139 protein-coding genes, 1 tRNA gene and 1 other annotated feature (2 of these 141 cut by a window edge) are annotated in these 111,751 nt (G+C 48.1%); of the genes, 111 read left to right on the top strand and 29 right to left on the bottom strand.

Annotation, left to right across the window (positions count from 1 at the left end):
• A protein-coding gene (locus KNP62_RS03980) for an NAD(P)/FAD-dependent oxidoreductase (RefSeq protein WP_214783450.1) crosses the window boundary here: on the top strand, positions 1–693 show its 3' portion. It extends 417 nt beyond the left edge of the window; only the last 693 of its 1,110 coding nucleotides appear in the window; its start codon lies off the left edge, out of view; the stop codon is at positions 691–693.
• Between the two features lie 36 nt (positions 694–729).
• Here the strand turns inward: KNP62_RS03980 and KNP62_RS03975 are convergent, their stop codons facing one another.
• The gene (locus KNP62_RS03975; protein WP_214783447.1) at positions 730–1,293 is read right to left on the bottom strand and encodes a TetR/AcrR family transcriptional regulator; all 564 of its coding nucleotides are present in this window, start codon (positions 1,291–1,293) and stop codon (positions 730–732) included.
• Between the two features lie 121 nt (positions 1,294–1,414).
• Here KNP62_RS03975 and KNP62_RS03970 point away from each other — a divergent pair, with 121 nt between their 5' ends.
• The 6 genes from KNP62_RS03970 (at position 1,415) to KNP62_RS03945 (ending at position 10,971) form a co-directional block, all read left to right on the top strand.
• Entirely contained in the window at positions 1,415–2,287 is an 873-nt protein-coding gene (locus KNP62_RS03970; RefSeq protein ID WP_214783444.1) for an ABC transporter ATP-binding protein, read from the top strand.
• Positions 2,288–3,082 (top strand): ABC transporter permease subunit, encoded by a 795-nt coding sequence (locus KNP62_RS03965; protein WP_214783441.1) that lies wholly within the window; start codon positions 2,288–2,290, stop codon positions 3,080–3,082. It begins immediately after the preceding gene.
• A 65-nt stretch (positions 3,083–3,147) separates the two neighbouring features.
• Entirely contained in the window at positions 3,148–3,960 is an 813-nt protein-coding gene (locus KNP62_RS03960; RefSeq protein ID WP_083600150.1) for an aldo/keto reductase, read from the top strand.
• A gap of 116 nt (positions 3,961–4,076) precedes the next feature.
• On the top strand, positions 4,077–4,829 hold the full coding sequence (locus tag KNP62_RS03955; protein WP_214761809.1) for a tryptophan-rich sensory protein: 753 nt from the start codon (positions 4,077–4,079) through the stop codon (positions 4,827–4,829).
• A 254-nt stretch (positions 4,830–5,083) separates the two neighbouring features.
• The gene (gene gltB, locus KNP62_RS03950) at positions 5,084–9,523 is read left to right on the top strand and encodes a glutamate synthase large subunit (RefSeq protein ID WP_214783438.1); all 4,440 of its coding nucleotides are present in this window, start codon (positions 5,084–5,086) and stop codon (positions 9,521–9,523) included.
• Positions 9,520–10,971: a glutamate synthase subunit beta gene (locus KNP62_RS03945; RefSeq protein ID WP_214783435.1), complete on the top strand. Its 1,452-nt coding sequence runs from the start codon at positions 9,520–9,522 to the stop codon at positions 10,969–10,971. Before gltB ends, KNP62_RS03945 begins: the two co-directional genes overlap by 4 nt.
• A gap of 138 nt (positions 10,972–11,109) precedes the next feature.
• On the opposite strand, the gene KNP62_RS03940 is transcribed toward KNP62_RS03945, so the two are convergent.
• The 3 genes from KNP62_RS03940 to KNP62_RS03930 all read right to left on the bottom strand — a co-directional run bounded on the left by KNP62_RS03940 (position 11,110) and on the right by KNP62_RS03930 (position 13,813).
• The gene (locus KNP62_RS03940; RefSeq protein WP_214783432.1) at positions 11,110–12,429 is read right to left on the bottom strand and encodes a Na+/H+ antiporter family protein; all 1,320 of its coding nucleotides are present in this window, start codon (positions 12,427–12,429) and stop codon (positions 11,110–11,112) included.
• Positions 12,430–12,572: 143 nt separating this feature from the next.
• Positions 12,573–13,286 carry a YebC/PmpR family DNA-binding transcriptional regulator gene (locus KNP62_RS03935; RefSeq protein WP_214783428.1) on the bottom strand — a complete coding sequence of 238 codons (714 nt, stop codon included), beginning with the start codon at positions 13,284–13,286 and terminating at the stop codon, positions 12,573–12,575.
• Between the two features lie 80 nt (positions 13,287–13,366).
• On the bottom strand, positions 13,367–13,813 hold the full coding sequence (locus KNP62_RS03930) for a MarR family winged helix-turn-helix transcriptional regulator (RefSeq protein WP_031423822.1): 447 nt from the start codon (positions 13,811–13,813) through the stop codon (positions 13,367–13,369).
• 389 nt (positions 13,814–14,202) lie between these two features.
• On the opposite strand from KNP62_RS03930, the gene adhE reads away from it, so the two are divergent.
• From adhE to KNP62_RS03890, 8 genes are all read left to right on the top strand, one after another.
• Complete coding sequence (adhE, locus tag KNP62_RS03925; protein ID WP_214783425.1) at positions 14,203–16,794, top strand: bifunctional acetaldehyde-CoA/alcohol dehydrogenase; 2,592 nt, start codon at positions 14,203–14,205, stop codon at positions 16,792–16,794.
• A gap of 141 nt (positions 16,795–16,935) precedes the next feature.
• A complete protein-coding gene (locus tag KNP62_RS03920) occupies positions 16,936–17,850 on the top strand; it encodes an alpha/beta hydrolase (RefSeq protein ID WP_214783422.1) in 915 nt (304 codons plus the stop codon).
• Positions 17,851–17,985: 135 nt separating this feature from the next.
• Entirely contained in the window at positions 17,986–18,729 is a 744-nt protein-coding gene (locus KNP62_RS03915) for a DeoR/GlpR family DNA-binding transcription regulator (protein WP_214692149.1), read from the top strand.
• The gene (gene pfkB, locus KNP62_RS03910; RefSeq protein ID WP_214783419.1) at positions 18,726–19,655 is read left to right on the top strand and encodes a 1-phosphofructokinase; all 930 of its coding nucleotides are present in this window, start codon (positions 18,726–18,728) and stop codon (positions 19,653–19,655) included. Before KNP62_RS03915 ends, pfkB begins: the two co-directional genes overlap by 4 nt.
• Positions 19,652–21,559, top strand: coding sequence for a PTS fructose transporter subunit IIABC (locus tag KNP62_RS03905; RefSeq protein ID WP_214783416.1), 1,908 nt, complete (start codon positions 19,652–19,654; stop codon positions 21,557–21,559). The genes pfkB and KNP62_RS03905 overlap by 4 nt, the downstream gene beginning before the upstream one ends.
• Before the next feature lie 141 nt (positions 21,560–21,700).
• Positions 21,701–22,222 (top strand): GNAT family N-acetyltransferase, encoded by a 522-nt coding sequence (locus KNP62_RS03900; protein ID WP_214692154.1) that lies wholly within the window; start codon positions 21,701–21,703, stop codon positions 22,220–22,222.
• 157 nt (positions 22,223–22,379) lie between these two features.
• The gene (pyrH, locus tag KNP62_RS03895; RefSeq protein WP_251125568.1) at positions 22,380–23,117 is read left to right on the top strand and encodes a UMP kinase; all 738 of its coding nucleotides are present in this window, start codon (positions 22,380–22,382) and stop codon (positions 23,115–23,117) included.
• 9 nt (positions 23,118–23,126) lie between these two features.
• Positions 23,127–23,780, top strand: coding sequence for an alpha/beta family hydrolase (locus KNP62_RS03890; RefSeq protein ID WP_214783410.1), 654 nt, complete (start codon positions 23,127–23,129; stop codon positions 23,778–23,780).
• Between the two features lie 336 nt (positions 23,781–24,116).
• On the opposite strand, the gene KNP62_RS03885 is transcribed toward KNP62_RS03890, so the two are convergent.
• Positions 24,117–24,752 carry a peroxiredoxin-like family protein gene (locus KNP62_RS03885; RefSeq protein ID WP_214783407.1) on the bottom strand — a complete coding sequence of 212 codons (636 nt, stop codon included), beginning with the start codon at positions 24,750–24,752 and terminating at the stop codon, positions 24,117–24,119.
• A gap of 240 nt (positions 24,753–24,992) precedes the next feature.
• Between KNP62_RS03885 and KNP62_RS03880 the strand changes: the two genes are divergently transcribed.
• Positions 24,993–26,966 (top strand): methyl-accepting chemotaxis protein, encoded by a 1,974-nt coding sequence (locus KNP62_RS03880; RefSeq protein WP_214783404.1) that lies wholly within the window; start codon positions 24,993–24,995, stop codon positions 26,964–26,966.
• 37 nt (positions 26,967–27,003) lie between these two features.
• Here KNP62_RS03880 and cls read toward each other — a convergent pair whose 3' ends face one another.
• Entirely contained in the window at positions 27,004–28,461 is a 1,458-nt protein-coding gene (gene cls / locus KNP62_RS03875; RefSeq protein ID WP_214783401.1) for a cardiolipin synthase, read from the bottom strand.
• Between the two features lie 91 nt (positions 28,462–28,552).
• Here cls and KNP62_RS03870 point away from each other — a divergent pair, with 91 nt between their 5' ends.
• From KNP62_RS03870 to KNP62_RS03855, 4 genes are all read left to right on the top strand, one after another.
• Positions 28,553–28,987 carry an OsmC family protein gene (locus KNP62_RS03870; protein ID WP_214783398.1) on the top strand — a complete coding sequence of 145 codons (435 nt, stop codon included), beginning with the start codon at positions 28,553–28,555 and terminating at the stop codon, positions 28,985–28,987.
• Positions 28,988–29,061: 74 nt separating this feature from the next.
• Positions 29,062–29,550: a GNAT family N-acetyltransferase gene (locus KNP62_RS03865; protein ID WP_074034518.1), complete on the top strand. Its 489-nt coding sequence runs from the start codon at positions 29,062–29,064 to the stop codon at positions 29,548–29,550.
• Positions 29,551–29,605: 55 nt separating this feature from the next.
• A complete protein-coding gene (locus tag KNP62_RS03860) occupies positions 29,606–30,601 on the top strand; it encodes a Gfo/Idh/MocA family oxidoreductase (RefSeq protein WP_214783395.1) in 996 nt (331 codons plus the stop codon).
• 213 nt (positions 30,602–30,814) lie between these two features.
• Positions 30,815–31,855: a lipid II:glycine glycyltransferase FemX gene (locus tag KNP62_RS03855; RefSeq protein WP_214783393.1), complete on the top strand. Its 1,041-nt coding sequence runs from the start codon at positions 30,815–30,817 to the stop codon at positions 31,853–31,855.
• A 46-nt stretch (positions 31,856–31,901) separates the two neighbouring features.
• Here KNP62_RS03855 and KNP62_RS03850 read toward each other — a convergent pair whose 3' ends face one another.
• Positions 31,902–32,936, bottom strand: a complete 1,035-nt coding sequence (locus tag KNP62_RS03850) for a PTS sugar transporter subunit IIC (RefSeq protein ID WP_214745183.1) — start codon at positions 32,934–32,936, stop codon at positions 31,902–31,904.
• Between the two features lie 264 nt (positions 32,937–33,200).
• On the opposite strand from KNP62_RS03850, the gene KNP62_RS03845 reads away from it, so the two are divergent.
• Positions 33,201–35,864 (top strand): cation-transporting P-type ATPase, encoded by a 2,664-nt coding sequence (locus tag KNP62_RS03845; protein WP_214783390.1) that lies wholly within the window; start codon positions 33,201–33,203, stop codon positions 35,862–35,864.
• Between the two features lie 60 nt (positions 35,865–35,924).
• On the top strand, positions 35,925–36,053 hold the full coding sequence (locus tag KNP62_RS15650; protein WP_256441151.1) for a hypothetical protein: 129 nt from the start codon (positions 35,925–35,927) through the stop codon (positions 36,051–36,053).
• A gap of 63 nt (positions 36,054–36,116) precedes the next feature.
• Here the strand turns inward: KNP62_RS15650 and KNP62_RS03840 are convergent, their stop codons facing one another.
• The 3 genes from KNP62_RS03840 to KNP62_RS03830 form a co-directional block, all read right to left on the bottom strand.
• Complete coding sequence (locus KNP62_RS03840) at positions 36,117–36,389, bottom strand: hypothetical protein (RefSeq protein ID WP_214783387.1); 273 nt, start codon at positions 36,387–36,389, stop codon at positions 36,117–36,119.
• Between the two features lie 65 nt (positions 36,390–36,454).
• The gene (locus tag KNP62_RS03835) at positions 36,455–37,096 is read right to left on the bottom strand and encodes a hypothetical protein (protein WP_214783384.1); all 642 of its coding nucleotides are present in this window, start codon (positions 37,094–37,096) and stop codon (positions 36,455–36,457) included.
• An 88-nt stretch (positions 37,097–37,184) separates the two neighbouring features.
• The gene (locus tag KNP62_RS03830) at positions 37,185–37,541 is read right to left on the bottom strand and encodes a PilZ domain-containing protein (protein ID WP_214692194.1); all 357 of its coding nucleotides are present in this window, start codon (positions 37,539–37,541) and stop codon (positions 37,185–37,187) included.
• Between the two features lie 147 nt (positions 37,542–37,688).
• Between KNP62_RS03830 and KNP62_RS03825 the strand changes: the two genes are divergently transcribed.
• Positions 37,689–37,937: a hypothetical protein gene (locus KNP62_RS03825; protein ID WP_214692196.1), complete on the top strand. Its 249-nt coding sequence runs from the start codon at positions 37,689–37,691 to the stop codon at positions 37,935–37,937.
• A 38-nt stretch (positions 37,938–37,975) separates the two neighbouring features.
• On the opposite strand, the gene KNP62_RS03820 is transcribed toward KNP62_RS03825, so the two are convergent.
• From KNP62_RS03820 to KNP62_RS03810, 3 genes are all read right to left on the bottom strand, one after another.
• On the bottom strand, positions 37,976–38,671 hold the full coding sequence (locus KNP62_RS03820; protein ID WP_214783381.1) for a queuosine precursor transporter: 696 nt from the start codon (positions 38,669–38,671) through the stop codon (positions 37,976–37,978).
• Positions 38,672–38,793: 122 nt separating this feature from the next.
• On the bottom strand, positions 38,794–39,351 hold the full coding sequence (locus KNP62_RS03815) for a hypothetical protein (protein ID WP_214783378.1): 558 nt from the start codon (positions 39,349–39,351) through the stop codon (positions 38,794–38,796).
• 353 nt (positions 39,352–39,704) lie between these two features.
• The gene (locus KNP62_RS03810) at positions 39,705–40,508 is read right to left on the bottom strand and encodes a hypothetical protein (RefSeq protein ID WP_214783375.1); all 804 of its coding nucleotides are present in this window, start codon (positions 40,506–40,508) and stop codon (positions 39,705–39,707) included.
• A gap of 226 nt (positions 40,509–40,734) precedes the next feature.
• Here KNP62_RS03810 and KNP62_RS03805 point away from each other — a divergent pair, with 226 nt between their 5' ends.
• Positions 40,735–40,932 carry a hypothetical protein gene (locus KNP62_RS03805; RefSeq protein ID WP_214783372.1) on the top strand — a complete coding sequence of 66 codons (198 nt, stop codon included), beginning with the start codon at positions 40,735–40,737 and terminating at the stop codon, positions 40,930–40,932.
• A gap of 7 nt (positions 40,933–40,939) precedes the next feature.
• Here KNP62_RS03805 and KNP62_RS03800 read toward each other — a convergent pair whose 3' ends face one another.
• On the bottom strand, positions 40,940–41,386 hold the full coding sequence (locus KNP62_RS03800; RefSeq protein WP_214783370.1) for a helix-turn-helix domain-containing protein: 447 nt from the start codon (positions 41,384–41,386) through the stop codon (positions 40,940–40,942).
• A gap of 125 nt (positions 41,387–41,511) precedes the next feature.
• Here KNP62_RS03800 and KNP62_RS03795 point away from each other — a divergent pair, with 125 nt between their 5' ends.
• From KNP62_RS03795 to KNP62_RS03725, 15 genes are all read left to right on the top strand, one after another.
• Positions 41,512–41,760: a helix-turn-helix transcriptional regulator gene (locus tag KNP62_RS03795; protein ID WP_214783367.1), complete on the top strand. Its 249-nt coding sequence runs from the start codon at positions 41,512–41,514 to the stop codon at positions 41,758–41,760.
• Between the two features lie 12 nt (positions 41,761–41,772).
• Positions 41,773–42,525 carry a Rha family transcriptional regulator gene (locus tag KNP62_RS03790; protein WP_214783365.1) on the top strand — a complete coding sequence of 251 codons (753 nt, stop codon included), beginning with the start codon at positions 41,773–41,775 and terminating at the stop codon, positions 42,523–42,525.
• A gap of 22 nt (positions 42,526–42,547) precedes the next feature.
• On the top strand, positions 42,548–42,769 hold the full coding sequence (locus tag KNP62_RS03785) for a hypothetical protein (RefSeq protein ID WP_214783364.1): 222 nt from the start codon (positions 42,548–42,550) through the stop codon (positions 42,767–42,769).
• Between the two features lie 13 nt (positions 42,770–42,782).
• The gene (locus tag KNP62_RS03780) at positions 42,783–43,025 is read left to right on the top strand and encodes a helix-turn-helix domain-containing protein (RefSeq protein WP_214783270.1); all 243 of its coding nucleotides are present in this window, start codon (positions 42,783–42,785) and stop codon (positions 43,023–43,025) included.
• A gap of 90 nt (positions 43,026–43,115) precedes the next feature.
• Positions 43,116–43,301 (top strand): hypothetical protein, encoded by a 186-nt coding sequence (locus tag KNP62_RS03775; RefSeq protein ID WP_214783362.1) that lies wholly within the window; start codon positions 43,116–43,118, stop codon positions 43,299–43,301.
• Positions 43,298–43,480 (top strand): hypothetical protein, encoded by a 183-nt coding sequence (locus tag KNP62_RS03770; RefSeq protein ID WP_214783359.1) that lies wholly within the window; start codon positions 43,298–43,300, stop codon positions 43,478–43,480. The genes KNP62_RS03775 and KNP62_RS03770 overlap by 4 nt, the downstream gene beginning before the upstream one ends.
• Positions 43,477–43,686 (top strand): hypothetical protein, encoded by a 210-nt coding sequence (locus tag KNP62_RS03765; protein ID WP_214783356.1) that lies wholly within the window; start codon positions 43,477–43,479, stop codon positions 43,684–43,686. The genes KNP62_RS03770 and KNP62_RS03765 overlap by 4 nt, the downstream gene beginning before the upstream one ends.
• Position 43,687: 1 nt before the next feature.
• A complete protein-coding gene (locus KNP62_RS03760) occupies positions 43,688–44,098 on the top strand; it encodes a hypothetical protein (RefSeq protein WP_214783353.1) in 411 nt (136 codons plus the stop codon).
• Between the two features lies 1 nt (position 44,099).
• Positions 44,100–44,393, top strand: a complete 294-nt coding sequence (locus KNP62_RS03755) for a hypothetical protein (RefSeq protein WP_214783350.1) — start codon at positions 44,100–44,102, stop codon at positions 44,391–44,393.
• Entirely contained in the window at positions 44,390–44,833 is a 444-nt protein-coding gene (locus tag KNP62_RS03750; RefSeq protein WP_214783347.1) for a hypothetical protein, read from the top strand. The genes KNP62_RS03755 and KNP62_RS03750 overlap by 4 nt, the downstream gene beginning before the upstream one ends.
• Positions 44,830–45,327, top strand: coding sequence for a siphovirus Gp157 family protein (locus KNP62_RS03745; RefSeq protein WP_214783344.1), 498 nt, complete (start codon positions 44,830–44,832; stop codon positions 45,325–45,327). The genes KNP62_RS03750 and KNP62_RS03745 overlap by 4 nt, the downstream gene beginning before the upstream one ends.
• A 14-nt stretch (positions 45,328–45,341) precedes the next feature.
• Complete coding sequence (locus tag KNP62_RS03740) at positions 45,342–45,989, top strand: ERF family protein (protein WP_214783341.1); 648 nt, start codon at positions 45,342–45,344, stop codon at positions 45,987–45,989.
• Entirely contained in the window at positions 45,976–46,164 is a 189-nt protein-coding gene (locus KNP62_RS03735; RefSeq protein ID WP_214783338.1) for a hypothetical protein, read from the top strand. The genes KNP62_RS03740 and KNP62_RS03735 overlap by 14 nt, the downstream gene beginning before the upstream one ends.
• The gene (locus KNP62_RS03730; protein WP_214783335.1) at positions 46,161–46,568 is read left to right on the top strand and encodes a single-stranded DNA-binding protein; all 408 of its coding nucleotides are present in this window, start codon (positions 46,161–46,163) and stop codon (positions 46,566–46,568) included. The genes KNP62_RS03735 and KNP62_RS03730 overlap by 4 nt, the downstream gene beginning before the upstream one ends.
• Positions 46,569–46,587: 19 nt before the next feature.
• Entirely contained in the window at positions 46,588–47,598 is a 1,011-nt protein-coding gene (locus KNP62_RS03725) for a DnaD domain-containing protein (RefSeq protein ID WP_214783332.1), read from the top strand.
• 14 nt (positions 47,599–47,612) lie between these two features.
• Here KNP62_RS03725 and KNP62_RS03720 read toward each other — a convergent pair whose 3' ends face one another.
• Positions 47,613–47,948: a hypothetical protein gene (locus tag KNP62_RS03720; RefSeq protein ID WP_214783329.1), complete on the bottom strand. Its 336-nt coding sequence runs from the start codon at positions 47,946–47,948 to the stop codon at positions 47,613–47,615.
• Positions 47,949–47,976: 28 nt separating this feature from the next.
• Between KNP62_RS03720 and KNP62_RS03715 the strand changes: the two genes are divergently transcribed.
• The 47 genes from KNP62_RS03715 (at position 47,977) to KNP62_RS03485 (ending at position 76,817) form a co-directional block, all read left to right on the top strand.
• Positions 47,977–48,438 carry a YopX family protein gene (locus KNP62_RS03715; RefSeq protein WP_214783324.1) on the top strand — a complete coding sequence of 154 codons (462 nt, stop codon included), beginning with the start codon at positions 47,977–47,979 and terminating at the stop codon, positions 48,436–48,438.
• 2 nt (positions 48,439–48,440) lie between these two features.
• The gene (locus KNP62_RS03710) at positions 48,441–48,599 is read left to right on the top strand and encodes a hypothetical protein (RefSeq protein WP_214783320.1); all 159 of its coding nucleotides are present in this window, start codon (positions 48,441–48,443) and stop codon (positions 48,597–48,599) included.
• Positions 48,596–48,772 carry a hypothetical protein gene (locus KNP62_RS03705; protein WP_214783317.1) on the top strand — a complete coding sequence of 59 codons (177 nt, stop codon included), beginning with the start codon at positions 48,596–48,598 and terminating at the stop codon, positions 48,770–48,772. The genes KNP62_RS03710 and KNP62_RS03705 overlap by 4 nt, the downstream gene beginning before the upstream one ends.
• Complete coding sequence (locus tag KNP62_RS03700; RefSeq protein WP_214783314.1) at positions 48,757–49,254, top strand: hypothetical protein; 498 nt, start codon at positions 48,757–48,759, stop codon at positions 49,252–49,254. Before KNP62_RS03705 ends, KNP62_RS03700 begins: the two co-directional genes overlap by 16 nt.
• The gene (locus tag KNP62_RS03695; RefSeq protein ID WP_214783311.1) at positions 49,244–49,711 is read left to right on the top strand and encodes an ArpU family phage packaging/lysis transcriptional regulator; all 468 of its coding nucleotides are present in this window, start codon (positions 49,244–49,246) and stop codon (positions 49,709–49,711) included. The genes KNP62_RS03700 and KNP62_RS03695 overlap by 11 nt, the downstream gene beginning before the upstream one ends.
• Positions 49,704–50,204, top strand: a complete 501-nt coding sequence (locus KNP62_RS03690) for a helix-turn-helix domain-containing protein (protein ID WP_214783308.1) — start codon at positions 49,704–49,706, stop codon at positions 50,202–50,204. Before KNP62_RS03695 ends, KNP62_RS03690 begins: the two co-directional genes overlap by 8 nt.
• Positions 50,201–51,073, top strand: coding sequence for a hypothetical protein (locus KNP62_RS03685; RefSeq protein WP_214783305.1), 873 nt, complete (start codon positions 50,201–50,203; stop codon positions 51,071–51,073). The genes KNP62_RS03690 and KNP62_RS03685 overlap by 4 nt, the downstream gene beginning before the upstream one ends.
• Entirely contained in the window at positions 51,070–51,504 is a 435-nt protein-coding gene (locus KNP62_RS03680; RefSeq protein WP_214783302.1) for a DUF3310 domain-containing protein, read from the top strand. Before KNP62_RS03685 ends, KNP62_RS03680 begins: the two co-directional genes overlap by 4 nt.
• Positions 51,501–51,887, top strand: a complete 387-nt coding sequence (locus KNP62_RS03675; protein ID WP_214783299.1) for a hypothetical protein — start codon at positions 51,501–51,503, stop codon at positions 51,885–51,887. Before KNP62_RS03680 ends, KNP62_RS03675 begins: the two co-directional genes overlap by 4 nt.
• Positions 51,884–52,051 carry a hypothetical protein gene (locus KNP62_RS03670; protein WP_214783296.1) on the top strand — a complete coding sequence of 56 codons (168 nt, stop codon included), beginning with the start codon at positions 51,884–51,886 and terminating at the stop codon, positions 52,049–52,051. The genes KNP62_RS03675 and KNP62_RS03670 overlap by 4 nt, the downstream gene beginning before the upstream one ends.
• Positions 52,048–52,311, top strand: coding sequence for a hypothetical protein (locus KNP62_RS03665; RefSeq protein WP_214783293.1), 264 nt, complete (start codon positions 52,048–52,050; stop codon positions 52,309–52,311). The genes KNP62_RS03670 and KNP62_RS03665 overlap by 4 nt, the downstream gene beginning before the upstream one ends.
• Entirely contained in the window at positions 52,308–52,853 is a 546-nt protein-coding gene (locus KNP62_RS03660) for a Holliday junction resolvase RecU (RefSeq protein WP_214783290.1), read from the top strand. Before KNP62_RS03665 ends, KNP62_RS03660 begins: the two co-directional genes overlap by 4 nt.
• Before the next feature lie 93 nt (positions 52,854–52,946).
• Positions 52,947–53,213: a DUF7446 family protein gene (locus KNP62_RS03655; RefSeq protein WP_214783288.1), complete on the top strand. Its 267-nt coding sequence runs from the start codon at positions 52,947–52,949 to the stop codon at positions 53,211–53,213.
• Complete coding sequence (locus KNP62_RS03650; RefSeq protein WP_214783285.1) at positions 53,210–53,425, top strand: hypothetical protein; 216 nt, start codon at positions 53,210–53,212, stop codon at positions 53,423–53,425. Before KNP62_RS03655 ends, KNP62_RS03650 begins: the two co-directional genes overlap by 4 nt.
• 22 nt (positions 53,426–53,447) lie before the next feature.
• Positions 53,448–53,735 (top strand): hypothetical protein, encoded by a 288-nt coding sequence (locus KNP62_RS03645; protein WP_214783282.1) that lies wholly within the window; start codon positions 53,448–53,450, stop codon positions 53,733–53,735.
• An 83-nt stretch (positions 53,736–53,818) separates the two neighbouring features.
• Entirely contained in the window at positions 53,819–54,103 is a 285-nt protein-coding gene (locus KNP62_RS03640) for a hypothetical protein (RefSeq protein WP_214783279.1), read from the top strand.
• An 11-nt stretch (positions 54,104–54,114) separates the two neighbouring features.
• Complete coding sequence (locus KNP62_RS03635; protein ID WP_214783276.1) at positions 54,115–54,612, top strand: dUTP diphosphatase; 498 nt, start codon at positions 54,115–54,117, stop codon at positions 54,610–54,612.
• 175 nt (positions 54,613–54,787) lie between these two features.
• Positions 54,788–55,009 (top strand): hypothetical protein, encoded by a 222-nt coding sequence (locus KNP62_RS03630; RefSeq protein ID WP_214783273.1) that lies wholly within the window; start codon positions 54,788–54,790, stop codon positions 55,007–55,009.
• A gap of 293 nt (positions 55,010–55,302) precedes the next feature.
• Positions 55,303–55,548 (top strand): hypothetical protein, encoded by a 246-nt coding sequence (locus KNP62_RS03625; protein WP_214783271.1) that lies wholly within the window; start codon positions 55,303–55,305, stop codon positions 55,546–55,548.
• 112 nt (positions 55,549–55,660) lie between these two features.
• Complete coding sequence (locus KNP62_RS03620) at positions 55,661–56,116, top strand: helix-turn-helix domain-containing protein (RefSeq protein ID WP_214783268.1); 456 nt, start codon at positions 55,661–55,663, stop codon at positions 56,114–56,116.
• Positions 56,097–57,503 carry a phage terminase large subunit gene (gene terL, locus KNP62_RS03615; RefSeq protein ID WP_251125567.1) on the top strand — a complete coding sequence of 469 codons (1,407 nt, stop codon included), beginning with the start codon at positions 56,097–56,099 and terminating at the stop codon, positions 57,501–57,503. Before KNP62_RS03620 ends, terL begins: the two co-directional genes overlap by 20 nt.
• A 13-nt stretch (positions 57,504–57,516) precedes the next feature.
• On the top strand, positions 57,517–58,971 hold the full coding sequence (locus tag KNP62_RS03610) for a phage portal protein (protein ID WP_214783265.1): 1,455 nt from the start codon (positions 57,517–57,519) through the stop codon (positions 58,969–58,971).
• Positions 58,958–59,839: a phage minor head protein gene (locus KNP62_RS03605; protein WP_214783262.1), complete on the top strand. Its 882-nt coding sequence runs from the start codon at positions 58,958–58,960 to the stop codon at positions 59,837–59,839. The genes KNP62_RS03610 and KNP62_RS03605 overlap by 14 nt, the downstream gene beginning before the upstream one ends.
• Positions 59,836–60,051 (top strand): hypothetical protein, encoded by a 216-nt coding sequence (locus tag KNP62_RS03600; RefSeq protein ID WP_214783259.1) that lies wholly within the window; start codon positions 59,836–59,838, stop codon positions 60,049–60,051. Before KNP62_RS03605 ends, KNP62_RS03600 begins: the two co-directional genes overlap by 4 nt.
• 4 nt (positions 60,052–60,055) lie before the next feature.
• Complete coding sequence (locus tag KNP62_RS03595) at positions 60,056–60,973, top strand: XkdF-like putative serine protease domain-containing protein (RefSeq protein ID WP_214783256.1); 918 nt, start codon at positions 60,056–60,058, stop codon at positions 60,971–60,973.
• 18 nt (positions 60,974–60,991) lie between these two features.
• Positions 60,992–61,918 carry a phage major capsid family protein gene (locus KNP62_RS03590; protein WP_214783254.1) on the top strand — a complete coding sequence of 309 codons (927 nt, stop codon included), beginning with the start codon at positions 60,992–60,994 and terminating at the stop codon, positions 61,916–61,918.
• A 64-nt stretch (positions 61,919–61,982) separates the two neighbouring features.
• Positions 61,983–62,096, top strand: a complete 114-nt coding sequence (locus KNP62_RS03585) for a Rho termination factor N-terminal domain-containing protein (protein ID WP_214783251.1) — start codon at positions 61,983–61,985, stop codon at positions 62,094–62,096.
• Positions 62,097–62,477, top strand: a complete 381-nt coding sequence (yqbG, locus tag KNP62_RS03580; protein ID WP_214783248.1) for a protein YqbG — start codon at positions 62,097–62,099, stop codon at positions 62,475–62,477.
• On the top strand, positions 62,477–62,815 hold the full coding sequence (locus tag KNP62_RS03575; RefSeq protein ID WP_214783245.1) for a DUF3599 family protein: 339 nt from the start codon (positions 62,477–62,479) through the stop codon (positions 62,813–62,815). Before yqbG ends, KNP62_RS03575 begins: the two co-directional genes overlap by 1 nt.
• Complete coding sequence (locus tag KNP62_RS03570) at positions 62,812–63,207, top strand: HK97 gp10 family phage protein (RefSeq protein WP_214783242.1); 396 nt, start codon at positions 62,812–62,814, stop codon at positions 63,205–63,207. Before KNP62_RS03575 ends, KNP62_RS03570 begins: the two co-directional genes overlap by 4 nt.
• The gene (locus KNP62_RS03565; RefSeq protein WP_214783239.1) at positions 63,207–63,677 is read left to right on the top strand and encodes a hypothetical protein; all 471 of its coding nucleotides are present in this window, start codon (positions 63,207–63,209) and stop codon (positions 63,675–63,677) included. Before KNP62_RS03570 ends, KNP62_RS03565 begins: the two co-directional genes overlap by 1 nt.
• Before the next feature lie 13 nt (positions 63,678–63,690).
• The gene (locus tag KNP62_RS03560; RefSeq protein ID WP_214783236.1) at positions 63,691–64,755 is read left to right on the top strand and encodes a phage tail sheath subtilisin-like domain-containing protein; all 1,065 of its coding nucleotides are present in this window, start codon (positions 63,691–63,693) and stop codon (positions 64,753–64,755) included.
• Positions 64,755–65,189, top strand: a complete 435-nt coding sequence (locus KNP62_RS03555; RefSeq protein WP_214783233.1) for a phage tail tube protein — start codon at positions 64,755–64,757, stop codon at positions 65,187–65,189. The genes KNP62_RS03560 and KNP62_RS03555 overlap by 1 nt, the downstream gene beginning before the upstream one ends.
• A gap of 43 nt (positions 65,190–65,232) precedes the next feature.
• Positions 65,233–65,625, top strand: coding sequence for a hypothetical protein (locus KNP62_RS03550; protein WP_214783230.1), 393 nt, complete (start codon positions 65,233–65,235; stop codon positions 65,623–65,625).
• Positions 65,625–65,834: a hypothetical protein gene (locus tag KNP62_RS03545; protein WP_214783227.1), complete on the top strand. Its 210-nt coding sequence runs from the start codon at positions 65,625–65,627 to the stop codon at positions 65,832–65,834. Before KNP62_RS03550 ends, KNP62_RS03545 begins: the two co-directional genes overlap by 1 nt.
• A gap of 2 nt (positions 65,835–65,836) precedes the next feature.
• Positions 65,837–67,522 carry a hypothetical protein gene (locus KNP62_RS03540; RefSeq protein WP_214783224.1) on the top strand — a complete coding sequence of 562 codons (1,686 nt, stop codon included), beginning with the start codon at positions 65,837–65,839 and terminating at the stop codon, positions 67,520–67,522.
• Complete coding sequence (locus KNP62_RS03535; RefSeq protein ID WP_214783221.1) at positions 67,523–68,068, top strand: hypothetical protein; 546 nt, start codon at positions 67,523–67,525, stop codon at positions 68,066–68,068.
• 13 nt (positions 68,069–68,081) lie between these two features.
• On the top strand, positions 68,082–68,324 hold the full coding sequence (locus KNP62_RS03530) for a hypothetical protein (protein ID WP_214783218.1): 243 nt from the start codon (positions 68,082–68,084) through the stop codon (positions 68,322–68,324).
• Positions 68,324–70,375, top strand: a complete 2,052-nt coding sequence (locus KNP62_RS15645; RefSeq protein ID WP_214783215.1) for a M23 family metallopeptidase — start codon at positions 68,324–68,326, stop codon at positions 70,373–70,375. The genes KNP62_RS03530 and KNP62_RS15645 overlap by 1 nt, the downstream gene beginning before the upstream one ends.
• Positions 70,376–70,386: 11 nt before the next feature.
• The gene (locus KNP62_RS03520; protein WP_214783212.1) at positions 70,387–70,854 is read left to right on the top strand and encodes a hypothetical protein; all 468 of its coding nucleotides are present in this window, start codon (positions 70,387–70,389) and stop codon (positions 70,852–70,854) included.
• The gene (locus KNP62_RS03515; protein WP_214783209.1) at positions 70,832–71,947 is read left to right on the top strand and encodes a baseplate J/gp47 family protein; all 1,116 of its coding nucleotides are present in this window, start codon (positions 70,832–70,834) and stop codon (positions 71,945–71,947) included. The genes KNP62_RS03520 and KNP62_RS03515 overlap by 23 nt, the downstream gene beginning before the upstream one ends.
• Positions 71,944–72,528, top strand: coding sequence for a putative phage tail protein (locus KNP62_RS03510; RefSeq protein WP_214783206.1), 585 nt, complete (start codon positions 71,944–71,946; stop codon positions 72,526–72,528). The genes KNP62_RS03515 and KNP62_RS03510 overlap by 4 nt, the downstream gene beginning before the upstream one ends.
• Position 72,529: 1 nt before the next feature.
• The gene (locus KNP62_RS03505; protein ID WP_214783203.1) at positions 72,530–72,835 is read left to right on the top strand and encodes a hypothetical protein; all 306 of its coding nucleotides are present in this window, start codon (positions 72,530–72,532) and stop codon (positions 72,833–72,835) included.
• Positions 72,832–74,418, top strand: a complete 1,587-nt coding sequence (locus KNP62_RS03500) for a hypothetical protein (protein WP_214783200.1) — start codon at positions 72,832–72,834, stop codon at positions 74,416–74,418. The genes KNP62_RS03505 and KNP62_RS03500 overlap by 4 nt, the downstream gene beginning before the upstream one ends.
• 127 nt (positions 74,419–74,545) lie before the next feature.
• Positions 74,546–75,076 (top strand): hypothetical protein, encoded by a 531-nt coding sequence (locus tag KNP62_RS03495; protein ID WP_214783197.1) that lies wholly within the window; start codon positions 74,546–74,548, stop codon positions 75,074–75,076.
• A gap of 308 nt (positions 75,077–75,384) precedes the next feature.
• Positions 75,385–75,915, top strand: coding sequence for a phage holin family protein (locus KNP62_RS03490; RefSeq protein ID WP_214783194.1), 531 nt, complete (start codon positions 75,385–75,387; stop codon positions 75,913–75,915).
• Positions 75,912–76,817 carry a peptidoglycan recognition protein family protein gene (locus KNP62_RS03485; RefSeq protein ID WP_214783190.1) on the top strand — a complete coding sequence of 302 codons (906 nt, stop codon included), beginning with the start codon at positions 75,912–75,914 and terminating at the stop codon, positions 76,815–76,817. The genes KNP62_RS03490 and KNP62_RS03485 overlap by 4 nt, the downstream gene beginning before the upstream one ends.
• Positions 76,818–76,852: 35 nt before the next feature.
• Here the strand turns inward: KNP62_RS03485 and KNP62_RS03480 are convergent, their stop codons facing one another.
• The 4 genes from KNP62_RS03480 to KNP62_RS03465 form a co-directional block, all read right to left on the bottom strand.
• Entirely contained in the window at positions 76,853–77,851 is a 999-nt protein-coding gene (locus KNP62_RS03480) for a hypothetical protein (protein WP_214783187.1), read from the bottom strand.
• A gap of 171 nt (positions 77,852–78,022) precedes the next feature.
• Entirely contained in the window at positions 78,023–78,280 is a 258-nt protein-coding gene (locus tag KNP62_RS03475; RefSeq protein WP_214783184.1) for a hypothetical protein, read from the bottom strand.
• Positions 78,281–78,345: 65 nt separating this feature from the next.
• Entirely contained in the window at positions 78,346–78,624 is a 279-nt protein-coding gene (locus KNP62_RS03470) for a hypothetical protein (protein WP_214783181.1), read from the bottom strand.
• A gap of 37 nt (positions 78,625–78,661) precedes the next feature.
• On the bottom strand, positions 78,662–78,823 hold the full coding sequence (locus KNP62_RS03465) for a hypothetical protein (protein WP_214783178.1): 162 nt from the start codon (positions 78,821–78,823) through the stop codon (positions 78,662–78,664).
• 192 nt (positions 78,824–79,015) lie between these two features.
• Here KNP62_RS03465 and KNP62_RS03460 point away from each other — a divergent pair, with 192 nt between their 5' ends.
• Positions 79,016–80,182, top strand: a complete 1,167-nt coding sequence (locus KNP62_RS03460; RefSeq protein ID WP_214783175.1) for a tyrosine-type recombinase/integrase — start codon at positions 79,016–79,018, stop codon at positions 80,180–80,182.
• A 153-nt stretch (positions 80,183–80,335) separates the two neighbouring features.
• Here KNP62_RS03460 and KNP62_RS03455 read toward each other — a convergent pair.
• From KNP62_RS03455 to KNP62_RS03440, 4 genes are all read right to left on the bottom strand, one after another.
• Positions 80,336–80,406: transfer RNA gene (locus tag KNP62_RS03455), tRNA-Thr, on the bottom strand.
• A 107-nt stretch (positions 80,407–80,513) separates the two neighbouring features.
• Positions 80,514–82,907 (bottom strand): immune inhibitor A domain-containing protein, encoded by a 2,394-nt coding sequence (locus KNP62_RS03450; protein WP_214783172.1) that lies wholly within the window; start codon positions 82,905–82,907, stop codon positions 80,514–80,516.
• 138 nt (positions 82,908–83,045) lie between these two features.
• Entirely contained in the window at positions 83,046–83,837 is a 792-nt protein-coding gene (locus tag KNP62_RS03445) for a class I SAM-dependent methyltransferase (RefSeq protein WP_214783169.1), read from the bottom strand.
• Between the two features lie 40 nt (positions 83,838–83,877).
• Positions 83,878–84,189: a hypothetical protein gene (locus tag KNP62_RS03440; RefSeq protein WP_026826028.1), complete on the bottom strand. Its 312-nt coding sequence runs from the start codon at positions 84,187–84,189 to the stop codon at positions 83,878–83,880.
• Positions 84,190–84,369: 180 nt separating this feature from the next.
• Between KNP62_RS03440 and KNP62_RS03435 the strand changes: the two genes are divergently transcribed.
• The 7 genes from KNP62_RS03435 (at position 84,370) to KNP62_RS03405 (ending at position 91,261) form a co-directional block, all read left to right on the top strand.
• Complete coding sequence (locus tag KNP62_RS03435; RefSeq protein ID WP_214783166.1) at positions 84,370–85,233, top strand: cation diffusion facilitator family transporter; 864 nt, start codon at positions 84,370–84,372, stop codon at positions 85,231–85,233.
• Between the two features lie 87 nt (positions 85,234–85,320).
• Positions 85,321–85,797: an N-acetyltransferase gene (locus KNP62_RS03430; protein ID WP_214783163.1), complete on the top strand. Its 477-nt coding sequence runs from the start codon at positions 85,321–85,323 to the stop codon at positions 85,795–85,797.
• Positions 85,798–85,844: 47 nt separating this feature from the next.
• Complete coding sequence (locus KNP62_RS03425; protein WP_214783160.1) at positions 85,845–86,834, top strand: LacI family DNA-binding transcriptional regulator; 990 nt, start codon at positions 85,845–85,847, stop codon at positions 86,832–86,834.
• A gap of 107 nt (positions 86,835–86,941) precedes the next feature.
• The gene (locus KNP62_RS03420) at positions 86,942–87,880 is read left to right on the top strand and encodes a carbohydrate kinase family protein (RefSeq protein ID WP_214783157.1); all 939 of its coding nucleotides are present in this window, start codon (positions 86,942–86,944) and stop codon (positions 87,878–87,880) included.
• A gap of 2 nt (positions 87,881–87,882) precedes the next feature.
• Positions 87,883–89,313 (top strand): sucrose-specific PTS transporter subunit IIBC, encoded by a 1,431-nt coding sequence (locus KNP62_RS03415; RefSeq protein ID WP_214760844.1) that lies wholly within the window; start codon positions 87,883–87,885, stop codon positions 89,311–89,313.
• A 19-nt stretch (positions 89,314–89,332) separates the two neighbouring features.
• A complete protein-coding gene (locus tag KNP62_RS03410; RefSeq protein WP_214783155.1) occupies positions 89,333–90,751 on the top strand; it encodes a glycoside hydrolase family 32 protein in 1,419 nt (472 codons plus the stop codon).
• A 96-nt stretch (positions 90,752–90,847) separates the two neighbouring features.
• Complete coding sequence (locus KNP62_RS03405; protein ID WP_214783153.1) at positions 90,848–91,261, top strand: YhfM domain-containing protein; 414 nt, start codon at positions 90,848–90,850, stop codon at positions 91,259–91,261.
• A 24-nt stretch (positions 91,262–91,285) separates the two neighbouring features.
• Here the strand turns inward: KNP62_RS03405 and KNP62_RS03400 are convergent, their stop codons facing one another.
• On the bottom strand, positions 91,286–92,131 hold the full coding sequence (locus tag KNP62_RS03400) for an alpha/beta fold hydrolase (protein WP_214783150.1): 846 nt from the start codon (positions 92,129–92,131) through the stop codon (positions 91,286–91,288).
• 116 nt (positions 92,132–92,247) lie between these two features.
• Here KNP62_RS03400 and KNP62_RS03395 point away from each other — a divergent pair, with 116 nt between their 5' ends.
• The 4 genes from KNP62_RS03395 to KNP62_RS03380 all read left to right on the top strand — a co-directional run bounded on the left by KNP62_RS03395 (position 92,248) and on the right by KNP62_RS03380 (position 95,615).
• Positions 92,248–93,255 (top strand): helix-turn-helix transcriptional regulator, encoded by a 1,008-nt coding sequence (locus KNP62_RS03395; protein WP_214783147.1) that lies wholly within the window; start codon positions 92,248–92,250, stop codon positions 93,253–93,255.
• Positions 93,256–93,455: 200 nt separating this feature from the next.
• Positions 93,456–94,316, top strand: a complete 861-nt coding sequence (locus tag KNP62_RS03390) for a metal-dependent hydrolase (protein ID WP_214783144.1) — start codon at positions 93,456–93,458, stop codon at positions 94,314–94,316.
• Between the two features lie 9 nt (positions 94,317–94,325).
• A complete protein-coding gene (locus tag KNP62_RS03385) occupies positions 94,326–95,090 on the top strand; it encodes a DUF817 domain-containing protein (protein ID WP_214783141.1) in 765 nt (254 codons plus the stop codon).
• 84 nt (positions 95,091–95,174) lie between these two features.
• Complete coding sequence (locus tag KNP62_RS03380) at positions 95,175–95,615, top strand: hypothetical protein (RefSeq protein ID WP_214783138.1); 441 nt, start codon at positions 95,175–95,177, stop codon at positions 95,613–95,615.
• Between the two features lie 19 nt (positions 95,616–95,634).
• Here the strand turns inward: KNP62_RS03380 and KNP62_RS03375 are convergent, their stop codons facing one another.
• Complete coding sequence (locus KNP62_RS03375; protein ID WP_214783135.1) at positions 95,635–95,949, bottom strand: hypothetical protein; 315 nt, start codon at positions 95,947–95,949, stop codon at positions 95,635–95,637.
• A 207-nt stretch (positions 95,950–96,156) separates the two neighbouring features.
• On the opposite strand from KNP62_RS03375, the gene KNP62_RS03370 reads away from it, so the two are divergent.
• The 7 genes from KNP62_RS03370 to KNP62_RS03340 all read left to right on the top strand — a co-directional run bounded on the left by KNP62_RS03370 (position 96,157) and on the right by KNP62_RS03340 (position 101,930).
• The gene (locus tag KNP62_RS03370; protein WP_214783131.1) at positions 96,157–97,017 is read left to right on the top strand and encodes an ABC transporter permease subunit; all 861 of its coding nucleotides are present in this window, start codon (positions 96,157–96,159) and stop codon (positions 97,015–97,017) included.
• Entirely contained in the window at positions 97,017–98,060 is a 1,044-nt protein-coding gene (locus KNP62_RS03365; protein ID WP_214783129.1) for an ABC transporter permease, read from the top strand. The genes KNP62_RS03370 and KNP62_RS03365 overlap by 1 nt, the downstream gene beginning before the upstream one ends.
• A 99-nt stretch (positions 98,061–98,159) precedes the next feature.
• The gene (locus KNP62_RS03360; RefSeq protein ID WP_214783126.1) at positions 98,160–99,071 is read left to right on the top strand and encodes an NAD(P)-dependent alcohol dehydrogenase; all 912 of its coding nucleotides are present in this window, start codon (positions 98,160–98,162) and stop codon (positions 99,069–99,071) included.
• Between the two features lie 127 nt (positions 99,072–99,198).
• Positions 99,199–99,837, top strand: coding sequence for a carbon-nitrogen hydrolase family protein (locus tag KNP62_RS03355; protein ID WP_214783123.1), 639 nt, complete (start codon positions 99,199–99,201; stop codon positions 99,835–99,837).
• Between the two features lie 73 nt (positions 99,838–99,910).
• Positions 99,911–100,438: a DUF2199 domain-containing protein gene (locus KNP62_RS03350; protein WP_214783120.1), complete on the top strand. Its 528-nt coding sequence runs from the start codon at positions 99,911–99,913 to the stop codon at positions 100,436–100,438.
• Between the two features lie 14 nt (positions 100,439–100,452).
• A complete protein-coding gene (locus tag KNP62_RS03345) occupies positions 100,453–101,199 on the top strand; it encodes a hypothetical protein (protein WP_214783117.1) in 747 nt (248 codons plus the stop codon).
• A 41-nt stretch (positions 101,200–101,240) separates the two neighbouring features.
• Positions 101,241–101,930, top strand: a complete 690-nt coding sequence (locus KNP62_RS03340; RefSeq protein ID WP_214783114.1) for a glyoxalase — start codon at positions 101,241–101,243, stop codon at positions 101,928–101,930.
• Here KNP62_RS03340 and KNP62_RS03335 read toward each other — a convergent pair.
• On the bottom strand, positions 101,920–102,759 hold the full coding sequence (locus KNP62_RS03335; RefSeq protein ID WP_214783111.1) for a GGDEF domain-containing protein: 840 nt from the start codon (positions 102,757–102,759) through the stop codon (positions 101,920–101,922). The two genes, KNP62_RS03340 and KNP62_RS03335, sit on opposite strands and share 11 nt — an antisense overlap.
• Before the next feature lie 218 nt (positions 102,760–102,977).
• Here KNP62_RS03335 and KNP62_RS03330 point away from each other — a divergent pair, with 218 nt between their 5' ends.
• From KNP62_RS03330 to KNP62_RS03320, 3 genes are read left to right on the top strand one after another with little or no spacing between them, the layout of a single operon-like run.
• Positions 102,978–103,526 carry a Rossmann-fold NAD(P)-binding domain-containing protein gene (locus tag KNP62_RS03330; protein WP_214783108.1) on the top strand — a complete coding sequence of 183 codons (549 nt, stop codon included), beginning with the start codon at positions 102,978–102,980 and terminating at the stop codon, positions 103,524–103,526.
• Positions 103,501–104,481, top strand: coding sequence for a serine hydrolase domain-containing protein (locus tag KNP62_RS03325; protein WP_214783105.1), 981 nt, complete (start codon positions 103,501–103,503; stop codon positions 104,479–104,481). The genes KNP62_RS03330 and KNP62_RS03325 overlap by 26 nt, the downstream gene beginning before the upstream one ends.
• 18 nt (positions 104,482–104,499) lie before the next feature.
• A complete protein-coding gene (locus KNP62_RS03320; protein WP_214783102.1) occupies positions 104,500–105,234 on the top strand; it encodes a MerR family transcriptional regulator in 735 nt (244 codons plus the stop codon).
• Between the two features lie 5 nt (positions 105,235–105,239).
• Here KNP62_RS03320 and KNP62_RS03315 read toward each other — a convergent pair whose 3' ends face one another.
• The gene (locus KNP62_RS03315; protein WP_214783099.1) at positions 105,240–105,941 is read right to left on the bottom strand and encodes a CPBP family intramembrane glutamic endopeptidase; all 702 of its coding nucleotides are present in this window, start codon (positions 105,939–105,941) and stop codon (positions 105,240–105,242) included.
• Between the two features lie 88 nt (positions 105,942–106,029).
• Here KNP62_RS03315 and KNP62_RS03310 point away from each other — a divergent pair, with 88 nt between their 5' ends.
• Positions 106,030–106,335, top strand: a complete 306-nt coding sequence (locus tag KNP62_RS03310) for an NUDIX hydrolase (RefSeq protein ID WP_214783097.1) — start codon at positions 106,030–106,032, stop codon at positions 106,333–106,335.
• A gap of 18 nt (positions 106,336–106,353) precedes the next feature.
• Here KNP62_RS03310 and KNP62_RS03305 read toward each other — a convergent pair whose 3' ends face one another.
• Complete coding sequence (locus KNP62_RS03305; protein ID WP_353047504.1) at positions 106,354–107,586, bottom strand: MFS transporter; 1,233 nt, start codon at positions 107,584–107,586, stop codon at positions 106,354–106,356.
• 58 nt (positions 107,587–107,644) lie between these two features.
• Positions 107,645–107,898, bottom strand: a binding site (T-box leader).
• A 101-nt stretch (positions 107,899–107,999) separates the two neighbouring features.
• Here KNP62_RS03305 and KNP62_RS03300 point away from each other — a divergent pair.
• On the top strand, positions 108,000–109,652 hold the full coding sequence (locus tag KNP62_RS03300) for a M3 family metallopeptidase (protein ID WP_214783091.1): 1,653 nt from the start codon (positions 108,000–108,002) through the stop codon (positions 109,650–109,652).
• Positions 109,653–109,675: 23 nt separating this feature from the next.
• On the opposite strand, the gene KNP62_RS03295 is transcribed toward KNP62_RS03300, so the two are convergent.
• The gene (locus KNP62_RS03295) at positions 109,676–110,914 is read right to left on the bottom strand and encodes an MFS transporter (protein WP_214783088.1); all 1,239 of its coding nucleotides are present in this window, start codon (positions 110,912–110,914) and stop codon (positions 109,676–109,678) included.
• 127 nt (positions 110,915–111,041) lie between these two features.
• On the opposite strand from KNP62_RS03295, the gene KNP62_RS03290 reads away from it, so the two are divergent.
• A protein-coding gene (locus tag KNP62_RS03290) for a helix-turn-helix domain-containing protein (protein WP_214783085.1) crosses the window boundary here: on the top strand, positions 111,042–111,751 show its 5' portion. It continues 55 nt past the right edge of the window; only the first 710 of its 765 coding nucleotides appear in the window; its start codon is at positions 111,042–111,044; its stop codon lies beyond the right edge, outside the window.

Below are 111,751 nucleotides of genomic sequence, written 5' to 3'. Positions count from 1 at the left end.
GCGCTTCTAGTCAAAGGTGGCGCACGTGTGGATGGTGGGAAATTCCGTGCAGCACTTGAACGAGTCGCTATGAAACGTGGTGTGAAATTTGTATACGGTTCGGCACGGTTGACCGATGGGGACGCGATTGGCGTCGAGTGTGATGAGGTGTTTTATGAAGCGGATGAAATCATCCTTGCGACTGGAGCGTGGCTCCCGGAGCTGTTACAACCTCTCGGATATACGGTTCGTGTCGACGGAGAAAAGGCGCAACTCGTTCACGTCCAGTTAAAAGATACCGATGCCTCGGATTGGCCTGTCGTCATGCCACCAAGGCGACGTTATCTACTTGGATTTGAAGACGGGAAGGTCGTCATCGGCTCGACTCACGAGAAGGGTAAAGCGTTCGATGTTCGCCCGACTGCGATCGGTGTCCACGAAGTGCTGACGAAAGGGCTTGAATCAGCACCAGGACTTGCGGAAGCAGAACTCATCGAGACGAAAGTCGGTTTCCGTCCGGTCACACCGAACTCCATTCCTATACTCGGGAGAGTACCGGGTGCGAATCAATTGCTTGTGGCGAACGGACTAGGGTCATCCGGTTTGACGGTCGGTCCGTTCATCGGAAAAGTGTTAAGTGATCTCGTCCTGACAGGTGAATGTGAAGTGGACCTTTCACTCTATCCGATTGAAGACTTTATATTCAAAGCATAAGAAAAGGTGGCTGTCTCTTTATAGACAGTCACCTTTTTAGCGTTTGATGATCCCGTTCAAAAAGAAATGAAAATAGTCTTCCATCGTCTCTTTCATGTCCCCGATTGAAAAATGCGGGTCGGACAGGATGGCCTGTTGCATCAATTGAACATAGCGTAAGTAGGAAGTGGTCGATAATGTGGCATCGATCGTCCCTTTTTGTTTCCCGTATTCAATCAAACGGGCGAAAGATGCATAACCACGAGACGCCAACTGCTCCCAGTTCGGATCTTGTTGAATCATCGTAGTGATGGTCTCATCAAAAAGAACAGCCGTTTTGATTTTTCGTTTCAAAATATCGACGAGTAACGTCTCAAACGGAGCGTTCGACTTAATTTGTTCATCAATCCAACTCATTTGTTCTTCCGTCATCTGCTGCAACACTTCAATGATGACTTGTTCTTTCGAGCCGAAGTAATTGTAGATCGAGACGGGAGAGACATGAGCTTGCTTCGCGAGTTCACTTACGGTAAACCGAGATTGTTTTTCTGTCATCAAGTCATATGCGGCACGTAAGATGGCCTGTCTTTTTTCCTCGGTGCGTTTTGCGAATCCATCCATAGGTCGGAGCACTCCTTTCTATAGTTTTGTAATAAATATACCATTTCCATTTCAAAAAAGAACGTGATATACTAGTTTTGTAATCATATTAATCTTATATTTCAAAAAAGGAGGGCTTGTGATGATTCGGATTGAACGATTGACAAAACGATTCGATGCAACCCACGGTATTTTTGATGTGTCACTCGATGTGTTACCCGGTACGATTTTTGGATTCATCGGACCGAACGGTGCTGGGAAATCGACGACGATTCGTCATCTAATGGGTCTGTTGAAACCGAGCGAAGGGAAGGCGACCATTAACGGGTTCGACTGCTGGAGCGAAACCGAGCAGGTCAAACGAAATGTCGGTTATTTACCTGGGGAAATCAATTATCCACAACATATGACCGGAGAAGAAATCATTCGGTTGACGCGTCATTTGCATAAAACGGATTCTGCACGAGAGCTGCGACTTCGCGAACGATTCGCATTCGATGAGTCGACGAAAGTTCGGAAGATGTCTAAAGGGATGAAACAAAAGCTCGCCATCATCACGTGCTTCATGAAAGAGGCACCCGTCTATATTTTGGATGAGCCTACGAGCGGACTCGACCCGCTCATGCAAGAACGTTTGATTGATTGGCTAATCGAAGAAAAAGAAGCAGGTAAGGCGATTCTGATGAGCTCTCACCATTTTCCTGAGATGGAACGGACGTGTGATCGAGCCGCGTTGATTAAAGACGGGCGCATCATTATTGAGGAAGATATGGAAGAGCTTAGACAGCACAGTGTGAAACGATATCAGATTGAGTTTTCTTCTGAGGCAGAGGCAATCCGATTCACCGAAACGACTGGAACGCGAGATGGAATACACGTAGAAGTCGCCATCACGTCGCCAGAAGACTTGAACAACTTGATTCGAACGCTTGCCGACTATGAGATTCGTTCATTGGAGAGTGGCGCTGACGAACTCGAACACTTGTTTATGCAGTATTACGGGGAGGCGACATAAATGTTAATACGCTCAATGTTTAAACAGAATCGCAGTTGGATTCTCGGTTATTCGGTCGGGACAAGCGTCTATCTCTTCTTTTTGGCCGCTATATTCCCATCCATTCAGGAAACGGGACTGATTGAGGCGAAATTAGAGTCACTACCACCTGAGTTACTCGAAGTGTTTCAAATTGATGCGACGATGGCGATGGATAATCTGCTCAATTTATTGTCGAGTAACTACTATGGATTGATTTTTTATGTACTTACCGTGTTGTTTGCGTTGACGTTCGCCTCGAAACTTCTTGCCAAACCGGTCGATTCAGGTGAAATCATGCTGTATATGGCAGCTCCGATTTCTCGTGTCACATATGTATGGTCTACGTTCGTCATCCTGATCATTGCAGTTGGCTTGTTTGTCGGGTTGAATGGCTTCAGTCTCATGGCGGCAGATGTATTATTCGATTTACAAATCGACTATGCGGTTTTATGGATGCTTCAATTGAACGGAGCGCTCATGCTTCTCGTATTAGGGGTCGTTGCCTATATGCTGGCCAGTCTGTTTGATGACAGTAGTAAATCTTATATGGTGACTGGCGGAATCTTCACGTTCTTCTTGATGGTGAATATTATCAACGGAGTAAGCGAGCAGTTCGAATGGTTAGGGAACATCTCTTTCTTTTCTCTCTTCGATGCTCCGGCCATCATGCGTGAAGAGTTCGGTGGTGTTCACTTTATTTGGTTAATCGGCTTGTTAATCGTGTTTTCAGCACTCTCATTCTTCCGCTTTACCCGAAAAGATTTAACGATTTAGTTTTCCGAAATAAATTGTCGGGTATGATACAATCAGCTCGTTAGAAAGAAAAGGGGATGAATGAAATGTTATATGCTACGTTACGAAACAAAGTAGAGATTCCGATGATTGGGTTTGGGGTATGGCAAGTCGACAATGAGACAGAGGCACCAGCTGCTGTCGTCGAGGCACTCAAGACTGGCTATCGCCATATCGACACGGCTGCCATTTATAAAAATGAAGAAGGCGTCGCAAAAGGGATTAAAATCTCTGGAATCGACCGTTCAGACCTATTCATCACATCGAAAATTTGGAATGATGATATTCGTGAAGGGAAGACGAAAGAAGCGTTTGAAGACTCATTAAAACGCCTAGAGACAGACTATTTAGACCTTTGTCTGCTTCACTGGCCTGTTGATGGTTTCGTCGATGCTTGGAAGGACCTGATCGAACTATACGAAGCTGGAAAGATTAAAGCAATCGGTGTTTCCAACTTCAAAGAACATCATCTTGAGACGTTAAAAGAAGAAGGACTGATGGCACCACTCATCAACCAAGTAGAACTTCATCCACAACTTCCACAACCGGATTTGTTGGACTATTGCCAGGATGAAGGCATTCAAATTGAGGCGTGGAGTCCACTTATGCAAGGGAAGTTCTTAGAGATCGATGCCTTCTCGGAGATTGCGGAGAAGCATGGAAAAACGCCTGCACAAGTTGTGCTTCGTTGGCACCTCGAGTCAGGTCATGTCGCATTGCCGAAGTCGGTGACACCGCACCGAATTCGTGAAAACTTCGACGTATTCGATTTTTCACTCGACGCGGACGATTTAGCAAAAATCGACCAGGTGGCGACAGGTGAACGTCTTGGACCAGATCCGGACGAAATCGACTTTTAATGACTTGGGGCTCGCATTTGCGAGCCCCTTTCTACGTGTAGAGTCACATGGATGCGGGTAATGATTATTATGTTGCTAAAAGGAGGTGTTTGATCTTCATTCAGAAGATCGTGCTTATGGACTTATCAAAATGGCCAATTGTCAACTGGGTCGCTTTTCTAGCGACCGTCGTCATCAATTATTTTGCAAGCGGTGATAATGCCGCGGTTTCAGACCGGATTGACATCTACTTTAAACCCGCGGGTTACGCCTTCTCCATTTGGGGCGTCATCTATGTCGCATTACTTGTCTGGTTAGTCTTACAATTGAAAAAAGGGACGACGGCGAATCGACAGGCCGAACGTATGAAAGCAGGATTCCTGATTTCATGTGTGTTGAACGGATTGTGGCTTCTCGCATTTACGAATGAGTGGTTCGTACTCTCGCTCGTAATCATGGTGTCATTCTTAGCGTCTCTATGCTGGCTATACTATATTGCATTCCGCACATCTACAAGTTGGCTCGATCGTTTCCCGTTCTCAATCTATATCGGTTGGGTGTCGGTCGCAACGATTGTCAATACGTTCGTCGTGATGAAGACAGAACAGATCACTTCTTTATTAGGTCTTGATGAACTTGCATGGACATCGCTCATGCTGATGGTCGGTGTTGTATTAGCCCTACTCTTTATGTGGTGGCATCACGATTTCATCTATCCACTCGTATTCGTCTGGGCCTATATCGGTATTTTCGCAAGAATCGAAGAGGGGACACTGTATGTCGTCATCGTCAGTGCGCTCGCACTGCTCGCGATTGGATATATCGGTCTGATCTTGTGGAAGCGTCCGAAATCGTTTCTACATCATCCACGTAAAACAGTAGAACATTAAGTTAGAAAAGGATATCTTAATAGATATCCTTTTTCGAGTTCTTGAGAACCTATAAATAAATAATATTCATGGATATTTATTCTTTATCTAACATAACTAAAACAGCAAAACCTATTGATATCAGTCGTGTATACGCTTTCAATGATAACAAATTCAATTCCTATTATGCAAAAACACATACAGTCCCCTTGATTTTTCAGAATATTTAGAACAGAATGTTAATTACGAAACTGTGAGTGAAAGGGGTCGATGATATGAGTCGAGTTGGACTGTATGACTCAAGATTTGAGAAAGACGCGTGCGGGATTGGATTATACGTCAATTTAAACGGACTAAAAAAACATGAGATTGTCCGTAAATCACTCTCGATGCTGTGTAAATTAGAGCACCGAGGAGGGCAAGGTGTCATCGATGCCGGTGATGGTGCGGGTATTATGACCGAAATCCCACATGAACTTTTCACGCAAACGATGAACCTTCCGTCACCTGGTCGTTACGCTGTCGGAATGGTTTTTTTTCAGCCATCAGACGATCGGCTAAAGGAAAAAATAAATTTGATGGAACGCATGGCAGATGAATTAGACTGTTCGACCATCGAGTGGCGAGAAGTACCCGTGGACGCAACGCAAATCGGGGAACATGCACGCGTGACGCAACCGGTCATTTATCAGTGGTTCATCTCTTGTCCGTTTCTCGATGAAGATGCGAATGAACGTGTGTTCTATGAACTCCGACGAAAGATTGAAAAAGTTGAATCGCTAAACTTATATATTGCGAGCCTGTCGACGAGAACGATTGTATATAAAGGAATGCTGACGCCAGTTCAAATTGATGCCTTTTATTTGGACTTGCAATCACCGCATTATAAGAGCACGTTCGGAATCGTTCACTCTCGCTTCTCAACAAATACGTTTCCTTCGTGGGAACGTGCACACCCAAACCGGATGATTGTCCATAATGGAGAAATCAACACGTTACGAGGCAATATCGATGCGATGCGAGCGCGCGAAGGAGTCACATCGACCGATTTGTTTGAGGATGTGAATCATTTGTTCCCAGTTCTCCAAGAGGACGGGAGTGACTCGTCGATGCTCGATAATGCCTTCGAGTTCTTCACACGCACCGGTCGATCGATTGCGCATACGGCGATGATGTTGATTCCCGAACCGTTTATTGAAGGCAAGATGGAACCGTTCAAACGTGACTTCTACCAATATCACTCATCCATCATGGAGCCGTGGGATGGTCCAACGGGCGTCGTATTTACCGATGGGCGACAGATCGGTGCAATTTTAGATCGTAACGGGTTACGCCCGATGCGTTACGTCGAAACATTAGACGGAGAATTAATCCTGTCATCAGAGACAGGAGTCATCCCTGTCGATGCCGAGAACGTCAAATCAAAACAGCGCCTACGACCTGGACAATTGCTCTTAATCGACTTGATTGAGAAACGTTTGATTCCCGATCAGGAAATCAAGGAGACGATTGCAAAATCGGAGCCGTATCATAAATGGCTCAAACAAATGATGAAAATGGAAGATAGAGGTGTTCAGGAACAAGACGTCTCAGAACTCGATCGTGTGCAACGCGCGTTCGGGTATACAAAAGAGGATATCGAACAGTATATGATTCCATTGATCAACGACGAGAAAGATCCGATTGGGTCGATGGGGCATGATCAACCAATCGCAGTTCTCTCTACCCGTCCTCGGTCGCTCTTCCATTACTTTAAACAACATTTCGCGCAAGTGACGAACCCGCCAATTGATGCCTTACGGGAGAAAATTGTCACAGCGACGTTCACTTGGATTGGTCCGCAAGGTGATCCGGTCCATACCGGACGTGGTCATGCGAAACGTGTGTGGCTGGATCATCCAATCATCGATGGTTCGACACTCGATCAAATTAGTGAGCGACTCAAACTCGCACGCGTTGATACGACGTTCACAAATGATTTAGAGGCGGCGCTTGAAGCCCTTTTGCAACACGTCAGCGAAATTGTACGAAATGGTGCGAACGTCATTGTCCTATCTGACCGTTATATGTCACGTGATCGGGCTGCGATGCCGGCGCTCCTCGTGCTCAGTGCCGTTCACCAACATTTGATTCGTGAGAACTTGAGATCGAATTGTAGCGTGATTTGTGAAAGTGGTGAAGTGCGAGAAGTGCATCAGGCTGCGACTTTGATCGGTTATGGAGCCGATGCGGTATACCCTTACGTTGCCTATGCGACGATTCAACGCTTGGTCGAACATGAACAAATCACTCATTCGTTTGAAGCGGCAATTCGTTCCTATCAAAAAGCTGTCGTTGAAGGCATCGTCAAAATCATGTCGAAAATGGGAATCTCGACGATTCAAAGTTATCGTGGGGCTCAAATCTTCGAAGCGGTCGGATTAGACCGTGATTTGATTGAAACACATTTCCGAGGAACGACGTCTCAGCTGTCAGGAATCGGATTCGTTGAATTAGAAGACGAGGCAAAAACACTCCACAAAGACGCATATGAGACGAACCGCCCGCTCGAAGCGGGAAGTGACTTCCAATGGCGTGCAGACGGAGAGGAGCATGCGTTCAATCCGAAGACGATTCACTTGTTGCAACGCGCCTGCCGTGAGAATGAGCGAAAATATTACGATGCCTACGTGAAGTTGCATGAGTCGTCGGGACAATTTATCCGTCAGTTGTTCGCGTTTAAGGAACAACGTCCGGTGGCGATTGATGAGGTGGAACCGATCACGTCGATCGTACGCCGCTTTAAAACGGGAGCGATGTCGTTCGGATCCTTGTCAAAAGAAGCACACGAGACACTCGCCATCGCGATGAACCAAATCGGTGCGAAAAGTAACTCAGGTGAAGGTGGGGAAGACCGTGCCCGCTTTGTCCCGGATGAATTCGGGAACGAGCGCATCAGCCGCATCAAACAAGTGGCGAGTGGCCGCTTCGGCGTGACGGCGGAATATCTATATCATGCCGATGAGATTCAAATCAAGATGGCACAAGGGGCAAAACCAGGGGAAGGTGGACAACTTCCAGGGAACAAAGTGTATCCATGGGTCGCCGAAGTCCGGGGATCGGTTCCTGGCGTCGGACTCATCTCGCCGCCTCCGCATCACGATATTTATTCGATCGAGGATTTGGCACAACTTATTTTTGACTTAAAACATGTGAACCCGAACGCGAAAATCAGTGTCAAACTCGTTTCAAAATCAGGGGTTGGGACGATTGCAGCAGGCGTGGCGAAAGCGAATGCGGATACGATTGTCATTAGCGGATACGACGGTGGGACCGGTGCTTCTCCGAAAACATCAATTAAGCATACAGGTCTTCCGTGGGAACTCGGTCTCCTAGAGACACATCAAACGCTCGCATTGAACGGACTCCGGGGAAGAGTCACGCTCGAGACGGACGGGAAGCTTATGACGGGTCGCGATATCGTCATGGCAGCCATCTTCGGTGCAGAAGAGTTTGCGTTTGCGACAGCACCGCTCGTCGTTCTAGGATGTATCATGATGCGTGCTTGTCACTTAGATACCTGTCCGGTCGGTGTGGCGACACAAGACCCGGTACTTCGTCAGAAATTTATGGGGAAACCAGAGCATGTCGTCAACTTGATGACGTTCTTGGCTGAAGAAGTGCGGGAAATCTTGGCGTCACTCGGTGTGACATCACTCGACGAAGTGGTCGGTCGAACGGATCTACTCGAAGAAAGCGTATGGAAGGCGAATCATCCGAAAGCGCGACGTCTAGATTTGTCTCCAATGATTTCGATGCCGACACCGTTGCCGGAACGAGAAGAACTCACTCATCCGGCATACCGTTCATACGATCATCGTAAGCTCATCCCGGCTGTATCACGTTCCATCACTTCTGGCCAACCGACGTTCTTCGTAGGTCGCATTCGAAACACCGATCGAGCGGTCGGAACACAGTTAGGTTTTGAAGTGACGAAAGTTCATGGTCAGGTCGGTTTACCGGACGATACGATTTCGCTTCGCCTTAGTGGATCTGCCGGACAAAGTCTGGGGGCATTTTTACCGAACGGGATCACTATCTCTGTCATTGGCGATGCGAACGATTATATCGGTAAAGGATTGAGCGGAGGGAAACTGGCATTGATTGCTGAAAAGCATGCACCGTTTGATGAAAGTGAACAAATGATTGCCGGTAACGTCTGCTTGTACGGAGCGACGAGCGGTCAGGCGTTCTTCAACGGACATGTCGGTGAACGGTTCGCCGTTCGTAACTCTGGTGCGACGGCAGTCGTCGAAGGAGTCGGGGATCACGGGTGTGAATATATGACCGGTGGAACTGTACTTGTACTCGGACAGATTGGACGAAATTTTGCGGCCGGAATGTCCGGTGGTACAGCTTATATTTACGGAGCGCAAGCCTATGAACAACTCGTCAATGAGGAGCTTGTTTCCGTCGTACGGGAGTTGGACGATGAAGATATCGAACAAATTTATGCGCTTCTTGAAGCGCACCAATTCCACACAGATAGCGTCAAAGCACGGACGATTTTAGAGTCATTTGAACAAGTACGTTCACAGTTTGTGAAAGTCGTTCCGAGAGACTATGCGAACGTCTTAGACGTGATGCGTCAAATTGAGGCAAATCGTCCCGAATTGAGTGAGGCCGACCGAGCACTTGAATTGTTCCGTATCGTGACAGAAGGAGGTACCGTATGAAACATAACTTTTTGAACATCGCGCGAACGACACTGCCAGAACGTCACGTCGAAGAGCGGGTGAGAGATTATGACGAATATGCGACGAGAATGGATGACGAATCGGTCCAGCAACAAGCCGCGCGTTGTATGGACTGCGGCACACCGTTCTGTCATGTCGGTGATTTGATTGGTCAGGAGACGATTGGATGCCCGATTCACAACTATATTCCCGAATGGAACAAACTTGTCACGAAAGCAGACTGGATGGGTGCGTACCATCGATTGATGGAGACGAACAACTTCCCGGAGTTCACGGGAAGGGTTTGTCCGGCACCGTGTGAAGGATCGTGTACACTCGGGATCAGTGAAGATCCGGTTGCCATTAAGTCTATCGAGCGAACAATCATCGACCGGGCATTTGAAGAAGGATGGGTGAAGCCGAGACCGGTTCATCGAAGAACCGGGATGACGGTCGCCATCATCGGAAGTGGCCCTGCTGGTCTAGCCGCCGCTGATCAATTAAATCAATTGGGTCATTCGGTCACCATCATCGAGAAGTCGGATGAAGCGGGAGGACTGCTCATGTATGGAATCCCGAACATGAAACTCGATAAAGATGTCGTCAGACGTCGCATTCGGTTACTCGAACAAGAGGGGATTGTCATCCGAACGAACGTCGAGGTTGGTACGGATGTAACGGTCGAATCACTTCGGAACGAATACGATGCGGTCATCTTGGCGACCGGAGCTCAAAAACAGCGCACGCTCGGGATTGACGGAGATGATGCCGCTGGCGTTGAAATGGCGATGGATTATTTGACGGCATCTATGCATGAACGTAAAGGGGCTCCCCTTGCCTCTGGTTATGACGCCAAGGACAAAGATGTCATCGTCATTGGAGGAGGAGATACAGGAGCGGACTGCGTGGCGACGGCAATCCGTCAAGGTGCAAAATCAGTCGTTCAATTTGGGAAGCACCCGTCAAAAGGGTTGCTCCGTGCACCAGAGAAACCTTGGCCACTTCAACCTGACACGCTTACGACCGATTATGCGTATGCGGAATCACTCGCGGTCTATGAGAAAGACCCGAGAACATATTTGATTCGCTCCAACCAAATCGTCACGAAAGAAGGACGTGTCACAGGGATTGAAACGGAACGGATGACGAAAGTCGTCAACCCGGATGGTCAAGCGACTTTCTTCGTAGAGGAAGATTCGATGGAGACGTACCCGGCGGACCTCATCCTCGTCGCCATTGGATTTGAACGACCAGAGCACGAGTTGCGGAAAATCGGCGTCGAGAAGACGAAAGATTTCCATACGGAAACGGATAACGTCTTTGTCGCTGGGGATGCGAAGCGGGGGCAAAGCCTGATTGTATGGGCAATTCGAGAAGGACGAGAGGTGGCAGAAGTGGTCGATGCGTATCTCGATACTTGCAAGACCGTTTTAAAAACCTCATCATAAAAAGGAGCGACAACTGTCGCTCCTTATCTTTTGTTTAGGAGGAGTTTTATGTTCACCGAAATCCTCATGTATACGGGAATCTGGTTTATTCTCATCCTGATTTTATTAGGAACCATTTATTCACGACGGAAAAAATGATCAAAGCACCATCGCGGCAATCACCCCGAAGATGATGAGTGGAATGTTGTAGTGTAAGAACGTTGGCCAAACCGTTTCACGAAGGTGATCGTGTTGACCGTCAGCGTTCAATCCACTCGTAGGTCCGAGGGTCGAGTCACTCGCAGGACTCCCGGCGTCACCAAGAGCACCTGCAGTCCCGATGATGGCAATCGTCGCCTCGACAGAGAAGCCATACTGTACACAAAGCGGTACGAAGATGGCCGCAATGATTGGAACAGTTGAGAAGCTCGAGCCGATGCCAAGTGTAATGACGAGTCCGACAAGTAACATGACAAGAGCTGCAATCATTTTAGAATCACCCATCAAATCGCTCGCACCGTTGACGAGCGGATCGATGGCACCTGTTTCACGAATAACGGCTGCGAATCCACTAGCGGCAATCATGACGAAACCGATGAATGCCATCATGCGCATCCCGCTCGTGAAGATGTCATCGGCCTCTGACCAAGGGATGAGGCGGAAAATCGAGAGTAAGATTAGTCCTGTCACCGCTGAAGCAATCATCGACTCCGTCTGCAATTGGACGATGAGGACGATAAGAACGACGACAAGTGTCATGATCATCTTGAAACCACTCATTTGACGAACTTCATAGTCAGACGGTCCGAGTGCAATCGTTTCGTACGTTCGTGGTTTCCGGTAGTGAATGAACGCGGCAATCAATCCAACGACCATCCCTAATGCCGGGATTCCCATAATCGAGATGATATTGACATCTCCGACAGTTAAGCCGTTCGCTTCAACGTTTGCAATCAAAATCTCGTTCAAGTAAATGCCACCGAACCCGACTGGTAGCAACATATACGGTGTCACGAGACCGAACGTCAAGATGGTTGCGACGAGGCGGCGATCTAACTTCAACTCATTGAATAAGACGATTAACGGCGGAATCACGATCGGGATAAAGGCGATGTGAATCGGGAGTACGTTTTGTGAGCTGATGGACAACAATAAGAGAAGCGACAATAAGAACGCTTTGACGTACATCACGCGCTTGCCTGACACGTCACGACCTGACATCGCAATTAACTTTTCAGCTAAGACGTCTGGTAGACCCGTCTTCGACAATCCGACGGCGAATGCTCCGAGAAGCGCATAGCTAAGGGCGATGCTCGCTCCGCCGCCAAGACCGTCGCTGAAAGCGGTCAACGTATCGTTAAATCCGAGCCCTCCAACAAGCCCTCCGACAAGCGCAGCTAATATTAAGGACAATACAATGTGCACACGACTGATGGCGAGTGCAAATAAGACGATGACTGCAAGTAATACTGCGTTCATATCCATCCAACACCTTTCACAATTTCTTTCTCTTGGTATCACTTTAATATGATAAAGACTTTTTGAAATTTAACATATGATGTGACCCTTGTCAAATCGATTATGAAAAAAAGCGATAACTCGTGAAAGTTATCGCTTACGTGTTACAGATCGACGTTGTGATACACTTGGCGAACATCTTCCAAGTCTTCGAGCACATCGATTAATTTTTCAAACTGTTCTTTCGAATCGTCATCGAGCGACACTTCGTTTTGTGGAAGCATCGTCAGCTCGGCGACGGCGAACTCTTCAACCCCGGCAGACTTGAATGCAGTCTGAACGGCATGGAACGCTTCTGGCTCGGCATAGACGATGACCGTCTCATCTTCTTCGATGACGTCACGAACGTCTAGGTCGTGTTCCATCATGAGTTCAAGGACATCGTCTGCCGACATTTGATTGACACCGATGACGGCTGTCGCATCAAACATGTAGGCGACCGAACCGCTGACACCCATGTTTCCTCCGTTTTTACCGAAAGCGGCACGTACTTCAGATGCTGTACGGTTTACGTTGTTCGTCAACGTATCGACGATGACCATCGCACCGTTCGGTCCAAATCCTTCATAACGTAGCTCATCGAAGTTTTCCTCGTCGCCACCTTTTGCTTTATCGATGGCGCGATCGATAATCGCACGGGGCACGTTATACGTTTTCGCACGCTCCACAACGAATTTTAATGACTGGTTCAACTCAGGATCAGGTTCCCCTTGACGGGCGGCCACATAAATCTCGCGACCGAACTTCGCATAGACGCGACTCGTGTTCGCGTCTTTCGACGCCTTCTTCTCTTTAATGTTGTTCCATTTACGACCCATTACATGTCATCTCTCTTTCCATTTGTACGTAGATTCATTACAGATTATATAAGAAGTTGCGTGAATTGACGAGAAAAGTTTTACTCGTCGCCCTTATCCATCTTCTCAACAATCTCGGTGAGCGTCTTCAAACTGTCAATGAGGCGGTCGGTTTCATCCTCGTTTAAAAAGGCGAGACGCTCCTCAAAAAGCCTCCGGAACGAGTCTCTCCGTTCGAGTAGAATACGCTCACCTTTCTCTGTCAACTGGTTCCAAATGACACGGCGGTCCCGTTCATCCGGTACGCGTGTAATATATCCTTCATTTAACAGTTTCGTGATGAGCGGGGTAACATTGGGCGGCGCGATGGAGAGTGTTTCACTAATTCGTCCATTTGTGACAGCCCCCTCGTCCTCAATCAACATCAACAGATGGAAATGAGAGAAGTTCAAGTTCGGAATTTGTGGGAAATCAGATCGACGTAGCAGTTTACGACGAATTAAAGGGATCAGTTTGACGAACTGGTCCGCAGCATCTTGTTTCGGCATAGTAGATTCACTTCCTAGTTAGGTTCTATTTTCATTATACACGAGTTAGGTGCAGTTGAACCTAAAAACGGGTTGATGTGATGATTGATACATCATCATAGAAAAAGAACCGACACAATTAATGTAAGCGTTTACATTAAACTATTTATTCGTTTTCATGAAAACGAATTCGATTTTACTGAGGACACAGTTAAAAATCAAGGGCTATCAACAAATGACAAAAAAATATTGTGAAAGAGTTCACATTGTTGTCACCCACAAACTCTGAAAAACATTGTATTCTATGAATGTGAAGGAAAGCACAATCTCTTGAAAGCAGTCATCACATTGTGTCTTCCATCAAGTCAATATGTTCATTAAAAGCTCTCAATTATGAGGAGGAACCTAACATGGCAGTCAAAGAGAAAGCAAAAGTGGAAACTACGGCAGAACAAATGGTGGATACGCTCGTAGCGGGTGCACACGCCGCACTCGATACGTTGATGACGTTCGACCAAGAGAAAATCGATCAGATCGTACAAGCGATGGCGCTCGCTGGACTTGAGCAACACGTCGCACTTGCGAAATTAGCACATACAGAAACAGGTCGCGGTGTCTTTGAAGACAAGATGATCAAAAATATCTTCGCGACAGAATATATTTACAACTCACTCCGTGGAGAGAAAACGGTTGGCGTCCTTGAAGATGACGTTCAAAACGGAATCACATACATCGCAGAACCAGTTGGTGTCGTCGCTGGGGTCACACCGGTCACAAACCCTACATCGACAACGATGTTCAAAGCGATCATCGCGATCAAGACACGTAACCCAATCATCTTCGCGTTCCACCCATCCGCTCAACAGTGTTCAAGTGAAGCGGCACGTGTCCTTCGTGACGCAGCGGTAGCGGCAGGAGCTCCTGAAAAATTGATTCAATGGGTTGAAGTCCCGTCACTCGACGCAACAAAAGCACTTATGAACCACCCAGGTGTGGCGATGGTTCTTGCGACTGGTGGGGCAGCAATGGTCAAATCGGCTTATTCGACTGGTAAACCAGCACTCGGTGTCGGACCTGGTAACGTCCCGGCTTACATCGATAAGACTGCGAAAGTGAAACGTGCCATCTCGGACGTCATCCTTTCAAAAACGTTCGACAACGGTATGATTTGTGCGTCTGAACAAGCAATCATCGTCGACCAAGAAGTTTACGAAGAAGTGAAGGCAGAAATGACGGCACTCGGTTGCTACTTCTGTTCACCTGAAGAAAAAGCGAAACTCGAAACACTCGTCATTCGCACGGACACATGTGCGGTCAACCCAGAAATCGTAGGGAAGCCAGCAGCATGGATCGCTGAAAAAGCAGGTCTCAACGTACCGGCTGATACAAAAATCTTGATCGCTGAACTCGAAACGGTCGGCGCGACTGAACTTCTTTCTCATGAGAAGTTGAGCCCGGTTCTCGGCGCTTATAAAGTTCAATCACGTGAAGAAGGATTCGCCATCGCTGAAAAAATGCTCGAAATCGGTGGTCTCGGTCACACAGCGGTCATCCACTCAACAGATGACGATGCGATCCTCGACTTCGGTCTTCGCATGAAAGCTTGCCGCATCATTGTCAACTCACCTTCAGCACACGGTGGAATCGGTGACCTTTATAACGAAATGACACCATCCCTCACGCTCGGCTGTGGGTCATACGGTAAAAACTCCGTCTCAGAAAACGTGACGGCGAAACATCTACTCAACGTGAAAAAGGTGGCGAGACGTCGCGTGAATATGCAATGGTTCAAAGTACCTGAAAAAATCTACTTCGAGAAAAACTCGGTGCAATACCTTCAATCACTCACAACGAAAAAACGGGCGATGATCGTCACGGATGAAATGATGGTCAAACTCGGATTTGCTGACAAAGTCATTAAAAACTTGCCTGCAGGTGTTGAGTACCGCATCTTTGACCAAGTCGAACCAGACCCATCTGTCGAAACGGTCATGAACGGTGCCGAAGCGATGCGTCACTTCCAACCAGACATGATTATCGCACTCGGTGGTGGATCACCGATGGATGCTGCGAAAGGAATGTGGCTCTTCTACGAACGTCCAGAAGAGAAGTTCTCAAACCTTCGTCAGAAATTCATGGATATTCGCAAACGGACGTACAAGTTCCCGACGCTCGGTAACAAATCAATGTTTATCGCCATCCCGACAACTTCTGGTACAGGTTCTGAAGTGACACCGTTCACCGTCATCACAGACAAAAAACGTAACGTGAAATATCCGATTGCCGACTATGCGATCACACCAGACGTTGCCATCGTCGACCCTGAGTTCGTCATGACCGTGCCAGCATCGATTACGGCTGACACAGGAATGGACGTCATGACGCACGCGATCGAAGCATATGTTTCAGTCATGGCGAATGATTACACGGACGGCCTTTGCCTCCGCGCCATCAAGATGATTTTCGACTACCTACCAAAAGCGTATGAAAACGGTAGCGATGCGGAAGCACGTCAGAAAGTGCACAACGCTTCAACGATGGCTGGTATGGCGTTCGCGAACGCGTTCCTTGGAATCAACCACTCGATCGCTCACAAAATCGGTGGGGAGTTCCACGTACCACACGGTCGTACGAACGCAATCCTTATGCCACACGTCATCCGTTACAACGCGACACGCCCATCAAAACTTGCGGCGTTCCCGAAATATGAGTCATTCATCGCTGACGAGCGTTACGCAGAAATCGCACGTTACCTCGGCCTCCCAGCAAGTACGACAGCAGAAGGTGTGGAGTCACTCGTCCAAGCGATCATCGAGCTCGGTCAACGTTTGAACATCAAACTCTCGTTCAAAGCACAAGGCATCAAGAAAGCAGAACTCGATGCGAAAATTGACAAAATGGCAGTCGACGCATTCGAAGACCAATGTACGACGGCAAACCCGAAAATGCCGCTCGTTGAAGAGTTGAAAGAAATTATGTACGCAGCATACGAAGGCGTATAAGAAATCAAATCAATCAAGGTGCCCGTTCGAGAGAGCGGGCACTTTTTTTGAGTAGATAAAAGGTTAGTTAAGAAACGGCACAGGCGACGACATATTTTTTTGGTCGTTCGTTTCGGGTATGATAGAAGTGGAGGCGATACGATGAAACAAGAGATGACGATTACGACAGCATATGGAACGATTGCAGGGACTTTTCTTTCGCATGAGGAGCCTCGGGCGACCATTGTCATGTTGAGCGGAAGCGGACCAAGTGACCGTGACGGGAATATGGGTGGCGTCGGCTTTAATACGTACGGAAAATTAGCTGAGGCGCTATACGATCATGGCTATAACGTCTTTCGGTATGACAAACAAGGAATCGGGAAGTCGGATGGTGACTTCAATAAGGTCGGGTTACATGATTTGATTAACGATGCGATTCTAGTCGTGCGGACGATTCTACAACTCGCAGATGTGAATCATCTCTATATACTCGGTCATAGTGAAGGGGCAGTCCTTGCGCCAGCTGTACAATTGGAGACGAAATCCGATGGACTCATTTTATTGTCAGGGTTCCATGAGTCATCGAAACAGATGTTTTTATATCAGGCAGACGCCTTAGCAAAGGACGTCGAACGTGTCAAAGGATTAAAAGGCATGTTTTACCGGGTGACAGGGGTGGCGAAAAAGGTAAGACAGCGGCAGGATGACTTGCTCGAGCGGTCTTTACGCACGAACGTCTCCGCTTTTAAATACAGAGGACAAGTCGTGAACGCAAAATGGATTCGCGAACATGCCTCGTATGACGTACGGGAGCGATTAGAACATGTCACCGTTCCGGTCCTTGCGATTACAGGGGGACGTGACGTACAAGTCCCACCGGAGCACGTCCATATGATTCGGACAAAAGGGGAGGTTACGTCCTCTATCATCGATGACATGAATCACCTACTCGTGAAGCGAGATTCACCGCATTCTCTTCTGACGCTTCATAAAGAATACCGCGAGGCGATTGATGAACCAATTCATCCAAAACTCGTGCAAGAAGTGGTGGAATGGTTAAGAAAACAGTCATAAACATAAAAAACGGTCATTTTATGACCGTTTTTTATGTTATAATTGTGACAGATTGAATGTATGTGAATGTTTTTGAATGATTTTAGTTGTTTTTATAATGAAAACGCTTTATATTAGACGTATGGAGGGAACAAGATGTTAACGAAACAACGACATCAGTTGATATTACAACGCTTATCTGAGCAGAAAGTCGTCAAATTGAAAGAGTTGGTTGATTTGACGGATTCATCCGAGTCGACGATTCGTCGTGATTTGACGGACCTCGAAGCGGAAGGATATCTGGCAAGGGTGCACGGGGGAGCGACACTCATCGCGACTCCTGACGAAGAACCGACATTTGAAGAGAAACGAGATCGTTTCGTTGATGAAAAAGTTGCGATTGCACGGAAGGCCGCAACATTCATTGAAGATGGGATGTCGATCTATTTAGATGCCGGGACAACGACTCAAGCGATGGTACCGTTTTTAGAAGGAAAGAACATTGTCGTCGTCACGAATAGTCTACCGATAGCGAATGAATTATTTGATCTTGATATTAAGACGTTTGTGATAGGCGGAGAATTGAAACGGTCGACTCAAGCGCTCGTCGGATACAATGCACGCGAGAGCATGATGAATTATCGAGTTGACCTCGCTTTCCTCGGAATGAACGGAATCGACCTTGACGCAGGCTACACGACACCGGACCCAGAAGAAGCGCTTGTCAAAAAGACGGCAATTGAATTGGCACAGACGTCATACGTGCTCGCGGACGCATCGAAAATCGGGAAACGAACGTTCAGCCGAGTCGCTACGTTAGACGCTGCGCAATTGATCACATCAAGCGATGCATCAATGAGTTCCATCCAAACAATAACAAAGGTGGTGAATGCGAAATGATTTACACGTTAACACTCAACCCTTCTATTGATTACTATGTGACATTACCAGAAGTAAATTTAGGAGAAGTGAACCGAATCGAAGAAACGACCGAACGTGCAGGTGGAAAAGGGATCAACGTTTCGATTGTGCTTCGAGAATATGAAAAAGAAACGAAAGCTCTTGGCTTTATCGGTGGAACGACAGGTGACTTCATCAATAAGTCGCTCGTCGACCATGGCGTACACACGGATTTTGTTGAAGTGAACGGAAATACCCGAATCAACGTCAAGATTCGTGCAAAAGAAGAGACCGAATTGAACGCGAGCGGACCGAACATCACGGATGGTGAACTTGAACAATTGAAAGCGAAGTTCGACCAAGTCGATGAAGGTGACATCGTCGTTCTTGCGGGAAGTATCCCAAGCAATTTACCGGACTCATTGTACCGGACGATCGCTGAATCGATTCGCGAAAAGGGTGCCGACTTCGTCGTCGATACGACGAAAGACGCCATGCTTGAAGTCCTTTCGCTCGAACCGTTGATGATTAAACCGAACCATCACGAGTTAGGCGAATTGTTCGACACAGAAATCGAGACGTTTGAGGACGCGCTTCCTTATGCGGAGCAGCTCGTCGAACGTGGCGCGAAAAACGTCATCATTTCGTTTGCAGGAGATGGAGCACTACTCGTCAACAAGGACGGCGCGGTCACGGCGAACACACCGGTCGGTAAACTCGTCAACTCAGTCGGTGCCGGAGACTCACTCGTTGCCGGATTTGTCGCAAACGTCAAAGAAAAAGGCGAACAGGAGGCGTTCCGCTACGCTGTCACAACAGGTAGTGCGTCCGCATATACGTTTGGTCTTTGTTCAAAAGAAGATATTGATCGATTGATCGATCAAGTACAACTCACACCACTTAAACGAATGGAGGAAACAACATGAAAATCACGGACTTGCTTCAACGCGATACGATTCAATTGAATCTTCGTGCTAGCTCTAAGCGTGAGGTCATCGAAGAACTCGTCGATGTCCTCGACCGTGCCGGCAAACTATCTGACCGCGATGGATATCGTGACGCCATCTTAAAACGTGAAAGCGAGAGCACGACTGGACTCGGAGAAGGGATTGCCATCCCTCACGCGAAAACGAGTGCTGTCCAAACACCAGCAATCGCCTTCGGACGCTCAGAAGGAGTCGATTACGAAGCGTTGGACGGTCAACCAAGCCGACTCTTCTTCATGATTGCGGCAGGGGAGAACGCGAATAACGAACACCTTGAAACGCTCTCTAAATTATCGGTTTACTTGATGGACCCAGCATTCCAAGAGCGCCTCTATGCAGCGACTTCTGAAAGCGATGTCATCCGTGCCATCGAGGAGAAGGAAGCGGCTGAAGAGAAGCCGGAAGTCGTCAAACCGACGAACGAAGATGCTCCGTTCATCTTAGCGGTCACGGCTTGTCCGACAGGAATCGCCCATACGTATATGGCGGCGGACAGCTTGAAACAAAAAGCGGAAGCGATGGGTGTCGATATTAAAGTCGAAACGAACGGTTCTACTGGAGTGAAGAACGAGCTTACACGGGCAGACATTGATCGTGCGACAGCCATCATCGTCGCAGCGGATAAAGCCGTGGAAATGGATCGCTTCGCTGGAAAACGCGTCATCGAAGTACCGGTCGCACAAGGAATCCGGAAACCGGAAGAACTCATCAATCGTGCCGTCAATCAAGACGCGCCGGTATATGAAGCTTCCAAAACGTCTGGCGCACCGAAAGAACAACGTACAGGTGTCTATAAGCACTTGATGAGCGGTGTATCTGCGATGCTACCACTTGTCGTTGCAGGTGGTCTCTTGATCGCAATCAGTTTCTTCTGGGGCATCAACTCTGCTAACCCGGATGATCCATCTTACAATGAATTCGCAGCACAGTTGATGACAATCGGTGGAGCTGCATTCGGCTTCCTCGTTCCGATTCTTGCAGGTTTCATCGCGATGTCGATTGCTGATCGACCAGGTCTCGCACCAGGTCTCGTCGCAGGGGTACTCGCAAGCCAAGGGAACGCCGGATTCCTCGGTGGTCTCATTGCCGGTTTCTTGGCAGGTTACGTTGTCCTCTTCTTGAAAAAGGCACTCGCGAAATTGCCTGCTTCGCTTGAAGGAATCAAGCCAGTTCTTTTGTATCCGTTACTCGGATCGTTTATCTCAGGTATGATTATGTTGCTTGTCGTCAATGAACCGATTGCAGCACTTATGACATGGTTGATGGATACGTTGAACAGCATGAGTGGAGCGAATGCGATCCTTCTCGGTGTCATCGTCGGAGGAATGATGGCAGTCGATATGGGTGGTCCAATCAACAAGACAGCATACGTGTTCGGTACGGCAGCTCTCACAGCAGGAAACCAAGAAGTCATGGCAGCCGTCATGGCGGGTGGAATGGTACCACCAATCCTTGTCGCACTTGCATCAACCGTATTTGCTCGTCAGAAATTCTCGAAACAAGAGCGTGAAGCTGGTAAGACTGCTTACATCATGGGAGCTTCATTCATCACCGAAGCGGCCATTCCGTTCGCTGCTGCTGACCCGATTCGCGTCCTACCATCTGCCATCCTCGGTTCTGCAATCGCAGGTGGATTGTCAGCATTCTTCGCGATTCAATTACCGGCCCCGCATGGTGGAATCTTCGTCTTCCCACTTCTTGAAGGTGCTGGAAATGTCGCGATGAGTATGGGACTCTATGCCGTTGCCATCTTGACAGGTGCCCTCGTCGGTGCATTGCTCCTTTCATTCTTGAAGAAGCCGTTGACAACATCTACACCAGTGCAATCAAAAGAAGTCGCATAAACCGAAAGAGCCGTTGCCTCAGTAGAGGTGGCGGCTCTTTTTTTGTAGCAGAAGAACGATGAAAATTCACATAATCTCGGATTGCAAGTTGGGGATTTGTGGTAAACTATTTGTAAAGCTTCGGGTTAGGAGGGGGTCACATTGGACATTCGAGTCGCCAAACCAGATGATGTGTATGGGATTGCGAGAGTGCGTGTGAACGGATGGCGTACGACCTATCGGGGGATCGTTCCGACTGAGTATTTATTGAAAGTTTCGTCCGGTTCTATCGAATGGGCAGAACGATTGCGGACAGCGCTTCGTCGGCAGGAAGTCGCCGGCTTTGTGGCGATCGTGGATGATGAGATTGTGGGCTTCGTCCTCTACGGAGAAGAGCGTACGGGTGAGTATCCAGACCATACGAACGAAGTGTATGCCATTTATATTTTGGAAAATCATCAAGGGAACGGAATCGGGTCCGCTCTCCTTGAACATGCCGTCCAATCGATGTGCGAGGCGGGACTTTTGATTTGGGCGCTTGAGATGAACCCATTTCGCACATTTTATGAGCGGAAACAAGGGCAGGTCATCGACCAAAAGGATCGGGAATTTGGTGAATTGTTACTCCGTGAAGTGGCGTACGGTTGGGAAACGACCCGTCATGATTCGATTATGGGTGCCTAAGCTTAGTGACTGTAGGAATGTTCTACGGTCTTTTTTTGTTTTAGGACATTGGACATAATTCAAAATCCTAAATATATTCTTTCAAATCGTTGTCTATCCGCAATAACTTTTCTATACTGAATTGAACAAAAAATTCCAAATGAAGGGTTGGGGAAAGATGGAACATCGGAAAATCTGTATCAAGATAAGTGGAGCCGCTCTGGCTGGTGATGGAACGGATAATTTTGACGAAATGAGCCTCAGCCTGATTGCAGAAGAAATATTGTCACTCGCAAATAGCGGGGTTGAAGTGTGTGTCATGGTCGGCGGGGGAAATCTCTTCCGAGGGAATCAAGCAGAAACGTGGGGGATCAATCGAGTGGAAGCTGACAGCATCGGGACGCTCGGGACAGTCATGAATTCATTGATGCTGCGTGGTATCTTGAAACGAGATACCAATCGAGAGGTACGCGTCATGACTTCGATTCCAATGCCAAGTGTAGCCGAGCCATACATTCAACTTCGGGCCATCAATCACTTGAAAAAAGGGTACGTCGTCATTTTCGCAGGCGGTAACGGTCAACCGTTCGTCTCTTCAGACTACCCGGCTGTTCAGCGTGCCATCGAAGTGGGGTGCGATGCCTTGTTTGTGGCCAAGAACGGTGTCTCCGGCGTATTTGACCGAGACCCTCGGTTGGATTCGGAGGCGCGTCAATACGAAACCCTACACTATAACGACGTCATCGCACATGATTTGAAAGTGATGGATCAATCGGCATTACTTCTCGCTAGAGACCACGGTTTGCCGATTCACTTGTTCGACTTCAAGGAACGGAACGCCATTCATCGGATTCTCCAAGGAGAGACCATTGGAACGATGATTCATCACCATGACACGCAACTTTTGCAGAATTGAGGGGACGATATGCATGAAGTAACAGATGGTCAAGTCGTGGGGACAAACGGAATACCTGTCTCGTATTCGTTCCTGCAACCTGATTCGTCATCCGACACGCTCGTGATGTTGTTGCCGGGATACGGATATACGAATGATTCCCCGATGTTTCGCTATACGACAGCGTTATGTTTAGAGAATGGATTGAACGTTCTTGAAATCAACTACAATTATCGGGATGAGCGGTATGATTCAGTCGATGTATCAGTGGCGATTGTTGACGATGTTCGTCTCGTCATCGACCAAGTGCTACAATCCCATTCTATTAATGAATACATAATCGTCGGGAAATCGCTCGGTACGATGACGATGGCAAGTGAGCTTACCCGAAACGTGTTTCATGATGCCAAACTGGTTTGGTTGACACCGTTGTTGAAACAAGACGACATATACGAAGCGATCCTGTCCCATAAAGGTAAACAGCTCGTGGTAACGGGAACGGCGGACCAACATTATGTAGATGAGAGAATGAAGCGTCTTGAACATCTGGCCTTGACCGAACTCGAGATTGTCAAAGAGATGAATCATAGTCTCGAGTACACCGGAGAGACATACCGGTCACTACGGTTACTTGAAACACTTCTCAAGCGCGTGGAGCAATTTATTATTTCCTCAAGGTATTGAACCTGTGGGGAGTTTCATGGGGAGATTGCAATCATATGTGGCGTGGCGTTTACCTACTTATTTTCCTCTTTTAAATGATTCGAAGTATGTATCGGGCTTTCGGCCGTCGTGGCTTCAGAAAAAAACAAATGGCCGCCATAGCAGGCGGCCATTTGTGTGACTCGTCCCACGGCGCCCCGACTCCTACAGGAACGCAATCCGCCGGAGACCCAGCAACGACTTAGTTGCGGTGCGGCTCTAGGATTGCCTGTGGAAAGCGTGGGTGCCGGAAGGACGAGTTCGAACATGTTATTTGTCAACAAGCTGAGGGAGATGACGCGTGTCATCTCCCTTTTTTTACAATGTTTCAATAACCGTTTTCGGGTCGACTCGTTCTGTATAGTCAGCGGGCACATCACTGAATGAAATCATACCATCCGGTTGGATGATGAATGTCGCTGGCTTCGGAAGTTGCCAGTCCTCATTGCCGTTATGTGCATCGACGCGAAGACCAGATGCCTCATAAATCTCAATCAAATAATCCGGCATATCAAAGACGAGATCGAATTGGCGTGCGACTTGATTGTCCACGTCGCTCAACACGTAAAAATCGAGCTCATTTTTCTCTTTCGTAGATAGTGAGTAATCCGGAGTCTCCGGGCTGATTGCCACGAGTGTGGCGCCCTTTTCCTCAATTTGTGCCAATTCTCGCTGATACGCTCGGAGTTCGAGGTTACAGTATGGGCACCATCCACCGCGGTAAAACGTGACGATGACAGGTCCTTTTTCAAGGAGTGTTTTCAAACCGACTTCTGTCCCATCCGCATGAGGCAATTCAAACAGCGGAGCTTGATCCCCGACTGCTAAACCGGCAGCCACCCCTGATTCTTTCAATTCTTGTGTCGCCTGCGCCATCAAACGTTGTTTTTCGGCCGGCGCTTTTTGCTTGAATTGATCTTTATACGCTTTGATTTCTTCCAATAATGTGTTCATGTTTTTACCCCCTTTTCCGATATGTTAACTGAATACATTTTAGATTACGAATATAATGATTTGTCGTTATGTTCTGAATAAAGTGAAACTTTATTTCAGCTTCCGAAAAATAATTTTCGAATAATTCAATCAATGATTAACATCTATTTTTCCTAACCGATATTGTAAGTAACCCAAGGAGGATTCGGTACCCCATACCGATGCTTCTTGAACATTCTATTCGGGGTAAGGAGATGTTTTATGAAACAGAAGCGTACCATCAGCATCAAACAAAAATTAATTGTCTTATCAGTTCTATTACTACTCATTCCAGCAACATTGATCGGGGTCGTCGCTTATACGCAGGCGAAACAAAAAATCGAGTCACAAATGATCCAGTCTGCCAATTCGGGGGTAGACCGGATGAATAATGAAGTAACGAATTTGATTGCTCCGATTCAGACGGACATTTCATTCTTCTCCAATCGGATTGATGCATCCATCTATGAAGAAGGTGAAGACAATCAAGCGTTAGCAGAAAAGTTCACGGAATACTTAGACACACACCCTAAAGTGACAAATATTTATTTTGCCTCAGCGGAAGGTACGATGACGATTTATCCTGAGCAAGAATTGCCGGAAGGGTACGATCCACGGACTCGTCCTTGGTATGAGGCGGCAGAAGCGAGTGGTCAAGACGTCGCCATCACGAATCCATACGTAGACGCCGCTTCTCAAAAAATGATGATCACGGTCTCTAAAAAGACGGCAGATGGTCGCGGGGTCGTGGCGGTTGATGTGGACGTGAATGATATTGCAGAAGTCGCAAAGAATATTCAAATCGGTGAAGAAGGATATGTGGCCATCTTCGATGAGGCCCAACAAGTCGTCATTCATCCATCGATTGCTGTCGGAGAGAAATCAGAAGAGTCATCGATGGAATCTGTTTTTGCAACAGATGAGGGAATCCTGTCCGCTGAAGAGAATGGAGAGGGTGTCGAAAAAGCGTTCGTGACGAACCCGCTCACAGGGTGGAAAATCACAGGGACCCTGTACGATGGTGAAATTCAAGACGAGACTGTCGGCATCCTTTGGACGACCGTGTTCGTCATTATCGGTATGTTCGGTGTGGCGGCTATTCTTCTATATTTTGTTCTCCGCTCAATCTTACGCCCGTTACGCTTATTAACCGAGGGGGCAGAACGGATCAAGTCCGGCGATTTGACTGAACCGATCTCCGTCTTATCGAACGATGAGATTGGTCGCGTTTCAGAGAGTTTCAATGAGATGAGTGCCTCACTGCGAATGGTATTACTTCGTCTAGACGATTCAATTAGTCAAGTCGCAGCATCTTCGCAGGAATTGATGGCGAACTCCGCACATAATTCCGCTTCTTCAGAACAGATTGCTCGTGCGGTCGACCAGATGGCGGTCAGTGCCGATGGTTCAAAACGTCAACTTGATGACAACGCGACGTCACTCCAGGCCATCACATCCGGAATCATGCGCATCTCAGAGAGCTCGATGGACGTGTCTGAACTATCACGTGAGACGTCAAATGAAGCAGAAGATGGGTCGATGACCGTCCGAGAGAACGTTAAACAGATGCAGGCAATCGATGCATCGGTCGTCACGTTTGAAGGTGTCATCCAATCGTTGGCACATCGTTCAAGTGAGATTGGAGAAATCGTCTCGGTCATCAACGGGATTGCAGAACAGACGAACCTGCTCGCTTTGAACGCAGCGATTGAAGCGGCACGTGCTGGTGAGAACGGGAAAGGGTTCGCCGTCGTGGCGAGCGAGGTTCGAAAGCTTGCCGAGCAGTCCCAACAGTCGACGAAACAAATTGCAGCATTGATTGACCGCATCAAACAGGAGACAGAGCAATCCGTCCACTTGATGCAAGAAGTGTCCACTCACACGAAAGCCGGTCTCATTTCTTCAGAAATGACGGCAGATCGATTTGAGAAAATCAAAGAGCGAACGGTCGCGATGACACCGCGAATCGAAGATGTGACGGCAACAGTCGAGGAGATTGCGGCAAACGTCCAAGAAGTAGCGGCGACCGCATCCCAAATTGCTGACATCGCCGACGAGAACTCAAGTGTCTCCAAACAAGTCGCAGCAACGACAGACGACCAGTTGAAATCGATTGAAGAAGTGTCACAATCGGCGAAGGCACTCGCGACGATGGCAGAAGAATTACAAGACCTCGTCTCACGATTCAAACTATAAAATGAAAAAGAAGCAGAGCGGCGCTCTGCTTCTTTCGTTATAAAATCGGGCTTAGGAGTCGTGAGACACCCTCCCGAGCACGTACTGTCCATTTCCGCTTTTCATAGTCTTCCATCGTATACGTCCGACTGACCGCCGTGTCTGTTTCAAATAAAGAAACAAGTTCGAGGGCGACGCGTTCGTCGTAAATGACTGCGTTCACTTCAAAGTTGAGACGGAAACTTCGGGCATCCAAATTCGTCGTTCCGACCGTCGCAATCTCCTCATCGACGACAAGCGTCTTCGCGTGGAGGAAGCCTTCATCATACAGATAGACGTTTGCCCCATAATCAAGCAACTCTCCAAGGAAGGAGAGCGATGCCCACATGACGAACGGGTGGTCCGGTTTTCCGGGAATCATGATGTCCATCTGAACGCCGGAGTTGAGTGCCATTTTACATGCATCCATAAAACTCGTGTCGGGTATGAAATAAGGGGTTTGGATGACGACCCGTCGTTTCGCTGACATGATCATTTTAATCATCATATTTTTTAAATGTTCGGTATCCGAGTTTGGACCGCTCGTGACGATTTGCATGGGCGAATTGTCTTTAATCTCATGTCTCGCGAAGCAGAACGTATTCTCCGGGTCATGCTTGCGGTGACCTGAGTAATTCCAGTCCAGGATGAAGCGGTGTTGGAGATTGTAGACGACGTCTCCTTCGACGCGTAAATGGGTATCGCGCCAATATCCGAACTTCTCGACGAGTCCGAGGTATTCGGTCCCGACATTAAAGCCACCGACATAGCCGATCTTTCCATCGATGATGACGACTTTTCGGTGATTGCGGTTGTTCAACTTGAAATTGATCATCCCGAGTGTCGGTGGGAAGAAAACACGTACTTCTCCATCGTTCGCAATTAATTCTTTGAAGTCTGAGTTCCGGAGACTACGAGAACCGACCGCGTCGTAAAGAAGCCGAACTTTGACACCCGCTTTCGCTCGTTCAATCAATTCCTTTAAGAGTGCTTGTCCGAGAGCATCACGCTGGATGATATAGTACTGAATATTGATTTCGGTTTCAGCGGAGCGGATGTCATCCATCAACGCCTTAAACTTTTGTTCGCCGTCATGTAAGATGAGGGAACGGTTATGTACACTGATCAATGATTTTGAAGAGCGCAAGTTCATTTGAAGCAGTTGGTCATACTTTTCGAACAGTGGTTGCGCAAGTTGCGTCTGACGTGTGTGGATCTGTTCGAGCTGTGCTTCTACTTGTAGCGCATGAAACGAGCGTTCTTCCACACTCAAATTATAAAAATTATCCTTTTTGAGTTGTCGCCCGAGGAACAGGTAAATGATAAACCCGAGCACCGGTAAGAAAAATAGGACGAGCAACCAGGCCCAAGTCGCGCCGACGTCACGTCTTTCGGCAAAAATGACGGCGAGTGCGAACAGTAAGTTTAATCCGAGGACGATATATAGCCCCCAACTGAAAAGAACGGACCAATCCAACGACATACACCCCTTAAAAATCGATTTGTAGCTTAATCATACAATAAATGTGGGAATAGGTTGCTATCAAATGAAATAGGGGGAGAAGACAATGAACATGGAAGTCGTATGGAAGCAAGGCATGGCGTTTGAGACGCATACGCCATCGGGGCACACGGTGACACTTGATGCGTCCGAGGACGTAGGCGGTCTCGACACGGGACCTCGTCCGACGGAGATGTTACTTCACGCCACCGCATCTTGCACGGGGATCGATATCGTCTCCATTTTGCATAAGATGCGTCAACCGTTAGAATCGTTCGAAATGAAGATTGATGGGGTTCGGGCAATCGATCATCCGAAACGCTTTACAGCCATTCACATCTTGTATATTCTGAAAGGCGACATGTCAGAAGAGCGAGTGCGACGTGCGATTGAACTATCTGTTGAACGCTATTGTTCTGTTTCACATAGTCTCAACGCGACTTTATCCTACAGCTATCAATTAAACGATGGCGAGGTCACACCGTTCGAACTTCAACAGTGAGCAAGATGGTTGAAAGGCAATGTGTTCTCCGTTATATTTGTATTTCAAATACTGTATAACTAAAGGAGGACGTTATGATTCGACTCGCGACGAAGCGCGATGCCAACAACATCGCGAACCTAATCGAACAACGAGCCGTAGCGCTAAATGAACAAGGAAGCGACCAATGGACCGAATATTTGGAACAGGACCTCGTAGAGCGTGTGCGCACTGACATTGCAGAAGGCAGTGTATATGTCTTTGAAGATGACCAACAAATTTTAGCCTCAATCGCCTTGTTGCCCCCGGACGACTGGGATGACAACTTATGGGATGACAGTGAGCGTGGACAATATATCCATCGAATCGTCGTCAGCGAAAAGCTGAAAGGTCGTGGCGTCGGTCAGCAGCTCATGGAGCACGTACTAGAGGAAGCCGATGAGGATGAACCAATTCGTCTAGATTGTGTCGCTGACAATGAATTTCTAAATAGTTATTATCCACGTTTTGGTTTCGTCTTTGTCGATTCACGAAACGGGTACAATACGTTCGAATACAGATTAGATGAGAGCATGAGTGCATAAGGGTCTTTGGACCCTTTTTTTGATACAATGATAAAAGCGAAAAGGAGGAGTTTTCATGATTCAAACTATTTTGGTAGGGTTTGGCTTTTCGGCGAATACATTCCATCTGCCGTTTTTAAAGGCGATTGACACTTTTGAAGTGAGCGGCGTTGTGTCATCACGTCCGAATGAAGTAAAGGCTGAATTACCGGATGCCACGGTGTATGCGACATTAGACGAGGCACTTCAAACGGATGCTTCTTTATATGTCATTACGACACCATCGCATTTACATAAAGAGATGATTGTTGCCTGCCTCAAAGCTGGGAAAGATGTGTTGGTTGAAAAACCAGCGTTCCTGACAACTGAGGAAGGAATTGAGTTGATGGAACTTGAAGCGAAGTCGGAAGGCATCGTCAACGTTTATCAAAACCGTCGTTATGACGGTGATTTCTTAACAATTCAGTCATTGCTCGACTCAAATGTGTTAGGGGAGTGGAAAATAATTGAATCCCGATTTGATCGTTTCCGACCGAATGTACGCGACCGTTGGCGTGAAAATGCAGGTCCGGGATCAGGGATTTTGTTTGACTTAGGAAGTCATCTCATCGATCAGACGCTCGCCTTGTTCGGGAAACCTGACAAGATTCAAGCGGATGTGATGATTCAACGAGAGGGTGGACAGTCTGACGACGGATTCTATGTGACATTTTATTATGGAGAGAAGCGAGTTTATCTACGCTCGAATCCATTCATCGCTGGCGAAACTCCCCGATTCGAAGTCCATGGAACGAAAGGTAGCTTCGTGAAGTTCGGGCTCGATCCTCAGGAAGAGGCACTGAAGCATGGGAAGTTGGCGAGTGACGTGTTAGAGACTGGGATCTTGTCGACAGATGAGGTCGAAACGATTCAAGTCGAGAAAGGTGACTATTTGATGTATTATCATCAGTTAGCCGAAAGTGATCAGACACGGCAACCTGTCGTTTCATTGAAGGATGCGACACTCACGACGCAAATGATCGAACTCGCTCGACAATCGTCCGAGACGGGTCAAGTGATGTCAGTAGATTGATGTCCTTAAGACTTCTATAAGAACGAATTCTCCTAAGTGCGAGTTCGTTCTTTTTGAATAAAAACGTAAAAAGAAATCACGATATTTATTTCGTGAATTACTTTAAACGGATATTGATTGTTAACAACAAAAAGTTAAATTCTTCACTGGTGTGCTCATCCTTTAATGGGAAAAGTGGTTATGGAAATCACTTACTGAAAAGGGGATGAGATGATGGAATTCAAAATCATCAAAGACCAAATGGAATGGGAAAAATGGTTGGATCTAACAACATGCGATGCGTATGATCATTTTGATTATGTCAAAGTGAATTGTGAATCGAACGACTCACCAGAGCTGTTTCTTGCCGTCACGTCAAAAGGGATGCTTGTATATCCATATATCCGTCGCCGAATCAATGAAAAATATGATGACCTTGTGACAGCTTATGGATATGGTGGTCCGTTTCGTGTTGGGAAGTTCACAGATGATGAAGTGAAAGTCGCAAGGCAACATTTCATTAAACGCAAGGAGAACGAGAAAACGGTGACCGAAACGATTCGTTATCATCCATTAAGAATTGATGAGATCATTATGGAAACATTCGGGAGAGCAATTCCAGTACGACAGACCGTCCATGTCAAACTAGATGAACCGTATGAATATCTGGCTGAGCGATTTCATAAAATGACGAAACGTAACGTGAAACGAGCCATCCGTGAACAGTTGACTGTCGTGCGTGGTGACGCTTCAGACATTCACACATTTATGCATCTTTATGAGGCGACCATGAATCGTCGTGATGCAATTGAAGACTATTATTATACCGATTCTTATTTCACTCAGTTACTGACGAGCGAATCCTTTGAAGCGGAATTTCTATTTGCTGTGTTTGAAAACACCGTGGTTGCAGGAGTTCTGGTATTGTACGGAGATGAGGGAGCCAATTATCACCTTGGAGGGTCTCTTAAGGAATACTTACCTCTCCGTCCTAACCATTTCCTATTCAGTGAAATGATTCGCCGGGCGGGTGAAAAGGGTAAACTCCATCTTCATCTCGGAGGAGGGGCGACCGGGCAGGATGCACTCTATGACTTTAAAATGAGTTTTTCCGGAGATGAGCCGCTTCCTTACTACATTGGTCAATTTGTATTAAACGATCAGGTTTATCAGCAATTAAATACAAAGCACATTCAATTGCATGGATTATCTAATTACTTCCCAATCTACCGGACACCTGTAAGGTTGGACACCACACTCCCGAAAGCAAAATAAAAAATCGATGCCGCCGAACGAATTGTTCAAGCGTGCATCGATTTTTTTATGCGGCATCTTCTTCTGTTGATTCAACTTTTTCCGTATGACGGACAATCGGGAAGTTTTTAAAGAGTCGACTTCCAATCAATCCGAATCCGATTCCGAGGATGAATAAAACAACAGCTGTCAGTGTGACGGTCTGCCAGTCGTTGAAGCCATACATGACGAGTAGACCAGGAATACCCGCAGCCGACCCGGGGGCATCATTGATCATACCGGTCATCGCTACAATCAATCCTGCGATTGCACCCCCTACAAAGTTCACACTATAGATTGGGATTGGATTCGCCGAGATGAGGTCGGCCTGTGTCAACGGTTCAATGGCTACAGAAAGCTGGTCTTTTTTCGTACCGATTTTCAGTTGACGGAACAACAGGTAGTTCATCGAAATGGATGCAGTCAACGCGAGAGCGGCAATCGCCATCGGCACACCGGTCAATCCAAGCATCGCCGTCAAAGCCATGGAGCTGAGAGGTGACGTCGACACGACCGTGACGATTCCACCGAGAACGAGTCCCATGACGACCGGGTTTTGCGTCGCGGCGAGTTCGATGACTGCACCGATTTGTGCAAGTGTATTTGAAACCAGTGGGTCCACGCCAGTAGCGACGAGACGTGCGAGCGGTGCCATCACGATGACGTAGAAAATCATATCGACACCTGTCGGAAGATAGCGATTGATTCGTGTGCCAGCCAGAGCCAAGATGTATCCTGCGAAAAATCCAGGAAGGATCCCGAAACCAGACACGGATAAACCGATCATTAAACTATAAACGGGATTGATTCCGAGTGCGATGGCAACGAGTGCCGCGGCAGCAGGACCAGATAATGAACCGGCTGCCTGCCCGACTTCTTCATATAAAGGGAGTGGCAGTAATCCGCCGATGGCATAAGCGTTGAATGCTTCGACGAGGAAGCTTGCGATTGCCGCACCTGCCAATGCGCCCATCGCTTTCATTCCGAATGGCGCCTTGTAACTGAAAAGTGTGAACAAGGCGAGGATGAGCAGTAAAAGTGCAATTCCTTGAATAATGACCATAAACTCTTCCTTCTTTCTATCTATCTGTATTCATTCATAATTTCTTCTATATTCAATGATTGAAAGGCTTCTGTAAAGCCATTTTCATCAGAAAAATCAAAATTGATTCATGATACCGTTTACATGAAGAAATAAAGAATCATGGGAGCGTTTTCTTTGAAAAATGACATCAATTATACAAGTTTGGACGTGTCGAGCCGCATCAGATTGGGAACAGATAGGGGATAGATGTTTTCATAAAGTATTGGTCGAGGAGGAAAGAACATGCAGAACGAAAACAGGGAATGGCATGCGCTTGAAGTAGACGAGGTTCAGTCCCACGTGGAGACTGATGTAGAATCTGGTCTCTCGAAGCAAACGGTCACCAATCGTCAGGAGGAGTTCGGAAAGAACGTCCTACCTGAAAAGGAGAAGACGCCTGAAATCATAAAATTTCTAAGACAATTTAATGACATTCTCGTATACGTCCTTTTGGGAGCGGCAGTTGTCACCGGTTTTCTTGGTGAATACATCGATACGATTGTAATCGTCCTTGTTGTCACAATTATCGGTGTCGTCGGCTATCTCCAAGAGAATAAAGCGGAAGAGGCATTAGAAGGAATTAAAAAATTATTGGAAACGAAAGCGACCGTCATTCGGGACGGCAAACAATCCGAGATTGATTCAAGTGATTTAGTAGTCGGAGATGTACTCGTGCTTGCTGCCGGAGATAAAGTACCCGCCGACGCAAGGGTTATTCAAGCAGAAAAATTTAAAGTGGAAGAATCCGCATTGACCGGTGAGGCCACAACGGTCGAGAAAAAACCAGACGTCGTCAAAGAAGAGGCCGTGCTCGCAGATCGAAAAAACATGGTCTATTCAGGAACGAGTGTGGCAACTGGAAGTGCGAAAGCTATTGTGACGGCAATCGGAGAAGGTACGGAACTTGGTCAAATCAATGCGTCCATTTCAGAAGTACAAACCGTGAAGACGCCACTGATTCGTCAGACGACGAAGTTTGGACAGACGGTCTCCATCGCCATCCTAATTATCTCTGTCATTATTTATGCATTCGGTTATTTCTTACGAGATTATGAACCAGTCGAACTTATGTTAACGACGATTGGTCTAGCAGTCGCAGCCATTCCAGAAGGATTACCAGCTGTCATCTCGATTATCTTGGCGCTCGGGGTTCGGAATATGGCTGAGCAAAAAGCTATTGTTCGAAGTCTGCCATCGGTTGAAACGTTAGGCGCAGTCTCGGTCATCTGTACCGATAAGACCGGAACGTTGACGAAAAACGAGATGACCGTCAAACAAATCGTGACGGCGAAACATGACATCGAGGTGTCAGGTAGCGGGTATGCACCAAACGGAGACTTAGAATTGAACGGTCAACCGTTTGACTTGGATGATGATGAGTCAATGATTGATCTATTGACTGTTGGGAAGACATGTAACGATGCACAGTTGAACGAAGAAGATGGGAATTGGATCATCAATGGGGACCCGACTGAGGCGTGTTTATTAACTGTCGCTGAGAAAGCGGAGCGCCCGATTGAACGTCTTAAAGTCATCTCTAAAATCCCTTTTGACTCAGAGTATAAATACATGGCGACGCTCGTTGAGTATAAAGGCGAGCGCATGATCTTCGTCAAAGGGGCTCCGGATCGCTTGTTTGATATGGCAACAACAGACGGATTCAAGGAAGAGTATTGGGATGAAAAACGAAAAGAGATTGCCGACCGCGGTCAGCGCGTCCTCGGTGCCGGATTAAAACGTGTCGACAGTTCAAAACAATCGATTGATCATGAGGACGTTGAAGATGGTCTGACTTTCCTCGGTTTGTTTGGTATCGTCGATCCGCCACGTCAAGAGGCGATTGACGCAGTCGCCGCGTGTCGTGATGCTGGAATCCGAATTAAAATGATCACTGGTGACCATAAGGATACGGCTGTCGCCATCGCAAAAGAACTCGGTATGGAAGTGGAAGGGGCGCTCGAGGGTCGAGAGCTGACAGACATGTCTGATGAGGAAATTAAAGAAGCGTCTATTCACAATGACGTATTCGCCCGAACGAGTCCGAATGATAAACTTCGTCTCGTGAAAGGGTTACAAGAGAATGGATTGATCACCTCGATGACCGGAGACGGTGTGAACGACGCACCTGCCTTAAAACGTGCCGATATCGGGGTCGCAATGGGGATCAAAGGGACGGAAGTCGCAAAAGAAGCCTCTCAAATGGTTCTTGTCGATGATAACTTCAAAACCATCTATAACGCCGTCCGTGAAGGTCGACGTGTCTATGACAACTTGAAGAAAACGATTCTCTTCCTACTCCCTACGAACGGTGGACAGGCGTTACTCGTAGCAATGAGTATTTTACTCGGGGCAGCAGCTCCACTCAGCCCAGTTCAAATCTTATGGGTCAACATGGTCGTCGCGATTACGCTTTCATTGGCGATTGCCTTTGAACCACTTGAAGAGAGTACGATGAAGCGTCCTCCACGACCGGCGAACGTTCCACTTCTCAGTCGCTATTACATCTTCCGTGTCACGTTCGTGTCGATATTAATCGGGGGAGGTAGTTTATGGATCAACTACATGCTCGGAGATTTCGATTACTCGACCGAGAAATTACAGACCATTACTTTAAATGCGATTGTCATGGCACAGTTGTTCCACTTATATAACTGTCGCACTGAGTTAGTTCCGGCGTTCAATCGTCGTTTCTTCGACAATAAAATCGCGTTCCTCGTATCTGGACTGCTCATCGCCCTACAATTGTTCATCACGTATGTTCCGTTCATGCATACGCTATTCGGGACCGCTCCACTTACGTGGGAAGATTGGATTTATCCAGTGGCATTTGGAGCCGTCGTATTTATCATCGTAGAGATTGAAAAAGCCATCTCAAGACGAGTGATTGGGAATCAAAATATACACTAATGTGTTTCATGACGGAAGAAAACGGATAAACAAATGGAGTAACGATGAAGGAGGGATACGATGAAACGAGACGAATCACAACCAGGGGTACATCCAGATCCAATTCCGGATGATGAATCAAACCCGGCACAAAAACCGGCTCCGACCCAACACCCTGATCCAGATCCCGATGAAGAATCGGATGAATAAAGGGATTAACTTGTAAGATAAAACCTCCTCGTCGATTAGACAAGGAGGTTTTTCGTGTCGAGCTTACTTTTTCGTTTTTGAGGAACGGCTGTTTTGTAGACGGTTGAATTTCTTCTCATCCGTATGCTCCGTGATGACAAAGTCACCGACAGGGCATTCCCACTTTCCGTTTGCGACAACACATTCACGCAACGTCACTTGATCATCATACAGATCAAGCTCTAGCGTTTCTTTTAAAAATTGATCTACTTTTGGATTTGGCACTTTTACATATTCATTCAAGACAAGTTCTTCATTCTTAACAGTCACATAAGAGGTGACTTGAAAATAGCGCATGCGATAATCTCCTTTAATTACAAAACTACTAACTAGTATAACGGTTCATGAGTCAAAAAGGGATATCAATGTTTCATCTCGGCCCGCTCACGTTTTGGTGGTGCCTCGTTAAACGGTTTTTGATGCCGGATCATGAGCCAGAAGATCAAACCAAACAGGGGAATGTATGGAAGAGGCCAAAGGCTCATCTTATACCGTTTCGCATCGCGATTCATTAACGTGATCTGAATAAATGCCAATAAAAAGAAATCGACCGTCATCGTTCGAACGAACTGATTTTTCTCCACATACGACCAATATTCTGCTACATCCCCTGTATTTGCGGCGGCGATAAACAATCCGATTGTCACCAGCAACAATACGACACCAAGGATACGTGTTGGAAGCGGTTTAACGGGAGTTGGATAAGGAGATTGTCTCGCGAAAGCCAAATAGGGGGCGAGTAAGAAGCCTCCTACGAAGAAACTACTGATTGCCGCAAACAGCGGATTTGGCTTCAATTGGTTCACTTCTGACCAAAGCAGCGGGAATATGGCTAATGGAAATACACCTAGAATACTGAATAAGGAAAGAGAATAACCTTCGTAAGCATCTGTATTATACATCACAAAATCGAGCAAGAATCGACCGTCAAACGGTACGTTCGGACCGAAAATGGCCAATGCGATGGCCACAGCCCATGGAATCAATAAAAATTTTCTTGTCATACAAACACCTCGCCCAATGATTTTCATACTGTTAGTATACCCTCTTTTAGAAACACGAAAAAATGAGAAGATGCGATGGCGCATGTTCTCATTTATTTTCACGTGCATACATTTTAATCATCGTGACAAGTTGTTGCGTTTCTTCCATTTTGGCATCAAGCAAAATACCATAATCGTATAATGAACCTAATTGACTGCGATGTCTGACATGTCCAATCAACTCAATAGGTTGAAGAGTCGGAACGAGATCGAGGACGAAGTGGACCTGCAAATCATCGGATAGTGGGAAAAGATAATCGGATCGCAATTTCAGTCCATGTGAACTCACATTCAATAGAAGTCCTTCTCCATCATAAAGTTCCTTCTCTTCCCAAACGAGTCGATAAGGGATCGTGCGGGGATTCGGTAGAATATAGCGAAAAGTTTCCTGTCTGCGATAACGCATCAATTCACCCCATTTCTATACTCCCTATATCGGACATTTTCAATTCGAAATGAAGTGGAAATGTGTATAATTTTTCGATAAGCTCGCTTTACAAATGTGAAAACGCTTTCTATAATAGGTGTACGATTTAAATAGGGAGGAGATCAGATGAATGTACATGATTTACTCCGACGTTACTCGATTCAAACACCAGTCATCTATGAAAAAAAACGTAACGGGGAGTGGGTTAAACTCGAGCGTTTACCTGCCTATACCATTCTTGAAGTCGAAACGAACGATCAAACGATCGAAGCGGTCGCCATTGATGCGTTCAAGGCGATCACTGTCTGTCGAGAGTCGGCGTCGATTGAAGAAGCCCGTCCGTATGCTGTGCGTATCCAGATTGAACGACCATAAGAAAAGCCGTAACTTCGACAGTGAAGTTACGGCTTATTTTATGCAGCGTCTTGTTCGGTTTCATCTTGAGGATTCGTGCGTTTTGCATAGTACATGAACGGTGTTGCCATCCAAGCAATCACAAATTTCGCAACGTACGTCGTAATGAAGATGTTCCACCAGATGTCCCAATCCATTCCCCAGAAAGCGATGATACAGAAAGTGAACGTATCAATTAACTGTGAGAGCACGGTAGAACCTGTCGTTCTGAGCCAAAGTTTTTTCTCGCCCGTTTTGGCGCGAATCTTCGAGTAGACGAAGACGTCAAACAATTGAGAGACGAGGTAAGCAGAAAGGCTACCAAGTGTGATCAACGGAAGCATCGAGAAGAGTGCCTCAAAACTTTCGTGCATGAAGAGCGCTTCTTCGAACGGTTCATACAAGAGGGCATACTGCATGAGTACCGTCGAAACGATCAAAATGAAGAACCCGAGCCATACCCCTTTTCGAGCCGCAGCTCGTCCGTGTTTTTCGTTCAAAATATCAGTTGCTAAATAAAGCGAACCGTAGACGATGTTACCGAGCGTAAAAATGTATCCGCCAATTACAATCTGTTGTGTAACTTGAATATTTGCGACAACTGAAGCCATCGCAATCCAAGCATATAATCCCACCCGTCCGAACAATTTGTAACTGAGGACGAGAAGACCGAGTGTAAGGATGGCAGAAGGAATCCATAACCATTCGTTTAGCATGAATCATGCTCCTTCCTCTAACTATTAAATGATTTCAACTTTTCAAGTTTATAGAGGAACGGAAATGATGTCAAGGTGAGGTACACTCAGGCTGATCTATGATCCATGTGACACGAACGGAGTCAGACACCGCTCAGTTCGATGTTCAAACCTTTTACAATACCACGTGCACTGCCGAGCATGTCTGCTTGTTCTCTCCATGTCAATTGGTGCTTCGTTTCTTTGAAGTGATTGATCACGTCCTGCGAATAGGTTAATGACCGAAGAACGGAATCGATTTCAACATGTTGAATATGGTCGATATCAAATTCTTTTAAGTGTTCAAGACCCACTCGCAATTCTTCGATGTTAGTAAAGGTTTGATCCAAACGATTTTGTAGGTTAATGGATTCAGTCGAGTCAGGTTTCTCGCAAGTGTTTTGGCAAGCCCAAAGACTTTCTGATCCCTCGGCGAATGCAGCGAGCACATCGCTACTTTCGGATCGTAAATATCCCCAGAAAATATCAATTTCTTTTTGAGTTGGTTCGCCTTTGAAAAATAGAGTGAATTCTTCGACGGTTTCTTCTGATGTTTTTGTGGTGTTTTCTGTAACTGGTTCAGGTTTTGAGTCCTGATCAGAACTAGGCGAACAAGCTGCCAAAAAAATTACGACTGTGCCTATCCCAAGTGCTCGTTTCATCGAAACCCTCCTGTAAAAGATATGGTAATCCAAATTGTACCATTGATTGTCGTCAGAATGTTCATCAAAACGATATTAGATTGATAAGTATAAAAAAGCACTTCCTGTCATAAACAGGAAGTGCTCTGAACCGCTTCGTTGAGCGATATTATTGATGCCTCCGACGAGAATCGAACTCGTGCTGCAGCATTACCATTTCTAATTTGGATGTTAGTGGAAGTATGTTCGTGCATGGTATGGCGTGGTTGAGCCATTCTGCGAATCGTTATTGTAAGTTATTGGTGTTTAAAAATGTGAATTCGCCTGTGCATGGGCGGTAAGTGTGCACAATGCTGTGCACAAAATACATACAGTTATTGAGCCGTGGGAACCGTGTATACGTTCGTCATATACATCTTTTCCATCAACCGCACCGCTTCGTCTACCGTGTCCCAACCATCTTCCCATGACTGCCAATCGGTTTTCGTCATGATGACCGAAATAAATTCGTTCATAATCTTCATATCTCGTACGAGTTCGTCACGGGCACCGAAGTCGATGTTTGGAGAACTGCCTTCTGGGATCTCGCTCAATCCGAGCGCGAAGTCGTAAAGTCGATGGTCGAGTTCAAAGACTTCTGCGTTCATCGCTTCGAGTTGTAGTCCCCAATCATCACCAGGGACGTCAGGACACACTTTTCCACACATACGACTCATGGCAGCAACGTCTTGCATCGTGGTCACACCGCTCTCGAGTGTCAATCCGATTGCTGTGAAATAGTCCGCTTCAGCTTGCGTGCTATCAAAGGCATATGCTGGGGGTTCCGCTTCGGTCGTTTCCGCAACTTCCGATGATTCTTCTTCAATAGTAGATTCTTCACTAACAACTTCATCTACTGTGTCGGTTTCTTCTACCGCTTTAGCATCTTCTTCAGATTCCACTCGCGTTTCGGTCTTGATTTCTTCTGACTCTGGATCATCCGTCGGAACGGCCATCGAGATGAGGGTGAGGACACCGGCGATACCGACGATCTGCCCACTTACTCGACGCATCCGTAACAGACGTCGTGTGCTCCGCTCACCCTTTTGCTCATCCTTCCGTATTTCATAGCGTGCGGCGACATGGAACATAAGGGCGAACATCGCCACGGCAATCCCGATATTGGTCAATATATTCATAAGGCAATCCCCTTTCAATTTCTCGCATCCATTGTACCATCTACACTACATATACCCATCTTTGTTAAATAAAGTTTCAATTCGACACGATTATCAGAAAACTGTCGAACAATATTTTACAGGGTGACCCAAAATTATGGTTGAATATATAAGTGCGTTGTATCATACTAGAGTCACAAGTTGCGAACGCTAGTTCGTAAAAAACAGGACGAAAGAAGGAATTTGGATGGTAGAAATCTCGGATAGCGCCAATACGTCAAACAACTCAGTCGATATGAAGCAACTGAAGAACTTTACCCGCCACAACGAGAAGGAAGAAACGCTCCTTTCTGTTGATTTCACCTTAGACCAAGCGCTCGACCCCAGACGCTGGGACGAGGTTCAAATAAAAAAACTATTCGTCTCCACGAAAAAAAGGGCCTGAGCCCTTTTTATTTTTGTTCCATTTCTTTCAATAGATGCTTCTTCACTTGATAATCGATAAAGTTCTGAATCTGGATGAACTCTTCTCGCGTCAATCGGCTCAACTCTTCGTCTGTGAATCGCATTGATCGTAAGAATTGAATCTCCGCATTCGTGAACTTTGATACCTCGTCGTAAACAGACTCCTCTGGATCATTAACCTCACCCAATAAATAGTTTGTCGTGCATTCAAGTGCGGTAGCGATATCCTTCACCATGTCCGCCCGAATACCCCGACTCCCATTCTCGTAATTCGCATATGCCGTCGGCAGCAGATTCAGACGCTCCGCGACTTTCTTTTGCGTCCAGCCTTTTTGTTCACGCCGGGCACGCATGCGATCTCCAATCGTACTCAATTTATACCCACTCCCTCTGTTACCTTCATTATATGTCGTCATGTCTAAGTTGGTAGTCATAAGGTGGTTCCTCCTTATAAATTATACAAAACGTGTAGCCACAACACAAAAAGTTTAAAAAATAACACAAATTGTGTTGACTATTCAATTTGACTAGTTTAAGATGAAATCAAGGAGGTGAGGTAATGAGTTCAAAGTACGATCGCAACGAACTCGCGAGCACCCGCCGTTACTTAGGCATTACCCAGAAATACATGGCTAAGAAACTCGGGCTCAGCGCCACGTTGTACTCACGTATCGAGCAAGGTACACGCGTCATCACAGTCGGGGAAGCGTTGGTCATGGCCGACATCCTCAAGAAGCCAGTAGACGTGCTTTTTTTTGCAGACAAGCAACACGTTTTGACTAAAGCTAGTCAAAATGACTATTTATAAGGAGAGTGTAACATGAACGAATTTAAAACACCAATGTTCCAAGCGATGCACATCGCTGCACAAGTCAAAGAGCAACAGCAGGTAATCGACAGCCGTGACGTGGCGGACATGATTGGGAAGCGTCATGACAACTTGGTTCGTGATATTTCAGAACATATCGAAGTGATTAATCAAACCTCAGAATTGAGTTCTGATGATTACTATATCGAATCGTCGTATCAAGCCGGTACCGGAAAGTCTTACCGTTGCTACCTTCTCACGAAACTTGGTTGCGAGATGATCGCCAACAAACTAACCGGAGAAAAAGGCATCCTGTTCACAGCGTTTTACGTCAAGCACTTCAACCAAATGGAGAAGGCAATCCAAGTGAGCCCAGAGCAATCGCTCGCCATGTTATTCCGTTCACATGCAGATTTAATCGAAGACACGGAAGTGATTAAAGAAGATGTGAAAATGCTCAAAGGTGAGATGCGATTGACTACAAGTGATGAACAAATGTTCTCGGAATTGGCAAATAAGCGCGTCGTCACTTCGTTAGGTGGTAAGAAGGCGCCTGCTTACAAAGATGCCTCGCTCCGTCAAACGGTATACGCGCAATTCTGGAAAGAATTCAAACATTACTTCGAGATTGCCCGCAAAGGTGACTTGCCGCGCGTCAAGCTCCAGGAAGCGAAAGTGTTTATCCGTGAATGGACACCGAACACTGAGAACCGCATGGTCATCAGTAAATTGAACGACCAACTACAACTAGACTTCGAATCTTAATAATGAACTGGAGGAACGGGCTATGAAAACAGAAGAATTGATGAGCCGTGACGAAATCGCAGTACAGACACACGCAGGACCTGTCGTCTTTGTAACGACATTGAATACGGCACTTGGAGACGAAACGAAATTAACCCTGCTTGACGTCAATGACGAATCTGTTCTTTTAGACCACGAAGACATCGATCGTCTTATCAAAGCGTTGACCGCCGCCAAATTGCTAAACGAGATTCACGGCGACTGAAAGGAGTCATCCCATGTTCGACACGCAAGCCATGTCCCAACTGATCGAGTCAGCCGTCGCCAAGGTCATGCAAGAGTACGCCAAACCGCACCGTGAGTACATGACCATCAACGAGGTATGCGAGGAGCTTAAACTGAGCCGCTGGGCGGTTGATAAACACATCCGTGTCAACGGCTTGCCTCACGTCAAGGTCGAGAAGCGGGTGCTCATCGAACGCTCGGCACTCTACGAATGGCTCGACCAACTCAATAAATGAACGCAAAAAAACAGACGAGGGAAAGACCCCGCCTGCTCTTGATTCGACACCTTGAGTATACCACGGGGCGCCTCAGAAATGGAGGATAACATGCTCACCGAACGCCAAATCGACATCCTGTTCCAGACGACAGGGTACGCCGCTCTTGCATCACTCTTACTCACGATGCTACTCGGTCAATCAGACTACTACCTTGTCGGCGCCGCCGTCACACTCACCCTCGCAACCGTATTCGCAGGGATCAGCTACCTCAGTTGCAAGGAGGAAACCGAATGAAACGATTCACGCTCGAACAACGCGAGGAACAAATCAAGTTCCACCGCGCGTATATCCAAAACATGATTCGAAACTACACGGAATTGACGACCGGCCCCGAATCGGAACGTACCGTCAACATCTACCGCGATTTATTGGACCACATCGACGACGTTTTCGGCAAGGAGGAAACCGAATGACCATCCAAGCGCACGACCAACTCCAAGCGCTCGAGACGAAGATTCAGCGCTTCGACCAACAACTCTCGCAGTTACGCCGCGATTACAGCCAAGCCATCGAACGCCTCGTCGTCAGCGGTTACGACTACGAGCTCGAACAGGGCTATTACAACGCAATCAAGCAAGTCCAGAACCTACTGGAAGCCACATTGAAGGAGGACGAATGACATGGAAGAATGCCCTTATTGCCAATCTGAAATGGATGCTGACTTTGTAGACGTCGAAGTCGGTTGGGTACAATGCGGACCTTACCACTGCATCTCATGCGGAGCAAGCGAAATCGGACCCGAACTTCTTGATTGGTATTACAAAGACCGAGAAGGAGAAGTGATCTACCTCCTCGGCAAGCGATTTTATAGCGAATGGTACAAAAAGAAAATCCAATTCGACTCTTGCCCTGTGCTGATGCCAAATCACCCTTTCACAAAGAGAGAACTGGAAACGGGCTACTACCAAGGGAAGATTTCACCATACGCAAATACAGTCGGCGGGGTATTGGTCGACCACAAAACAGCTAAACAAGCCTATAACATCGGACTACTTGACGAGAAAAAACTACCTGAAACGGAGGGTTTCTGACATGAACGCCTACGACAAAATCAACGAACTGAACGACATCGCCGCTGACCTCGACGACATCCGCGAACGTATCATCGCACTCGGTAGCCTCAACGCCAACATCACGTCACCAATCAGCGACGCCATCACGCAGATCGACCAAGCGGTCGAATGGCAGGAAGTCCTCGCACAAGACGAGCCGAAAAGCGAGGTCGAGCTTCGCTACGAACGACTCGCGCAAGAATACGGCGCCAAGCGCGTGAAGCGTGTCTGCTACGAAACAATGCTGAAAGAACAAGGAGGGACAGCGGTATGAACCAAGCTAAATTCGAAAAGATTGACGGGCGCGAGGCGCTCAAGCGGTTATTGGACGGTGAAAAAGTTTACTCATGCGAGAGCGAGAGATACCGCTTAGACCCTAACGGACACCTTTACTATATCCCGAATCCTACGCATCACGAAATCCTCTCGTTCGCTACAATCCAAGACATATTAAGTGTCAATTGGTACGTCCCGAAACCCTTTGACGTCCGTCAAACGATGCTCGACCGCCCGAATGAGTGGGTGGGGGCTTTTGAAAGTTCTGACGTTTGGTACAAGGTGGGATTCGACAGTGAGTCTTTCAAAGCTGTGTTTGCTTTATATGATTTTTGTGACAGCCCCAACCATAGACAATGGGGTGTATCAGACTCATATCGCCAGCAACTAGACATTTGCATCCCAATCGAAGACGTGCCAGAGGAGGCGACACGATGAAACTCTACGAACTCACACGCCAGAAGCAAGAACTGTTGAACGCCATCGCTGACATGGACCACGAGGACCTCGAACTCTCCGACGCCGTGGGTGACACGCTCGACGCACTCAACGAAGCCATCGAAGCGAAAGCCGAGGACGTCGCGTCCTTCATCTTCTCGCTACAAGCCGACAGCGCCGCGCTCAAGCAGGAAGAGCAACGCCTCGCCGAACGTAGACGCTTGAACGATGCGAAAATCGAGCGCATGAAGACGTATCTCCACGACATGCTCGAAGACGCACAGCTCGACCGCGTGAAGGGTTTGAAGTACACCATCGGCTTCCGCAAGTCACAAGCTGTCAACGTACTCGACCTCGACACGCTACCAGAGGCGCTCAAGCGCACGAAGACCATCGTCGAGGCGGACAAGACAGCCATCAAACAAGCGCTCAAAGAAGGCTTGGACGTGCCAGGTGCCGTCCTCGTCGACAATCGCAACCTGAGTATTCGATGAAAGGAGAACACACGATGAACCTCTATCAAAAAATGGTCGCCATTCGGAACGCAGTGCCTTATCTGCAGAAGGCGGCACAGAGCACACAATATCAATACGTTTCAAGTTCGCAGACGATTGCAGCCGTTCGTGATCTGCTCGACCAACACGGTATCTTCCTTAAAACGGAGATGCTCGGGCAGGAGCTAAAAGAGTTCCACACGCAAAAAGGCGCGCTTCAGTTCATGACGACGGTGCATATGCGCTTCACATGGATCCACGCAGAGAACCCTGAGGAACAGATCGTCACGCTCTGGGAAGGACAAGGCGTCGACAACGCTGAGAAGGGCATCGGGAAGGCTGCCACGTACGCCGAGAAGTATTTCATCCTCAAAACGTTCAATATCCCGACCGACAAGGACGACCCAGACTCGTTCCAAGCGAAAGTGGAACAGTCGAAACCTGAACCGAAAGCCACACCTAAACAAATCGATGTTCTGAAAGCGAAAGCCGAAGCCATCGCAAACGCTGCAGGAGTCGAATTGAAACTCGTGACCGACAGTTTCAAAATTCCGCAAGTCAAGACGGTCGCCCAATACGATGCCGTCAACGCGAAGATGGAAGCGAAAATCAAGGAACTCGCCGCGAAACAGAAGGAGGCGAAACAAGATGAAGCAGTATGACGAATACGAACTCATCGAAGTGGACCACGATGAGGCGCACGTCCTCGACATGATGACCGCCACGCAAGCAGAAGAACACTGGGGCTTGGAGCAAGAGCAAGCCCTCCTGCGTGACATTGAACGACGCACAAATACGTTTTACCCGACAGCGGGAGAAAAGGGGATTACACGATGAACAACATCACATTGACAGGTTTCGCACAGGCAATCGAACTCAAGCAATCACCGGGTGGCAAGCAATGGGTCGTCGGCACGATCCGTGTCCGCAATCGCATGAAGAACATGGAAGGCAAGTACGACAGCTCGTTCTTCGACTTCAAAGTGTTCGGGCAACGCGTCGACACCTTCATGAAGTACCAGGAGAAAGGAAAGCCTCTTGCCATCTCGGGAGACCTCGTGCAAGAACGCTGGACGAACCAAGAAGGGCAGAACCAATCGAAAGTCGTCATCCACGTCCAAGACTTCGACTTGCCACCGTTCGATGATAACGCTCCGAAGCAACCGAAGACGGCAGCTAATCACGATGCGTTCTCAAGCGGCGGGGCGCTCGATTTAGACCCAGACTCATTACCGTTTTAACACGAAAGGATGAATACGCATGAAATTGACCGGAAACGAGATTGTCGATGCGATGGTGGACTATGCGCCACCTTCCATCGCCATCCCGAGCGCGTGGTTCAAGACGGTCGTGAACGACAAAGGGCGACCGAACACGAACGCCATCATCATCTTGGCTGAGATCGTGTACTGGTACCGTCCGAGCCAACTGAAAGACGAGGTAACGGGCGAGTTCCTCGGCTATAAGAAACGTTTCAAGGAAGACTTGCTCCAAAAGAGCCGCAAGGGATTCGAGAAGACCTTCGCGCTCACGAAAGACCAGGTATACACGGCACTCAAGTTCCTCGAAGAACTTGGTGTTATCAAGACGCACCTCCGACATGTAGAAACCGACACCATGACCCTCAACAATGTCCGATTCATCGAATTGGTACCTGCTCGACTGAAAGAATTGACCTACCCTGTCGTACCAGAACGAGACCCTATCGTACAGAAACGAGAGGGCTATCGTATAGATACGAGACCCCTATCGTATAAAAACGAGACAAATACAGTGATTACTAATACAGGGATTACATCTACAAGTAATTCTACTACTACTGGCGAGAATGAATTCCAGCGGTTAGCAGATGTCTATACGAACAAGATCAATCAAAACCTTGCTGCTGTTCATGAGTTCCTTCTTGATGACTTAAATGAGTTCGGACTCGAACTACTCATCGAGGCGATCAATGAAGCGGCACTCTCGAACATCCGTAACTACAAATACATTCGTGCCATCCTCAGCGGTTGGAAAGACCGAGGTGTCACGAACCTGCAAGCGCTCATCCAAGACCGTGCCGACTTCGAACAGCGAAAACAGTCACAACAGAAACGCAAGTCGTGGTCGCCGCATAAAGAGACGGCGATGAAGCAAGCGCCTGACTGGCTCGAAGCGGAAGGGGCGAAACAACGGGAGCACGACAAGCGCCGGCAGGACGAGTTAGCCGCCAGTGTGCCGGACGACGAGGAGATGCAAAAGATGTTCGCCGAGTTGCGAGGTACCCAATGAAACCAAGCCTCACGTTAGAAGAAACCGAACGCTTGCGCCTCGACTACGAGACGAGCACCGACAAGCTCGAAGATATCGCCACCCGTCACTATATCAGTCGCCGTTGCCTCCATCGCTACGTGAAGCGTCACGGGTGGGTCCGTCCCACCTTGGAGGCGCGTACGACGAATCACATCGAACCACGAGTCATCCCATTCCGCGAGTTCCACAAGGCGTACTTTGACGACTGCCTGAACACGGATGACTTGCAGAAACGATTCAAGTGCAGCCACCGCGTCATCAAACGGACGCTCGACCATCACGGCATCGAGCGCATGCGACGGAACGAACGGATCCAGATGAAACGACACTTTGAACAGGTAAAGGGAGGGCGTTGAGATGAGAGAAATTAAATTTCGGGCATGGGTACCGAGTAAAAAGATTTTATGTGATGTGTTGACTTTCGACTTCAACGAAAAAACGGCGCAACTTCCAATAGAAACCGAGGTAAATGCACCGTATTGGTGGGATGTAACAAGTTGGTCATTTAAAGATATCAAATTACTGCAATACACAGGACTGAAAGACAAGAACGACGTCGAGATTTACGAGGGCGACATTGTCCGTTGTATACATTGGTTCTTTGATGGGAACGAAGTTCAGGAAGAGTTCACCGCATCTGTTGGATTTAAGGATGGTTCTTGCACACTAGAAAACATCAACAGCAGATTTTATTCAGACTATACAGGTGAAGAGAATGGCACAGGGGTCTGCTGGATAGGGTCAATTAATTACACAGAAGAGGATTACGAAGTCATCGGCAACATCCACGAGCATCCCCACCTTCTGAAAGGAGAATGACGATGCACTATGAACGCACAGAAGGCACGACGCGCTATCTGCTCTTTCCTGACAGGCTGACGCTCCACGTCATCGTTGACAACCGTATCAAGGACGTCAAGGACGTCTCCGAAGATGAACTGTACGCCCTGCTCGACTCGAACGAGTGGGTGCTCAAATGAACCGCCGCAAGAAGAAGCCGCAGACCTTCGTCCGCTTCCGAGGTACACGCTGGATGTATCTCGTGCGGACGGAAGGGGATACACGTGCCACACTATACGACGCATTTAGCCAATGCGAGTTGCAGTCGCTGTTGAAAGAGGGATGGGAGGTACACCCTTGGACAAACGAATGAAACGCAAGATCCTGACACTCTATTCGAACGGCATGAACGCACATGACATCACGATCCAACATAACTTAGACCCACGTGCCGAATACACGGTCACGACGATGGAAGTCGCTGACGTACTTAGGGAGATGGGCGCGGTCGACCCGACCCGACGCATCCCGCAAAAGCCAGAGATACAACCCGACATGCCGAAGCGCTTCATCAGCATCACAGAGTCGCAGAAGCAACGCTCGAAGCACAAGATGAAGAAGAAAGACGTGACCGAAGATCAGAAACAATGGCACTCGCTCGTGTGTGGGTTCGCCCAGAACGGCAAGAAACTGCTGAAGAGCCCTGACCGCCGACAGCTCGAACGGAAGTTAGAGGAGCATCTCAGCGTAGGTTGGACGCAGATCGGGGGCATCTCGACCGACTTTTACTGTGACGGGGAGACATACATCGCCGTCGTCCAGAAACCGAAAGGAGACACACCGGATGCAAGATGAACTATTGAGCACGAAGTTATCCAAGAAGGAGCGCAAGCGCATCGAGCGTCTCCTCTTCGACTACCACCGCATGCCGAGCAAAATCGAGTCAGCCAAGATGCGTGCCGAGCAAGCGACGACCACGACGGCAAGTTACAGCTTACGGGAAGGGAGCGGCTCGTCCGCTCCGTCTGACCCGACGTTCAACGCCGTCCACAAGCGCTCGGAAGTCGAACAGATGGAACGCCTTCGGAAGTTGCTTGAAGACCAATACGACCTCATCACGGACGACGAGCGACAAATCTGGAACCTTGCCTATCATCCACGTCACCGTTACACGCCAGAACGCATGGCGAACGAACTCTGTATCTCACGACAGCATTACTTCAACCTACGCAACCGATTGATTTCACAGATCGCCAGCGTGCTCGAAGGGAAATACGATGTGACATTTTGGGAGAGTGACCAACATGATTGACGAAGAACTCGGCGCATTGGTCGAGGACAAGGACATCCCTCGAAACGTGCAGCTACAACTTATCAAAAAGCGCACCGAACGCGGCATGTCACCTCTCCAGATCGCCCGACTCATGGGATTGAAGAAAAAGGACATCCAAGCCGTCGTGAAGGAACACGGCTGGGCGGCGAAACGGGAGATCGAGAAGGTCGGCAACGGCAGACCGCCGCGACCGTCCGAGAAGACCGAATGGCGTATGCAGGAGATGAAACGACTCGCTCATGAGGGCTACAACCGCAAACAGATCGGCGCCCTCCTTGGCATCGACCGAAGCTATGTTGACACGCTCTGCCGTCGCTATGGCATCAAGACGGTGAGCCAACTCGAACAGATTGAGAACCTATATGCCAAGGGCTGGAGCCAAGTCAAGATCGCCGAAGAACTCGGTGTCTCGAAACAGCGCATCAGCGAGATGATTAAACGCCACGATTTGAAGAAGGGAGCCAAACCATGACGACGGAAATCGACCATAACCCCATCATCCCGAGTGTCGTCCGCAAGCAGTACCAGCGGGGCATGACCCTGCCCGAACTGTGCCGACTCTACGACACGGTGGAGACGAAGATCCGCCCGCTCATCGAAGGCGTCAAGCAGGAATCGAGGGACAACGAATCGCCAGAGGAGCAAGAAAACATGGAGTTCGTGGCGCAAGTCCGTGAGCTCATCGAAGTGGAAAAGATGTCCGCCCGAACCGCGGCGGAAGTGCTCGGTGTCTCCGCGTGGAAAATCAAGAGCGTCATCAAAGACAACGGGATTCAGTTGGACGCAAGAAGCCGAGTCAGCAAGCAGGGAGAAAAACTCAAACGAGAAGTGATTGGCAAGCGGATGAAGGAACTCTTTGATAAGGGTTTAAACATCAATGATATCTGCGCAGAAATCGGCATCACCAACCCGACCTACTACGCCATCAACAAAGAACTGGGATTAGGACTCACGCGAGGCAGAGGACGTCGTCGTGGTTCGACTCGAGAGAATGTGCACCAGAAGAAACAGGCGAACAAGAAGCCGAAAGCCCCGAACCTCATTTATCCAATTGAACCAAAGGAGGAATCACCCGTGAATGAGCAGGAGAACGCACAGGAAGTCGCTGCCACCGCTTTGAAGCCTGAGGAACAATCAGAACTCATCGGTGCACCATACGAGCACAAGAAGCCGTCCACACGCGCTATCAACCGCGACAAAGATGTCTGGGCAGAGTATCTCACGGCACGCTCGCAGGAGATTCATGACGTGGCACATGATGTCGAGGTCGTGATGGAGGACGGCAAGTTGATCGAGCGTACGACGATTGCCTACACACTGGAAAGGGAGTTGGGGAGATGAATCTAAAAGTAGGTGGGGAGTATCTCTACAAGCGAACAATCACAACAAAGGGCAAAGAAAAAGAAACATCACAATTGGTAATCGTAAGAAGAATTGATGAAGGCGCTGCGTTGGTCGCTCTAAGAGATGATGAGAACAAATGGTGCCATGTACCAATCGAACATCTACATTCAATCGATTATAGCTTTCCAAACATCGAACCAACGGATAAGTCGCAACAAGAACCGTCCAAACCCGCGCACTATGACACAGGCATCGACACGATTGCCTTCATGCGCGCCAACTGCCCGCCGGAACAGGTGGAGGGCTTTCTGCGAGGGAATGCGCTGAAATATTTGCAGAGGTACCCGAATAAGAATGGCGTGGACGACCTGCGCAAGGCAAAACATTACGTCGAGATGCTGATTGAGGAACTGGAGGGACGAGGATGAGAAACATGGGGTTCGATGCAGGGGATATTAAGTTGTTTGTGGACGGCAAGGAAATCGGTAATGCGGCATATGCAGAAGTGGAGTTTGAGGAACCTAAAGAAAAGATAACGCCGTTTTCGTATTCTGCGAGCGGAACGTTCGAAGCGATAATCGTGAATCGGAGATTCAAACGACCAGACGGAACGGTGTGGGAAGTGCGCACGTTCGACACTGGGGCGCGTCGCTTAGAAGATTGCATCATTCTAGGAATCGAAAAGGTTCGGGACAACGGATTGCGTCGTCGACACCGTGCAATCGATCGGGCTCGAAAGGAAATGTTCAAGCATATCGTTCGGTATGAGGGGATTGAAGGAATTATCAAGCGGGCGGTGGAGAGACAATGATTACACTAACGTACATCTTCGGCGCGTGGGCGCTGTACCTCTTGGGGTATGCAGTCGGCAAGGCACGCGGCTACGAGGACGGCATGATGCGGAGTTGGCGCATCCATGAGGTGACGATTAAGGATGCGGCAGAGGCGTACGCGAAAGTGAGGGATACGGAGTGATTAAAACGGTATATATCACGGAAATCTATTGGGAACGCGAATACGACGAGCAAGAAAAAGAAGAGTGCTTGCACTACGACTTAAAAGATGCGTTGGTCTGGCTAGCGAAGAAGGGTTTCACCCAAATGGAACTGCATGAGGGGAATTACACGCCATTCGTTTGTTTCGTACAAGGTGAACATTCGGCATACATCAAAGTGAACACAGGCGACTGGGTAACAGCAAAAGAGGCGAAGGAACGGGGGCTTGATTGGGAATGACTGTCAGCACGAAGAATCGGGGCAAGGACCTCGAAGCGCTCGTCCTGCAATCGAACCGTGTCTACCGACTACGTGGCGAGGCGCTCATGCACCAGGCACACGCTGAGGTGAAAATGATTCGAGGGCAGAAGACGGGCAAGGCGAAACGAGGCAAAGTGATCGATGCGTTCCACGAAGGGAAAGCCGGATTGGATTTCTACGGCATCTCGAACGGTCGCTACATCACATTTGATGCAAAGCAGACAACTGAGCAGTCAAACTTCCCTTTAAGAAATGTGAAAAAGCACCAGATGGACACGGCAATGGAGACGGCACGGGCGGGCGGCATCGCCTTTCTGCTCGTCCGATTCTCGGCACACAACGAGACATACTATCTCAGCGCGGAGCAGTTGCGGGGCTGGTGGGAACAGCAGGACACCACAGGCGGTCGCAAGAGCATCCCGTATCAATGGTTCGTGGGCCATTGCAAGCGGGTGGAGAGTGGGAACGCGGCGGCGCTCGATTGGTTGAGTGTCGTCAGAGAGGAGCTAGGCAGTGATTGATTGGACGGACACAGGCATGACGCTGTTCCTCATCGGGATATTCGGGGCGATGGCGATCAGCTTACTACGGCAAGACGAATAGGAGTGGAGAACATGGCATATGAGAAAATAAAACTTTTTGTAGCTGGTGTAAGTGGGGAAATTTATATGGCTCCGATTAACAATGATGGAACGATGAGTATGAAGTGGCGCAGAGTAACGGATGACTGTAAGCGAGCGACGGCAGAATGGTTTATGAAGAATCGCAAGAAAATGGTTCAATACGGCGGTGACGAAGAAGTTCAAAAACTGACTCTGTTCTTTACAGATGATGCCGAAAAAGCAAAACGCATCTTAGCAATTCTGGAAGAAGAATCATGACCCTCGAACTGATCCCGCACGAGAAACGTGTCAACCATCTCCGCATCAAGTACAAGGGTGTCGTCGTCGCAGACGGCATCCGATGCCCCAGCGGACGGATTGAGGTGAGACCGCGGGAGAAGCACTTCCCGTACAATCGGACGAATCGGGTGCTCGACGAGGGGCAACTGAGGAAGTTCGTGCTTTTATCGGAGATAGCGAAGGAAAGATAAATTTTATAGGAGAGTGGATGGAATGGAAGTTATTAACCCGTACTTGATTACTGAAAAGAAGAGCAATGAAGATTTATCGTTATTGCTAGATGACTACAACGAGAAACATGCAGGTAAACTCGTGCGACACGTTGCAAGTGGAGGAATTTATAGAATCTCTCATTTTAGCATATTGAGCCGTGATGGAAATTCAGAGATTCAAGCAAATTTCCATCCTTTTGACGAACTCACACAAGTCGAATTAGTAAATGTCCGTCATTCTCGTCCATGTGTTGAATTTTTCGACGGAAGGTTTTCGTTTAGCAAATAAAATTATGAATTGACCAGAAGATGCCAATAAAAGAGCTTGGTGGCACGACCCATCAAGCTCCACTAAGCGAGGAGGCGGCGACAATGCGAAAGGTTCTACCGGAGGATTTAGACTTCAACGAGTCACAACCGTACTTCGTCCTCTACTTGTTGACGAATGGGTTTCAAGTCGGGGATGACCTCGATATAAACGAGTTCATGATTTGGACCAACAGAAAACATCGGGAGTTCCGAAACCTGTTAGGTGTGACGGACAACGAAGTTAGACTCAAGATGCGATTCAACGATTATGTCGAGCAGTTCATTGAATGGCTGAAAACGTTTGTTCCGACAGTTGAAGTGGATGAAGAACAACTTACATTATTCTAGGAGGAATACACATGATACTGACAAAAGAGCTATGGGACTACATTATTGAGAAGCAACGGATTCTGGACGCGGCGTTCATGAAGAACCCACGCTTCATCCCCGACACGGAGGTGCGTGACTTGGCAGGACTCATCGAAGTGGACGAGTTCGTCAAGGAGTTCAAGGAGACGTACAAGTGGTGGTCGTTCAAGCCGAACGATCGAGCGAAGATTGCAGACGAGTATTGCGACATCCTGCACTTCATCGCAGGACTGGCGATTGAAGAGAGACGAGAGGATGAATACCTCGTGTTGGTAAAACGAGGATATGATTTATATGAAAAATCAGTTAAGAATGCGAATATGGTCAGTGTGTTGAAAGGTATTAGACTAAGCGATGAAATCATTTATGGTCTCGCTTTAACTACAGCTCTCATGGAACGCCTCAACTACACGACAGAGGAAATCCGTATCGCCTACGACCTCAAAAATGAGGAGAACTTCCGTCGCATCGCATCGGGGGTGTACTGATGCCACTCGAGACACAGGAGACCCTACGCGCATTGATCGAGCAGAACCGACGCATCCAAGGCTACCCACCGAACTGCGACTGCGGGAACGAGGCGACGTTGCAACAGCCAGATATTTTCGGAGGGACGACGGGGTATTGCCAGAGTTGTTATGACGCGTTGGGAGGCGAGGGGGAGTGAGAAAGCGAAGACGACGGGCAATCGTTCAACAGCATATTCTCAGACGGACAGCAGAGCGAAAGCGGATGAAGCAAGCTCAAGCGGAACGACAACGTAAGTTTGCGGAAGAAGCCATCGAACGAGGTGACTGCCCGAACTGCTTCCTTCCGACCCATGGTGGATTCTGTGACTGCATGATTGTGGATGGAGAATTCAAAGGAGCTTGGTGGCAGAAGTGACGGACGACTTTACTATTCATGTACGAATCGTGTACGCGCGTCACGCATATAGAGGATAGACTAAGAGAGTAGAGGACTCGGAGACGTTCCCAACCACCGACGATGAACGGACGCTCCGAGGACTCGCAATTCTCCATACATGAATTCGGGTTGCTCTGCCCGAAATGAAGGCGCTCCTATGGGGCGTCTTTTTAAATTTAGTTTCGCGGAAAGTGGATAATTTTTCGAAAACGACCCTATATACAGTGTGCGCAGTAGAGTGGCGTAACTTGAATATAAGGACGTGGAACGAAATGAACGAAAAACTTTTCGGAAAACCTGCGAATTCGACGAACGAGACGGTTATATCTTTTGGACAGCGGAAAGATGGCTGTACCTATAACTGGGAGCGTGGTCGAATGGAACGCGGGAATGATTACGAATGGTTCAACGAAGACGAGGAACGGACTTACTATGATCCATACACGGGACAGGAAATCAGCGAACGCGAGTATTGGGAACACGGATGCTCGGATGAGATGATGGATAACCTGTTCTGACGACGACGCCTCAGGGCGTCTTTTTTGTGCCTAGAATACCGCTCACGTGTCGACTCTCCCTAGACATCCCCCAACGTGCGCGGCCTTGTAGACATAAAAGGAGGTGAGCCGTATGGCAAATCCAAAGTATGAAGAATGGTTGACCCCAGAAGGGCTCACGCTTTTAGAAGGATGGGCGCGAGATGGGCTGACGAATGAACAGATCGCCTCGAACATGGGCGTTGCCGAGAGTACGTTGTACAAGTGGAAGAATGAACAGGTGGAGATTTCGGAGGCCTTAAAAAAAGGGAAGGAAGTCGCGGACTATCAAGTCGAGAACGCGTTGTTCAAACGTGCACTCGGCTTTCGTTATGTCGAGGTGACGAGGGAACACGGTGAAATTGTGAAGGAAGTGACGAAGGAAGTCGCACCAGACACGACCGCTGCCATCTTCTGGCTCAAGAACCGTAAGCCGCACGAGTGGCGGGATAAGCAGGAAATCAGTCACACGGGCAAGATGGACCACCGCCTAGACGTGACGGGGCTTACGACAGAGGAGTTGAGACGACTTGCTCAACTTGACGATTGACCAACGCAAACGGATTGCGGACGAGGCGAAGCGTGAGCTCATGCGCCGCTCCTACCGCGATTATCTCGTGCAGGTGCATTACGGACGCTTTCACTTGTTCCCACACATCGAACTGATCGCCGAACCGCTCCAACGCATCGCCGACGGGGAATCGCTCTCCGTCATCATCGAGATGCCACCACGACACGGGAAGAGCCAGACGGTCACAGAGACGTTCCCGAGTTACTACATCGCACGGAACCCGACAAAACGCGTCATCGCCGCTGCTTATTCCGACACACTCGCCCGCAAGTTCGGTCGGTTGAATCGCGACAAGTTCAACGAGGCGGCAAACGTGTTCGGGTTGGCGCTCGATGCGAACAACAGCTCGGCGCAGGATTGGTCGGTGTCAGGGTTACCTGGTGGCATGGTCGCGACGGGTATCGGTGGCTCTATCACGGGTCAGGGAGCGGACTTGCTCATTATCGATGACCCTATCAAGAACGCCGAGGAAGCGAACTCCCCGACGATGCGACAGAAGGTATGGGACGAATGGGAGTCGACACTCTCGACACGTCTCCATAACGGGGCGTCGGTCATCGTCATCATGACACGGTGGCACGAGGATGACTTGGTCGGGCGCTTGCTCGAGAACGCATCCCGTGACTGGATTCGCTTGCGTCTTCCCGCCATTGCCGAGGATGACCATGATCTACTCGGTCGCTCGAAAGGTGACCCGCTCTGCCGGGAACTCGGCTATGACGAGGAATGGGCGAAACAAAAGAAGGTGGAAGTCGGGTCCCGCACGTGGGGCGCGCTCTACCAACAACGTCCCGCTCCAGACGAGGGCGCTATCTTCCGTCGTGAATGGATTCAGTTCTACCGCAAGCTGCCGAGCGAACTGGAGTATACGGTCCATTCATGGGATTTGACGTTCAAGGACTCGACGGGAGCGGATAACGTATCGGGTCAAGTGTGGAGCAAGAAGGGCGCTGACCGCTACCTCATCGACCGTGTGAACGGAAAGATGGACTTCACGGCGACGCTACGAGCCATCCAGTCGCTACGAGCGAAGCACTCCGACTATAACGCCATCTTGATTGAGGACAAGGCGAACGGGCCAGCGGTCATCACGACGCTCCGTAAACAAGTACACGGCATCGTGCCCGTCAATCCTGAGGGCGGAAAGATCGCAAGAGCACAAGCCGTCTCCCCGACATGGGAGGCGGGCAACGTCTATCTACCGCATCCCGACATCGCGCCGTGGGTGCATGACTATATCGAAGAACTCGTCAGCTTCCCGTTCGCCACACACGATGACGACGTGGACAGCACGACGCAAGCACTGGCGCATTTGAACCGCATCAAGGACAAAATTCGCAGGGACAGCCGTCGCCTGCTCTTTTAAGTGAGGTGAGCACATGAACAAACAACGCGTATTCGTAGGCAAGGCGACCGAACTCCCTGTCACCCGCTCGACCGCAGAGGACGATGGTAGTTGGGTCGCGGTGCCTTATGCTCCGAAGTCACTCCGTCTCGTCGTGGAGCAATCGAGCATCCTCCAACAAGCCATTGCCGCCTATAAGAACAACATCGTCGGCTACGGCATCGTGCCGGAGTATATCGACGAGTCAACCGAGGATAGCGGGCAGTCCGCTGAATGGGACTTGGTCGAGGAAGTGCTCGACTGGTTAAGCATCGACAAGTCACTTTCCGAGCTGTTTAAAGAGGTGCTCGATGATCGTGAGGTCACGGGCAACGCCTTCCTTGAGGTCATTCGGGATGACAAGGGCAATGTCATCCAATTGGAGCGGGTCAAACCCGAGTTGGTGCAACTCTCGAAGCCTGAAGCCGAGCCTGTGCTGACAAAAATGGTTCGCAAGGGCAAAGAGAAAATGGTTTGGAAGAAGTTCCGCAAGTTCAAGGTCGACAAATACATCTTCAAGGAGTTCGGCGACCCGCGTGGCATCGACTTCATGACCGGCACTGACACGGATGACCCGAGACGACAGGCGCGTGAGCTGTTGCATCTCAAGATTGGCACGGATCACTGGGGTGTTCCTCGCTGGATTGGTCCCCTCGTTTCCATCATGGGAGCGCGCAAAGCGGAGGAGCTCAACTTCCGTTACTTCTCGCAAGGGCGACATACACCGATGGCAGTGCTCATTAAAAACGGGCAATTAAGTGAAGATGCCGAGCTCGCACTCGCTTCTTACACGAATGAAATCGGCAACGAGGCGATGCAGCATAAGATGTTGGTTCTTGAAGCGGAGAAAGTGACGGACGGGATCGATGACAAGGACAAAGTGGATATTGAAATCAAGTCACTCGCCGACATGCTCCAGACGGACGCCCTCTTCTTAGATTACGACGACAAGGTGCGTGAGAAGGTGCTCAGTAGCTTCCGACTGCCTCCGGTATACGTCGGGCTGTCGCAGGACTACAACCGCTCCACGGTCGAAGAGGCGAAGCGTATCGCCGAGGAACAAGTGTTCCAAGCGGAGCGGGAGGCGTTAGAAGATTTGTTCAACCGTCACTTGCTCGCCTCGTATCAACTCAAAGAAGTGAAGATTGAGGTACGCGGTCCAGAACTCTCGAACGACGAGTTGGTTATCGAAGCACTTGATAAACTCGGGATGCGATTCTCGGATAACGAGGTGCGGGCGGTCGCCGGGAAACTCATTGGATTGGAACTCCCCGTCTTGCAGGGTGAACAGCACGAGTTGCCACAGGGCGCACAAGCCGTCCGAGCGACCATGCAAGACGTACAGGGTGCGGAGCTCTCCAAAGAGATTACAGGCGTCATGAAGGACGTGAGGGAGTCGTTAGACGAGGTGAACGACACGCTAGGGGCGTGGAACCATGTGCCGGACTGATTGGGACGTGTTGCTGAAAGCGGATGACGACGAGTTGAAGGACCTGCTTCGGGACTATCCCGAGGTGGAGGTCATCGTCGCACGGATCAATGGACTCGAGGCGACGCTCGCCCGCTTGCTCCGTAACCTCGGACGTGACTACATCAAGGTCATCACGACGTTTTACGACGAGGTGGGCGGGGCGTTCAACTTTGCATGGAACATCGGCTTGCAGGGACAACTCGCGGCGATACTCGCCAGTGAGCGGTTGATTGCTGACCTCAAAGCGTTCTTCCCGAAGGTCAGCGCAGAGATGGCAGAGCTCATCATGAGCCGTATCGACAAGACGGCGGCTTTTTCGTATTTGAACCCACAGACCGTCCGGTTCCTTGAATCCTATAGCGAGACACTAGCGGGCTACATCGGGCAGAACAGCGCCGACAAGGTATTGGACGTGCTCACACGGGGCGTACAGGCAGGCAAGTCGATCGACGAGCTCGCACGCGAGCTGAAAGAGCATGACGTGTTCAGTCGGGCGAGAGCACGACGTATCGCCATCACGGAAACACTCACCGCCTACTCGGTCGGAGAAGATGAAGCCTATCGCCAGTCACCCTCGGTCATCGGCACACGGTGGCAACATACGGGCGCACGGAAGAACAAGCCACGTGAGGCGCATGTCGCCATGAGCGGGCAGTATCGTCCAATCGGCGAACTGTTCGATGTGAACGGCTATCCGGCGATGTACCCGCGTGACCCTGTCTTACCAGCGAAAGAGCGCATCAACTGTCACTGCACACGGATTCCTGTCGTCGATGAACGGATCATTGGATTGAGTGAGGACGAACGGCAAGCGATTCGAGACAACGTGATAGGAGGATTCGAATGATTGGTGGATACATGGTCGATAGCAATAAATCAAGTTTATCGGTAGAGGCGAGAGAACAAGGACTCCCTACTGCAAATATCAAGATGGAATTTGACTTAACGATAGTCAATGAACATGACGCAGCAGTGATACGTGAAAAATTAGCAACGCTAATGGGTTATGTAGAAGATGTTGTTTTAGGACGTATTGAATTAAGTAATGAAGAGGAGTGATTACATGGGACGCATTACCAACCTCATCCCGTCACACGTCTCCATCGTCGACAAGGCCGCCAACAAGCGGTCTTTTTTGTTGGTGAAGAGTGACCAACAACCGAACGTCGAGGCGGACGTCAAGTTGCTCAAGCGTGACGAGGCACAGCAAATCGTATACGGCGTCGTGTATGAGCCGGACGTCGTGGACGCACACGGCGACTTCATGGACGCCTCGGAGATTGAGAAAGCCGCTCACGTGTTCCTCAAGGAGTTCCGCAACATCGACAAGCAACACGACTTCACGTCGAAGGTGGGCGAGGTCATCGAATCGTACATCGCGCCCGCTGACTTCGAACTCGGCGGACAGACGGTGACGAAAGGCACGTGGATGATGGCGGTCAAGGTCGTCGATGACGTGTGGCAGAGTATCCAGAAGGGTGAGTATACCGGATTCTCATTGGCTGGTTACGGCAACGTCGAGAAGGCGCAGGAAACTCCACAAGAGCCGTCTGAGGACGTGCTGACGAAAGAAGACACCTCATTTCTTAGCAAGTTGAAGAAATTCTTCGCACCGCTGCTCGAACATGAGCAAGTGCAAAAAGAACAGGGAGAGGAGGTGATGACAATGACGAAAGAAGAACTCCAGACACTTGTGACCGACACGGTCGCCGAGGCAGTCGCGAAAGCACTCGCCAAGCAGGAGACACCAGCAGAACCGGCATCACCTCAAGACGAGCCGGAAGCGGTCGCTGAGGACGTCGTGAAAGAAGAGACGCCAGCAGAGGACACAACTGAACAGACCGAACTCGCCAAAGCGCTCGAGCGGATCGCCGAACTTGAAAAACAAGTCGATGCCCGCCCGGTCGCTTTTTCTAGTGGCGCGGAAGTCACGAAGACCGAAACACCTGAAAAGAAATCGTATCTCAAACACTTCGGATAAACGAAAGGGGTTCATCACATGAACAACACAGAATTGCTTCAAAAGCAGATGCAAGACCTTCAAAAGGCGAACGATGTCACATTACCACCAGACGAGGGGCGCGCGTTCATGCGTGACGTTGTCGGTTCAGCCGCAACGCTCCGTAAGCTCTACTTCTACGACGCGAAGTCGCCTGTCGGTAAAATCGAGGCGCTCGGCGTCAAGAAGCGCCAAATGCGCTTGCACCAAGGACTCGACACAGAGCCAACAGGCACTGACCACGTCATCGAGCGTGGCGTACCGTTCGCTCTTGTACCTGTCATGACGGATGCATGGTTCAAGAACGACAACGTGTACTACACAGCGCGTATGCGTGGGCAAAACGTCGAGGATGTTGTCGCTGGCATGATCCAAGAGCAGTTTGCGGCAGACATGCAAGACCTCGCCTTCAACGGTGACGAAGCGTCCGCTGACCCGTTCCTTGAGATGAACGACGGTTTCCTCAAGCAAGCCCGCACGAACGCGGACACAATCAAGCACGACGTGGCAGCGGACATCACGGTCGCTGACCTCCAAGCGGTGCCGACGAAAGTTGCGCGTGAGCAGTTGCGTGCCGGTAAGTTCGTCTGGATCATGGGCGCGGGCACACACGCGGCGCTTCAAGCGGAAGTTATCGCTCGTCCGACACCAAAAGGGGACGCTGTCTTGATTGACGGTGAACTTCGTAAGCTCCACGGCTACGACATCGAGCTCGTCGACCACATCGAAGAGGACAAAGTGTTGTTCACACCACTCGAGAACCTCACGGTCGTCACTGGATTCGATGTGTCGTACCAACGTACTGGCGCAGGTGACCGCGCGGTAGCGAAACAAGGAACGTACCACTTCGTCCTCTCGAGCGCCGACTTCGTCATCCGTACACCGAAAGCACTCGTGTACATCGCACAAGACGCCGTCACACCCTGAGCCGCTCATGATGATGGCGTCAGCGCCTAGTGAGCCAACGTACACGCGAGAGGAACTCGAAGCCATGACGAAGGATGCGCTCTATGACATCACAACGGACATGGACATCGCCGGACGCTCGTCGATGACGAAGGCGCAACTGGTCGATGCCATTCTCGCCGAACAGGGAGGTGTCTAAATGGCGCTCATCACACCGCAACAAGTGAAGGACTATACGGACTTCCCGAAAGTACAGGAACGAGCCGACACGAAACTGGCGTTCGATATCAGGCAAGCTGAGTCGGACGTCTTTTCGTATGTCGGGCATCGTTTCACCGAACCTGAGTATTTCCCGTTGCCGGAAGAGGTCGAGACGGCGCTTGTCCTGCTCACCGAACATTACGCGTTGATCCGTACCGACAAGTCACTCATGAAGGGCTACACGGCGGAGAAACTTGACGATTACAGCTACACCCGAAAGGGCGGTAACGTGTTCGCCAACATGCCGGAAATCGCGAATCTCCTTAAAGATTACGTGAAGGGAGGGAGCGGGGGCGGTGTTCGTCTCCGCGTCCTCTGATGGCGTTTGAAGAGATGCTTTCCGACCGTTGCACCATCAAGCGGCAGATTCCGCTCGAACCGAGTTACGACGATTACGGCAACCCCGTGACCGAGACGACGCTCGGGACGATTGCGACGAATGTGCCGTGTTACATGGTTCGTAAGACGCACGACCTCATCCAGTCAACGAGTTACCAAACACTTCGCGAGAACTGGAAAGTGACGTTCCCGATTGATGCGGACGTACAGGTGAACGATATCCTCATCATCGATGACATGGAGTTGGTCGCAGGAACACCGCGTAACGTGAAGGACCATCACTTGAGCGTATTCGCGACGCAGGACATCGCCTTATGAACGGCTTTGACGAGTTTGCCAAGGATATGGACCAAGTGCTTCGTCACTTCGGTACCGACCTGAACGAATACGTCGATGCGATGGGCTTTACCTTTCTAGCTGAGGTACGCCGTGAGATTTTGCGGCAACAGCTCGTCGACACGCGCTTGATGGTCAACTCGTTCCAGCGAGGGGGCTTATCGAACGTGTGGGAACGCACCAAGACGGCGATTGAGGTCGGCTCGACTGTCGAATACGTCAAGTTCGTCAACGAGGGGCACTGGACGGTCAATAACAAATCGTTCGTCCCGCCGACGCACTTCTTCGACAACGCGTACCGCATCACCGAACGCATCCTCGACGCGAATCTACAAAAGAAATTCGATGACTCCATCCGAAAGGGGTTTAGCTGATGAATCCACGACAAAGTTCCCTCATCCGTTACATTCAGACGACGCTCAACGCCCGTTCGGGTGAGCCACAGTACAAAGCGGTGTACGAAGACGAGGTGCCACTTGCCTTTGTAACACCTAGCATCTACGTCACGCCTATCCAATACGACCGCATTACAGGCTCTTCGGGGCAGTCGAAACGGGAGGCGGTATGCGCCATCGTCTTTTACCGAGAAAAGCGGAAACAGGCACACTGGGACGCCTCGTGCGTCATCGATGCGCTTGCTGTGGCGGGTTACAAGGTGCCGCATTATGAAGGCTCGACCAAGACGGACAGCTTCCTGAAGATACGGGACGCGTCCGTCCGCATGGTCGAAGGTGGACCCACCAATGTCAAGGCCGCGACACTTACGCTCGTCTGGCATGAATGGACGGACATCGACAAGGAACGCGGTCCGCTCATGCAACAGATCAACAACGAATTAGCATAAAGGAGGCAACGATATGCCGACATGGGACAAGACCACTGACCCGATTCTACCGGGTCTGTATTTACTTTTAGAACGTGCCGCTGAACGGGTCATCCGTCCGGGCGAACGGGGCATCATCGCCATGGTCGCCGACTCATCCATCGCTGAGAAACGCGGAGTGGTGCATGAGGTCACGACAGCGAAACAGATCGCCGACACGCTGGGCACGAACAAGGCGCACGCCGAGCTTGCTCTACAAGGCGGTGCCGCACGACTCATCCTCTACGTCCGTAACGACGCGGAGGCACTCGAGGACGCACTCGAACAACTCTCACCGTATTATTTCGACGGCTTCGCACTCGGCTATGATGCCGTGAAAGCGGATGTCGACGCACTCAAGGTATGGCGCGCCCAGATGAAAGCCGATGGGCGTCACTTCGTGGCGTTTGCGGGTAACGCTTGGGGGCTCGCAGACGATGCGGCGGTCGAGCTCGTCTACTCGACGGCGAAGCACGAGGACATCATGCACGTGGGTCTAGGCGTCTCGGACGCATCGGGTGACCAATACTCAGGCGGTCAGCTCGCCGCGTATCTCGCGGGCGTGCAGGGCGCGAAAGGGCTTGGCGAAGGGTCACTCACCCGTCAGGTCATCCCGTTCGCGGTGGACGTGGAACGACGCCTCACGAAAGCACAGCGCGAGAACTTCTATACGGAGGGTATCGCCGTACCGATTCACAACGGCATCGATGTGGTGCTCGAAGGGGCTATCACGAGTGACGCGACAGGCTTCAACAAAGGCAAGCTCCGTATCGCCTACAATGCGGCCGTGTATCAGGAGACGCTCACGTATGCGGTCGAGTCTGGCTTTATCGGCAAGATCAACAACGATGCGGACGGACGAGCGGTCTTGCTCGCTGCCATCGAAGAGTTCAACAATCGCTTGAAGCGGGAAGGCGTCTTGTCAGAAGATACGGCGACCATCATTCACCCGGACTTCCCGCCGGTCGGTGAGTCGATCTACCTGCTCACGTCAGGTGAGTTCATCGATGCGGCTGAGAAGTTCTTCTTCGAGTTCGTCGCCTCAGGAGGTGCTAACTAATGCGGAATGGTCATGAGATTTACCACGGCGAGGAGATGGCCATCTATGTCGATGGTGTCTTCGTTAGCTACGTGGACAACTTCCAATTACGTGTGGACTACAACATCGAGAAGGTGAAAATCCCACGCGTGAAACTGACACAACATAAGGTAGCAGGCGGCGAGGCTTCTGGCGTCATCGGTGGTTTCCTCTATAATGCAGCATTGCAAGCCGCTGCCATGAGTTACCTTGGGAACGGCAAGAAGCGCTTGATCTCGGTGACGGGTTCGATGCGTAACCTCGACACGATGGAAGCAGGAACGGTCACAGCGAGCGGCATCGTCTTCCAATCGGCGGACCTCGCAAACTGGCAAGTGGATGCTCCTGTTAAAATCGAGCAACCATTTTTTGCCTCGAACGTATCAATCAAAGGATTCCAGACACCACGCGCATGAGGCGGGCACTAGCCCGTCTCTTTACTTATAAGGAGGCAGCCACATGGCAAAGTTATCAGTCAAAGAACGCTTGTTGAAGCGGAAGGAAGATGTATTGAAAGTGGAAGTGCGGCTCGACGAGGAAACGACGGTGTACGTGCATGAATTGGCACAGGACGTGCTTGATGACATCCGCAAACGCTGTAAGAAGGATGGCAAAGTGGACGCTGACCGTATGAACGCCCTCATGATCCTCGAGGCGGTACATGAAGCGGATGGGACGAAATCGCTCGACGCCTCGATGAAACAGGAACTTGATATCTTGGACGACATCGAATTCGTGGACATGGCGTATCGTGTCGGCGAGAAAGAACGTATCGAAAAGGCGATGGCGGAAGCAATGGGCTTCATCGACCCAAAAGACGAGGCGAAAGAGAATGAAGAACTAAAAAACTAATGTCGGGCCGCCGTCCAGACGGGAAATCACTCGGACCGGACGAAGCGCCCGATGAATGGTTTTATTTGCACCACCTCTTTCGGCTCCACGGCATCCCGCCGCATGAATCCGAGCACTGGGAGCCGGGTTGGAAGCGGGCGGCTTATATAAGCATCGGCTTGCAACTAGAGGAAGAAATGAAACGGCGCAACGCCGGGTTAGGAGGGTAGTGATGGCCGAAAAGAAATATACCGCGTTATTCGAGGCGAAAGACCGTGTCAGTCCCGAAGTCGAAAAGATGCGCAAGACGATGGTTCGAGCACGGGATGAAAAAGGGAGATTTATCAAGAAAGTTGCTGAGTTAGATAAGCAACAAAAAGAATATGTCACGACAACGAAACGGACCACCGAAGCCGTCGACAAGATGAAGCGGGCGCTCGTCGGGGTCGGCAGCGGATTCGCCACGATGGGCACACGAGGCATGACGGCGGTTCGGACACTCGGTAGCGGGCTCAAGGGTATCGTCAGCACGGTCATGAGTCTCCCGGCACTCCTCGCAGGTGCAGGAGCGGCGTTCGGGGCGTTGAAACTGACGGATGCCATCGTCGGCGGTGCCATGAACAAAGAGCTCTCCCAAATGCAGATGGGCGCACTCCTCGCTGACCAAGGCAAAGGGATGGACCTGTACAAGATGGTGCAGGACAAGGCGATGACCTCGATGTTCTCCGAGAAGGAGTTTTCGAAAGCGGCGACGACCTTCCTGCCGATCACACGTGACTTCGGGGATATCGATCGTCTCATGAGCATCAACGAACGACTCGCTTCCTCGAACTTGCTCGAGGGCATGGAAGGGGCGTCCTTCTCGCTCCGTGAGGCGTTATCAGGTGATATCACTTCGATTGCCGAACGTTTCAACATCTCGAAGAGTAGTCTCCGCTCGAACGGGTTCAGTGCGGACGGGAGCTGGGAGCAAAACCTCATGGCCGTCGACAAGACGCTCGACAAGATGGGCTACACGGCGAAATACGTCGACCAGGTCAATGACTCGGCATACGCACAGTGGCAACTCTTCAAGTCGAACGCATTGAAACTCTTCGCAGACAGCGGGGAGGGCATCCTGTCCAAGCTGAAAGAACCGCTCAAGGAATTGAACACGATCATGGGGTCGTCCAAGATGAGCGCCTTCGTCGACAAGTTCGGTGACTTCCTCGCAGGGAAACTGAGCGCGGGTGTGCAGTACGTCGAGGATATGAACCTCACATGGACGGACTTTGACCGTCTCTTAAAAGGAGCGGGTGAGATTTTCAGCGGTGTCGGCGACTCTTTCGCGATCATGATGGGTACGTTCGACGGCGAGAAAGGTAAGAGTCCCCGTGAACAGTTCGAGCAGTTTGCCGAATCGATGGAAGCGGGCGGCAAGGCGATTCACGACTTCAACGAATCATTCGCCCCGTTCGTCGACATGGTGCGCGGTTTCGCCGAGTGGGGAACGACGTTCTTCCAGCGTGATGAGGATGGCAACAAGCAAAAAGGCTTGCTCCGCTGGGCGGGCGATGCGCTCACAGGTAAGGGGACGGACTGGTACTACACGCCGGGCGAACAACAGACACCGTGGCAACAGTTGAAAGAGACGTTCCGCATGAACGGGCAGTTCTTCGACAAGTTCGAGTTCAACCCGAACGCCGGTTCGTCGAGTCGTCTGAACGGCTCCCACCGCGCTGGACTCTCATACGTCCCATATGACGGTTATATCGCCGAGTTGCATAAAGGGGAGCAAGTCGTCCCTGCACAGGCGGCAGGTCGTACCAACGGGCAAATCGTTATCAACATCAGTCAGATGCAGGTACGCCAAGAATCGGACATCGACGCCATCGGCAAAGCCATCGCCAATGAATTGCGCTTGAAGGGGGCGATGTAAATGCCACGCAGCACTATGGAGGTCGAGGTCACCTATTTCCGTCCTGAGACACGCACCGTGCGCGAGAAGGTCAAAGTACGAAAGAAAATCAACGGGCGCTGGGTGACGACCTACGAATACAAGTCGGTCAAGAAGACGGTACAGGCGGGTTATTCGCGCATCCTGCCTGTCACGCCTGAACAAATCAAGGTGAGTTATACCCGCTCATTTGACGACCGTCCGACCATCGCCCAACGCACCTATACGGCACCGGGCGCGATGAACCCACGCGAGATTCGGCTGGAGAGCTTCTTCACATCCGACTCGGACTATGATTTCACACAACGGACGGTGCTTCACGACCCGGTCGAGCTCGCCAAATGGTTCGAGCAACGAGTGCTCAACACGACGTTCCCTGTCCGTGTCCGCATTCGTGCGTTAGGTGTCTCGGGCTTCTTCCATCTCCGAGAGCTCAACTACGAGACGGAGGGCGCCACATCCGATTTACCGTATGCGATGGTGTTCCGCGAGCGTGGGCTGCCGTCGGTACGCGTCACCCCACTATAAAAGGAGGAGTCCCATGAGTTGGCAAGATGATTTGATTCAAGCGATGAAAAAACAAGGATTCAACCAAGACGTGCGACTCCTTGAGGGGAGCGTCACCAGAACGTCACCGCTCGAGTTCAGTCCTGACCTAGCGGGCGAACCCGCACTCGCTCGATTTACGGAGAGCGTGGCGAACGGTGTGAGCATCGGACAGCGGTGTCTCGCGTTACAGGACATGACAACAGGACGCATCTACGTCATTGCGAGGCTCGTCTGATGAGTTACACGGTCCATTATTATCACCGCAAGAACAAGAAGCGGTACACGGTCACCCAGCTCGTCACCGTCATCAAGATTGACGGCACGCTCGACCGCTTGTATCGCTCGTGTCAGTTGTCCATCGTCGCCAAGCAGGGTGTGCCCTATGAGAACGGGGAACGCATCCGTGTGAGCGCTGACGGCAAGCTGTTGTTCGATGGGCGCGTCTTTCATGTCGAGCACTCGGCGACAAGCGGGGTCACGCTCACCTGTTACGACAATGCCTATTACTTCGAGCGCAACACCGCGAACCTGCTCGTCCGTCCGATTGGGACGACACCAAGTGACAAAGGACTCACCCTCTCGGAGATCGTGCAGAACTTTGCCAAACGAGCGGGCGTCCCGACAGGATACATCAAACCGACCGCCAAGCGTCACGGCAACATCGGATATATGGCGGTCGACATGCAGACGATGCTCCAAGGGTTGCTGGGGCTTGAACGACGCAAGACAGGGAAACGCTATTACTTACGCATGAACGGAGACAAGCTCGACTTACGTGAACGGGGCGGGCTTCCTGGACTCATCGTTGACCCAGTCATCGCTTTGGATATCACGAAGACGGATGACGCCCAGAATGTGTACACCGTCCTCTATGCGAAAGGTCCGGCAGAGGTGGCATCCTCAGGTGTCGCACAGTCACCGGGCGGATTCGGAGGCATCGCGTCGAGCAAGTACAAAGGACCTGATTCCAACGGGTATCAGAGTGGATTCAAGTCACGTCTGAAAGCGACGGACCGGTGGGACGCCCTTATCTATCAGGTGGCGAACAAGAACGGCGTGGACCCCCTCCTCTTGAAACTCATCGTCATGATGGAGTCCTCAGGAAATCCCGATGCCATCTCAAGTGACGGGGCGGGCAGTATCGGACTCACGCAGATCACACCGGGCAACGTCGGGCTACCTGTCGATGCGAACCGGCTCCGTGACCCTGAATACAACTTGCAGAAGGCGTGCGAAATCATGAAGGGGTCGAAATACGGCGTCATGAAGCGTCAAGGCTATGCGCCGACGAGCAAGAACATGGCGCACCTCTGGAATGGTTGGCCTGTTGGTCAAGGGGAGGACGAGAGCGGTTACGCCAACACCATCGAGCAATTGTATCGCGGGTACGGCGTGGACGCCGACCGCGCGTTTACCGACTCACTCCCCGCCGAAAGCAATGACGACACGGCGACCCCGAAAGCGGAAGAGGTCGTCTATCAAGCAGAAGCGTCGAACAAGGCGCTCCGCGACAAGCTCGGGACGATGCGAAACGTCATTACGCTCGATGCGGAAAGTTTGAAGGATTTGGTCGAACAGACGCAACGCCTCGTCAATTCATACGGCGAGGACAGAAGCCTTTCGGTCGAGATGATCGGGCATGTCAACGGACAGTCCGGTCGCAAGGTCGAGCTTCGCGGCAATCAGGTGTCGGGCGGGACGTGGTACATCCAAGCGGATAGCCATATCATCACGGCGAACGGGCACACGATGCGCCTCACGCTTGCCTTGAATGACAATCTACCAGAACCCGAAGTGCCTGAGACGCCGAAAAGTAGTCTCCTTGAGAGCGAGATTGACCCGAACGCACCCGAACGGGCGGACGGCAAGATATTCATTCGCCCGACAGACGGGCGGGTCACGCAGAGCTGGGGACCGGCGAGTGGGGCATACGGCTACACGTTCCACAACGGGATTGATATCGCCAACTCGGTCGGTACACCGGTTCGAGCGGCGGCAGCGGGTCGTGTCGCCAAGTCTGCTTTCTCAAGTGGCTACGGCAAGCACATCATGGTCACGCACTTCCCAGATGGGGCGAGTGGCCAGAAGTGGGTCACGGTCTACGCCCACTTGTCGGAGATCAATGTCAAAGTCGGCGATCAGGTCGGCATCGGGCAACTCATCGGCAAGATGGGCAGTACCGGCAACTCGACCGGCTCACATCTCCATTTTGAGATTCACAAAGGTGATTACGCCTATTCGCCGAGTTCGCCGCTCAACACGGTCAACCCGGCACTTTACTACTAAGGAGGGACGCCATGTTTCCGACAGACGAATTAAACGAGGTCTTGGACGGCGTGGTCGACACCGAGACGGAGGACGCCCTGCTCGTCAGTGGCTATGGTACTCGCACATGGGGCATCGATTGGCGCAACGGTCGCCTGTTCAAGGCCGACCCCGTCCGCACGAAAGCCGAGCGGGTCATCAAGTATCTCTTGACCCCACGCGGGCAGGTCGAGGTGTACCCGTCCTTCGGCTCGGACAATCTCGATGAGGGGTACGGCTCCCTCATCTGGACGATGTTCGGTGAGGTCTACCCTGATGCAGAGACGGCGCGGTCGGACCTACAAGCCTTATGTAACGAGGCGGCGCTTGCCGTCGTCGGGGTCGAGGGGGTCACCGCCGAAGAGGTCATCCTGAAGGACGACGCGCTCACCGCACGCATCCGCATCACGATTGACACAGGAGAGGAGGTCACGGTCGATGACATCACCATTGCCAACTAGTTTTATCTCGATTGAAGCCGAGAGCGCCGAGGTCATCCACGCGCGCATGCTCGACCAAGCCAAACAATATGACGGTGACACGGACACGCAGGAAGGCTCGCCTGTCTGGGATGCCACGAAACCAGGGGCAGACGAGATTGCTGACGTCCAGCGTATGATCGTCGACTCGGTCTATGCTGCCATCCCGTCCACCTCATGGGGCGAATTCTTGGATGAACTCGTCAAAGAGGTCGGCATCACCCGAAAGCCCGGACAACTCGCGACGGGCACCATCAAATTGCAGAGTAACGTCGACATCACAGTCCCTGCGGGCACAATCATCTCGACAGAGGCGGACGTGCGCTTCACGCTTAACACGGACGCGGTCATCACACCGCCAGCGGAACAGCCTGACCCTGACAACCCGATTCCAGGGGAGACGACAGTCAGTGTCACAGCGGAAGACGTCGGACTCGTCTACAACGTCTCCGCGTTCACCTTGACCCGACTGCCCCGCGAGTTCCAGAACCTCGTCACGATCCGTCAGGAAGTCGCCATGACAGGTGGGCTCGACGCGGAAAGTGACACCGAACTGAAGAGTCGCTACTTCCAGCGCCTGCAAAACGTCTCAGGCGGCGGCAATCGTCAGGACTACGTCAACTGGGCGCTCGAGATTGAACAGGTCAGCGCCGCGAAGGTGTTCCCGACCGACCCGTCACCCGGAAGCGTCACGGTGCTCATCTGGACGAAGACGGGAGAACCGGACGTATCGGTGCTCGACGCGACACAGGCGCACATCGACGAGAAGGCGTCCCTCATTGCGACGAACCTCATCCAAGCGCCGACTCCTCGTCTCATCGACATCACGGGCACTCTGAGCGTCATCGAAGGGTATGAGGCGGCAGAGGTCATCTCATCCTATGAGACACAAGTCAATGCTTATCTGAATAGTGTTGTGTTCACGGCAAATCCAGTCCGTTACACCGAACTCCTCAAAATCCTGCTTGATACGGATGGGGTGCTCGATGTGACGGACTTTTTGGTGAACGGCGGATTGAATAACATCGTGCCAGCCACGAAAGAGGCGCCGGTACTCGGGAGCGTGACACTATGAGCGAATTGACGCAGACGGCGCTTGACAAGTTCGAGCGTTTTTTGGACATGTCGGCACCGTATTGGCGCGAGAATAAGGACATGCAGAGTATCTTCGTCGCCTATGCCTCCCTCATCGCCAGCATCGAGACGACGATTGACGAGACGCTCACAAACGAGCGTTTCGTGGCATCGGCGACCGAGGCGGGCATCGCCCTCATGGAGTTGCAGTACGGGCTTCCTGAGGACGAGACGCTTAGTTTGGACGATCGACGGGCACGACTCCTCGCCGCGAAACGAAAGTCACAGAACGTCAACGAGGCGTATTTGAAGAACGTCGCGGGCGGGCTGGGGCTGACGGTCGAGATTGTGAGGAACATGGACGGGTTCGTCATCGAGGTGGACGTGTTAGGCGAGGACAAGCCGATTGACGAGGGGCTCCTGTATAAGACGTTTCGTGAAATCATCCCCGCCTATCTCGACTTGTTCTACCGCGTCAAGATCAAGACGAACCTGTCACTCGAACACGTCCTCATCTTGAACGAGGTGCGGGTACCGTTGTTGAACCAGACACGCATGATGACGACACCAGGAGGGTTATGAGATGCCGAACATGTTTGAACCGACACTATTGCAAGACATCGCCCTCTACATGAGCGGTCGCATCACCCGTGCGGCTTATCTACAAGACGGCAATGAATATAACGCCGACATCGTCAAGAACGACGTTGTAGGCACGAAACTCAATCTGTGGGTCAATATCCCCGCGAACACGACAGGCATCAGTCAGTTGCGCTTCTATGACGAAAACGATGTGCGCCTCTTGAATCGCCCGACCGTCATCGTGCAGCGACCAGGAAGACCGACCTACGCACGGATTGAGATTGATACGAAGGAGATGAGCCTATGACCCAAGAGTTTAAAGACCATATTGTGCAGTATCCAAACCGATTCAAGCGTGTCCCTGTGGCGGGCACCACAGACCAATTTGACCTGATCCCGACATGGCAGGAAAATCCGAGCGAAGTCGTACAGTTAGGGACGCCGATTGACCGCCAATTGTTCGAAGGGATTACGTCGCAGTTGGCGGAAACAGAGACAAAACTTTCAGTCACGGATCAACCTGATTTTGTACGTGATTTATCTCGTCTTTCGAGTCAAAAACAAAAAATGAACGTTCAAATCGCCGTCGGGAACCTTAAACAATTTTTCGTCAATGTACAGACTGCCCCAACAAAAGGGATTGCATACGCATTTCGTCGTGATGGTCAGGACGATTACATCACATTGATGGAAGGGGCGGTCGGTGATATCACTCCACAATATGCCGTCATCGAGTCTAAAAACAACGAAACGGAATCGGGTGCATTCAACAAAACGAATGCACCAAACTATTACGCAAGTGTTGTTAATGATTGGATTGCGATCAGTTTTACAGGGACGAAAGTGTCCCTTAACCACTACGCAAACAATCAGGGTGGATTATGGGAAGCGATTTTGGATGAAGGTACGGCGGGTGAGCAACGGGTTAATGTATCTGTATTCTCGACGACAGCGGTAGCAATTAAGGAGAGCACACTATTTCAAAATCTTGAAAAGAAAAAACATACGCTTAAACTCGTCTTTAAAGGGCAGGATCCGGCAAATCCCGTCGCATCTCCGCGTGGTTGGTACTTCTTTGGCGGGACACGCACACAGGACGTACAACGGACGTTTAACATCTATGACGATACCTTCAACATCACACAGACGACACAGGTGCTTTACAGTTACTCAAACAAAGAGTTTGCCATCAGCGCTCGTCCGGCGGGAACGACAGAACCCTATCATTTCGTCCCCGAACACAACGCGATTGGTACGGCGTTTAATTTACAGGACACTCAACTGCTCGTCGATGGAAAGCCGGTCACGTGGAACACCGGGAACTATTACATCGACGTAGAAACGGTACAACTGATTCAGAAGGTTAAAGGCGTACATCCATCCGACATAACCAACCCGTTGATGGAAATCATCACTTATCACACGATTAAAAACGGAGTCGTCACCGTGTCCGGGCGCGTGAAATTCTTGCGCGACACACAAATCGATGTCGGATACGCATTAATGTTGCCGTATTTTGTCAGTTTCGCCAAAAAAATTAAGACGAGCATCGGCAATGATTACGCCGTCATCACCAACCAACCGAACTATAAAGAGTATTGGGCCGAAAGTGATGTAACACAATCGTTCGCCATCCTCAACGACGTGGACGCAGGAGAAAAAATGAACACGGCCGTCGCCATGACGATTGACAATTTCAAACGGACGAACCGCATCGGTAATTTAGGTGTGGGAGACCCGTTTTCTTGGATTGAGCACCGAGGGGCGACACTAGGTAAATTGTATTTTCAGCAATTCGAAAATGTTACAATCCCTGCCGGAGAAGAGTACCGTTTCGACGGTCGCTATTTAGTCACAACACTACCAAATGTTTATGAATTTATTTTGTGAGTAAAGTCTCATTCGGAACATATCACGACATACTACTGTACAATTAAATCTTCAAATTGAATAATTTCAGAAGGGAATCCCTCCATTTTGTAGAATGAAGATATTGGAAGAAGATGGAGGGATAACAATGAATAATCTACTTGAAAACAAAATGTTAAATTTCACTAATGGAGTAAGGGATTCGATAAAGGACAGAAACTGGTATTCATCCCTTACACTAGCGTTAACGTTGCCTGATATTTGCGGCAGACTTGAGTTTCCAGAAAAAATTTCGTCTAAGCGATACGTTGATTGGTTCGAAGAATATTTAATGGATAAATACACTTCGAAAAGCCCTTGGGGAACGCACGTGTTCTTGAATGGTGAGGATGCATATGCCTTGAGATGCGCCTATTTGCACCAAGGAGAATCGAACATTGAAGAACAAAGGATGAGAAAGATTTTGTCTGATTATCTATTTGTCGAACCGCCGAGTAGCGGGATGATCCATTGTAATCAGATAAACAATACACTCCAACTACAAGTTGATGTCTTTTGCACCGACGTCTGCGACGGTGTAGATGAGTGGGTGAAACGCGTCAGTGGTAACGAGGTCATCCAACAACGAGCAGAAAAACTTGTTACTATTCATCAAGTAGAAAACGGTTTTTCTTTTTAGTGATTACGTGTCGACGAGGAGGTCCCTCTAATGAAAATTTGGTATTTAGAGTTAAGGATCGATAACGAACTTGATGACAAACTAAAAAAAACTAGTTGATACATCTGGTGAAGATGATGAAGATATCGTTTTGAAAGCACTAAGGGAGTACCTAAAAACAAAAGCAATCTCCTAATATCGATACAAGCAAAAAATACTATTACAGCGCCTCCTCTGGGGCGCTTTTGTTTTGCCCACACGCCGTCAAAGGAGGGTCACACTCATGCACACGACACAGCCCGTGACCCCACACAACAAGGAGGTCCATCATGCGTACACAACACTTTATCGAGGGCGGCGTCGCCGCCACAGCCACTATCGTCACAGGGATGCTAGGGGGCTGGGACGTGGCGATTAAACTGCTCGTCACGCTCATCGTCATCGACTACGTCACAGGCTTTTTAGCCGCTGCCAAACACAAACGCCTCAACTCGGACGTCATGTGGTGGGGCGGCATCCGTAAAGGCGTCGTCTTCATGGTCATCATCGTCGCCGTCCTACTCGACGAGATGCTCAACAACAGCCATCCGGTCATGCGGACGCTCGTCATCTATTACTACATCGCACGAGAGGGGCTATCGGTCACGGAGAACTGTGCGCTGTTGGGCGTACCACTCCCTGACAAGCTTGTCGAGGTACTGTCGCAACTCCAAGGCGACAAGGAAGACCCGACCATCGACCGCATCGCCCAAGACGTCGCACCAGAGGACGAACAGGTCAAGCCGGTCAGCCGCGAGGTGCCGATTGATGCAGAGTTAGCCGAGAAGGAAGTCATCGCTACAAAGGAGGAAGACAAGTGAGCTACACGATTCGCCAACAATGGCTCCCGAAAAGTAAATATCCTCTGAAAGCACCGTATTCGATGACCCCGAAGTACGTCACGATCCACAACACGTGGAACGATGCGCCAGCGAAGAACGAAGCCAATTTTATGTTGAGCAACCCGAAAGAGACGGGTTTCCACGTCGCTATCGATGACGTAGAGGTCGTCGAGCTCATCCCATTCAACCGTAACGCCTGGCATGCTGGCGACGGGCTCGAAGGGAAAGGTAACCGTGAATCAATCGGGATTGAGATTTGTTACTCGAAGTCGGGTGGGAAACGTTACGAGGAGGCGGAGGCAAATGCGATTGAATACACCGCACATGTGTTGGTCCAATTGGGATTGCCACCTTCCGCCGTGAAGTTCCATCAAGAGTGGAGCGGCAAGAACTGCCCGCACCGCATCTTGGATGAGAAACGGGGCGCTGCCTTTAAACGAGCGATTGCTGAACGCTATGAGGAACTGAAGAACCCAAAACCAATCGCACCGCAACTCGTTAAGCCCGCCTCATCCAAGAAACTCGGTTCACTCACCACGAAGCGCGACGTCCCTGCCTATGCCCGCAACAAGTGGGGCACCCAGACGGGTGCAGTCGTCAAGAAAGGCGAGACACGCAACGTCTACGCCATCAAGGACGGTTGGTATCAGCTCTACTCGGGCGAGTGGCTCCCGTCGCAATCTGGCACGAACTTCGAGTACAGGCTCGTAAAGAAGTCTGATCCACCGAGGACGGAACCGCCGGACGTGAAACCGCGACTCAAACGCGTCATCGTCGACGGCAAACAGGTCGGCGCGTTCAGTCAACAAGACAGCGTTATCCACGGCGTCTCTGAAGCGCTGGATGGCAAGGCGAAGAACATCCGTATAGAAGACGTATAACCACGACGAAACCCCACTCGCTTGAGTGGGGTTTTTTAAAATTCAATCATAAAATTACTTGTGGCATTAATGATGTCACCTTTAGCAAAATCAGTATTTTCATTGATTACAGAAAAGTAAAGTTTGTTATACGCCTCTGAATTGGAAGCAAGCAACTTAGTAGTGTACTGCTCTTGTTGTATTTTCACATTGACCTTAGCGCGATAAGTATCACCAGAGATTAGGATTTCATCGCCTGGTTTAAATTGTAGATCAGCATGTTTGAATCCGGATTTTGAAACGTCGTATGTCTTGCCATGGAAGTTGACTGAACTAGTGATTTGACTACCGCCGTTGTTTCGTAAGATTGGTAGCATAGTGAGATACAAATATTGAAGTTGAATATCATCTAAGAATTCGACCTTCTGGTTCGAAGTGACGAGATCGCCAGTAATCAATACTTCATTTTTACGTTCAATCACAGGCTCACCAGAATTAAAAACTGTATTATCACGCGAAACTTCGCTTGTATAAGAAAGTTTTAATTCAGTAAAGTCTTTATACTCACCTTTTTGGGTCATATCAACGTCTTTTCCATCAATAGTAATCTCCACATCTTTGAAATGATCATCTCCATGATGGTGCCCACCGATAAAATCGTTAGCCTTTTCTTCACGCGCGGCAAAAAACCATTCTCCATCCGAAACAATCTGATTTATGTTTCTGAAACCTCCATATTTTGTCGCTTTTACGTGACTCACTGAAATGATGTTCCATATGTCGTAATTTGATGCAGTTTCATTTTTATCAAGACTTTTCTTTTTGTTTTCTAAAAGGTAGTGAATATATTCATTTTCACCACCTTTACGGAAATAAAGATTTAATGAATTCTCGGTTACTGAAAGAAAACTCTCACCACTAAACTTCCGATCCGTTTGTTTTATTTGAGTATTCTCTGAGCTGATAACAGGCTCATTTTTGTGAAAGATTTGAGCATAACCTACAACGAGTACAAAAACTAAAGCTAGCATTAACGCCACCAATTTATTGTTCAATTGTTTAACTCTCCCTTATAAGAATTCTTACTATAAATTACATTATATCCTTATGTTGAAATTATTTAAATCTCAAATGGGAAAATATACAAAACATTTAAATGGAATATTTTTTTAGTTAGCTAATTAATGCAAAAAACTTTAGCATATGAGTAATAATGAGACCCCACCTCAAACGAGAGTGGGGTCTTTTTTGCGTTTCACTTTCGGCTTCGTGTGCATCTTACGGCTATACCCGCGATGTAGATACACCCATTGCCACCATGTCGCATCTCGACTCGTCACCTCACACAGATAGCGCATATTCAACGGATTCACCTCGATGACGCGGAACCTGATGTGCGGGTCAAGGTTCGCCATCACCAATCGGGAGTAGATCAACTCGTATGTATCGTCATACAGCATAAACGGTCGTTTCGTCGCCGCCATGTCATCACCTCATATCGAGCATACGCTCGTCAAACAGCATCGTCACGTGGACGTTCCGTGAATCCTCAGCGTAGCAAATCGCACGATTCGAGGAAACGCCTCAACTCCGGCAACTCGTTCCGCCGGTCATTCTCCCATAAATCCTTGAACGCCTCAGGGTCATGCGATAAAGTCGTCTGCTGATAAGTGTGCTCGTCCACTGGCGTCATGATGACGATCGGGTCCGTCGACAAGCCCAGGAATACGTCCGTCTCGCCGTACGTCTCCGCCAGTTTCCATGTGGCTCTGTACCGCCCGTGCACGTCAGCAGGGACGAGTCGTTGATTGATGATGCTCCATTTCATGATATCCCTCCAAACAAAAAAGCCCTCATTCGAGAGCCTATTTCGCCAATGTGATTCGATTGTCCTGCCGCGTCACATACTTCGTGACCGAGCCCGTTTGCTCCACCGTCACCGCTTGCAACCGACGCAACATTTCCTCAATCTCTTTCGTCGTGCCTTTGATCGCCACTTGGGTCCCACCGATGACCACAATGTTCATGAGAGCCTCCTATCTAGTTGACTAGACGACTTTACTACTTGATTATTCCCGCATTATATAGAAGGAAAACCTTTCTACCTTTCATTCAAAAATAGGAACAAACGTTCTTTCATTTGGTGTAAGATTGTCTATACAGGGAGAGTGAGGTAGGATGGTTCTGCTTACTCTCATGCACAGGGTAGGGGGATGAAGATGAATATTCATTATGATGAGAAGAAAAAAACGTATTACACACGCGTCACGCTCGGCTACAACAATTTAGGACAACGCATCCAAAAATATGTGACCGCCAAGACGAAGCGGGACATTCAATCGAAAGTCACGAATTGGATCAACCGATTCGAAGCGGGAGAGTTTGACGAGGTAGAACGTAAAGATGCGTCACTCACGTTTGAAGAAGTGGCTGATGAGTGGTTGACCGAACACGTTGCTGAACTGTCCATCAACACCAGAGACAGCTACACAGCACGAATGAACCGCATCTTAGACCATTTCAGAGGACAAATTGTTCAAGAGGTGACCACCCGAGACATTCGAGTCTTCTTGAAAACTTTGCAAGAGGAAGGGCTGGCACCCGAGACAACGAACACGTATCGGAGCATTCTTTCCTCACTATTCGGTTATGCCGTCCGAAACAAGTATGTGAGCGAGAACCCAGTCAGCGTTATCAAACAGTTCCGTATGCCGAAGAAGGAGATTCACACCTTCGACTCGTTACAACTCACATCCTATTTGAATGGATGCAAAGAGTTGGCCGAGGAAGAGGCGAATCACGGGAACTACGTCGCTTTGAAGACTGCAGCATACACTGGTATGCGAATCGGTGAGGTATTGGCGCTCCGTTGGTCGGACATCGACTTTGACAATGCGACGATACGTGTCGCTCACTCTCTATCGTACAGCACGAAAGACAAACGTTACTCATTGGACGGAACAAAAAACAAACGTGTCCGTCACGTCACCATCTCGAACAACTTGGTCCAGACATTGAAATGGTACAAGATGCAATGGATGTTTCTCGTGAAGAAGATGCGGAACGAGCCAGAGCCGACGTTCTCAAACCTGGTATTCCTTACGATTGAAGGGAAACCGAAGCACCGCTCTTACCTTCGACACTGGCATAAGCGCGTCTTACGTGAGAAGGGACTGCCTGAGGACTTCCGTATCCATGACCTGCGCCATACCCATGCTACGCTATTGCTCGAACTCGGTGAGCACCCGAAGGTCGTACAGGAGCGGTTGGGGCACAAGGATATCAGTGTCACGATGGATATGTACACCCACGTCACGATGACGCTCCAGAAACAGACGGCCGAGACATTCGGGGCGTTAATGGATCAAAAGCTATCAAACGAGTAACTATCGTTCGACAAATTAAAACCAATTCGACAAAGCGGTGCTCACGACACAAAAAAACGGAAACTGTGCAATTTCTGTGCAATGACAAAAAGAAAGCACCTCCTGTCATAAACAGGAAGTGCTCTGAACCGCTTCGTTGAGCGGTGTTTTTGATGCCTCCGACGAGAATCGAACTCGTGCTGCAGCATTACCATTGCTGAGGTCTGCCACTAACCTACAGAGGCGTTACACCAACTATGTTACACACGTTCCTTCCATTTTTCAAGCTTTTTCAGAATAATAAGACCTCCAATCTTCTTTGTTAGAAGACTGGAGGTCGAATGGTTCATGCTTATTTTGTGCGGATCCAAACAGCACCTGCAGAGTTGTCTTTCGCTTCACCGACAACGTCAATGACGAGCCCGTATTGCGGAAGTTTACGTCCTGCATCTGGGATGAGTGAGTTGATGTACGAATTCGCATCATTGAACTGTTTCACGCCAGCTTGTGCTTTGTAGTCATACACACCACGACTTGGTGAATCGATGTACCAAGCGAGTGTCTTATCGAGACTGAATGCAGCATCAGCGATTTGGTAACGTGTGCTACCTGCAACTGTCTCTTTCCCGTTCAAGTTTCCGATGAGCGCCTCTGGATGAGAGTCGACGACACCGAGGAAGCCTTCACCAGGGTGGACACCGACCCAGTTGTCTGTGTACGAGTCATCACCGTACCACACGACAAGACCAGTGTTGTATTTCACGCCACGGCCGTTAAGAAGACCCATATCCGCCCCGGCATGGTTACGCCATTCGAGGTAGTAGTAATGTGGTTTTGAATCGTATCCGTCTGAGTTGACGAATCCATCAAGTGTGACGGCTTCAGCACCTTCCGCATCGTCTGCGAAGAGTGTTGCTGATTCTGATTGGATTGACAAGTTGTCGACTGCGAAGCCTTTCATTGCGACGCCGCCATCTGTCACGTATTCGAATACGATCTGTACATCTTGTCCAGCGAATTGTGAGAGGTCATAAGACTTGTTGACCCATGCACCGTTCGTCGTCTCAGCAGGGTATCCAGCTTCGTTTTCGCCGTTGACATCGTCACCGAACACATCGAGGACAACTTCTTTACCGCCGCTGACGGCTTTTACGTACAAGTAGTCGTAATCTGATTCGACTTCATAGAATGAATCGAATGTGAGGACACCGTCCGCACCAAGTTTCACGCTAGGTGTAGCCATTTCAGTATGGATGTCGTCACCTTTTGTCGAGTAGTAGTAGCGCTCGCCATAAGCTGGTTCGATTCCTTTAATCTTCTTATCAGGAAGGTTGACTTTGACGATTCCTGGGTTGTTTGATTTCGTCACAGATTGGTCGAGTTGTGAGACAAAACCTTGTGAGTTGATGTCTTCAAGGTCGACTTCTGTGATGTTCGCCCAGTTTCCACCCATGATTTTTTGGAAGTACTCTTTGTTTTGTGGTGAGAAGCTTGTTGGCTCTGTACCAGCGACTTTACCAGCCCAGCTACCGCCACTCATGATTGACCATGATTGTACTGGCTCACCTTGACCTGTGTACTGCGTATCGTACTCATCTGGAAGACCGAGGTCATGTCCAAATTCGTGTGCGAAGACGCCGACTGCACCGTCTTCAGGTTGAATCGTGTAATCGTACGCCGCCATTTTTCCGCCCCAGTAAGGAACTGCAGCTTCTGTGTTGGCTACCGGATAAACGCCGTTAAGGACCCAACGGTGTGACCATACTGCATCGTCACCGAGTGCACCACCACCAGCTTCTTGACCAGTACCAGCGTGGATGATCATTAAGTGGTCGACGAGTCCGTCTGGCTCATTGAAGTCACCGTCTCCATCCAAGTCATAAAGATCGTATTGGTCGTGCTCGGCAAGATCGATTCCTGATGCGACAGCAGCGTTTAACGCATCTTTAACGAGTTGACGCGGACCAGGACCGACGTTATCATGACCACCATCGCCTTTGTCTGCACCATAGTCTTTAGCAGTTCCTGGTACGGTTAACCATTCAGAAACCTCTCCGTCGACCGTGTAACTGCCACCTGATTGTTCTTCATAGTATTGTTTGAACGTTTGAACCTTTTCTCCGTTGAAGAGTTCAAATGGTTGGTCACCAAACATATAGTTCTCATAGTGCTCTTTGCTGAAGTTGTCACTATACATATAGCCTGCTTCTTGAATAATGTTATTGTGTTTGAAGTCGCTATACTCGACGAGAAGGACGAGGACTTTATCTTCACGCACTGCACCGTTATAAGATGATTGTTGGGCCGGAGAAACCTTCACTTGACCGTTCGGCTTTCCTTTACGGTAATTCGCTTGACCTTTTTTCGCTTTGTCGAGAATTCGTTCAGTTTCTTTTTCGAATTGAGTATGTATCTTCTCTTTTGCTTTTGAAGCCTTCTCATTCAATTCGTCGTCGTGCTTATGTGGATCTTTCGCTTCACCTTGTTTTTTCGCGATATACGCGTCGACCGCTTTCATGCGCTCCGATGCTGACAATCCTTTTTTGATGACGCCACGCTTCTCGAGTGCTTTTGCGAGACGATCTTCGTCGATGATGTTGTGGTCGAACGGAGCAAGCTCGCTCGTTGTCGGCACAGATGGTGCAACCGATAGGGGTGCAGCACCAGCAGCCGGAACGATGCTGACTGTCATGGCAGATGTCATGAGAGCCGCGAGTGTCGTTCGACGGATGGAACGTTTTTTCATTTGTATGAACCTCCTGTAAAAAAATAATGGGAAAATGTGTGAGCTTGTTGTAAATGTACCGTTTGTGTCTGATTAATGTCAATATTCAGAAAATAATAACCTAAAAAAGAGTCTAAAGACCTATTTAGTCAATATGTACTAAATAGTCTTAGACTCCAGGTCGATATATCCATAATGGAACTTCGATGTTTTTCGCTTTACCTGAGTAAAACCATAGTGCTTGAAGGCATCGCTCTCAAAATGAGCCTTTAAGACAATTCGTTTCTTAGCTACTCGATTTGCTTCAACCATCAACTCTTTTGAGAGTGGGGATGTGTCGGCGATTGAACGAAGTGGGTTCAGATGAACCGATTCTGAAATCGTTTTTTCGAACATCGGATCAAAGTAAATACAGTCGAACGAATTTTCCGCACATGTTTTTAAATATTCGAGAGAATTCGTATGAACGACCTCAATGCGGCGCATCGCCTCATTCACCTGCTCATCTTTTTCGACCCAAACGGACATGCCTTCTCGGACGAGCTGTGCCGTTATGAATTGGCTCTCAAGACCGATTACTTTACCGGTTGAACCGACGGCATGGCTCATGACGATACTGTCTGATCCGAGTCCGAGCGTACAATCTAAAATACGATCACCAGGTATTGCTTGTAATGCGTCAATGAGTGGGTCTGTTCCGCCACGACTGAGTTGCTTCACCCGAAAGACCGAACTAGAAGGGTGAAAAAAGAATGGCTCTTTACTTTGTAATGGTGTGAACTCGACGCGTCGCTTGTCAAAGACAAGCACATCTTGGCGATGCCGCTTTTTCAGTTCCTCAATGGAATGTTTGCGTCGCTCGATAAATTTCATATTGTATGTTGTGGCATGCGTTTGCGCCCGATATAATACTTCGTCTGTCGGACGTAAACAAGTGGTTACGATATACATGGGACGGGCTCCTTCATAAAAAATGAGACGCAGTCGCGTCTCATTTTTTCTTACTGAGTAAATCTGACAGTTCGTCGATCAGTGCTTTGTGAGAAGCGAGTTCTTTCTTCTTCTCGTCGTTCACGTTCACCGGACGTTTTGAACGGCTTTGAAGTGCTTCAAGTGTCTCGTCGATTGACGATTTCAACGTGTCACGTTCTTCAGGTTTTAAGGATACTTCATGCGGATTTTCTCCAGAGGCATCTAATTCGCGAAGGCGCGCCATCAATTGTTTCGCCTCACGATTCAAATCCACTAACAATCTGTCAATTTGTTCCAATCGTAATTTGATTCCATCTCGTTCAGTAAACATCTGTTTCACCTCTTTTGCGGTTTAACCCTAAGGTCTCTTCCTGTTTACTTTACCATAAAATTTGTTAAACGAAACTACCGGGAATATATTCCATTTATTTTGAGTGTAAGAAACATTGTTTCTCTATCCCCACACGAAGTTCACCTGCTATACTAACTGAGCTAATAAGGAGGTGGTCGGATGGAGACTACAAATCATCCACCAAAAGCGCTCAAGGGAGCGATTGTGTCAATCACGGCATATTTGATCTTGTCTATGTTAAAAGTGTTCTTCGGATATTTATATGAATCTGAGGCGGTTTTAGCCGATGGATTCAACAATACGACGGATATTATCGCGTCGGTCGCCGTCTATATTGGAATTCGGGTTGCGGCGTTACCTCGGGATGCCGAGCATAAATATGGTCACGCGAAGATGGAGACAATCTCTGCACTCATCGCTTCATTGATCATGATTGCGGTCGGTATTTTCGTCTTCTTTAATAGTCTGTCGAATTTAATCGGGGGAGAATATGCAGAACCGAACCCGTTAGCAGCGGTCGTCGCGTTCGCCAGTGCGCTCGTCATGTTCGGGGTGTATCGCTTCAACTTGAACCTCGCAAAGAAAACAAAATCATTGGCACTTAAGGCTGCGGCGAAAGACAACTTGGCCGATGCGATGATTTCAGTTGGAGCTACGCTTGGTGTGCTATTTGCTTATTTCCAATTGCCTTGGATGGACACGGTCTTGGCAATTGTTATTGCCGGCATGATCATACGGACAGCGATCCAAATCTTTTTAGATGCAACCCATCAGCTTTCTGACGGATTCCCTCCACACCTCGTCGAGTCTTATGAGGAAACGATTGAACAATTTGAACGTGTGAAAGAAGTTCGGGAGATTAAGGGGCGTCATCTAGGAAATCACGTGATGCTCGATGTGACGATTGCAGTTGATGGAGATTTGACCGTGGACGCGGCCCATGAATTGTGTGACGAAATCGAACGAAAATTGGATGAACAGCATGCGGTCGATTCGGTGCATATTCATATTGAGCCGATTTGACGTTCGGTTATCTTTTGCGCTTCATGATTGGATTCGTTTATAATAAGCGCAGACAGATATTGAACTACTAGTTAAGGAGGGCACGGGATGAACATCGTGCGTCAACCTATTCGCCAGATTGATGAGATCGAGTATGAACATTTTCAGAAATATGGAGAAAACTCATATGGCGTTTCTGCTGAAGAGTTGAAAGGGATCCTCGAAGAAATGGGGACGGAGCAACTTTATCATGCAGAAGAGCATAGTTACGGAGAGGACTTTTATTACGACTTGATGGTCGATGACAAACTTGTCGGTAAAGTCTTGTTGCTCAAGCTTGCCCGAGTTTACCAACTTGACCTGATGGTGTTCGATGCATACAAAAATAAGGGATATGCGACGGAAGGTTTACGTCTCGCCTTATTGGACTCAAAATTGATGGATGGACAAACAGTCCGGGCCGGCATTCCACCGACAAGCCCACATCAACAAGAGATGCATCAAGTGCTCGTTCAAAACGGATTTGAAAAGCGGAACGGTCTATATTATTTAAATTTCAAGAAACGATATGTAGTAAACCATTAAGCTGACGGCGTCTCGCACGTCAGCTTTTTTCATATGGAGGGGTAAGGATGAAGCAGGTCACCATTAAAGATATCGCTGAACTCGCAGGGGTCGCAAAGAGTACAGTCTCCCGCTATTTGAACGGTGGGTCGGTAGGGAAGGCGACGAGAGAGAAGCTCGATCGGGTCATTCGGGAAACCAATTATGAACCGAATCAATTCGCCCAAAGTCTTAAGTCAAAGCAGACGAAGATGATTGGGGTCATCGTTCCGCGACTCGATTCTTACGCTGCCTCGCGTACAATGATGGGAATTGATGAACGATTGACAGAACGAGGCTATCAGATGCTTGTCGTCAACACGGCACAACAGACGGAACGAGAGATTGAACAATTATACAACCTCGCCAAACAAAAGGTCGCCGGCATCATTTGGCTCGGGACGACTGTCACCGACCGTCACCTCGAAGCGATAGAGGCGATTCAAATCCCAGTGTTGCTGATTGGTCAACAGCATGATAACGTCCACAGTCTCGTCTATCCGGATTATGAAGCTGCATACGCTCTCGGTAGAGAGTTCACGAAATGGGGTCATCGAGACGTCGTCTATGTCGGTGTTTCGGAAGCAGATATCGCAGTCGGACAAGATCGGCGCGATGGTTTTTTGAAGGCGCTTCATGAGGCGGATGCACGCGTCACAGTCGTTCAGACAACCTTTAAAATCGAGGATGCCATCCCGATTGGAGAACGGTTGGCGAAAGAGATTGGCTCGACCTCGCTTATTATTTGTGCAACGGACAATATTGCCCTTGGTGTATTGAAGGGACTGGCGAATCAAGGGATTTCTGTTCCAAATGACATCTCTGTCAGTGGCTTTGGTGGCTATGATTTCACGGAAGTCTTACATCCATCGATTACGACCGTTCATCTTCCGTATCGGCGAACTGGGGCCAAGTCGGCAGATATGATGCTTCAACTTTTACAAGGAAATGACGTCCCGATGAAAACGTTCACAATTTTTGAATTAAAAGTGCGCGAAAGCGTTGACAAGCTGAATTAAATCGTTTACATTTGTGTTGCGGAACCGGTTCCGCAACATTTTTTATTCTAGATTGGAACCGGTACCAATCGTATATAGAACTTATAAGATTTTTGGAGGTGGACGATATGAACACCGTACATTGTATCGGCGAATTGTTGATTGACTGGGTATGCGAGGATGCCTCGAGCGACCTCGTCAACGGAACGACGTTCGTCAAAAAAGCAGGTGGCGCACCTGCAAATGTGGCGGCAGTCGTCAGTAAGCATGGTGGACAGTCGAGTTTTCTCGGACAAGTCGGGAATGACCCGTTCGGTCTTTTCCTGAAACAGACGTTGACCGACAACGGAGTCAGCACAGATAACCTTGTTGAATCGGGAGATACGACATTCGCTTTTGTGTCGATTCAAGAGGACGGAGAGCGGGACTTCACATTCCGTCGTGGAAGTGATGGAGATTATGCGTTTGAATCCATCGATTTGTCATTGATTCAAAAAGGTGATCTCATTCATTTCGGTTCTGCGACAGCATTACTAGATGGAAAACTAAAAGATGCGTACTTCAAATTATTGCAATTTGCAAAGCGGGATGGTTTGTTCATCTCATTTGACCCGAACTATCGAGATGCGTTGATCACGGACCTTGAGCAGTTCAAACAAGATGCGAGACATTTCATCGCAGAATCAGACTTCATTAAATTGAGTGAAGAAGAAGCGCACTTGTTGACCGGTAAAGAGCAACTTGAAGACGCTGTTCAAGCACTACTTCAATTAGGTGCAAAACAGATTGCGATCACATTAGGGTCTCGTGGGACATTGATTGCGACAAGCACGCATCATGAAATCGTTCCTTCAATCTCAATCGACAGTGTCGATTCAACAGGAGCGGGAGATGCGTTTGTCGGTGCTTATTTGTATCGGTTGGCGACGCTCGGATTTGACCCGGAGCGCTTACGTTCCGACATCGAATATGCAAACGTAACGGGTGCATTAACATGTACAGCTTATGGCGCTATTCCAGCAATTCCATCACGACAACTTGTGAATGAAACGTTAGGAGGGAAATGAAGATGGATTACAAAAAAGAAGCAGCATCGATATTAGAAGCGATTGGCGGGAAAGAAAACGTTGCGGCAGCCGCTCACTGTGCGACACGCCTTCGTCTCGTATTGAACGATGAGTCAAAGGTTGATGAGAAAGCACTCGAACAACTTGATGTGGTTAAGGGAACGTTCTCAACGGGAGGACAATACCAAATCATCATCGGGCAGGGTACGGTCAACAAGGTTTATGCTGAATTTTCACAATTGACAGGTCTTGGAGACATGTCAACGACAGACGTGAAGTCAGCCGGAGCGAAAAAGATGAACCCGCTCCAACAGTTCGTCAAAATGTTATCAGATATCTTCGTTCCAATCATCCCGGCAATCGTCGCCGGCGGTCTCTTGATGGGGATCAACAACTTATTGACGGCGCCGGATTTGTTCTTCGAAGGACGTTCATTGATTGACCAGTATCCAGGCATGGCAGACCTCGCAGCAATGATCAATACGTTCGCAAATGCCGCCTTTGTCTTCCTGCCTGTACTCATAGGTTTCTCCGCAGCCAAGCGGTTCGGGGGTAACCCGTATCTTGGTGCAGCGCTAGGTATGATTATGGTTCACCCGGACTTGATCAACGCATATGCACAGGCTAGTGTTGAAGAGATTCCGGTTTGGAACATCTTCGGTCTTGAGATTGAGAAGTTAGGATACCAAGGACAAGTCTTACCAGTCCTCGTCTCGACGTATATTTTATCGAAGCTTGAAATCAACATTCGGAAGTTCATGCCAGCGTCACTTGATATCTTGCTTACGCCATTACTTTCACTCCTCTTCACAGCGTTTATCACGTTCGCATTCGTCGGACCGATCACTCGTGAAGCAGGGAACTTGATCATTGATGGGTTGGTATGGACGTATGATTCACTCGGATTCGTCGGTGGTTTAATCATGGGTCTTCTCTACGCCCCAATCGTTATCACAGGTATGCACCATAGCTTCATCGCGATTGAAACACAGCTTCTTGCTGATATCGCCGAAACTGGTGGATCGTTCATCTTCCCAATCGCTGCGATGTCGAACGTCGCACAAGGGGCGGCTACACTCGCTGTCTTCTTCTTGACTGCTGATAAGAAGATGAAAGGTGTCGCATCAGCATCAGGGATCTCAGCATTACTTGGAATCACCGAGCCTGCCATGTTCGGGGTCAACTTAAAACTACGTTATCCGTTCATTGCAGCCATCGTCGGTTCAGCTATCGCCTCTGCTTTCATCGTCGGAAACGACGTATTGGCAGTAGCGCTCGGTGCTGCTGGGTTACCAGGAATCATTTCAATCGCACCTGGTTCGATCATCTCATATATCATCGGTATGGCCATCGCATTCGCCGTGACATTTGGATTGACATTCATCCTCGCGAAGCGACAAGCAAAAAAAGAAGCGGTCAAACAAGCTGCGTAATGAAAAAGGAAGTGACACTATGAATTGGACGAAGGCCGAACGTTATCGTTCGCTCCGTGACGTGAGCGCCCTCGAGATGGAGGTGCTCCGTACAAAGACGGCCGCATCCCCGTGGCGGTTTGGATACCATATCCAGCCGCCTACGGGCCTCCTCAATGACCCGAACGGCTTCGCATATTACGATGGAGAGTACCATCTATTCTATCAGTGGTTCCCGCTCGGGCCAGTTCACGGTCTCAAACATTGGTACCATGTCAGTTCACCCGATCTCGTCCATTGGACGGACCGCGGGGTGGCGTTAGTCCCTGAAACGAAGGAAGATTCACACGGTGCTTATTCTGGAAGTGGATTCGTTGTTGATGACACCCTTCACGTGATGTACACCGGGAATCATCGTACCGACGATTGGACGCGTCACGCCTCGCAAATCATCGGTGTCTTACGTGACGGGGTAATTGAGCGTCGTAATGTGGCGATCCCAGATATTCCGGCCGGCTATACGGAACATTTCCGTGATCCGAAAGTATGGGAAGAAGATGGATCGTATTACGCGATTGTCGGCGCACAGCGAACGGATGAGACAGGGTGTGTCGTCTTATATCGTTCGACCGACTTGAATGAATGGACGTTTTTAGGTGAAGTGAAGACCGAGCTTGAGCGGTTCGGTTACATGTGGGAATGTCCTGACGTGTTTGAACTTAATGGAAGACATGTCCTCATTTTTTCTCCTCAAGGGATTGAGCCTGAGGGTCATCGCTACCACAACATCTATCAATCCGGATACGTCACAGGTACTCTTGATTTAGAGACGCTCGTCTTCACGCACGAGTCGTTTGAAGAGCTCGACTTCGGTTTCGACTTTTACGCTCCGCAAACGACGGAGCATGATGGTCGTCGTATTCTAGTCGGCTGGATGGGCTTACCGGAGATTGAATATCCGACAGACCGCTACGGTTGGGCCCATGCGTTGACGCTGCCTCGAGAACTTTCGCTTGAAGATGGCGTATTAAAACAACGACCAGTCCCTGAAATGAAGCAACTCCGAACTAATCAGTTCGTAAACGAATCAGGTACGCATATCGAAATGATTTCGCCCGAACGTTATGAATTGAAATTGTCGACGTCCGGAGAAGACTTCGAGCTTGAACTATTGAAGACGGAAGAAGAGTCGCTTGTGATTCGGTACGAGAAAGATACACGCGAATTGACCATCGATCGGACAAACGCGGGTGAACCGTTCGCGACCGAATTTGGGACGACCCGGACAAAAGTGATTGAGGTCACGTCCCTTCATCTGTTCGTCGATTCCTCAAGTGTTGAATGTTTCGTCAACGACGGTGACGCCGTGGCAACGCTTCGCGTCTTCCCGAGTGATGACGAGAAACGGATTCGCTACGTCGGAGCGGATACGACATTAGTTGGTTGGAAGTATGAATGAGTGTAAAAGCTGAGCGTTTGCTCGGCTTTTTTATTTTCCCAAATATTGAAACCGATTTAATTGATGCGACGTATATTAGGCGAGAGGGGTGAAATGATGGATAAATGGATTCGTTGGGCAGGTGAGATTCGTAAAATAACGATGGCTTATAAAATCGATACAGAAGAACTTGAGAGAGAAGAAATGGAACACGTGATGGTGGCGGAGTCAACGGAGCGTGGAATAGTGAATCCAGAAGTAAAGTTAGAGTTTCATGAATTGAGCCAGGTGCGGGTGTTCGCGGAAATGCTACGAAGTTCAGAAGAAATCGTAGGCATTGAGATTGAAGTGGCTCCCGATTTCGATCTTATGTTGCACTATAAGGGTGGAGAACAGGAATGCTATCAGCTTTGGCTAGGACAACCGAACCGCCCAAGTATCATCACGAAATTTGGACGGGAGGACGTGGTCTACAAGATACCGGAACATAGTACGAATCGATTGATTGATGTCCTCGGGTTAAATACGTAAAAAAAGCACCTCTTTATGAGATGCTTACGAGTTGAATCGAATGAATCGTTCGATTTGTCGCTCTGATTTTCTAGCTTGCCGTCCGACCCAAATGAGGTGTCCCGGGCTGTTCAGGATTGTTAGCTGAGCATGGGGGATCAAACGCTTCGCATAATAGGCGTGGCGAACGGGTACGGCTTTGTCATTTTTCGAGTGAATGATATAGGTCGGGCACGACACACCAAGTAAGACTTCGCTCGATACACGCTGTTTCAAATCGAACTGTGCGCCAAGGCCAAACGCCATTTGATTGGCGACACGTTTGAGGAGGAAGATGTCATAAGGAGACACCTCTTCCCGAATCGTCTCGAGTGCCAACACACTCGTCGATTGAATCATGCGTGCCGTCGCTTCGAACGGATGTTTTTGAATGGCACGAGCAATGAATTGTTTCATGATGTATTGAAGTGCGATGAATGCAGGTTGGACAATATTTCTGCTGACTGTGTCCCGATATGGGAAATCGACGACACTTGTTACAGCCGCAGCTAGTGTCAAGCTTCGTACACGTTGGTTTTGAGAAGCGAGCTCAATTGCGGTCGGTCCTCCGGCAGAGATGCCATAAACATGATATTGATCAATTTCTAGCATTTGCATCAAGTGAGCGAGTCGGGATGCAAAAAGTTGGGGAGATGCTGAAAAAGAGTACGGTGTTTCTCCATATCCGGGTCTAGATGGGACTATGACCCGAAAACCGGACAAAACGAGCTGGTCCACATGGTATGGTTCTAAACTCGATGACTGGGTCCCATGAATCAGTACGATCACAGGACCGTGACCACGGTCTATATATTCAATTTTTGAGCCGTCGACGTGTGCGTAATATTTCACTTCAGATGGCGCCTCCTTAAACAGTTTGTAATGGAAAATACCTTTATTTCGTGGAAATAAAATGATAATGTCTGTTTATACATATTATAGATATAGAAATGAAAGGGGATAGAACCGTGAATAACCGAGAGCGGTTACTTGAAGTTCGGCGTTTCTTCGAACGTTACACGGACGAAGCAAATCCTAAAACACTAGAAGATTTGCTCGAATACTTGTCAACAATTGGAGATACTTCTAAGTTAGCAAAAAAATCGGTGAAAGACGATATCCAAGCACTGAATAATTCGGGGTTTGAAGTGCAGGATGAATTGGAGAAGAATGGTCTCGCCAAAAAATATTGGCACTCTGCTCGTTTGTTCGAGATTCACGAACTTCGGATGATGGTCGATGCCATCGTCGCAGCGAAATTCATCTCAGAAGACGTGACCGAAGAGATCGTTGAAAAGCTTCAAATGCTGACGAGCAATCCTGAAGCGAAGACGTTGCAATCGATCATTAAGACACCGAAGAAAAAGCACGGACAGATACCGTACCATATCGACCGCATTCAGCGTGCGATTCATGAACGGAAAGCCATCTCGTTCCAATATACGGATGTTATCGGATTCGACGTGACGAAACGCACGTTCCCGCTCCGTCGTGATGGAGAACGGTACGTCATCAATCCAATCGACTTGCATTGGAATCACGAACAGTATTACTTGATTGGCATCGATGAATCGATTGGAGAGGTTCGGAACTATCGGGTCGACCGAATTGTCAACTCCGAGATTGTAGAGGACGGCACCATTCGTCCGAAACACCATCTTCCAGATGACTATTACCAAAAGTCCTTCAATATGTACAACGGCTTGGATGAGCAAATCGTCTTGTCGGTCGATGAGCGCGTTCTCCCGGTCATCTTCGATAAGTTAGGAGAAGACGTCTCTGTTTCCGAACATGAAGAACGTTTCCTCATCCGTTTCGATGCGGCCGTGTCTGACGGATTCATTTACTGGTTGCTCTCTTTAGGGGCACAGGTAGAAGTCGTTGAACCACTCACGCTTCGCGACCATATGAAGGCAACGATTGAAAAAATGGCAAATACTTATGAGAATACAAGCATTCATTCATCCATCGAGTAATCAGATGTGCTATACTGCTTGCGACACTTAATGAAGGGGGACAGGCGGATGTTGAATTGGATGCCATTGATCATTCCGATTGTCGCTGTCATTTTCGTAACGATCGTCGCAAGACGCGCCATGAAAATGGATAAAGAGAACTAACATGAAGAGACATCATCCTTGATTGGGAGATGTCTCTTTCGCTATGGAGGTAGAACGTGGATACGATTACACATACGTTATTCGGTCTAACGCTATATGGTGCAGCCGATAAACGTGATTTACAACAACATGAAAAACGAGCCTTATTCGTCACGACGCTCGTCGGGAGTCAAATCCCGGACAGTGATGTGATTTCAAGACTATGGGACACGGAAGGAATGTATCAGATGTGGCACCGCGGCATCACCCACTCCATCTTTCTCGTCCCGCTCTTCGCACTGCTCATCTACATACTCGTTCGTCTTCTCTTTCGAGTGACGGACATCCGTTATTTTTGGTGGGCTCTGTTGTCTGTGTTCATACACAACACATCAGACTTATTCAATGCGTGGGGGACGGGCTACTTCGAACCGATCTCGGACGTGAGGATCACATTCGGTGTGATCCCGATTGTCGACTTTGTCTATTGGGGCATCTTCTTGGTCGCCTGGCTCGTGGCCCGTAAACAAGAAGTCCGCTATAAGACGTATCGGTATGCATGGGCAGCTCTCGTCCTGTATGTCGCGATTCAAAGTTCACAAGGAGCTTACTTGTATCAGACATATGCAGATGAATATGACGAAGTGGCGCTCTCGGCTTCTTTTATCCCGACGCAGTTCACCGTCATTACGAAGACTGACGAAACCGTATCGCTTTTTAAAGACTCCATTTATCAAGAAGCAACCTTGCAATATAACTTGACGTCTGACGAACAAGTGAGTCTTGAACCATTGTTTGAAGCGAATCAAGAGGCACTCACATTGACTAAATGGTCACCGTTTGTTGTCATCGTGGCAAATGAAGAACGGCTCGGTGTCTTTGACCCACGTTTTTATGACGGAGAGTCTTCTTTCCTATACGAATATATAGAAAGGTAGGATCAATCGATGGGACCCATCCGCTATCTCTTTATTTTCGCTTACGAACAGGCACTCAGTTGTATTTTTCCAGTCGCCATTTTCGGTGCACTCGCCGTCACGAAATTTGTAGAGTTGCCGCTTCCCCGTTATGACGTCTTACTCATCTGGTGTGTGTTCGTCCAAGTGATCCTCGTAAAGACAGGACTTGAAACAATCGAAGAAGTGAAAGTCATCAGCTGGTTCCATGTCATCGGTCTCGGACTTGAACTATTCAAGGTACAGATGGGGTCATGGAGCTATCCGGACGAGGCGTTCACAAAAGTTTGGGGCGTCCCGCTCTATGCGGGGTTTATGTATGCGAGCGTCGGGAGTTATGTCGTTCAGGCGTGGCGTCGCCTCGATTTACAGTTCACGAAGATGCCAAACCCAATCATCGCTTTCGGACTAGGCATTGCAATTTATTTTAATTTCTTCTGGCACCATGTTTGGCTAGATCTGCGATGGCTATTGATCGCACTCATCTTCTTGGCGTTTGGCCGTTCGATTGTTTCGTATAAACTCGATGACCGTCGATTCAAGATGCCGGTCGTCCTGTCATTCTTCTTGATTGCCTGCTTCATCTGGCTCGCTGAAAATATTGTGACCTTTTACAACGGATGGGCGTATCCAGACCAGTTGAACGGCTGGGCTATTGTCGATATAGGAAAACTATCCTCTTGGTTCCTACTCGTCATCATCAGCATCCTGCTCGTGGCTTGGCAAAAACGAAAGCTGGAATATGAAACGACTTAACTCGACTTGTGTCGAGTTTTTTTGTGAGAAGCTTCGAATCTTTTTTCGAGGAAATTCGTATTATAAATTGAGGTGATTGGGTTGTTGGAAATTGTATTCTATTGGTTGATTGGATTATTGTGTCTAGGATCTCTTGTCATCTATTGGAGGGAGTGGCGGAAGACACGCAATCGTGTGAAGTTAGGTCAAGTCGTTCTTGCGGTCTTCGCATCAGTGGTTGTACTTGGAATGGCTGGAATGGAGACATACGACCGTATGACGACGAATTACATCGTCGAGACGGGAGAATGTTATGTCGTCGATAACCATTCATCGAGGGGTTCATCGAACGTGACGCTATGGTTCGGCGAGCGGTCATATGGTTTCAAAGAAATTCCCGACGTTGCATATGGTCCGGGGCATGTGTTTACATGTCGCGCGACGATGACGAAGCAGTTTCAAAGCGGGATTGACTATGAGTTGAGATCAGAGGAAGGTCAGTTGTTGTTTTCGACTTACTCACAAAAAAGTAAAAAAACCGATTGAGATGGAAGCATTCCACTAATCAATCGGATTGTTTTTTATCGGAAGAGAATCTTTTTTGCCGAATGTTCTCTAAAAATATCGGAAGGAGATTCAAGAAAATCGCCGCAATCGTCAAGAACCATAATGCGCGTGACATTCCGGGCACCACATCCTTTAAGGCAGCCCAGTCCTCTGCATCGACCCACATATTGATTAGGCTATACTCGGCGCAAAGTGTTAGTGCAGTCAAGGACAGCGCAATCGCCATTGGCAGTTTGTAATCTTTCTCCATCATAAAGACAGTCAAGTTCAACAGCGTTGCTCCAATGGCCGCCAATCCAAAAATAATCCACATGCTTCAACCTCCTAAATATTTCTATAAATCCATTATAGCATACATCATTATCCATCATGATTTCTGAAAATTGTTTCTATTCACATAATAGTTATGCTAGAATCAATTGAAAGTGTCTTTGGATATATTTCCCTTTACAAAATGAAAAGATAGCGAGAGTCCTCCCACACTTACGATTGAGATATGTCATCTAAAGGAGACAGAACTATGGCCTATTTTGCACGAAAATCTGCACATCTTGTCATCGCATTCTTTGTCTTGATTGCGATCAGTGCGCTACCGACGCTCGTCGTTCAAACAGATTTTAGTCTGACAAGTTACTGGAACGGCATCCAACAACAGCTGGACCAACTCCAAAAGCTTGATGAGATTACATACTACAATGTCACCGCTCAAACAGATTTACCTTTATTACCTGCACTTGGACCGCTCGTCAAAGAGTCGGTCATCATTTTTACGACGGCGCTCGCCGTGTCGACCATACTTGGTCTCCTGTATGCCTACTACTATTATCAGAGCGGCAGGCGGGTTCGCACCGTCCTGCACCAAACGAGTCAGACGCTCGAGATGGTGCCTGATTTATTTTGGTTAATCTTCTCACAGTTTCTTGCTATTTCTATACATAGAGCAACAGGGTTTGACCGAATCGAAGTAGCTGGTGGGTTCGCAGAATACATACGATTTCTACCGATTGTCACATTGACACTGACAACGTTATTCTTCTTTATCAAATGGCTGACCATCCATATCCATGAACAAGAGGCCATCCCTTACCTTGAGCTTGCCCAAGCGAAAGGGATTCGACCTGAAGGGCTGTTTTGGAAGCATTTGTTGCCGAACATCATCTATCGCTTCTACCTCTTTTTCCGTTCAAACATCATTACCATCTTATCGACGCTTCTCATCGTTGAATATTTGTTCAACGTCCAAGGACTGTTTCGATTCGCCGTCTACAATCCACAGATGCAGATCTTGCTCGTCATTTTATTTGTCATCTATATCCCGATTTTTCTGTTGGATTTACTGATTGAATGGATTATTCCGAATGCCTGGAAAGGAGGGATTTGATGCGACGCGTATTAATGCGTGACCCGATTTTTATCTTCTGTTTTGTCATCGTAGCAGGTCTACTGTTGATGAGTTTTGGGAATACCGTATTTCGTGATGGGAACGTTGATCAAACTCTTATGCTGTACTCGGATGAGGGGAGACTCATCGGAGTCCCACCACTTGAACCATCAAAATATCAATGGCTCGGGACGGACAATGCTGGATATGATTTATTTCAGATGTTCGTAGAAGGCTTTAAGTGGACTGTCGGGATTTGTGCGATTGTCGCGCTTGGGCGCATGACCATCGGTTTATTGGTTGGGATACCGCTTGCTTTCAGGGGAGCGCGATTGAATCACTTTTTTAAAACGTTGCTCGATGGATTCTTGATTTTACCGATTTCGTTACTCGCATTGATGATGCTCGCCTCGACGATGATCTTTTGGGATTCGACACAAGTGCCTCCACTATGGGATCGGGTGAAGATCGAGCTAATCGTTTTAGTCGTTCTCGGATTACCTGCCGTCACGCTATATCTCATCACGGAGATTCGTCAATTGTTACAACAAGAGTTTATGATTGTTGCCCAGACGCTTGGTGGCAGTGTCTGGCATCGCGTGAAACTTCATCTATTGCCCCATCTGATTCCGACGCTTGTCATCGTCTTTATGCAACAATTCGTACAGACGCTCATGTTGCTCATTCATCTTTCATTGTTTGGAATCTTCTTTGGGGGGACTGTTCTTTTGCAGGAAGGAGTCATGCCGACGATTTATGAATGGTCTTCGATGTTTGGATACTATTTCGGACAATTCACAGCGATGACATGGATGACAAATCATCTATTCCTGATCCCTGCGATTGCGCTCGCAGCGCTGATCTTTATCTTTAATTTATTGACCAGTCGACTCGAACGGGCGTTCCGTCTACGTCGTCAAGAGCCGATGGTGACCGAAATAAACATCGCACAGTCGGAAGCAGCAGCCGCGTCGCTCGACAATCCGTTTTCTCTCGTAGATGCGAGTGTATCAATAAAGAATGAACCGGATGATATCGTATGATGTCATCTGGTTTTTCTATGCCAAATCGACTGAACCCTCATGATTGCGGGAACATATATAACAGAATGAAGTGACAAATCAGAAAAGGAGTGAATCAACGTGAAAGCTGCGATTTGTACGACGTATGGGGGACCAGACGTGTTCGTCATTCAAAACGTAGACCGCCCGAAGCCAAAAAGCAATGAGCTACTGATTCAAGTACATGCATCGGCCGTTCACTCAGGAGATCGACGACTTCGCGCACTGGACGTTCCTGCACTCGGAAAACTACCGATGCGGATCGTTATGGGGTTCAAGGCGCCAAGACAACCAATTCTTGGTGTCGTGTTGGCTGGTGTTGTCGTCGAAACAGGTCGTAGTGTGAAAAACTTTCAGATTGGAGACAACGTGTATGCGCTCACGGGGATGAGGTTTGGTGGATATGCAGAGTTTGCTTGTGTGAACGAATCGAAATGTGTGGTTCAGATGCCCGAGCATGCCAGCTTTATCGAGGCGGCGGCACTTCCGTTCGGAGGGACCACCTCGTTACATTTTTTACGGAAAGCAAACATCGAACAGGCGACAAATGTTTTGATTTATGGTGGATCAGGTGCGGTCGGCTCCACTGCCGTACAGATTGCAAAATATTTCGGCGTACATGTCACAGCAGTTTGCCATGAGCGGAACATCGAGCTCGTGAAGCGACTTGGGGCAGATGTGGTCGTCGATTATTCGAAAGAAGGCTACGACCGTGAATTGGGTACGTATGATGTCGTGTTTGATGCGTCTGGAAAAATTGATAAGCGATTGGCTCGAAAACATGTTGCGGAGAACGGGTCATTCCGTTCTGTTGCGGGACAGGGGCCAGCGAGTGAACGAAAAGAGGATTTGAGGTTCTTGAACGAATTGTTTGAAGCAGGAGAGCTGCAACCCGTTATTGATTCGGTTTATCCACTGGATGAGATTGTCGAGGCACACCGATATGTCGATCAAGGGAGAAAAGTTGGGAATGTGATTGTGACAATTGAATAGGAATGAATCAGATGATTGATAGTATTATGAAAACAGGATATCAATGTTGAACTTCATAGTGAGGTACGTTCTACCATCTCACTTACATATAAATAGCAGACGTGGGCAATGAGACGGAGGAGTAATGATGAATATATTAATTGGACAACCTAAAATGGAGCAAGATCTTAAGCAATTGAAGCTAGAGATTGAGGCGAACCCGACAGTAGACTTGATTCTCTATCCGGAGGGATATTGTACATATACAGAATTAGATATGATCCGTCAGTTAGCTAGTGCATTCAAGACGGCAATTGTTTTAGGTTATCGGGATGATACGAATAAAGATCGGGTCCTCATTGTAAATAAGAAAGGTGAAACGCTGTTAACGCGACCGAAAACACCTGAAAGTGAGCGCTTGTACATGCCATCAAGTGTCATAGATGGAGCGGAGGAATACGGATACTTACTTTGCAGGGAGATTTTTATGGGGGTAGAGGGATTAAAGAATCATGAGCATCTATCAATCATATTCAATCCAATCGGGGTCGGGATGTTTAGTGAAGAACAATTCATGGAGTGGTCCGAAGAAGCGAGAAAGATTGCGATGGAACGTAAAGCGATGATTATCGGAACGAGTCACGCGGATGGGTCGTATCGAAATTGTGGTGTATCGATACCAATCGCGTATTGTTATGATGAAAAGGGTGAAGAAGTGTTTCTATCGAAAAATGATACGAGGACGAGAGTGTTAGATACTGTTTCAAAAGGTACAATGATTGTCTGACCTATTATAATATTATTAGCATTTTGTTATTTCACATACCGTATTTTAACTTAAAAATAGAAAGAGAGAATGTATGAGATACCCATTCAAACGAAAACACAACAAAAATTGTACTTGCTCAAAATGTGGCAGGAATACAGAAAGTGAAGTTGGTTTTGGATCAAGGATGCCAACAGTTCTAAATGGAATGACAACACGTGAGATGAAAAAACGTGTCGTATTGACAGATGATGTATGTGTCCTCGATGAAGCCCACTTCTTCATTTACGGATGCCTTGAGATTCCGGTCATTGGGGAAGAGAATCCATTCATCTGGAACGTCTGGGTATCACTCAGTCCGGATAACTTTTTCAAAGTCATCGATTCATGGGATGAACCCGCTCGTGTTGACCTCGACCCGATGTTCGGCTGGCTATCGACAGACCTTCCCATCTATCCGGACACCATCAATTTAAAAACGAATGTCCATATGCGTGAAGTCGGACTACGCCCGTTGATCGAACTCGAACCGACGAATCATCCTCTTGCCATCGAGCAGCGCAATGGCATCACGAGGTCGAGGGTCGATGATATTTTCCGACTCGTTGAAGGTGATGAATAAAGGAGGGGAACAGGGTGAGTCAGTTGAAGTCATCCTTGATTTTCGATTTGTATTCAGGAAATCAAGCGCTCACTTCCATTCAGCAGAAGATGTTGGAGCGAATCGAGTTACTTGTTCACAATAAACAATTCAATGAACTTGAACTCTTCATGCGTAACACGCCTGTTGTCGAGCAAATCTTGATCGACCATGTGATGGTTGACCCGACCGATTCATATCGTTGGGATTTGCTTATCGGTTATGAACGGATGGATCGGATTGAAGATTATGATCGAGTGAATGCGTTTTGCCGAACAGCCTTTTCATATCATCCAGATAAACCATTCTATTTTGCTTTAGCGTTATATGATATGGGTTGGAATGATTTTGAATTGGACGAGGAAGTCATTGAAGTGGCTAATCGATTGATTGAAGAAGCATCAGCTGAGGTTTCTGCATTGATTTGTCTAAGCATGTCAAAATCGCTAAGACATATGGAGCGAGAGTATCTGGTCAAGGCCATTGAGAGATGTCCGCGGGCAGTTCAGCCCTACTTTTCTTTAGGAGAATATTTCATGCGACACAATCCGAGGTTGGCCAAATCTTATATAGAGAAGGGACTTGTTCAACTGGCTTTGACTTTCGACGATTCAAGTGAAAAATGTGTGACTCAAGTGATTGGTTTCAACCCACATACTTGGAATAGGGACGTTCGTAACGAGCTGTTAGGGATGGATATGAGTTGGCGAGAATACAAAACGTACAAGCGAATGATCAAGTGAAGGAATCAAGAATAGTGATGAGGAAAGCGAGGAGGGATTTCATGAGAATCACAGAAACTACACTGTACACGAACCGGCTTGACGAAATGAAACGTTTCTATGCGAAAAAGCTTGGATTATCAGTCATTGAAGAAGACTCGACGAGTTTTCGAATCAATCTAGGTGAAGATGCGCTGGTGTTTCAAGAGGCAGCGACCGTTCGAGAGCGACAGTATCATTTCGCCATTAATATCCCGTCCAATCGATTCAAAGAAGCGAAAGAATGGATTAAATCACGTGTTTCACTTTTGAGTGAAGATGATGAGGATGAGATTTACTTTGAAGGGATTGATGCCTCGTCACTTTATTTTTACGATGCGGACGAGAATGTCGTCGAATTGATTGCGCGGCATTCAATTAATATAGAAAGTGATGAAGAGGTATTTTCTACTGATGACTTTCTTGGAATCGGCGAGATGAGCTTGACTGCAGTAGACCCGCTACATGTCGCACAGGAACTTGCGAATATCGAGATTCACCGCCGAGACGGCAACCCGATTGATGAGCATCACCTCAATTTTTTAGGCGCTCCAAATAGCGATACATACATATTATTAGTGCCTCCAGGTCGTGTGTGGCTGTTTTCACCAAAGCTGTCGATCCCGAGCCCTATTCAAATGACGATCAATCGGCAATATGTCATTGAAATCGATGAGAATCACAAATTGCAAATTCGTTCTATCAAAAAATGAGTTCATTCCTGAACTCATTTTTTTCGTCTTCACTCAAGTACATCCGAATCTCATCCAAACTCATGAATGAATTCTCTAAGGTCACTTCAAATGATTTGTCTAAACAATCAATGGTAAGTGGTTCGCCATCTAGACGAGAGTATCCTTGTAACAGTGGTTTGATGCGTTCATGAACGATTTGTGCATTTTCGAGTGAGGTTTGAGGAAAAAGGATGGCAAATGTATCGGAGGCAACCCGATATTTTTTATCGGTCCGTCGTGTCGCTTCATGTAATTCGTCACTGAAATAATCTAAAAACCATTCATATTCGGATCGTCCATAACGTTTTTCGAAATCGTTGAGGAGCGGTAATGTGACGAATGTGACGACGAACGTTCCACTATTTCGAATCAATCGATCCCGCTCTGCTTCAAGGTCCATGAAGAATCGATTACGATTATCAAACCCGGTCTCAGGATCGACGGCAATTAATTGACTGACTCTCGCTTCTGCGACACTCAATGCAAATTGTGAGCGAAATAAACCGACTTGAAGCAAGTAAGCTAGAATCGTCAACATCGCAAACAACAGAAGAATCAGTAGTTGAATATTTAAGGGGATTGTAGTTCCAGACAGCATGATTAAAAAGTAAGCGCCGAACCCTAACGAGATCAGGGCTCCAGAGGCTCGATGGATGAGTAGCGTTGAAAGATAGAGGACAGGGATACAAATCATCCACCAGACCGGTAGATTGTTCATCATCAGAACAGAAGACAATAGAGTACTTACGATCAATGAGCCAACGATGAGCGCAATCAGTTGAAGTGACATGGCAGACCAATGTCGCATCTCATCTCCCCCTTCCCAAAAGAAATAAATTGTAATAGTAACACTATTATCCATTTTCCGAAATAGTGATGATTCAAACCGATTCGTACACTTGATTCATTATAAGTGATTCTTTAATTGAATAACGGGATATTTTTGAAAATACGCCAATGTTTCAAAACACTTCTTTACAGAAAGAGAGTTCATTGATTGGTGTATAATGGAAATGAGGTGATGATATGAACCAAAAACATATTTTAATTGTCGGTGGTACCGGAATGTTAGCTGAAGTCACATCTTGTTTGGCAAGCGAACATCTTGTCACTGTCATCGGGCGAGACCCGGAAAGAATGGCAAAAGTCGTTCGACGAAACCCTGAAACGTGTCATTCACTACTACTTGATTATCGTAGCGAACAGGATTTATCAAAAGGGCTACAAGAATCGATCAAGCGGTACGGACCATTCAAACAAATCATCGCATGGGTACACCGGGACTCCGGGAAGGCGATGCAAATCATCTTGAATCATTCCTCACATGCAGATGTTCTACATATTTTAGGGAGCCAGGCGAACTCCGAACAGGAGAAACGGTCTTTATATATAAACGAACATCAAACGTACCGACAAGTTCAACTTGGCGCGATCTATGAGCATGAAACTTGGCGTTGGCTGACACACGAAGAGATTGTGAAGGGTATACTAACCGCTTTGCATCAACAATTTGATTATCAGTGTATTGGTATGAATAAGGAGGAATTCGATGCTCACAAAAGAAAGAATGAGTGAATTGATGGAGAAACATCATGTCTCTCAAATAGATATGGTATTTGTTAATGAGAGTAAAGAAATGTCTGTATATCGTATGGGAGATGATTCTCTTGAAGACGGGATGTTCGCTGCCTGTTCCCTCAGTAAATTTGTAACGACTATTCTTATTCTTAAGCTAGTTGAAAACCGGAAGCTGAGTCTAGACTCTCCAATCAACGACTATTTCGCCTCTTTTTCGTTAAATGATCAAAATGGTATGCGTTCACAGGTCACAGTACGTCAACTCATCCAACATCAAGGGGGCCTGGTCGATTTACCGAATCAGTTTGGGACAACGGTTCAACGTTCAAGTTTTCCTTCAATGGAAGAGATTCTATTAGGAACGACACCATATTATGAACTTCCTGTGTTTGTCCAGTCAGAGGAAATAGGTACGTTCCATTATTCAGATGCAGGTTACTGCTTACTTCAACATGCGATAGAGGAATGTATGTCATCTACATTCGAAAAGATTATGTCTGATTTCATCTTTACACCACTCGATATGAAAACGAGTTCGTATGACTTGGAGATAGTGGAGAAGTTTGGGGTGAATGGGGTTGAGCCAGATGAATCAATCGTTTCTGCATATACTTGTTTTTACCCGTATCCCGCAGCGAGCGGTCTATGGACGACGGCTTCGGATTTAGCGACGCTCGTCAACGCGATTACGACAGAAGGGTTCTTGAATACCGAGTCAAGAAGGACCCTGTTCACAACCTCTTCTATGAATGCTGAAGTAGGACATGGTCTATTTCTAAATCCGAATGAACCGAGTAAAGGATTCTCGTTCGGTTGGGGTATTGGGTTTCAAAGCATACTCGTAATGGAGAAAAATTCTCCAACATGTTTGATCTGTTTGTCAAATCGGAATGAAGGAATTCATCAGTTTGAAGGGATGATTGGGCAGGTGCTACGTACACACATAACATAATGTGAGGAGGTATAAACGTTGGCTAGACACTATTCAACTGGAGATGTCGCGAAAAAACTGAACGTATCGGTGCGTACGCTGCGATACTATGACCAAATCAACTTGGTTACCCCGTCGTATACAAACGATGTACAGAAACGATTTTATAGCGACCACGAAATGTTTCGACTTCAAAAAATCATGCTCCTAAAATCAATGGCGATTCCACTTGACGAAATTCGGAGAATCCTAGATGAGGAATCGTTGACGTCTATTTTGTCCGCACATCTTTCTTCCTTAGAAGGAAAGATAGAGGAACTGCAACAGGCGCAGGATTATACGGTGACACTCCTTCAATCCATGAAGCTCGAAAATGAAAAAGTCGATTGGACGAAACTACAACATATTCAAGCGAAATCAAATGACCGGAAAAAATGGACGGACTATTTTTCGGAAGAAGTGTCTAATTCATTGCAAGCAAGTTTACCTAAATTAGAAGACGGTGAGCATGATACGAAAAAGTGGATCAACTTGATTCGGAGAACCGAAATTCTAATTGAGCGTGGGGTCGCCCCTTCCTCAAAAGAAGCCCAAATTCTTAAAGAAGATTTAACGTGGCTAACAGACGAGACATTTGGAGAAGATCAACAATTGATTGAATCATTTTGGAAGATTCGAAAATCAACTGATGCTTCGAATGGATTAGGACTGTATCCAATCGATGCATCGATTCTTGCCTATATTGATTCACTATATCAAGAAATAGCAGACTGATTCCCTCATGCCAATGCAGTCAATAGAACGGCTAGCCCATTAAAGGTACCATGGATGACCATGCTGGAATAAATGGAGTTTGTTCGTTCATAAACCCAGGCAAACACAAGTCCTGATGCAAAATTGACGAGTAACGTGTTTGTTGTCGGTAAATGAGCGAGAGTGAAAATCCCAGCACTTACGATCATTCCGATTCCAACCCCAAATCGTTCTTGAAAGAAGCGGTATAAAAATCCGCGATAAAAGATTTCTTCATAGATCGGTGAAACGATGGCCGCCGATCCGAACGCAATTAGAATGGAGATAAGCGACAAGTCACGTTGTAAACTCTCAGTCTTTGTATTCGATACACCGATACCGACATAGGTTTGGACTACGACAATGATGATACTGAGGATAATTAATACCACCGTCCATAAAAGGATTATATTCGAGTCTTTCCATGAAATACGACGAAGCCCTAACGTTTCGAGGGATATGGCCCGTGGTCGTATTGCGACGAAATAGAGGACAGTCATAAACACTACGGCTAACGCTAAGCCAATACTTGTTCCAGAATAGAGGGTGTTTCCCCATGATTGCTCTAAAAAGTTGTGTAAGTGTTGCTCGATGAGAAGGGGCGTCACTCCGAATAGAAGAATCATCGTGATTGTGAATTGTTTCCATGTCCAAATGGGAGTTATTTTCTTTTGCATTTGACTGAACATCGTATTTCCTCCTTATGTCGTTGTAGCCCCATCATATCGGGTGACGTAACGTCACCTGCAAGCAGAAAAATGAAAAGGAGAAAAAACTATGGAACAGTGGATTGGATCAGCTGCTTTATGCATCAACGACGAGAGGAAAGTTCTCTTCGTAAAGGATCGTGACGTGCAACAATGGAGTTTGCCATCAGGTAGTCTAGAAGACGGAGAAACTCTGGAACAATGCTGCCAGTGCGAAGTGTTCGAAGAAACGGGATATCGCATTTCTGTGAATCGACTATTACATATCAAACGAGCCATCATTTCAAATGATCAAGTCGAGACGCATTATTTCTTGGCAACGTGTGACGAGCAAGTGGCGAATGCCACAATCGACTCGAACAAGCCGGTCGCATAAAAAAGACCGGCTCATGACTTAAGACACTTCTTCAATTTGATTGTGTATGAAATACTCCCGTTTCGAGCGGTCGCGAATGACATATATGGTGTAACAACCAACAAGGAAGAAGATAATCGAGAATGCGAGATAGACTGGGCGAATCCCAATCATTTCGGCAAGAAGTCCAATCCCGAATGTGAGCAGGATGACAAGTAGCGACTCTGCCACATTGATGACGCCAGAGAACCGGCCCATGATTTCGACAGGAACATGGTGTTGATAGAGTGACAAAAATCCGGTATTCGCGAACGCAAGCGCGAACGTCAGAATAAAAAATCCGATGGAAGCCATCGTGAACGAAGAAGAGCCTGCGAATAGGAGATAGCCGACGGGTGTCATGATTGCTCCGAATCCAATACAAAACGATAAGGATAAACGGTGACTCCATCTTGAATTGATGAGTGACCCAACGATAATTCCAATCCCAGCGATACTGACGAGAAAGCCATATCGGCTCTCAGATAAGTGAAGGACTTGGGTCGCAAATGACGCTTCCAACGAATCGAGCCCAGACATGAAGATGGTTATGACACAGAACAATCCATAGATGAGCGTCACGTATTTGGCATTCGATGCAAATCGTACGACGACTTTCCAATCTTCGATAATTAATCGGACGGAGAAGGATTCAATAGATGCATTCGTTCGAAGATGAGACGGAAGGCGCGACAACATTCCGACCGAGAGAACGAGTGCGAACGCGTTCACGAAAATTGCAGTTGTTGGGCTCCCAATTAGGAACAGTAGTCCGGCAATCATCGGACCTAAAATAAACCCGGATGACTGCACAAAGTTCTTCATCGCATTGAACTTTTGTCGATTCGAGGCAGGTATGAGTTGCGTCATGTAGACCAGACTCGATGATTCGAATAACGAGCTCATTACATTGAGGAGAAAGACAATCCCGTAGATGAGCCACAGTGAATCAATCCAGCCCAAGCTGAATACAAGGAACGCACGCAGACCATCGAGTAACATCATCAGTCGTCTCGTATCGACTCGGTCAATCAGGCTACCTGACCAAAGATTCGAGATGAGCGATGCGAGCGGGACTAATACATAGAGAATCGAGACGGCGAATGGGGATCCCGTCATCTCAAGTACAATCAAGTTGAGTGCGATAAAGTATACCCAGGCACCGAGGTTTGAGATTCCGACACTGACGAGCAGCAGCTTAGAGGTTTTTCGAAACGAATTCAAGTCAATCACTCCTTCTATTATTGATCACTTTCGGAACGCAAAAAAATCCCACCCCCAAGAACGAATTCTTGGGGACGAGATTCTCATCGTGGTGCCACCCCTGTTCGTCCGCACGTCACCGCACGAACCTTATTCGGTACTGCCGAACGAGTCGGACTATACCTCAACTCTATAACGGGAGTGCCCGTCACCATATCCCTCGAGATGAGTTCCATGGCGCTGCTCGGAGTCTTGTTTCGACCAATCCTCTTTACCCCTTTTCACCGGACGGGGCTCTCTACAAAAGATTCATTGATGTACTCTTCTCTTCATCGCGTTTGTCAGATCATTTTCGTAAGGATAGCATATTGTGAAAATATTAGGAACAAAAATTTTGGTTATAACCATAATATAGAAAATTAACGAAGAATCGAGGTGCAGTGTTGATCGACTATAAAGAAATAAAAGAGACGAACCAAGTACTTGCGACTACTCATAAAATTGATTCTGATCAGTTAGATGGCTTCATATCGAAATATTCAGCATTGATTGGAAAATATGATGAATACGTCACAAAGAGTTATATTGATGTTCAGCGAGACATTGATAGCGAAGAAGCGAATCAAAGACAACATCATGTTCAAACCATAATAAAACCTGCACTCAATGAGCTGAAAAGACATGTTTCACGAATTGCCTTACAGTATATTGAGGATGAACATCATGTCACTCGCTTAATGCGAAATCGGATGAATTTTTATCATGAAGACAATATTGATTTACTGATTGAAGAGGATCAACTCATACAGCGGTATTTGCAAACAATTGGTCAATTGACTGACCCGATAGATGATTCTAGATCGATTGCGGAACTTCAAGGAGACCTATACGATGCTGATGAATCCATCCGTAAACAAGCTTTTACGCATATGTATAAAGCGTATGTCTCGAAAGAAGATGCAATCACTGAATGCTTGAAAAGTCTTATTCAAAATCGGGAACAGCAGGCGCAACGCTTAAATGATAAGAGTTACCGTGACCTAGCCTTCATGAAGCTAGGTCGTCTAGATTATGATGCCGAGGATTGTATGCGATTTGCGAATCAAGTGAGTAAACATTTTGAGCCACTTCGCCGCTCGTTTCAGCAACTACAGACAAAGGAATTGAAGAAATCGAAACTTTCGCCATGGGATTCATTCATTTCTCCATTTTCGGATCATCACGATCTATCCGTTTCGTCGAATGATTTAATCGGTGGAACGGAACGAATCTTGAATGAAGTCGATCCCTACTTTGAAAAACTGTTTAGGGACATGTGTGCGAATGGCCATCTCGATTTATCACCTCGACCGAATAAAGCGGAAGGTGGATTTTGTGAATCTTTACCCGACTCAAAATCATCTTTCATTTTTATGAACAGTTTCGGCGGATTTGATGACTACGTTGTGTTATTGCATGAAATGGGTCACGCCATCCACCATGATCTCTCACAGCAACACCTATTTTTCGAAGCTCAAACCATTTCGTTTGAAGTCGGCGAATTCGCAGCCATGTCACTAGAGCTATTTTCGATGGACCATTGGACAACTATCTTTTCAGATGAACGAGCTTTAATTCATGCTAAACTGGACCATTTTCGATTGATTATCGAATTTTTGCCAAGTGTTTTCATCGTGGATCAGTTTCAACATAATCTATATGATTTAGAAAAGAAGATAGATTCATTTGATGGTATTTTCAAATGCTTGGTTGATCAATATGATACTGATTTGATTGATTGGAACGATGTGAGCGATGTAAAGGGTAAACAGTGGCTGCGAGTCATTCATCTTTTTGAAACACCATTCTATTACATAGAATATGCGCTCGCTCAGATTGCTGCACTTCGCATGTATATGCAATATAAGCAACATCCAGTCAACACTCTGAAAAAGTATAAGAACGCATTAGCTTTAGGTGGTACTGCTTCTGTCCCTGAAACTTATCGAGCAGCAGGCGTATCCTTGTTTCCATCTGAGGAAGAATTGGTCGAGTTGACTGATTTTTTAAGTGCTGAGATTCAACAGTTAGTGAAGCAACTGAATAAAATCGATTGAATCAGACGTGAATGTTCATATGATTATGAGGCTTGGTTGTTAATTATAGTCGGTAATTCATTCAGCTGTTTTAAAATGGAACGATAGAAGAAGATTGCGAATATGCCAAAGCCAATATACGTCATGGTCATCCAAACCGGTGACACGAATTCATAAGCAGATACACTGATTGCGCCGATGAGAAGCGCGCCTCTGTAACGGAGACCATTCACAGCTAAATACTGACTGCGTAGATGATCTTCGACGATTCGAGCAAGCATGGCTTGATGGATGGGAACATACAGCAGTTCTCCGAACGTGAAGCAAGCCGTACCGAGCACTAACATTGAAAGATCTTCTGAAACCGGCAATATAGCGAATCCAAGACTGAACAGTGTGACACCCGTGTAAAGTAGCGCACGTTCAGAGATTGATTTTGTCCAACGCATCAAAACTAGACCGAGCAGTAACACGAGAATCGTATTCTCCGCTCGAAGCAGTCCGAGAATCTTCGTTCCATCTAGTGAGAAATGGAAGAACGGGACAGCTTGTAACGTCTCTGCAAAGTGGATCGCGAGATAATGCGTCAGTTGCAACTCTAATGACAACGTCAGAATACCTGCGACGAGGTACTTCAAAAAGAGTTGGTTTCTCATGACCGTCTGGTATCCTTTCCATACACTAGTGGTCTTCTGTTCTTTTAGTGGTAACGGTTTATAGTGGTCTTCAAGTCTAAAGAAAATGATCCAAATACAACCGAATGAGATGATAGTAGCCGCCACTAATAGTAAGGAGAGATGTCGTTCGAAGAAAAAACCTCCGAGCAAACTACCGATGACGATGGACCCGTTCATCAGCCAATAACTGAGTGTATACAAATATTTCCGCTGTTCCGGTCGGCTATCATCAATCAAGATGGCCTCGTTTGCAGGTGTGATGGCACTACTCAGAAGGTTACTGAAAAAGAAAAAGATAAATAATAAAACGGCACTGTCGATTACATGAGAACCTGCGATTGCCATGCCGATATAACATGCGAAACGCAGTATCTCTCCGATGAGGAGAACGCATTTTCTTCCATATCGATCGGACAGGAGACCACCATAGAGGCTTGCGATGAATGAGGCAATCATCGTCAGGATGATGAGAGGTCCGGTCTCCGTCGCACCGAACTGTCGAACGAAATAAATCGTCATAAAGGGAAATATGGCGGTTTGAGTCAGTTTTTGAAGGAAGTTTAAAACAAGTCGTATTTTTAGATTGGGATGAAGCGATTGAAACATGTAAATCACCATCTTTTCATAAGGTCAGCGAAGTGGCCACTTGACTGTTATGAACAGTATGCGTGATTTGAAATGAATCATCGTGTACTATATTGCTCGATTTTTGCGCAATAATCTGGAGGGGTATATGGAACAATTACTTACACTGCCTGATGTCACCATACGTTACATGTCGTCTAATGAGGACTGGGCGACAGAGAGAGAAGAGAGCGTAGAAGACATCGTCTGGGTGCTCGTATTGGAGGGGAAGATTGGGATTGAGGTGGATGCATTCGAATATCGTCTCCAAGACAGCGAATCGATTGTGATTCAACCGAATCAGTCCTTTCGACTGTTCGCTGATACAACTGAAACGACTTACGTGAGTTTTCGGTTTATTGCGAGTCGCTTGAGCGGTTTTGAAAACAGATTGAATCCAACGTTTCCATCCGTAGCGGTCATGTCGACAAGAAGACTGTTAGGGGAATGGTCAAGTCAAGAGTTTTTGGGGATTGATTCAACAGTTGAAGTCATGACGTTCATTCAAAGTCACCTCCTCCACACTTCTTTAGAGGATGAAGACATGTTCGCTCCTGTCTTGCGTGTCATTCATGATTCTTATCATACAGAGCTTCGCATCGAAGAATTGAGTCGAATCGTCCATCAAAGTAAATATCAGTTCATACAGAGCTTTCGAGAGCGAATCGGTCAGACGCCGTATCAATACATCACGAGACAACGCCTGATTCATGCGAAGTCGCTCCTTCGCTATTCGGATCTTACGTTACTCGCAATCAGCCAAGAAGTCGGATTCAATAGTTCGGCTCAACTGAACAAGCATTTCACGGAATGGGTAGG

Origin of the sequence: Exiguobacterium sp. s183 (assembly GCF_018617655.1) — a bacterium.
GTDB classification, from domain to species: domain Bacteria; phylum Bacillota; class Bacilli; order Exiguobacteriales; family Exiguobacteriaceae; genus Exiguobacterium; species Exiguobacterium aestuarii_A.
This window is presented reverse-complemented; position numbering and strand designations above follow the sequence as displayed.

Coding starts and splice junctions, on each gene's coding strand:
- KNP62_RS03975 (WP_214783447.1), bottom strand. CDS start 1,293: ATGGATGGATTCGCAAAACGCACCGAGGAAAAAAGACAGGCCATCTTA.
- KNP62_RS03970 (WP_214783444.1), top strand. CDS start 1,415: ATGATTCGGATTGAACGATTGACAAAACGATTCGATGCAACCCACGGT.
- KNP62_RS03965 (WP_214783441.1), top strand. CDS start 2,288: ATGTTAATACGCTCAATGTTTAAACAGAATCGCAGTTGGATTCTCGGT.
- KNP62_RS03960 (WP_083600150.1), top strand. CDS start 3,148: ATGTTATATGCTACGTTACGAAACAAAGTAGAGATTCCGATGATTGGG.
- KNP62_RS03955 (WP_214761809.1), top strand. CDS start 4,077: ATGGACTTATCAAAATGGCCAATTGTCAACTGGGTCGCTTTTCTAGCG.
- gltB (WP_214783438.1), top strand. CDS start 5,084: ATGAGTCGAGTTGGACTGTATGACTCAAGATTTGAGAAAGACGCGTGC.
- KNP62_RS03945 (WP_214783435.1), top strand. CDS start 9,520: ATGAAACATAACTTTTTGAACATCGCGCGAACGACACTGCCAGAACGT.
- KNP62_RS03940 (WP_214783432.1), bottom strand. CDS start 12,429: ATGAACGCAGTATTACTTGCAGTCATCGTCTTATTTGCACTCGCCATC.
- KNP62_RS03935 (WP_214783428.1), bottom strand. CDS start 13,286: ATGGGTCGTAAATGGAACAACATTAAAGAGAAGAAGGCGTCGAAAGAC.
- KNP62_RS03930 (WP_031423822.1), bottom strand. CDS start 13,813: ATGCCGAAACAAGATGCTGCGGACCAGTTCGTCAAACTGATCCCTTTA.
- adhE (WP_214783425.1), top strand. CDS start 14,203: ATGGCAGTCAAAGAGAAAGCAAAAGTGGAAACTACGGCAGAACAAATG.
- KNP62_RS03920 (WP_214783422.1), top strand. CDS start 16,936: ATGAAACAAGAGATGACGATTACGACAGCATATGGAACGATTGCAGGG.
- KNP62_RS03915 (WP_214692149.1), top strand. CDS start 17,986: ATGTTAACGAAACAACGACATCAGTTGATATTACAACGCTTATCTGAG.
- pfkB (WP_214783419.1), top strand. CDS start 18,726: ATGATTTACACGTTAACACTCAACCCTTCTATTGATTACTATGTGACA.
- KNP62_RS03905 (WP_214783416.1), top strand. CDS start 19,652: ATGAAAATCACGGACTTGCTTCAACGCGATACGATTCAATTGAATCTT.
- pyrH (WP_251125568.1), top strand. CDS start 22,380: ATGGAACATCGGAAAATCTGTATCAAGATAAGTGGAGCCGCTCTGGCT.
- KNP62_RS03890 (WP_214783410.1), top strand. CDS start 23,127: ATGCATGAAGTAACAGATGGTCAAGTCGTGGGGACAAACGGAATACCT.
- KNP62_RS03885 (WP_214783407.1), bottom strand. CDS start 24,752: ATGAACACATTATTGGAAGAAATCAAAGCGTATAAAGATCAATTCAAG.
- KNP62_RS03880 (WP_214783404.1), top strand. CDS start 24,993: ATGAAACAGAAGCGTACCATCAGCATCAAACAAAAATTAATTGTCTTA.
- KNP62_RS03870 (WP_214783398.1), top strand. CDS start 28,553: ATGAACATGGAAGTCGTATGGAAGCAAGGCATGGCGTTTGAGACGCAT.
- KNP62_RS03865 (WP_074034518.1), top strand. CDS start 29,062: ATGATTCGACTCGCGACGAAGCGCGATGCCAACAACATCGCGAACCTA.
- KNP62_RS03860 (WP_214783395.1), top strand. CDS start 29,606: ATGATTCAAACTATTTTGGTAGGGTTTGGCTTTTCGGCGAATACATTC.
- KNP62_RS03855 (WP_214783393.1), top strand. CDS start 30,815: ATGGAATTCAAAATCATCAAAGACCAAATGGAATGGGAAAAATGGTTG.
- KNP62_RS03850 (WP_214745183.1), bottom strand. CDS start 32,936: ATGGTCATTATTCAAGGAATTGCACTTTTACTGCTCATCCTCGCCTTG.
- KNP62_RS03845 (WP_214783390.1), top strand. CDS start 33,201: ATGCAGAACGAAAACAGGGAATGGCATGCGCTTGAAGTAGACGAGGTT.
- KNP62_RS15650 (WP_256441151.1), top strand. CDS start 35,925: ATGAAACGAGACGAATCACAACCAGGGGTACATCCAGATCCAATTCCG.
- KNP62_RS03840 (WP_214783387.1), bottom strand. CDS start 36,389: ATGCGCTATTTTCAAGTCACCTCTTATGTGACTGTTAAGAATGAAGAA.
- KNP62_RS03835 (WP_214783384.1), bottom strand. CDS start 37,096: ATGACAAGAAAATTTTTATTGATTCCATGGGCTGTGGCCATCGCATTG.
- KNP62_RS03830 (WP_214692194.1), bottom strand. CDS start 37,541: ATGCGTTATCGCAGACAGGAAACTTTTCGCTATATTCTACCGAATCCC.
- KNP62_RS03825 (WP_214692196.1), top strand. CDS start 37,689: ATGAATGTACATGATTTACTCCGACGTTACTCGATTCAAACACCAGTC.
- KNP62_RS03820 (WP_214783381.1), bottom strand. CDS start 38,671: ATGCTAAACGAATGGTTATGGATTCCTTCTGCCATCCTTACACTCGGT.
- KNP62_RS03815 (WP_214783378.1), bottom strand. CDS start 39,351: ATGAAACGAGCACTTGGGATAGGCACAGTCGTAATTTTTTTGGCAGCT.
- KNP62_RS03810 (WP_214783375.1), bottom strand. CDS start 40,508: ATGAATATATTGACCAATATCGGGATTGCCGTGGCGATGTTCGCCCTT.
- KNP62_RS03805 (WP_214783372.1), top strand. CDS start 40,735: ATGGTAGAAATCTCGGATAGCGCCAATACGTCAAACAACTCAGTCGAT.
- KNP62_RS03800 (WP_214783370.1), bottom strand. CDS start 41,386: ATGACTACCAACTTAGACATGACGACATATAATGAAGGTAACAGAGGG.
- KNP62_RS03795 (WP_214783367.1), top strand. CDS start 41,512: ATGAGTTCAAAGTACGATCGCAACGAACTCGCGAGCACCCGCCGTTAC.
- KNP62_RS03790 (WP_214783365.1), top strand. CDS start 41,773: ATGAACGAATTTAAAACACCAATGTTCCAAGCGATGCACATCGCTGCA.
- KNP62_RS03785 (WP_214783364.1), top strand. CDS start 42,548: ATGAAAACAGAAGAATTGATGAGCCGTGACGAAATCGCAGTACAGACA.
- KNP62_RS03780 (WP_214783270.1), top strand. CDS start 42,783: ATGTTCGACACGCAAGCCATGTCCCAACTGATCGAGTCAGCCGTCGCC.
- KNP62_RS03775 (WP_214783362.1), top strand. CDS start 43,116: ATGCTCACCGAACGCCAAATCGACATCCTGTTCCAGACGACAGGGTAC.
- KNP62_RS03770 (WP_214783359.1), top strand. CDS start 43,298: ATGAAACGATTCACGCTCGAACAACGCGAGGAACAAATCAAGTTCCAC.
- KNP62_RS03765 (WP_214783356.1), top strand. CDS start 43,477: ATGACCATCCAAGCGCACGACCAACTCCAAGCGCTCGAGACGAAGATT.
- KNP62_RS03760 (WP_214783353.1), top strand. CDS start 43,688: ATGGAAGAATGCCCTTATTGCCAATCTGAAATGGATGCTGACTTTGTA.
- KNP62_RS03755 (WP_214783350.1), top strand. CDS start 44,100: ATGAACGCCTACGACAAAATCAACGAACTGAACGACATCGCCGCTGAC.
- KNP62_RS03750 (WP_214783347.1), top strand. CDS start 44,390: ATGAACCAAGCTAAATTCGAAAAGATTGACGGGCGCGAGGCGCTCAAG.
- KNP62_RS03745 (WP_214783344.1), top strand. CDS start 44,830: ATGAAACTCTACGAACTCACACGCCAGAAGCAAGAACTGTTGAACGCC.
- KNP62_RS03740 (WP_214783341.1), top strand. CDS start 45,342: ATGAACCTCTATCAAAAAATGGTCGCCATTCGGAACGCAGTGCCTTAT.
- KNP62_RS03735 (WP_214783338.1), top strand. CDS start 45,976: ATGAAGCAGTATGACGAATACGAACTCATCGAAGTGGACCACGATGAG.
- KNP62_RS03730 (WP_214783335.1), top strand. CDS start 46,161: ATGAACAACATCACATTGACAGGTTTCGCACAGGCAATCGAACTCAAG.
- KNP62_RS03725 (WP_214783332.1), top strand. CDS start 46,588: ATGAAATTGACCGGAAACGAGATTGTCGATGCGATGGTGGACTATGCG.
- KNP62_RS03715 (WP_214783324.1), top strand. CDS start 47,977: ATGAGAGAAATTAAATTTCGGGCATGGGTACCGAGTAAAAAGATTTTA.
- KNP62_RS03710 (WP_214783320.1), top strand. CDS start 48,441: ATGCACTATGAACGCACAGAAGGCACGACGCGCTATCTGCTCTTTCCT.
- KNP62_RS03705 (WP_214783317.1), top strand. CDS start 48,596: ATGAACCGCCGCAAGAAGAAGCCGCAGACCTTCGTCCGCTTCCGAGGT.
- KNP62_RS03695 (WP_214783311.1), top strand. CDS start 49,244: ATGCAAGATGAACTATTGAGCACGAAGTTATCCAAGAAGGAGCGCAAG.
- KNP62_RS03690 (WP_214783308.1), top strand. CDS start 49,704: ATGATTGACGAAGAACTCGGCGCATTGGTCGAGGACAAGGACATCCCT.
- KNP62_RS03685 (WP_214783305.1), top strand. CDS start 50,201: ATGACGACGGAAATCGACCATAACCCCATCATCCCGAGTGTCGTCCGC.
- KNP62_RS03680 (WP_214783302.1), top strand. CDS start 51,070: ATGAATCTAAAAGTAGGTGGGGAGTATCTCTACAAGCGAACAATCACA.
- KNP62_RS03675 (WP_214783299.1), top strand. CDS start 51,501: ATGAGAAACATGGGGTTCGATGCAGGGGATATTAAGTTGTTTGTGGAC.
- KNP62_RS03670 (WP_214783296.1), top strand. CDS start 51,884: ATGATTACACTAACGTACATCTTCGGCGCGTGGGCGCTGTACCTCTTG.
- KNP62_RS03660 (WP_214783290.1), top strand. CDS start 52,308: ATGACTGTCAGCACGAAGAATCGGGGCAAGGACCTCGAAGCGCTCGTC.
- KNP62_RS03655 (WP_214783288.1), top strand. CDS start 52,947: ATGGCATATGAGAAAATAAAACTTTTTGTAGCTGGTGTAAGTGGGGAA.
- KNP62_RS03650 (WP_214783285.1), top strand. CDS start 53,210: ATGACCCTCGAACTGATCCCGCACGAGAAACGTGTCAACCATCTCCGC.
- KNP62_RS03645 (WP_214783282.1), top strand. CDS start 53,448: ATGGAAGTTATTAACCCGTACTTGATTACTGAAAAGAAGAGCAATGAA.
- KNP62_RS03640 (WP_214783279.1), top strand. CDS start 53,819: ATGCGAAAGGTTCTACCGGAGGATTTAGACTTCAACGAGTCACAACCG.
- KNP62_RS03635 (WP_214783276.1), top strand. CDS start 54,115: ATGATACTGACAAAAGAGCTATGGGACTACATTATTGAGAAGCAACGG.
- KNP62_RS03625 (WP_214783271.1), top strand. CDS start 55,303: ATGAACGAAAAACTTTTCGGAAAACCTGCGAATTCGACGAACGAGACG.
- KNP62_RS03620 (WP_214783268.1), top strand. CDS start 55,661: ATGGCAAATCCAAAGTATGAAGAATGGTTGACCCCAGAAGGGCTCACG.
- KNP62_RS03610 (WP_214783265.1), top strand. CDS start 57,517: ATGAACAAACAACGCGTATTCGTAGGCAAGGCGACCGAACTCCCTGTC.
- KNP62_RS03605 (WP_214783262.1), top strand. CDS start 58,958: ATGTGCCGGACTGATTGGGACGTGTTGCTGAAAGCGGATGACGACGAG.
- KNP62_RS03600 (WP_214783259.1), top strand. CDS start 59,836: ATGATTGGTGGATACATGGTCGATAGCAATAAATCAAGTTTATCGGTA.
- KNP62_RS03595 (WP_214783256.1), top strand. CDS start 60,056: ATGGGACGCATTACCAACCTCATCCCGTCACACGTCTCCATCGTCGAC.
- KNP62_RS03590 (WP_214783254.1), top strand. CDS start 60,992: ATGAACAACACAGAATTGCTTCAAAAGCAGATGCAAGACCTTCAAAAG.
- KNP62_RS03585 (WP_214783251.1), top strand. CDS start 61,983: ATGACGAAGGATGCGCTCTATGACATCACAACGGACATGGACATCGCC.
- yqbG (WP_214783248.1), top strand. CDS start 62,097: ATGGCGCTCATCACACCGCAACAAGTGAAGGACTATACGGACTTCCCG.
- KNP62_RS03575 (WP_214783245.1), top strand. CDS start 62,477: ATGGCGTTTGAAGAGATGCTTTCCGACCGTTGCACCATCAAGCGGCAG.
- KNP62_RS03570 (WP_214783242.1), top strand. CDS start 62,812: ATGAACGGCTTTGACGAGTTTGCCAAGGATATGGACCAAGTGCTTCGT.
- KNP62_RS03565 (WP_214783239.1), top strand. CDS start 63,207: ATGAATCCACGACAAAGTTCCCTCATCCGTTACATTCAGACGACGCTC.
- KNP62_RS03560 (WP_214783236.1), top strand. CDS start 63,691: ATGCCGACATGGGACAAGACCACTGACCCGATTCTACCGGGTCTGTAT.
- KNP62_RS03555 (WP_214783233.1), top strand. CDS start 64,755: ATGCGGAATGGTCATGAGATTTACCACGGCGAGGAGATGGCCATCTAT.
- KNP62_RS03550 (WP_214783230.1), top strand. CDS start 65,233: ATGGCAAAGTTATCAGTCAAAGAACGCTTGTTGAAGCGGAAGGAAGAT.
- KNP62_RS03545 (WP_214783227.1), top strand. CDS start 65,625: ATGTCGGGCCGCCGTCCAGACGGGAAATCACTCGGACCGGACGAAGCG.
- KNP62_RS03540 (WP_214783224.1), top strand. CDS start 65,837: ATGGCCGAAAAGAAATATACCGCGTTATTCGAGGCGAAAGACCGTGTC.
- KNP62_RS03535 (WP_214783221.1), top strand. CDS start 67,523: ATGCCACGCAGCACTATGGAGGTCGAGGTCACCTATTTCCGTCCTGAG.
- KNP62_RS03530 (WP_214783218.1), top strand. CDS start 68,082: ATGAGTTGGCAAGATGATTTGATTCAAGCGATGAAAAAACAAGGATTC.
- KNP62_RS15645 (WP_214783215.1), top strand. CDS start 68,324: ATGAGTTACACGGTCCATTATTATCACCGCAAGAACAAGAAGCGGTAC.
- KNP62_RS03520 (WP_214783212.1), top strand. CDS start 70,387: ATGTTTCCGACAGACGAATTAAACGAGGTCTTGGACGGCGTGGTCGAC.
- KNP62_RS03515 (WP_214783209.1), top strand. CDS start 70,832: ATGACATCACCATTGCCAACTAGTTTTATCTCGATTGAAGCCGAGAGC.
- KNP62_RS03510 (WP_214783206.1), top strand. CDS start 71,944: ATGAGCGAATTGACGCAGACGGCGCTTGACAAGTTCGAGCGTTTTTTG.
- KNP62_RS03505 (WP_214783203.1), top strand. CDS start 72,530: ATGCCGAACATGTTTGAACCGACACTATTGCAAGACATCGCCCTCTAC.
- KNP62_RS03500 (WP_214783200.1), top strand. CDS start 72,832: ATGACCCAAGAGTTTAAAGACCATATTGTGCAGTATCCAAACCGATTC.
- KNP62_RS03495 (WP_214783197.1), top strand. CDS start 74,546: ATGAATAATCTACTTGAAAACAAAATGTTAAATTTCACTAATGGAGTA.
- KNP62_RS03490 (WP_214783194.1), top strand. CDS start 75,385: ATGCGTACACAACACTTTATCGAGGGCGGCGTCGCCGCCACAGCCACT.
- KNP62_RS03475 (WP_214783184.1), bottom strand. CDS start 78,280: ATGGCGGCGACGAAACGACCGTTTATGCTGTATGACGATACATACGAG.
- KNP62_RS03470 (WP_214783181.1), bottom strand. CDS start 78,624: ATGAAATGGAGCATCATCAATCAACGACTCGTCCCTGCTGACGTGCAC.
- KNP62_RS03465 (WP_214783178.1), bottom strand. CDS start 78,823: ATGAACATTGTGGTCATCGGTGGGACCCAAGTGGCGATCAAAGGCACG.
- KNP62_RS03460 (WP_214783175.1), top strand. CDS start 79,016: ATGAATATTCATTATGATGAGAAGAAAAAAACGTATTACACACGCGTC.
- KNP62_RS03450 (WP_214783172.1), bottom strand. CDS start 82,907: ATGAAAAAACGTTCCATCCGTCGAACGACACTCGCGGCTCTCATGACA.
- KNP62_RS03445 (WP_214783169.1), bottom strand. CDS start 83,837: ATGTATATCGTAACCACTTGTTTACGTCCGACAGACGAAGTATTATAT.
- KNP62_RS03440 (WP_026826028.1), bottom strand. CDS start 84,189: ATGTTTACTGAACGAGATGGAATCAAATTACGATTGGAACAAATTGAC.
- KNP62_RS03435 (WP_214783166.1), top strand. CDS start 84,370: ATGGAGACTACAAATCATCCACCAAAAGCGCTCAAGGGAGCGATTGTG.
- KNP62_RS03430 (WP_214783163.1), top strand. CDS start 85,321: ATGAACATCGTGCGTCAACCTATTCGCCAGATTGATGAGATCGAGTAT.
- KNP62_RS03425 (WP_214783160.1), top strand. CDS start 85,845: ATGAAGCAGGTCACCATTAAAGATATCGCTGAACTCGCAGGGGTCGCA.
- KNP62_RS03420 (WP_214783157.1), top strand. CDS start 86,942: ATGAACACCGTACATTGTATCGGCGAATTGTTGATTGACTGGGTATGC.
- KNP62_RS03415 (WP_214760844.1), top strand. CDS start 87,883: ATGGATTACAAAAAAGAAGCAGCATCGATATTAGAAGCGATTGGCGGG.
- KNP62_RS03410 (WP_214783155.1), top strand. CDS start 89,333: ATGAATTGGACGAAGGCCGAACGTTATCGTTCGCTCCGTGACGTGAGC.
- KNP62_RS03405 (WP_214783153.1), top strand. CDS start 90,848: ATGGATAAATGGATTCGTTGGGCAGGTGAGATTCGTAAAATAACGATG.
- KNP62_RS03385 (WP_214783141.1), top strand. CDS start 94,326: ATGGGACCCATCCGCTATCTCTTTATTTTCGCTTACGAACAGGCACTC.
- KNP62_RS03375 (WP_214783135.1), bottom strand. CDS start 95,949: ATGTGGATTATTTTTGGATTGGCGGCCATTGGAGCAACGCTGTTGAAC.
- KNP62_RS03370 (WP_214783131.1), top strand. CDS start 96,157: ATGGCCTATTTTGCACGAAAATCTGCACATCTTGTCATCGCATTCTTT.
- KNP62_RS03365 (WP_214783129.1), top strand. CDS start 97,017: ATGCGACGCGTATTAATGCGTGACCCGATTTTTATCTTCTGTTTTGTC.
- KNP62_RS03355 (WP_214783123.1), top strand. CDS start 99,199: ATGAATATATTAATTGGACAACCTAAAATGGAGCAAGATCTTAAGCAA.
- KNP62_RS03350 (WP_214783120.1), top strand. CDS start 99,911: ATGAGATACCCATTCAAACGAAAACACAACAAAAATTGTACTTGCTCA.
- KNP62_RS03340 (WP_214783114.1), top strand. CDS start 101,241: ATGAGAATCACAGAAACTACACTGTACACGAACCGGCTTGACGAAATG.
- KNP62_RS03335 (WP_214783111.1), bottom strand. CDS start 102,759: ATGCGACATTGGTCTGCCATGTCACTTCAACTGATTGCGCTCATCGTT.
- KNP62_RS03330 (WP_214783108.1), top strand. CDS start 102,978: ATGAACCAAAAACATATTTTAATTGTCGGTGGTACCGGAATGTTAGCT.
- KNP62_RS03325 (WP_214783105.1), top strand. CDS start 103,501: ATGCTCACAAAAGAAAGAATGAGTGAATTGATGGAGAAACATCATGTC.
- KNP62_RS03315 (WP_214783099.1), bottom strand. CDS start 105,941: ATGTTCAGTCAAATGCAAAAGAAAATAACTCCCATTTGGACATGGAAA.
- KNP62_RS03310 (WP_214783097.1), top strand. CDS start 106,030: ATGGAACAGTGGATTGGATCAGCTGCTTTATGCATCAACGACGAGAGG.
- KNP62_RS03295 (WP_214783088.1), bottom strand. CDS start 110,914: ATGTTTCAATCGCTTCATCCCAATCTAAAAATACGACTTGTTTTAAAC.